General features: G+C 58.2%; 100 protein-coding genes and 2 pseudogenes (1 of these 102 running past the window's edge). 71 read left to right on the forward strand and 31 right to left on the reverse strand.

Going from position 1 to position 115,343, the window contains the following annotated elements; all coding sequences use genetic code 11:
- Positions 1-32: 32 nt before the first annotated feature.
- Both HOP44_RS16005 and HOP44_RS16010 read right to left on the reverse strand, forming a co-directional pair.
- A complete protein-coding gene (locus HOP44_RS16005) occupies positions 33-806 on the reverse strand; it encodes an SDR family NAD(P)-dependent oxidoreductase (RefSeq protein ID WP_172255073.1) in 774 nt (257 codons plus the stop codon).
- Positions 807-852: 46 nt separating this feature from the next.
- Positions 853-1,590 carry an SDR family NAD(P)-dependent oxidoreductase gene (locus HOP44_RS16010; RefSeq protein ID WP_172255075.1) on the reverse strand — a complete coding sequence of 246 codons (738 nt, stop codon included), beginning with the start codon at positions 1,588-1,590 and terminating at the stop codon, positions 853-855.
- A gap of 193 nt (positions 1,591-1,783) precedes the next feature.
- Here HOP44_RS16010 and HOP44_RS16015 point away from each other — a divergent pair, with 193 nt between their 5' ends.
- From HOP44_RS16015 to HOP44_RS16035, 5 genes are all read left to right on the forward strand, one after another.
- Positions 1,784-2,386, forward strand: a complete 603-nt coding sequence (locus HOP44_RS16015) for a TetR/AcrR family transcriptional regulator (protein ID WP_172255077.1) — start codon at positions 1,784-1,786, stop codon at positions 2,384-2,386.
- Positions 2,387-2,690: 304 nt separating this feature from the next.
- Positions 2,691-3,431, forward strand: a complete 741-nt coding sequence (locus tag HOP44_RS16020; RefSeq protein WP_172255079.1) for a polyphosphate polymerase domain-containing protein — start codon at positions 2,691-2,693, stop codon at positions 3,429-3,431.
- Positions 3,424-4,113 (forward strand): DUF4956 domain-containing protein, encoded by a 690-nt coding sequence (locus tag HOP44_RS16025; RefSeq protein WP_172255081.1) that lies wholly within the window; start codon positions 3,424-3,426, stop codon positions 4,111-4,113. Before HOP44_RS16020 ends, HOP44_RS16025 begins: the two co-directional genes overlap by 8 nt.
- A 14-nt stretch (positions 4,114-4,127) precedes the next feature.
- Positions 4,128-6,452 carry a carbohydrate-binding domain-containing protein gene (locus tag HOP44_RS23020; protein WP_172255083.1) on the forward strand — a complete coding sequence of 775 codons (2,325 nt, stop codon included), beginning with the start codon at positions 4,128-4,130 and terminating at the stop codon, positions 6,450-6,452.
- A 192-nt stretch (positions 6,453-6,644) separates the two neighbouring features.
- Positions 6,645-6,854, forward strand: a complete 210-nt coding sequence (locus tag HOP44_RS16035) for a hypothetical protein (RefSeq protein ID WP_172255085.1) — start codon at positions 6,645-6,647, stop codon at positions 6,852-6,854.
- Positions 6,855-7,204: 350 nt separating this feature from the next.
- Here the strand turns inward: HOP44_RS16035 and HOP44_RS16040 are convergent, their stop codons facing one another.
- From HOP44_RS16040 to HOP44_RS16050, 3 genes are read right to left on the reverse strand one after another with little or no spacing between them, the layout of a single operon-like run.
- Positions 7,205-8,107, reverse strand: coding sequence for a carbohydrate ABC transporter permease (locus tag HOP44_RS16040; protein WP_172255087.1), 903 nt, complete (start codon positions 8,105-8,107; stop codon positions 7,205-7,207).
- A gap of 30 nt (positions 8,108-8,137) precedes the next feature.
- The gene (locus HOP44_RS16045; protein ID WP_172255089.1) at positions 8,138-9,106 is read right to left on the reverse strand and encodes an ABC transporter permease; all 969 of its coding nucleotides are present in this window, start codon (positions 9,104-9,106) and stop codon (positions 8,138-8,140) included.
- A gap of 44 nt (positions 9,107-9,150) precedes the next feature.
- Positions 9,151-10,884 carry an extracellular solute-binding protein gene (locus tag HOP44_RS16050; protein WP_172255091.1) on the reverse strand — a complete coding sequence of 578 codons (1,734 nt, stop codon included), beginning with the start codon at positions 10,882-10,884 and terminating at the stop codon, positions 9,151-9,153.
- 266 nt (positions 10,885-11,150) lie between these two features.
- Here HOP44_RS16050 and HOP44_RS16055 point away from each other — a divergent pair, with 266 nt between their 5' ends.
- The 9 genes and pseudogenes from HOP44_RS16055 to HOP44_RS16095 all read left to right on the forward strand — a co-directional run bounded on the left by HOP44_RS16055 (position 11,151) and on the right by HOP44_RS16095 (position 26,021).
- On the forward strand, positions 11,151-13,442 hold the full coding sequence (locus HOP44_RS16055) for a carbohydrate-binding domain-containing protein (protein WP_172255093.1): 2,292 nt from the start codon (positions 11,151-11,153) through the stop codon (positions 13,440-13,442).
- 1,265 nt (positions 13,443-14,707) lie between these two features.
- On the forward strand, positions 14,708-15,487 hold the full coding sequence (locus HOP44_RS16060; protein WP_172255095.1) for a hypothetical protein: 780 nt from the start codon (positions 14,708-14,710) through the stop codon (positions 15,485-15,487).
- Between the two features lie 364 nt (positions 15,488-15,851).
- Positions 15,852-16,504 (forward strand): annotated as a pseudogene (locus HOP44_RS16065) (ABC transporter ATP-binding protein).
- A 539-nt stretch (positions 16,505-17,043) separates the two neighbouring features.
- Positions 17,044-18,483 carry an SWIM zinc finger family protein gene (locus tag HOP44_RS16070; RefSeq protein WP_172255097.1) on the forward strand — a complete coding sequence of 480 codons (1,440 nt, stop codon included), beginning with the start codon at positions 17,044-17,046 and terminating at the stop codon, positions 18,481-18,483.
- Positions 18,484-18,547: 64 nt separating this feature from the next.
- Positions 18,548-20,386, forward strand: a complete 1,839-nt coding sequence (locus HOP44_RS16075) for a HEAT repeat domain-containing protein (protein WP_172255101.1) — start codon at positions 18,548-18,550, stop codon at positions 20,384-20,386.
- Positions 20,387-20,520: 134 nt separating this feature from the next.
- Positions 20,521-21,591, forward strand: coding sequence for an ATP-binding protein (locus HOP44_RS16080; RefSeq protein WP_425501886.1), 1,071 nt, complete (start codon positions 20,521-20,523; stop codon positions 21,589-21,591).
- A 55-nt stretch (positions 21,592-21,646) separates the two neighbouring features.
- A complete protein-coding gene (locus HOP44_RS16085) occupies positions 21,647-24,088 on the forward strand; it encodes a DUF5682 family protein (protein ID WP_172255103.1) in 2,442 nt (813 codons plus the stop codon).
- Positions 24,089-24,158: 70 nt separating this feature from the next.
- Positions 24,159-25,400 (forward strand): VWA domain-containing protein, encoded by a 1,242-nt coding sequence (locus HOP44_RS16090; RefSeq protein WP_172255322.1) that lies wholly within the window; start codon positions 24,159-24,161, stop codon positions 25,398-25,400.
- 12 nt (positions 25,401-25,412) lie between these two features.
- Entirely contained in the window at positions 25,413-26,021 is a 609-nt protein-coding gene (locus HOP44_RS16095; RefSeq protein WP_172255105.1) for a GNAT family N-acetyltransferase, read from the forward strand.
- A gap of 98 nt (positions 26,022-26,119) precedes the next feature.
- Here HOP44_RS16095 and HOP44_RS16100 read toward each other — a convergent pair whose 3' ends face one another.
- A complete protein-coding gene (locus HOP44_RS16100; RefSeq protein WP_172255107.1) occupies positions 26,120-27,022 on the reverse strand; it encodes a YegS/Rv2252/BmrU family lipid kinase in 903 nt (300 codons plus the stop codon).
- Between the two features lie 138 nt (positions 27,023-27,160).
- On the opposite strand from HOP44_RS16100, the gene HOP44_RS16105 reads away from it, so the two are divergent.
- From HOP44_RS16105 to HOP44_RS16135, 7 genes are all read left to right on the forward strand, one after another.
- The gene (locus tag HOP44_RS16105; protein WP_172255109.1) at positions 27,161-28,411 is read left to right on the forward strand and encodes a Zn-dependent hydrolase; all 1,251 of its coding nucleotides are present in this window, start codon (positions 27,161-27,163) and stop codon (positions 28,409-28,411) included.
- A gap of 123 nt (positions 28,412-28,534) precedes the next feature.
- Positions 28,535-28,879, forward strand: coding sequence for a zinc ribbon domain-containing protein YjdM (locus HOP44_RS16110; RefSeq protein WP_172255111.1), 345 nt, complete (start codon positions 28,535-28,537; stop codon positions 28,877-28,879).
- A 232-nt stretch (positions 28,880-29,111) separates the two neighbouring features.
- On the forward strand, positions 29,112-29,354 hold the full coding sequence (locus tag HOP44_RS23025) for an S-layer homology domain-containing protein (protein WP_172255113.1): 243 nt from the start codon (positions 29,112-29,114) through the stop codon (positions 29,352-29,354).
- Complete coding sequence (locus tag HOP44_RS16120) at positions 29,351-29,980, forward strand: hypothetical protein (RefSeq protein ID WP_172255115.1); 630 nt, start codon at positions 29,351-29,353, stop codon at positions 29,978-29,980. Before HOP44_RS23025 ends, HOP44_RS16120 begins: the two co-directional genes overlap by 4 nt.
- 214 nt (positions 29,981-30,194) lie before the next feature.
- Positions 30,195-31,112, forward strand: a complete 918-nt coding sequence (locus tag HOP44_RS16125) for a pentapeptide repeat-containing protein (protein WP_216667625.1) — start codon at positions 30,195-30,197, stop codon at positions 31,110-31,112.
- Positions 31,113-31,169: 57 nt separating this feature from the next.
- A complete protein-coding gene (locus HOP44_RS16130) occupies positions 31,170-32,144 on the forward strand; it encodes an aldo/keto reductase (protein ID WP_172255119.1) in 975 nt (324 codons plus the stop codon).
- A gap of 50 nt (positions 32,145-32,194) precedes the next feature.
- Entirely contained in the window at positions 32,195-33,337 is a 1,143-nt protein-coding gene (locus tag HOP44_RS16135; RefSeq protein ID WP_172255121.1) for a glycerate kinase, read from the forward strand.
- A gap of 155 nt (positions 33,338-33,492) precedes the next feature.
- On the opposite strand, the gene HOP44_RS16140 is transcribed toward HOP44_RS16135, so the two are convergent.
- Complete coding sequence (locus HOP44_RS16140) at positions 33,493-38,013, reverse strand: S-layer homology domain-containing protein (RefSeq protein ID WP_172255123.1); 4,521 nt, start codon at positions 38,011-38,013, stop codon at positions 33,493-33,495.
- 324 nt (positions 38,014-38,337) lie between these two features.
- On the opposite strand from HOP44_RS16140, the gene HOP44_RS16145 reads away from it, so the two are divergent.
- From HOP44_RS16145 to HOP44_RS16155, 3 genes are all read left to right on the forward strand, one after another.
- A complete protein-coding gene (locus HOP44_RS16145) occupies positions 38,338-39,525 on the forward strand; it encodes a glycosyltransferase family 4 protein (RefSeq protein ID WP_172255125.1) in 1,188 nt (395 codons plus the stop codon).
- 77 nt (positions 39,526-39,602) lie between these two features.
- Positions 39,603-40,202: a TVP38/TMEM64 family protein gene (locus HOP44_RS16150; protein WP_216667612.1), complete on the forward strand. Its 600-nt coding sequence runs from the start codon at positions 39,603-39,605 to the stop codon at positions 40,200-40,202.
- A 25-nt stretch (positions 40,203-40,227) separates the two neighbouring features.
- Positions 40,228-41,271, forward strand: a complete 1,044-nt coding sequence (locus tag HOP44_RS16155; RefSeq protein ID WP_172255127.1) for an LTA glycolipid anchor biosynthesis glycosyltransferase, IagA/BgsA family — start codon at positions 40,228-40,230, stop codon at positions 41,269-41,271.
- A gap of 196 nt (positions 41,272-41,467) precedes the next feature.
- Here HOP44_RS16155 and HOP44_RS16160 read toward each other — a convergent pair whose 3' ends face one another.
- Both HOP44_RS16160 and HOP44_RS16165 read right to left on the reverse strand, forming a co-directional pair.
- Complete coding sequence (locus HOP44_RS16160; protein ID WP_172255129.1) at positions 41,468-42,385, reverse strand: aldo/keto reductase; 918 nt, start codon at positions 42,383-42,385, stop codon at positions 41,468-41,470.
- 136 nt (positions 42,386-42,521) lie between these two features.
- Positions 42,522-43,451: a prenyltransferase gene (locus HOP44_RS16165; protein WP_172255131.1), complete on the reverse strand. Its 930-nt coding sequence runs from the start codon at positions 43,449-43,451 to the stop codon at positions 42,522-42,524.
- A gap of 274 nt (positions 43,452-43,725) precedes the next feature.
- Here HOP44_RS16165 and HOP44_RS16170 point away from each other — a divergent pair, with 274 nt between their 5' ends.
- The 6 genes from HOP44_RS16170 (at position 43,726) to HOP44_RS16195 (ending at position 47,423) form a co-directional block, all read left to right on the forward strand.
- On the forward strand, positions 43,726-44,019 hold the full coding sequence (locus tag HOP44_RS16170) for a WGxxGxxG family protein (protein WP_172255133.1): 294 nt from the start codon (positions 43,726-43,728) through the stop codon (positions 44,017-44,019).
- Positions 44,020-44,275: 256 nt separating this feature from the next.
- Positions 44,276-44,515: a hypothetical protein gene (locus HOP44_RS16175; protein ID WP_172255135.1), complete on the forward strand. Its 240-nt coding sequence runs from the start codon at positions 44,276-44,278 to the stop codon at positions 44,513-44,515.
- Between the two features lie 145 nt (positions 44,516-44,660).
- Positions 44,661-45,725: an LLM class flavin-dependent oxidoreductase gene (locus HOP44_RS16180; protein WP_172255137.1), complete on the forward strand. Its 1,065-nt coding sequence runs from the start codon at positions 44,661-44,663 to the stop codon at positions 45,723-45,725.
- A gap of 243 nt (positions 45,726-45,968) precedes the next feature.
- Positions 45,969-46,289 carry an ArsR/SmtB family transcription factor gene (locus HOP44_RS16185; RefSeq protein ID WP_172255326.1) on the forward strand — a complete coding sequence of 107 codons (321 nt, stop codon included), beginning with the start codon at positions 45,969-45,971 and terminating at the stop codon, positions 46,287-46,289.
- A gap of 68 nt (positions 46,290-46,357) precedes the next feature.
- A complete protein-coding gene (locus HOP44_RS16190; RefSeq protein WP_172255139.1) occupies positions 46,358-46,864 on the forward strand; it encodes an SRPBCC domain-containing protein in 507 nt (168 codons plus the stop codon).
- On the forward strand, positions 46,854-47,423 hold the full coding sequence (locus tag HOP44_RS16195; protein ID WP_343059930.1) for an NADPH-dependent FMN reductase: 570 nt from the start codon (positions 46,854-46,856) through the stop codon (positions 47,421-47,423). The genes HOP44_RS16190 and HOP44_RS16195 overlap by 11 nt, the downstream gene beginning before the upstream one ends.
- A 101-nt stretch (positions 47,424-47,524) precedes the next feature.
- Here HOP44_RS16195 and HOP44_RS16200 read toward each other — a convergent pair whose 3' ends face one another.
- Entirely contained in the window at positions 47,525-47,953 is a 429-nt protein-coding gene (locus HOP44_RS16200; protein ID WP_172255141.1) for a MarR family winged helix-turn-helix transcriptional regulator, read from the reverse strand.
- 120 nt (positions 47,954-48,073) lie between these two features.
- Here HOP44_RS16200 and HOP44_RS16205 point away from each other — a divergent pair, with 120 nt between their 5' ends.
- Positions 48,074-48,661: an NAD(P)H-dependent oxidoreductase gene (locus HOP44_RS16205; protein ID WP_172255143.1), complete on the forward strand. Its 588-nt coding sequence runs from the start codon at positions 48,074-48,076 to the stop codon at positions 48,659-48,661.
- 95 nt (positions 48,662-48,756) lie between these two features.
- Here HOP44_RS16205 and HOP44_RS16210 read toward each other — a convergent pair whose 3' ends face one another.
- On the reverse strand, positions 48,757-49,935 hold the full coding sequence (locus HOP44_RS16210) for a hypothetical protein (protein ID WP_172255145.1): 1,179 nt from the start codon (positions 49,933-49,935) through the stop codon (positions 48,757-48,759).
- A gap of 173 nt (positions 49,936-50,108) precedes the next feature.
- Here HOP44_RS16210 and HOP44_RS16215 point away from each other — a divergent pair, with 173 nt between their 5' ends.
- From HOP44_RS16215 to HOP44_RS16225, 4 genes and pseudogenes are all read left to right on the forward strand, one after another.
- On the forward strand, positions 50,109-51,131 hold the full coding sequence (locus HOP44_RS16215; protein ID WP_172255147.1) for an SDR family oxidoreductase: 1,023 nt from the start codon (positions 50,109-50,111) through the stop codon (positions 51,129-51,131).
- A 220-nt stretch (positions 51,132-51,351) separates the two neighbouring features.
- The gene (locus HOP44_RS16220) at positions 51,352-52,929 is read left to right on the forward strand and encodes a histidine kinase N-terminal 7TM domain-containing diguanylate cyclase (RefSeq protein ID WP_172255155.1); all 1,578 of its coding nucleotides are present in this window, start codon (positions 51,352-51,354) and stop codon (positions 52,927-52,929) included.
- A 20-nt stretch (positions 52,930-52,949) separates the two neighbouring features.
- Positions 52,950-53,075: pseudogene (locus HOP44_RS22855) on the forward strand (radical SAM protein); the annotation flags it as partial.
- Positions 53,076-53,396: 321 nt separating this feature from the next.
- The gene (locus HOP44_RS16225; protein ID WP_172255157.1) at positions 53,397-53,579 is read left to right on the forward strand and encodes a DUF3934 family protein; all 183 of its coding nucleotides are present in this window, start codon (positions 53,397-53,399) and stop codon (positions 53,577-53,579) included.
- A 227-nt stretch (positions 53,580-53,806) separates the two neighbouring features.
- On the opposite strand, the gene HOP44_RS16230 is transcribed toward HOP44_RS16225, so the two are convergent.
- Complete coding sequence (locus HOP44_RS16230) at positions 53,807-54,691, reverse strand: YkgJ family cysteine cluster protein (RefSeq protein WP_246369862.1); 885 nt, start codon at positions 54,689-54,691, stop codon at positions 53,807-53,809.
- Between the two features lie 162 nt (positions 54,692-54,853).
- On the opposite strand from HOP44_RS16230, the gene HOP44_RS16235 reads away from it, so the two are divergent.
- The 3 genes from HOP44_RS16235 to HOP44_RS16245 all read left to right on the forward strand — a co-directional run bounded on the left by HOP44_RS16235 (position 54,854) and on the right by HOP44_RS16245 (position 56,921).
- Positions 54,854-55,837, forward strand: coding sequence for an NUDIX hydrolase (locus HOP44_RS16235; RefSeq protein ID WP_343059931.1), 984 nt, complete (start codon positions 54,854-54,856; stop codon positions 55,835-55,837).
- Positions 55,834-56,394, forward strand: coding sequence for a riboflavin biosynthesis intermediates N-glycosidase (ybiA, locus tag HOP44_RS16240; RefSeq protein ID WP_172255159.1), 561 nt, complete (start codon positions 55,834-55,836; stop codon positions 56,392-56,394). Before HOP44_RS16235 ends, ybiA begins: the two co-directional genes overlap by 4 nt.
- 161 nt (positions 56,395-56,555) lie before the next feature.
- On the forward strand, positions 56,556-56,921 hold the full coding sequence (locus HOP44_RS16245) for a macro domain-containing protein (protein WP_172255161.1): 366 nt from the start codon (positions 56,556-56,558) through the stop codon (positions 56,919-56,921).
- A 131-nt stretch (positions 56,922-57,052) separates the two neighbouring features.
- On the opposite strand, the gene HOP44_RS16250 is transcribed toward HOP44_RS16245, so the two are convergent.
- The 3 genes from HOP44_RS16250 to HOP44_RS16260 form a co-directional block, all read right to left on the reverse strand.
- Positions 57,053-58,045 (reverse strand): catalase family peroxidase, encoded by a 993-nt coding sequence (locus HOP44_RS16250; protein ID WP_172255163.1) that lies wholly within the window; start codon positions 58,043-58,045, stop codon positions 57,053-57,055.
- A 237-nt stretch (positions 58,046-58,282) separates the two neighbouring features.
- Positions 58,283-58,576, reverse strand: coding sequence for a putative quinol monooxygenase (locus tag HOP44_RS16255; protein ID WP_172255165.1), 294 nt, complete (start codon positions 58,574-58,576; stop codon positions 58,283-58,285).
- A gap of 197 nt (positions 58,577-58,773) precedes the next feature.
- Positions 58,774-59,397: a DedA family protein gene (locus tag HOP44_RS16260; protein WP_172255166.1), complete on the reverse strand. Its 624-nt coding sequence runs from the start codon at positions 59,395-59,397 to the stop codon at positions 58,774-58,776.
- Between the two features lie 391 nt (positions 59,398-59,788).
- Between HOP44_RS16260 and HOP44_RS16265 the strand changes: the two genes are divergently transcribed.
- On the forward strand, positions 59,789-60,838 hold the full coding sequence (locus tag HOP44_RS16265) for a helix-turn-helix transcriptional regulator (protein WP_172255168.1): 1,050 nt from the start codon (positions 59,789-59,791) through the stop codon (positions 60,836-60,838).
- 21 nt (positions 60,839-60,859) lie between these two features.
- On the forward strand, positions 60,860-61,405 hold the full coding sequence (locus HOP44_RS16270) for a GyrI-like domain-containing protein (protein WP_172255170.1): 546 nt from the start codon (positions 60,860-60,862) through the stop codon (positions 61,403-61,405).
- 120 nt (positions 61,406-61,525) lie between these two features.
- Here the strand turns inward: HOP44_RS16270 and HOP44_RS16275 are convergent, their stop codons facing one another.
- Positions 61,526-64,198 (reverse strand): DUF4084 domain-containing protein, encoded by a 2,673-nt coding sequence (locus HOP44_RS16275; protein ID WP_172255172.1) that lies wholly within the window; start codon positions 64,196-64,198, stop codon positions 61,526-61,528.
- A gap of 182 nt (positions 64,199-64,380) precedes the next feature.
- Between HOP44_RS16275 and HOP44_RS16280 the strand changes: the two genes are divergently transcribed.
- The 3 genes from HOP44_RS16280 (at position 64,381) to ypfJ (ending at position 68,131) form a co-directional block, all read left to right on the forward strand.
- Positions 64,381-65,964: a sigma-70 family RNA polymerase sigma factor gene (locus tag HOP44_RS16280; RefSeq protein WP_172255174.1), complete on the forward strand. Its 1,584-nt coding sequence runs from the start codon at positions 64,381-64,383 to the stop codon at positions 65,962-65,964.
- A gap of 166 nt (positions 65,965-66,130) precedes the next feature.
- Positions 66,131-67,036 carry an EcsC family protein gene (locus HOP44_RS16285; protein WP_172255176.1) on the forward strand — a complete coding sequence of 302 codons (906 nt, stop codon included), beginning with the start codon at positions 66,131-66,133 and terminating at the stop codon, positions 67,034-67,036.
- 228 nt (positions 67,037-67,264) lie between these two features.
- Positions 67,265-68,131, forward strand: coding sequence for a KPN_02809 family neutral zinc metallopeptidase (gene ypfJ / locus HOP44_RS16290; protein ID WP_172255178.1), 867 nt, complete (start codon positions 67,265-67,267; stop codon positions 68,129-68,131).
- A gap of 203 nt (positions 68,132-68,334) precedes the next feature.
- On the opposite strand, the gene HOP44_RS16295 is transcribed toward ypfJ, so the two are convergent.
- Positions 68,335-69,852, reverse strand: a complete 1,518-nt coding sequence (locus HOP44_RS16295; protein WP_172255180.1) for a DUF2252 domain-containing protein — start codon at positions 69,850-69,852, stop codon at positions 68,335-68,337.
- Between the two features lie 243 nt (positions 69,853-70,095).
- Here HOP44_RS16295 and HOP44_RS16300 point away from each other — a divergent pair, with 243 nt between their 5' ends.
- Entirely contained in the window at positions 70,096-70,452 is a 357-nt protein-coding gene (locus tag HOP44_RS16300; RefSeq protein ID WP_172194554.1) for a nucleotide excision repair endonuclease, read from the forward strand.
- A gap of 142 nt (positions 70,453-70,594) precedes the next feature.
- On the opposite strand, the gene udk is transcribed toward HOP44_RS16300, so the two are convergent.
- Positions 70,595-71,233, reverse strand: coding sequence for a uridine kinase (gene udk / locus HOP44_RS16305; RefSeq protein WP_172255182.1), 639 nt, complete (start codon positions 71,231-71,233; stop codon positions 70,595-70,597).
- A 247-nt stretch (positions 71,234-71,480) separates the two neighbouring features.
- Here udk and HOP44_RS16310 point away from each other — a divergent pair, with 247 nt between their 5' ends.
- From HOP44_RS16310 to HOP44_RS16320, 3 genes are all read left to right on the forward strand, one after another.
- Entirely contained in the window at positions 71,481-71,777 is a 297-nt protein-coding gene (locus tag HOP44_RS16310; RefSeq protein WP_172255184.1) for a hypothetical protein, read from the forward strand.
- The gene (locus HOP44_RS16315) at positions 71,774-72,070 is read left to right on the forward strand and encodes a hypothetical protein (protein ID WP_172255186.1); all 297 of its coding nucleotides are present in this window, start codon (positions 71,774-71,776) and stop codon (positions 72,068-72,070) included. Before HOP44_RS16310 ends, HOP44_RS16315 begins: the two co-directional genes overlap by 4 nt.
- Positions 72,071-72,464: 394 nt before the next feature.
- Positions 72,465-73,457, forward strand: coding sequence for an LLM class flavin-dependent oxidoreductase (locus tag HOP44_RS16320; RefSeq protein ID WP_172255188.1), 993 nt, complete (start codon positions 72,465-72,467; stop codon positions 73,455-73,457).
- Positions 73,458-73,577: 120 nt separating this feature from the next.
- On the opposite strand, the gene HOP44_RS16325 is transcribed toward HOP44_RS16320, so the two are convergent.
- Together HOP44_RS16325 and HOP44_RS16330 are read right to left on the reverse strand one after the other, a co-directional pair.
- A complete protein-coding gene (locus tag HOP44_RS16325; RefSeq protein ID WP_172255190.1) occupies positions 73,578-74,354 on the reverse strand; it encodes a sporulation protein in 777 nt (258 codons plus the stop codon).
- A gap of 93 nt (positions 74,355-74,447) precedes the next feature.
- Positions 74,448-75,803, reverse strand: coding sequence for a hydroxysqualene dehydroxylase (locus HOP44_RS16330; RefSeq protein ID WP_246369864.1), 1,356 nt, complete (start codon positions 75,801-75,803; stop codon positions 74,448-74,450).
- Positions 75,804-75,953: 150 nt separating this feature from the next.
- Here HOP44_RS16330 and HOP44_RS16335 point away from each other — a divergent pair, with 150 nt between their 5' ends.
- Together HOP44_RS16335 and HOP44_RS16340 are read left to right on the forward strand one after the other, a co-directional pair.
- Positions 75,954-76,838 (forward strand): CPBP family intramembrane glutamic endopeptidase, encoded by an 885-nt coding sequence (locus HOP44_RS16335; RefSeq protein ID WP_172255194.1) that lies wholly within the window; start codon positions 75,954-75,956, stop codon positions 76,836-76,838.
- Positions 76,839-76,866: 28 nt separating this feature from the next.
- Positions 76,867-77,631: a MerR family transcriptional regulator gene (locus HOP44_RS16340; protein WP_172255196.1), complete on the forward strand. Its 765-nt coding sequence runs from the start codon at positions 76,867-76,869 to the stop codon at positions 77,629-77,631.
- A gap of 151 nt (positions 77,632-77,782) precedes the next feature.
- Here the strand turns inward: HOP44_RS16340 and HOP44_RS16345 are convergent, their stop codons facing one another.
- Entirely contained in the window at positions 77,783-78,697 is a 915-nt protein-coding gene (locus HOP44_RS16345) for a TIGR01777 family oxidoreductase (protein ID WP_172255198.1), read from the reverse strand.
- A gap of 169 nt (positions 78,698-78,866) precedes the next feature.
- On the opposite strand from HOP44_RS16345, the gene HOP44_RS22860 reads away from it, so the two are divergent.
- The 4 genes from HOP44_RS22860 (at position 78,867) to rhaM (ending at position 82,709) form a co-directional block, all read left to right on the forward strand.
- Positions 78,867-80,378 carry an HD domain-containing phosphohydrolase gene (locus tag HOP44_RS22860; protein ID WP_172255200.1) on the forward strand — a complete coding sequence of 504 codons (1,512 nt, stop codon included), beginning with the start codon at positions 78,867-78,869 and terminating at the stop codon, positions 80,376-80,378.
- 81 nt (positions 80,379-80,459) lie between these two features.
- Positions 80,460-80,909, forward strand: coding sequence for a hypothetical protein (locus HOP44_RS16355; protein ID WP_181286078.1), 450 nt, complete (start codon positions 80,460-80,462; stop codon positions 80,907-80,909).
- Between the two features lie 253 nt (positions 80,910-81,162).
- The gene (gene rlmN / locus HOP44_RS16360; protein WP_172255202.1) at positions 81,163-82,260 is read left to right on the forward strand and encodes a dual-specificity RNA methyltransferase RlmN; all 1,098 of its coding nucleotides are present in this window, start codon (positions 81,163-81,165) and stop codon (positions 82,258-82,260) included.
- Between the two features lie 131 nt (positions 82,261-82,391).
- Positions 82,392-82,709, forward strand: coding sequence for an L-rhamnose mutarotase (gene rhaM / locus HOP44_RS16365; protein WP_172255204.1), 318 nt, complete (start codon positions 82,392-82,394; stop codon positions 82,707-82,709).
- A 62-nt stretch (positions 82,710-82,771) separates the two neighbouring features.
- On the opposite strand, the gene HOP44_RS16370 is transcribed toward rhaM, so the two are convergent.
- Positions 82,772-84,283 (reverse strand): peptide MFS transporter, encoded by a 1,512-nt coding sequence (locus HOP44_RS16370; protein ID WP_172255206.1) that lies wholly within the window; start codon positions 84,281-84,283, stop codon positions 82,772-82,774.
- Between the two features lie 271 nt (positions 84,284-84,554).
- Between HOP44_RS16370 and putP the strand changes: the two genes are divergently transcribed.
- The 6 genes from putP to HOP44_RS16400 all read left to right on the forward strand — a co-directional run bounded on the left by putP (position 84,555) and on the right by HOP44_RS16400 (position 89,590).
- On the forward strand, positions 84,555-85,997 hold the full coding sequence (gene putP / locus HOP44_RS16375; RefSeq protein WP_172255208.1) for a sodium/proline symporter PutP: 1,443 nt from the start codon (positions 84,555-84,557) through the stop codon (positions 85,995-85,997).
- Between the two features lie 269 nt (positions 85,998-86,266).
- Positions 86,267-86,479 (forward strand): hypothetical protein, encoded by a 213-nt coding sequence (locus tag HOP44_RS16380; RefSeq protein WP_172255210.1) that lies wholly within the window; start codon positions 86,267-86,269, stop codon positions 86,477-86,479.
- A 47-nt stretch (positions 86,480-86,526) separates the two neighbouring features.
- Positions 86,527-87,255, forward strand: a complete 729-nt coding sequence (locus HOP44_RS16385) for a hypothetical protein (RefSeq protein ID WP_246369866.1) — start codon at positions 86,527-86,529, stop codon at positions 87,253-87,255.
- The gene (locus tag HOP44_RS16390) at positions 87,252-88,463 is read left to right on the forward strand and encodes a glutathionylspermidine synthase family protein (protein ID WP_172255212.1); all 1,212 of its coding nucleotides are present in this window, start codon (positions 87,252-87,254) and stop codon (positions 88,461-88,463) included. Before HOP44_RS16385 ends, HOP44_RS16390 begins: the two co-directional genes overlap by 4 nt.
- Positions 88,464-89,177: a hypothetical protein gene (locus HOP44_RS16395; RefSeq protein ID WP_246369868.1), complete on the forward strand. Its 714-nt coding sequence runs from the start codon at positions 88,464-88,466 to the stop codon at positions 89,175-89,177.
- The gene (locus tag HOP44_RS16400; protein WP_172255336.1) at positions 89,177-89,590 is read left to right on the forward strand and encodes a DUF350 domain-containing protein; all 414 of its coding nucleotides are present in this window, start codon (positions 89,177-89,179) and stop codon (positions 89,588-89,590) included. The genes HOP44_RS16395 and HOP44_RS16400 overlap by 1 nt, the downstream gene beginning before the upstream one ends.
- Before the next feature lie 92 nt (positions 89,591-89,682).
- Here the strand turns inward: HOP44_RS16400 and HOP44_RS16405 are convergent, their stop codons facing one another.
- Positions 89,683-90,195 carry a DUF4178 domain-containing protein gene (locus HOP44_RS16405; RefSeq protein WP_172255214.1) on the reverse strand — a complete coding sequence of 171 codons (513 nt, stop codon included), beginning with the start codon at positions 90,193-90,195 and terminating at the stop codon, positions 89,683-89,685.
- A 162-nt stretch (positions 90,196-90,357) separates the two neighbouring features.
- On the opposite strand from HOP44_RS16405, the gene HOP44_RS16410 reads away from it, so the two are divergent.
- Both HOP44_RS16410 and HOP44_RS16415 read left to right on the forward strand, forming a co-directional pair.
- Positions 90,358-91,386 (forward strand): ion channel, encoded by a 1,029-nt coding sequence (locus tag HOP44_RS16410; RefSeq protein ID WP_172255216.1) that lies wholly within the window; start codon positions 90,358-90,360, stop codon positions 91,384-91,386.
- 37 nt (positions 91,387-91,423) lie between these two features.
- Positions 91,424-92,083 (forward strand): CatB-related O-acetyltransferase, encoded by a 660-nt coding sequence (locus HOP44_RS16415; RefSeq protein ID WP_172255218.1) that lies wholly within the window; start codon positions 91,424-91,426, stop codon positions 92,081-92,083.
- Positions 92,084-92,159: 76 nt separating this feature from the next.
- Here HOP44_RS16415 and HOP44_RS16420 read toward each other — a convergent pair whose 3' ends face one another.
- Both HOP44_RS16420 and HOP44_RS16425 read right to left on the reverse strand, forming a co-directional pair.
- Entirely contained in the window at positions 92,160-93,200 is a 1,041-nt protein-coding gene (locus tag HOP44_RS16420) for a zinc-binding alcohol dehydrogenase family protein (protein ID WP_246369870.1), read from the reverse strand.
- 127 nt (positions 93,201-93,327) lie between these two features.
- Positions 93,328-95,139, reverse strand: a complete 1,812-nt coding sequence (locus tag HOP44_RS16425; RefSeq protein ID WP_172255220.1) for an ABC transporter substrate-binding protein — start codon at positions 95,137-95,139, stop codon at positions 93,328-93,330.
- 135 nt (positions 95,140-95,274) lie between these two features.
- On the opposite strand from HOP44_RS16425, the gene HOP44_RS16430 reads away from it, so the two are divergent.
- The 3 genes from HOP44_RS16430 (at position 95,275) to HOP44_RS16440 (ending at position 101,040) form a co-directional block, all read left to right on the forward strand.
- A complete protein-coding gene (locus HOP44_RS16430; protein ID WP_172255222.1) occupies positions 95,275-96,768 on the forward strand; it encodes a DUF4153 domain-containing protein in 1,494 nt (497 codons plus the stop codon).
- 205 nt (positions 96,769-96,973) lie between these two features.
- Positions 96,974-99,628: an HAD-IC family P-type ATPase gene (locus HOP44_RS16435; protein ID WP_172255224.1), complete on the forward strand. Its 2,655-nt coding sequence runs from the start codon at positions 96,974-96,976 to the stop codon at positions 99,626-99,628.
- Between the two features lie 371 nt (positions 99,629-99,999).
- Positions 100,000-101,040: an ABC transporter substrate-binding protein gene (locus tag HOP44_RS16440; protein WP_172255226.1), complete on the forward strand. Its 1,041-nt coding sequence runs from the start codon at positions 100,000-100,002 to the stop codon at positions 101,038-101,040.
- Between the two features lie 168 nt (positions 101,041-101,208).
- On the opposite strand, the gene HOP44_RS16445 is transcribed toward HOP44_RS16440, so the two are convergent.
- A complete protein-coding gene (locus tag HOP44_RS16445) occupies positions 101,209-101,637 on the reverse strand; it encodes an Rrf2 family transcriptional regulator (protein WP_172255228.1) in 429 nt (142 codons plus the stop codon).
- Between the two features lie 202 nt (positions 101,638-101,839).
- Here HOP44_RS16445 and HOP44_RS16450 point away from each other — a divergent pair, with 202 nt between their 5' ends.
- From HOP44_RS16450 to HOP44_RS16460, 3 genes are all read left to right on the forward strand, one after another.
- A complete protein-coding gene (locus HOP44_RS16450; protein WP_172255230.1) occupies positions 101,840-102,211 on the forward strand; it encodes an IDEAL domain-containing protein in 372 nt (123 codons plus the stop codon).
- A 136-nt stretch (positions 102,212-102,347) separates the two neighbouring features.
- On the forward strand, positions 102,348-103,394 hold the full coding sequence (locus HOP44_RS16455) for a glycosyl hydrolase family 18 protein (protein WP_172255232.1): 1,047 nt from the start codon (positions 102,348-102,350) through the stop codon (positions 103,392-103,394).
- 126 nt (positions 103,395-103,520) lie between these two features.
- The gene (locus tag HOP44_RS16460) at positions 103,521-104,078 is read left to right on the forward strand and encodes a hypothetical protein (RefSeq protein ID WP_172255234.1); all 558 of its coding nucleotides are present in this window, start codon (positions 103,521-103,523) and stop codon (positions 104,076-104,078) included.
- Positions 104,079-104,177: 99 nt separating this feature from the next.
- Here the strand turns inward: HOP44_RS16460 and HOP44_RS16465 are convergent, their stop codons facing one another.
- The 3 genes from HOP44_RS16465 to HOP44_RS16475 all read right to left on the reverse strand — a co-directional run bounded on the left by HOP44_RS16465 (position 104,178) and on the right by HOP44_RS16475 (position 106,992).
- Complete coding sequence (locus tag HOP44_RS16465; RefSeq protein WP_172255236.1) at positions 104,178-104,717, reverse strand: DoxX family protein; 540 nt, start codon at positions 104,715-104,717, stop codon at positions 104,178-104,180.
- 312 nt (positions 104,718-105,029) lie between these two features.
- Positions 105,030-105,764 carry a TetR/AcrR family transcriptional regulator gene (locus tag HOP44_RS16470; protein WP_172255238.1) on the reverse strand — a complete coding sequence of 245 codons (735 nt, stop codon included), beginning with the start codon at positions 105,762-105,764 and terminating at the stop codon, positions 105,030-105,032.
- Positions 105,757-106,992: an MFS transporter gene (locus HOP44_RS16475; protein WP_172255240.1), complete on the reverse strand. Its 1,236-nt coding sequence runs from the start codon at positions 106,990-106,992 to the stop codon at positions 105,757-105,759. Before HOP44_RS16475 ends, HOP44_RS16470 begins: the two co-directional genes overlap by 8 nt.
- A gap of 194 nt (positions 106,993-107,186) precedes the next feature.
- Here HOP44_RS16475 and HOP44_RS16480 point away from each other — a divergent pair, with 194 nt between their 5' ends.
- Positions 107,187-108,638, forward strand: a complete 1,452-nt coding sequence (locus HOP44_RS16480) for a DUF3999 family protein (protein ID WP_172255242.1) — start codon at positions 107,187-107,189, stop codon at positions 108,636-108,638.
- Positions 108,639-108,763: 125 nt separating this feature from the next.
- Positions 108,764-109,462: an NAD(P)H-dependent oxidoreductase gene (locus HOP44_RS16485; protein WP_172255244.1), complete on the forward strand. Its 699-nt coding sequence runs from the start codon at positions 108,764-108,766 to the stop codon at positions 109,460-109,462.
- A gap of 212 nt (positions 109,463-109,674) precedes the next feature.
- Here the strand turns inward: HOP44_RS16485 and HOP44_RS16490 are convergent, their stop codons facing one another.
- Positions 109,675-110,979, reverse strand: a complete 1,305-nt coding sequence (locus tag HOP44_RS16490) for a WD40/YVTN/BNR-like repeat-containing protein (protein ID WP_172255246.1) — start codon at positions 110,977-110,979, stop codon at positions 109,675-109,677.
- 269 nt (positions 110,980-111,248) lie between these two features.
- Positions 111,249-112,664 carry a family 43 glycosylhydrolase gene (locus tag HOP44_RS16495; protein WP_172255248.1) on the reverse strand — a complete coding sequence of 472 codons (1,416 nt, stop codon included), beginning with the start codon at positions 112,662-112,664 and terminating at the stop codon, positions 111,249-111,251.
- Positions 112,665-112,945: 281 nt separating this feature from the next.
- Here HOP44_RS16495 and HOP44_RS16500 point away from each other — a divergent pair, with 281 nt between their 5' ends.
- Positions 112,946-114,271, forward strand: coding sequence for an extracellular solute-binding protein (locus tag HOP44_RS16500; protein ID WP_172255250.1), 1,326 nt, complete (start codon positions 112,946-112,948; stop codon positions 114,269-114,271).
- Between the two features lie 3 nt (positions 114,272-114,274).
- Positions 114,275-115,343 carry the 5' portion of a cache domain-containing sensor histidine kinase gene (locus HOP44_RS16505; RefSeq protein ID WP_172255252.1) on the forward strand. It continues 788 nt past the right edge of the window, so 1,069 of the gene's 1,857 nt are visible here — the first part of the coding sequence; the start codon lies at positions 114,275-114,277; the stop codon falls past the right edge of the window.

Below are 115,343 nucleotides of genomic sequence, written 5' to 3' on the forward strand. Positions count from 1 at the left end.
CGCCTTTTCGAAAAAGCGGAGCGTCCGATCGATTACTGGCCCAGTTGGCCGCCGTCTACCGTATAGATAGATTGGGAGACGTAAGAGGCCTCGTCGGACAGCAGGAAGACCGCCACGTTCGCTACTTCCGCCGCCTCGCCGTAACGTCCCATCGGCACGGCCGCGCCGAATGCTTTTTGAGCGCCTTCGACATCGCCCGGCACGGTGTTTTTTTCGATCTGACGCATCATCCGGGTATTGATTACGCCCGGTGCGACGGCATTGACCCGTACGCCGAACGGAGCGGTCTCCTGCGCGGCTACCCGGGTCATGCCGATCAGGGCATGCTTGGAACTGTTATAGCCGACGAATCCCGGCGTGCCCATCAGTCCGGCGCCGGAAGCCGTGTTGACGATGCTGCCGTAGCCCTGCTTTTTCATGACCGGGATCACGTATTTCAAGCCGAGGAACGTACCCTTTACGTTTACGCTCATGACCAGGTCGAAGGTCTCGGTCGGGTAATCTTCGATGTTGGCCGTCGTGCCTTCGATTCCCGCATTGTTGAAGAAGCCGTCGATCTTGCCGAACTTCGCTACGGCGGCATCGACGTAAGCCTTGACTTCTTCTTCGTTGGCAACGTTGGCCTGCAGCGCGACCGCGCATTCCGAATCCAGTCCCAGCTCGGAGACGACCTGCTGAACGGCTTCGAGATTCAAGTCTACCAATACCAATTTTGCTCCTTGCTCAGCCAGCTTTTGAGCCGTTACTTTGCCGATTCCTCCGGCTGCGCCCGTAATTACGATCACTTTTCCGTCAAATGTACTCATGTGAAAACAGCCTCCTTATTTTATGCTTTTATAAGCGCAAGTCTTGTTATTGCGCGGTGTATCCGCCATCCAGAATCAGGCTGCCGCCCGTCATGTACGAAGAATCGTCGCTTGCCAGGAACAATACGGCCGAAGCCATTTCCTCGGCCTGTCCGAGACGCTTCATCGGCGTAGCGGCGGCCAGCTCTTTTTTGCTCTCCTCCGGGATGATCGGCGTGTCGATAAAGCCCGGGCAGAGCGCATTCACGCGAATGTTTTGATCCGCGTATTCCAGTGCCAGGGAACGAGTCAGGTTTACGACACCGCCCTTGGCTGCGTTATAAGCTGCCGACCCCGGCGAACCGACCCAGCCGTACATGGAAGCCGTATTCACGATCGTACCGCCGCCCGCTTTGAGCATTTCGCGGATGGCTTCGCGCGCAACGAGGAACACGCCGTCCAGATCGACATTGACGGTATTGCGCCACTCGGCGTAGTCCAATTCATGAGAAGGTTGAACGCGCCCGATTCCGGCATTGTTGAATACGATATCGACTTTGCCGAATGCTTCAATAGCCTGCTTGAACAGGTTCGCCACTTCTTCTTCGTTCGTAATATTGGCTTTGATAAATACGGCTTCGGCATTAAGCGCTTTCAACTCCTGTTCAAACGCCTTGCCTTTCTCTTCGTTCAGGTCGGCCAGCACGACTTTGGCTCCTTCTTGCACGAATAAACGCGCAGTCGCCGCTCCGATTCCGGATGCGCCGCCTGTGATGAGCGCCACTTTATTTTGCAATTTTCCCATATCGAATTCCTCCCGTATAATAGATAGATCGAGCCGGACTCCATTTCAAAAGTTTCCGAGTTCGAAATTGTGCTATTTTGTTCACAACTTTATTTTACTCCAATGGTTGTCGATAACAATCATTAACGTGCCGGTAAATGTCGGGTTCATAGACACATCCGGCCGAAGTGTCTTGCCTATAAGGAGGAGCAGCATGACGGAAGCGCGAAATGCGGCGTCCCCGCGCCGTAATCGGACCAAAGAACATTTTAAAGCAGCCTTGATTGAGTTGATCAAATCCAAAGGGTATCATGCCGTAACGGTGAAGGATATCGTAGACACGGCCGCCTATAACCGAAGTACTTTCTACGTGCAGTATCAGGATAAGCCGGCCTTGGCCGAAGATCTGCTGATCGGCATGCTTCAAGGCTTGGAGGATTCGGTCGGCAAATCCTATGTACCCGGCAATAAAGTGTATTCCGCTTCTCTCGATGTGCCTTCGTTCAATATTCTGACTTACATATATAAGCATCGTGACTTTTTTGAATTGATCCAATATGAAGATACCCTGCCCGGTTTGCATACGGCGATTCCCCGGACTTTTTTGAAAATCTATATGGAGCAGTTTACGTTCGAGACGATTGATAATCGGCCGGTCGATATGGATTATTTCAAACGATATACGGCCTACGGTTTTTACGGGTTGATTATGAATTGGATTGCCGGAGGATTTCGGGAATCGCAGGAGGATTTCATCAAAAAGGTCATCGATTTGACGCGGACTCATATTTATTCGTTCCGATATACGGGGCAATGATCGTCTGTCAAACATACATCCGTCAAGAAAAAGAGAACCGGCAGGCCGGTTCTCTTTTTCTTTTGGCCGGATTGTCGTGCAGTCTCTATGCCGCCTCGTTCCGGCCTGTGCAAACCGATCGCGCAAAACGATAAAGCCAGATATTCGAAACTTCCTTTTGTAAAAAGGATGTAAAAAAATACGGCTTTCCGCCGCGGCATTTTACAAACTTCACGATCGTTTAAGATTCGCTAAAGGTTGCGGTCTTAAGATACGGATATGGCAAGGGAAGACCGACAATGACGAGCGAAAGGAACGATGAACCATGGCGATTGAAGTCTTCAACCGATACGAGAGCAAATACTTGATGGATCATGCCGCTTACCTCAAAATTTACGCGGCGCTGCTGGAATATATGGAGAAAGACGAATACAACAAAAACGAATTTTATTCGATCAGCAACCTGTATTTCGATACTCCGCACGATTCGCTGATCCGCCAAAGTCTCGCCAAACCGAAATACAAAGAAAAACTTCGCCTCCGTGCTTACGGCGTACCCAGCGCAGACGCGAAAGTTTATCTCGAAATCAAAAAGAAAGTGTTCGGCCTGGTCAATAAAAGACGGACGGCGTTGAAACTAAGCGAAGCTTACGAATTCGTCCGCACGGGACACCCGCCGGAGCTTCAGCCTTACATGAATCCGCAGGTGGTCGACGAGATCGAATACTTCCTCCGGCTGTACGACCTGGAACCGAAAGTATATCTCTCTTACGATCGCAAAGCGCTGTTCGACAAAACGAGCCGCGACCTGCGCATCACGTTCGATACCAATATCCGCTGCCGCCGTTACGACGTCAAGCTGGAACGCGGCGATTACGGCGAACAGCTGATGGAACCCGGCCAATGGCTGATGGAAGTCAAAGCCGAGAAGACGGTACCGGCCTGGCTGTCCAAAATGCTGTCCGAGCACGGACTGTACCGCACGAGCTTTTCGAAATACGGCAACGAATACAAAAAAATGCTGAGAAACGGCAAAGTAGAAAAGGAGACTGTGCTTTATGCTTGATTCTATCCTTAACAGCACGACGACAAGCACCACCGACCTGACCCTGACCAACACGCTGATGACGATTGCCCTCGCGGTAATTCTGGGCATGATCATCAGCTTAACCTACATGAAGACCAACAAAGCGACGTATACCCAGGGCTTTACGCTGACGCTGGTCATTCTCCCGATCGTCGTCGCCGTCATCATCCTGATGATCGGCAGCAACGTGGCCCGCGCGTTCAGCTTGGCCGGCGCCTTTTCGATCATCCGCTTCCGCAGCGCGGCGGGCGATCCCAAAGACATTACCTACGTCCTGTTCACGATGGCGGCGGGCCTGGCCTGCGGCGTCGGATCGCTCGGTTACGCGGTGCTGTTCACCCTGATCCTCTGCGTCGTCATGTTCGCGCTCAGCGTCTTCAAATTCGGTACCCGCAAGTCGCAGCAGAAAACGCTCAAAGTGACCATTCCCGAAAATCTCGGCTACGAAGAAGCCTTTGAAGAAGTGTTCCAAAAATACGGCGTGCAGCACGAACTGAAGAAGATCCGCACGACCGAGCTCGGCAGCCTGTACGAACTCGTGTATTCCGTCACCATGGATCAAAGCCTCGACCAGAAAGCGTTCCTCGATTCGATCCGGACCCGCAACGGCAATCTCGACCTGTCGCTGACGATGGCTCCTCCGGTAACGGCGGAATATTAATAGAAGAAGGGAAGATGACGGTTATGAAAAAGGCAACCAAGATCCGGAAAACAAAAAGATTCAAAGCGAAGCCGAAAATGGCGGCAGCCGGCCTGCTCGGCGCGGCGCTGCTGACCTCGGCAAGCGTTCTGCCGGCCGCGGCGGAAGGACTGACCTGGAATGCCGACAGCGGCTATCTGATCAACGCGACGAGTTCCAACACGTCCAATACGACGACGTCTTCATCGGGTACGGCGGCCTCTTCCGCTTCGGGAACGGCCGTGTCTGCGGCATCCGATCTGAAAGTGTCGAACCTTAAGGTCTCCGATCTCGTCACGTTGAAAACGAAAGATTATGCGACGTCGTGGAGCACCGGCGAGTATACGACGATCAAGCTGAGCGGCACGGGTGCGTCCGTCGGCGGTTCCGGCGCCAAAGCGTCGGGCGGCACGGTAACGATCTCCGAAGCCGGCACCTACGTGATCAGCGGCAAGCTGACGGACGGACAGATTCTCGTCGACGCTGCCGATACGGACGACGTGCATATCGTCTTGAGAGGCGTGACCGTCGCCAACGATTCGACTTCTCCCTTCTACGTCAAATCGGCGGATAAAGTGATCGTGACGCTGTCGGCGGGTACTGTCAATACTTTCGCCGACGCTGCCGACTACACGTTCGCCGAAGGCGAAGACGAGCCGGATGCGGCCGTTTTCAGCAAAGCGGACCTGACGATCAACGGCACGGGCGCGCTGAACGTGACCGGCAATTACAAAGACGGCATTCACGGCAAAGACAACCTGAATATCGTGAACGGCAAAATAACGGTCAAAGCGGCGGACGACGCCATCGTCGGCAAAGACCGGGTCGTGATCGAGAACGGCACGTTCAAGTTGACGGCCGGTGGCGACGGCATCAAGTCCAACGACGATACGGATCCGGCAAAAGGCTTTGTGGCGATTTCGGGCGGCACTTTCGATATTACGGCAGCGAAGGATGGCGTTCAGGCCGAAACGGCGCTCGTCATCGACGGCGGTACGTTCGATATCGCGACCGGCGGCGGTTATGAGAACGGTCCGCAGCGTACGGGCGAAGGCGGAGGAATGGGCGGCGGCTTCGGCGGACAAATGTCGGAAAGCTGGACGCCGGCCGACGAAGCCGACGAGGCGGCGGAAGAAGCGGAAACGACCGAGAGCATGAAGGCGTTCAAAGCCGGAACCGAACTGGTCATCCATAAAGGGACGTTTACGATCAATGCGGCCGACGATGCGGTGCACAGCAACGGGAACGTGAATATTGCGGGCGGCATGTTCGACGCGGCGACGGGCGACGACGCTTTCCACGCGGATGCGGTGCTTGAAATTTCCGGCGGTACGATCGACGTGACGAACAGTTACGAAGCGTTGGAAGGGTATATCATCAATATTGCCGGCGGCGATATCGACGTAACGGCTTCCGACGACGGCGTGAACGCGGCCGGCGACGATCCGACGCTTGCGGCGGCCGAAACGGAAACGACCGAGGCGGACGCGGAAACGACTGAAAACGAAGCGGCAGCGGCCGGGGCAGACAGCGAGTCGGCCGGCTCCGATGCGGAAACGTCGAGCGAAGAAACGGACGCTTCGACGGCGAATACGGATTCTTCCGCTTCGCAGATGCCCGGAAACGGCACGATGCCGGATCGAACGGGCGGCATGGGCGGCATGACGGGCGCCAGCAATGCCGAATTGAATATCTCCGGCGGTACGCTGACCGTGGACGCCGGCGGCGACGGCCTGGATTCCAACGGTGCGATCCATATGACCGGCGGCATCGCGATCGTCAACGGACCGACCGACAACGGCAACGGACCGCTCGACTACGACGGCACGTTCAATATCGGCGGGGGTACGCTGATCGCTTCCGGCAGCTCCGGCATGGCGCAGGCACCTTCGGCTTCGTCCGAACAGCTCTCGTTGGGCATCGCCTTCTCGCAAACGCAGGCGGCCGGAACGCTCGTACACGTCGAAGACGCCGACGGCAATGCCCTCCTGACGTTCGCGCCGGCCAAATCGTTCAGTTCGGTCGTAGTCAGTTCCGCGGATCTGACGGCGGGCGAGACGTACACGGTCTCGACCGGCGGCACGTCGACCGGCACGGAATTCGACGGTCTCTACGCGGGCGGTTCGTACAGCGGCGGCACGGAATACGTGACGTTCGAATTTTCGGCCGGCGGCTCGACGACCTGGGTTAACGCCTCGGGCGTTACCGCGGGATCGGGCGGCATGGGCGGCGGAACGGGCCAAGGCGGCACCGGCCGCGGCCCGCGCGGCACGGCGGCCGATACGGCAGGTACGACCGGCACCGGCAGCACGGCGGAATAATCCGCCGGCCAACGGCTTCAGCAATCCGTATCGTATAAGGCGCCTTTTCCCCCGATAGCGGAAGGAAAAGGCGCCTTTGCCCTTTCCCCTCACCGCTATATCTTTAGTCAACCGGAAGAGAAAAGGACAACGAAGCGCAGGTTGAAACGATCCCGCTCCGCCCCCTGTCGGCAACAGAAAGGAAGCCCGCCCATGACGGAAATACTGCGCGAGATCAGCATCGAGACGTTCAACGAGACGTTCGCGTCGCAAAACAAGCCGGAGAATATAAAGCCTTGCCAGGAGAACGCTTTTAACGCCGAACGGTTGGAGAAGGAACGGTCCACCGTAGACTCGACGTCCTTGTTTCTTTATTTCGACGAAAAACAGACCGACCGGATCATGACGCGGACGCTGGTATAAGTTCGGGGAGCAAGTTACACACAGGGGCTTCGGCTGGAATAAAAGGGTTCGGCAAAACTTTTTAGCTGTGGATAACCGATTTTTCGCGAATTTGGCGATTATCCACAGGTGGATAAGTCCGAAAAAAGAAACGTTCTTCCGGCAAAACCGTTCGATCCCGCCGTTCTTGTCGACCGATTGGCTGCTTCAACGTAACGATTTGTCGTCCCGAGTCGTTCGCCAAATGTAACGAAAGCGATCCCGGGAGGATCTTGGATGAACGGCGGATATTTCGAACAATAAAAAAGCGCCTTTGCCCGAATTGGCCGGGAAAGGCGTTTTTTTGTCCGTATTCGTTTGCGCTGCTGTCGTTATCCTTTGATCGATCCCACGTACACGCCCTTCACGAAATACTTCTGCAGGAACGGATACACCAGCAGGATCGGCAGCGTCGAGACGACGATCGTACAGTATTTGACCAGCTCTCGGTGGGCGGTGGCGCTGCCCGCGCTGTCGATCACCACGCCGCCGGAACTGCCCATGGTGGCCGCGCTCGTGTCGTTGGCGACGAGAATCTCCTTCAATAGAAGCTGGAGCGGGAATTTGTCCCGGTCCTGCAGCAGCACCATCGCGTTGAACCAGGAATTCCAGTTGCCGACGAGATAGTAGAGGAAGATGACGGCCAGCGTCGCTTTGGACAGCGGAACGATAATGCTCAGCAGAATACGCATCGAGCTTGCTCCGTCGATCGTCGCCGCTTCTTCCAGTTCCTGAGGCAGCGACTGGAAGCCGGTGCGCAGAATAATCATGTTCCACGTATTGATCGCGCCCGGCAGCACCATCGCCCAGATGTTGTTGTACAGGCCGATGTCTTTCATAAGCAGGAACCACGGAATCAGTCCGCCGCCGAAAAACATCGTGATCGTGATCAGGATCATGATGTACTTTTTGAAGAACAGATCCCGCCGGGACAGCACATAGGCGCCCATGATCGTCATGACCATGTTGATCGCCGTGCCGAGCCCGACATACAGCAGCGTATTGGCGTAGCCGACGAGCAGGGCGTTATCGCGGAAGATCAGCTTGTAGCCGTCCAGCGTGAAGCCGAGCGGCGCGAGCAGCAGTCCTTTGTGGGCGACGAGCCGCGCCGGATTGCTCATCGAGGCGAACAGGATATGCACGATCGGATACAGGCAGACCAGCGTCAGCGCGGCGAGCAGCAGATAGATCGAAGCGTCGATCAGCCGGTTGCCGAGCGATTTGTATTGGACCATTTGCGCGTGTCTCTCCTTTCGTTCAGAGCTTTACCACAGACTGACTTCGGACTTGCGTCTGGCGATGCTGTTGGTCATCCAGAGCAGTCCGAAATTGATGACGGCGCTGAACAATCCGACGGCCGTCGAATAGCTCAAGCTGGCTTCGCGCAGGCCGCGCCGGTAGACGTAGGACCCGATCACGTCCGCCGTGTCGTAAGTGAGCGGATTATAGAGCAGGATGATTTTTTCGTAACCGGAAGCCATCAGGCCGCCGACCGCGAAAATGAACAGGATGACGATCGTCGGCGTAATCTGAGGAAGGGTGACATGCCACATTTTGCGCAGCCGGCTCGCGCCGTCCATATCCGCCGCTTCGTACAGCGACGTATCGATCGAGCCCATCGCGGCAAGGTAGATAATGCTTTCCCAGCCGATGCTCTGCCAGATGCCCGAGAACACGTACAGCGGCCGAAACAGGTAGGAGTAGCCAAGCAGGGAAGAGTATTCCTTGCCCGTGATCCACTGAAGCGCCTGCGTAATGATGCCTTGGTCGGCCGTGAAAATATGGATCATGCCGGCCACGACGACGAGGGAAATAAAGTGCGGCATGTAGGTGATCGTCTGCACGGTGCGTTTGAACATTTTGTTTCGGACTTCGTTCAGCAGCAGCGCCAGGATGATCGGGGCGGTGAAGCCGAAGCCGATGCCCCACAGGTTCAGCAGCAGCGTGTTTTTGACGACCCGCCAGAAGTACGGACCCTGGAAAAAGTCGACAAAATGCTTCATGCCGACCCAGGGGCTTTCGGAAAATCCGAGCAGCGGCTTGTAGTCCTTGAAGGCGATCAGCAGACCCCACATCGGTCCGTAGCAGAACACGATAAACCAGATCAGCACGGGAACGGCAAGCAGATACGGGAACCAGTTTTTGCGCACATCTTTTTTGATCACCGCTGCCGTGCGGGGGCGTTCGGAAAGGGCCGAGCCGCCCGTTTTTTTGTTTTTTTGCAGCGTAAGCACCGGTCAGTCACCTCCCTGTGAATTCATGCGAGGCAGCCCCCGCTTTAACGTTGGTTGTAGCGGTCGAGCGCTGCCTGATGCAGGGCGACGAATTCTTCGAGACCCATCTTCTGTGCTTCCTGGAGGAACTTGTCGTAGGCGTCCACCGGAAGTTCGCCCATGATAATCTTGGCGAAATACTCGCTCCGAAGCGTAGCCAACTGATTCCCGAGCTCGGCTTCGCGGGACGCTTCTTCCTGGGTGAATGTGATCGGAGGCATGGTGACGCTCGCGTCCATTTCTTCGGTCCATGTCTTGCGGATATCGCCGGAGTAGCTGCCTTCGGCCACGATCAGCGGGTTGGAATTATGCTCGTCGCGGATATTCGGCCAGTCGTGCACCCGGTACTTGTGCAGCGTCGTCGCAACCGGCTGTCCGTCCGGGTCTTTGTAAATATAGCTATCGGCGGGGAAGTACGGTTTGCCGTCCGCGTCGATCAGATGCACCGTGCCGTATTCGCCGTAGTTGAACACTTCCCAGCCTTTTTTGCTGTAGCCGAAATCCAGGAAGGCCATCGCTGCTTCGACGTTCTCCGCCTGCGTGGTGATTGCGGCGCTCGAACCGGTCCGCATGAAGTTTTTGTAGCTGACCTGCGGCTGATCGCCTTCGTTTAACACCGGGTTCGGCGCGCCGACGAAGTCGATATCGTTCTGCTGCTTCCAGTAGCTCCACATCGTATCCGGGGAGTCCATCATGATCGCGGTCTTGTCGGAGATCGCGGTCGCCATTCGCTGATTGAAGTCCGCCGTCGCCCAGTCGCGGTTGAGCAGTCCTTCCTTGTTCCACTGCTGCATCGTCGCCAAATACTCTTTGGCTTTCGGCTGGGCCGGTCCCCATCCTACTTTGCCGTCCGCGTCCATGAACGTCCAGTCCCACACGCCGTAAGCGCCGTTGATGATCCCGGTAAAAATCTGTCCGTACGAAGATCCGTAGTTGAGCGGTTCCGTGTAGCCGACTTCTTTGGCTTTGGTCAGGAACGTATGCCATTCGTCGATGGTGGTCGGCACTTCGAGACCCGTTTTCTCCAGGGCTTCCTTCTTGATCAGCGGGCCGAACCACATCCACTCGGAATAAGGCGCGATCCCGTAAAAGCCGAGCAGTCTGCCGCTGTCGGTAACCGTCGTTTTGCGGCGCATTTCGTCGGAGGTGCGCCAGGCGTTGTAGTTCGGCGCATTCTTCTCGATCAGATCCGTCAGGTCGATAAAAGCGCCGTCGTTCAGGCCCGCTTCGAGCCCGCCCGGATAACGTCCCGGATCGATAATGATGTCCGGCAGCTCGCCCGACGAGATCATCAGCGTGAACGCATCCGCTTCCTGTCCGACCGGCGGCGTGATGAAATTGACTTTGATGCCGGTCAGCTTTTCCACTTGATCCTGTACCTGCTGCTTGTTCATGTCCGGGATTTCGGCGGGGGCTGCCATCCATACGTCCAAAGTCACGTCGCCCTCAACCGGATAAGCGGAGTAGTCGCTTGGGATAGGCTGATCGAAAATGTCGCCGAGATATGTATCGTTGAGCGTGCCGTTCACTTCGTCGATCTGCTGCTGCGTCGGTTTTTCGTTGCCCCGGATATCGCTGCCGATATCCTTGAAAGCGACCTGTTCCTGTTTGCCTGCGGCTTCGTCTTTTTCGGTCGGAGCCTTCTCGGCTTCGCTGCCGCCGCTGCAAGCCGTAGAGAAAGCGAGTGTGGAAACGGCGGCCAGCAGACCTGCGCGTTTCGCGAAGGTACGAATATTCATCTTAATCCCCCCTGATCGGTAGCTTTAAGTTCTCTTAGATGGTAGCGCTTACAAATAGTGGATTCAATAGACGGATTTTTGGTCTTAGCGACGGATTTTTTGGTCTTTTGCTGTGTCGGGCAGTCCAAAACATCTGCCGCAAAGATTATTCGGGTCCCATTCTTTAAGATTTGCTAAAGCTTCGGAGCTTAGGATAAGGACAGAAACAACGATGTCTGCATCCGCAGCATGCTCACCCAACTTCAATCCGAAGGGAACGATTATAGATGAAAAAAGCAACCAGGATCGAGAAAACGAAGAAATTTCAGGCGAAAAAACGGACAGGCCTCGTGATTTTTCTCGGCGCCATGCTGACCCTGTCGGCGTGCAGTTCGGCGGCCGACACGGCGCAGACGGCGGCAGCGACTACCGCGGCGGAAGCTTCGGGTACACAAACGGCCGTATCGTCCACGGCTGCGACCGCGGTTTCGGCCAAGCTGAGCGGATTGACGGCAGCCGGTCTCGTTACATTGGACAACGCAGACTATGTGACGGAAGCTTCCGCCGATGCCACGACGATTACGCTGGCCGGAACCGACGCTTCGATCGACGGAGCGGGCGCCGAAGCGGCAAACGGATCGGTCACGATCACCGCGGCCGGCACCTATGTTCTGAACGGCAAGCTGAGCGACGGTCAGATCATTGTCGATACGGCGGACGCCGAATCGGTGCACCTGATCCTGAGCGGAGTCGATCTGACGGATCAAGACAGCGCTCCGATCTATGTCAAATCCGCCGAGAAAGTCATCTTGACCATGGCCGAAGGTACGGCCAATACGGTCACGGACGGCGCGGCCTACACATTGAACGAAGACGAAGAACCGAGCGCGGCCATTTTCAGCAAAGCCGATCTGACGATTAACGGAACCGGCAGCCTGACCGTTACGGCGAATTACAAAGACGGCATCGCAAGCAAAGATTCCCTGGACATCGTAAGCGGCACGATCGATATCCGGGCGGCGGACGACGGCGTGGTCGGCAAAGACCGCGTATACGTCGAAGACGGCACGATCACAATCGACGCTGCCGGCGACGGAATCAAGGCGACCAACGACGAAGACGCGGAAAAAGGCTTCGTAGCGATCAAAGGCGGTACGTTCGAGATCAAGGCGGGCAACGACGGCATCCAGGGCGAAACCGATGTCGTGGTAGATGGCGGAAGCTTCGACATCGTGACCGGCGGCGGTCATGAGAACGGCGCGGAACATACGGAATCCATGGGCGGCGGCTTTGGCGGCGGCGGATTCGGCGGCGGCCAACGTCCGGAAGGCGGCATGCGCGGTCCGGGCGGCACCGGCGATCCCGGTACGGGGCAAGGACCGGCCGTGGACGGCAGCGGAGCGGCTTCGGGGACGGCCGGCACGGACGAAGCGACGGCGGCCGACAGAGGAACGTCTTCGGCCATGCCGGATAACGCGTCGGACGCCGCGACGGATTCCGCGGCATCCGGCACGTCCGCGGATGCGGCAGCGACGACCGAGACCGAATCCGACAGCATGAAAGGCATCAAAGCCGGCGTTACGCTGACCGTAAACGGCGGCACGTTCGTTATCGATTCGGCGGACGACGCCCTGCACAGCAACGGCAGCACCGAAATTACGGGCGGCGACCTGCAAATTTCGACGGGAGACGACGCGCTGCACGGCGAGACCGACCTGATCGTCGCGGCGGGCACGATCGATATCCGGAGCAGCTACGAAGGGCTTGAAGCCCAGAACATTACGATCGACGGAGGTGATATCAACGTGGTAGCGAGCGACGACGGCGTGAATGCTTCGGAAGCTTCGACGACGACCGGGACCGAAGTGTCTTCGGACACGGCGGCAGGCACTGCGGCGGAAAACGATTCGGCGACAACCGTCGCAGCCGCTTCGGCTTCCGCGGGTACGGCTTCGTCCGTCATGACGGCGAGCGCGGCATCGACGGATACGTCCGCCGACGCCTCGGCCGACGCGACGGCACGCGGCGGATTCGGCGGCGGAGGCGGAATGGGAGGCATGGGCGCGGGCAATGCCGTGCTGACGATCAACGGCGGCACGCTGACGGTCGACGCGGGAGGCGACGGCCTGGATTCCAACGGTTCGATCGTCATGACGGGCGGCACCGTGACCGTCAACGGTCCGACGAACAGCGGCAACGGATCGCTCGACTACGACGGCAGCTTCGAGATCAGCGGCGGTACGCTGAACGTGGCCGGCAGCTCGGGCATGGCTCAAGCACCGGGCGACGATTCGGCGCAGCTGTCGATCGCGATGACCTTCTCGTCGTCGCAGGCGGCGGACACGCAGGTCGACGTGAAAGACAGCGACGGAAATACCGTTGCGGCCCTCACGCCTACGAAAGAGTTCGGCATGGTGGTCTTCAGCTCGCCCGACTTCGAAGACGGCGGCACGTATACCCTGTCTTCCGGCGGCAGCGAGATCGTGACCTTCACGATCTCCGGCAGCGCGACGACCTGGGTGAACGAATCCGGCGTGACGACGGCGAACGCCGGCGGCATGGGCGGAGGCAGACGATAAGGCAGCCCAGGCGGCCATAGATGTAGACCAGATCGACACCTAGCAGGTGTTGATCTGGTTTTTGTTTTGAAATCATACTAAAAATAAAATTGATATTTGGAAAAGAGAAACTAATTAATCTTCAAAGTCGTTTATCAGATAAATGTATTTCAAATGGATTCTGGGGCTTGTACGCAAACTTCAAGAACGTTAACAAATCCGTTAAATTAAAGACATGAGACGAGACGATTTAAGCGACGAGGAATGGAATGCTATTGAATTTTTTCTGCCCCGCTTGAAAACCACAAGGGAAACGGCCTCCGAAAGATCGGAGACATCGACTAAACGCACTCGATTGTAATGCGCTGGCTAATCGCGAAATTTTAGCCGAACGGGCTTGCGATAAGACAGCAAGCATGTTCTGGGATTTTTTAGTTTTGATTTTGATTTATATTTTCTGTGGAAAGGAATTATATGTATAAATCGTTTTTTCTTCAAAGAATTTCAAAATGCTTTTCCTAAGCGTAAGTTGTTTCTTATTCTTATAATTATGCTATGTCCCATTATTTACACTTTATCTAGACAAGATCAGTATATATTGGGGGACCCATTGGACCTGTTCACTCTTATTCTTGAGGGGGTTTTTTCGCTGGTTTTGTGTTACCGGCGACCTTTGTTTATCTGCTTCATTTTTCAAGAGGGTTAAAAAACAAGTTTTTCTTCTACGAGCAGAATCGTATACCGGTTCGGAAGCTCATTAAGATTAAATTTCTGGTTATGTTCAGTTCGACTTTTTGTTTGTTTTTTATTTTTATGATGGGTTGTTTTGTTTTCTGCTTTTACATAACGCCTACTTTCGATCTTATTCCTTACCAGCCTGAAGAACCTTTTGTTCCAGGCACGATCCTAACGCAGGATGTGTACTCTAGGCATACGTTCACCCAACTGTTTCAATACGGTACTTTAACCTACGGGCTTTTGTATTCTGCCTGGGTATCGGTCCATGCGGCGTTGTTTGCTTCACTGGGTTTTCTGCTGCTTTTACTGATTCCTAATTCTTTTATTGCGCTGTCGGTGCCCTTTTTACTTTATGTGACTGGAGCTTTACTGCTGCCCAGCATAAATCTCAATTTGAGTATTTACTGGTTTTGGCAATCAATATTCCCTTATGGTACGGTTCAGCAGCCTATTTGGACAGCATTCGTTTCTTTTAGTGGACTGCCCCTTCTCTGCGCCCTGCTTTACCTGTACCTATACATACGTATCGATCGGTTGGATCATACATCATGATATATCTGAAAAATCTGGCGGATGAGTATCTTCAGGTCAAATGGATCGTATGGACGCTGTTTCTGTTCGGGTATGGCTGGATAAGCAGGCAAGATGTAATGACCTACACCCAAGTGGATCAAAAAGCGATCAATCAATGGGATATCCTGTTTTCTTTCTGGGGCGATCCGTTTTTCATTTTCTATTTCTTTCTTCCTGTCTGGATCTTTTTCTGTATCAAACTCATTTATGCCGAATCCCGATTATTAGTATTCATACGCTCAAAAACGGAGCTGGGCTGGATGAGACATGTATTTTTTCGGCTTCATTTCATGCTGGTCGTCAATACGGCGATCTGGCTGTTCGTCAGTCTACTGCTGACGCTGGGGGTTCCTTACGAATTAGGCTGGAGTCCCTGGGCGCTGGGTGAAAGTTACTTCAACGCCGGTATCGCTCCGGTCGTTCATCTGGGCATTCCACCGATCTTTCTATTTATGCTGCAGGTTGTTCTGCTGATAGTGTTCCTGAGCTGCCTGTATACGGCGCTGTGCGTTACCCATTTGTTAACCGCCAGACCCGCTATCATGATCGCTCTAGGTACCGTTTTATACATCGGAGCGATTATTTCCTTCAAAATGTTCCCCGCTGACTGGATTTGGATCAAAGCGAGCAGCTACTCGATTCTTTCCGCTTCCTACTACGACTTGCATTCGCTTTGGGTCGGATTGATCGTGCAGCTCATTCTGATTGCTTTGGGATGGGGCGTCATTGCGGCAAAGAAAAGATGGGAAGGCTAGTGAAGGTATTCGGTTCGGGTACGTTTTATTTTTTGAAGACGGTGTGTCGATTGTATTCGACGTCTGGGCGGCCGGTGCGAACGAATCCTTGGTAAGCCTGAGTGCAGGGACACATTGTACAGCACCTTTTTCGGCGTGACTCAATGAGGATTTTGACTGCTGATCTATCTGTTTTCAGCATCGCTTTTCTGGGATTCGTCTACTTGTTTCAGCCCTGTCTGCACTAAACAGTATGAGATATCTAGGGCAGGGATTGAGGTAATCGGGTATGCGCTCGTTCTGCTGGCGTTCCTGATTGTCGAGAGCGTCATTCTGGTCGGGGGTTCCAGCGGAGAAAAAACGTATTTTGAAAGGGGAGCGGACAATGGTCATTTCTTTAACAGGCGTAAGCAAATCTTTCAAAGGACAGGTGCTCCTGAGCCAAGTCGAGGCCCGGTTCGATAAAGGGGGCATCTACGGAATCACCGGTCCTAACGGATCGGGCAAATCGGTACTGTTCAAAATGATCTGCGGATTCGTACGGCCGGATTCGGGAGAGATCCGTATCGATCCCGCTTATCTGGAGAAGGGGACACGGTTTCCGCAAAAATTTGGCATCGTGATAGACCGTCCGGGCTATCTGGGGGGGAGAGACGGGTCTGGAGAATTTGAAAAGGTTGGCCGACATTCGGGGGCGAAATCGGAGAACGGGAAATGCGAGCGGCCATGGCAAGTGCCGGTCTGGACCCGAACGTCCGACAGAAAGTCAAAAATTATTCGCTGGGCATGAAGCAGAAACTGGCGCAGGCGCAGGCGATTATGGAAGATCAGGAAGTTCTGCTGTTGGACGAACCGTTCAATGCGCTGGATGTGGACAGTGTGGCGCAAATCCGTTCGCTGCTGCTGGCTTTCAAAAAACAAGGGAAGACCATTCTTCTGACTAGCCATAATCAAGAGGACATCGACTTGTTATGCGATCAAGTATATCGGATTGAACAAGCCAAACTCATTAAAGTGGAAAATAAAATGAATATCTGAACGACAAGGATAACAGCGGCAGAGCAATCGCAACGGTCACGCTGACCAAAGAATTCCGCGCCGCGGTCATCAGTTCCGCTATTGATCTTTAATAAACATAAATGTTAGGACCCTATGATCCTCGATGACTTTAATTGCGAATGTAGCAGAGGTATTATAGGGGAAATATATTGATCGGTATGCAGGTAGGGACGTATAGGTCTCTGTTTTCCTTAAAAGGCGTGAGCGAAGCGATCAAGGGCAGATCCTCATGGGCGAAGCACCGACTATATGAAAAAGCTGAATGAAGGCCGTGGCTCGGTCCCGTTCGGCTTTTTGCATGCTGAAAATTCTGGATCGGATTGGGAAAAGAGGATGATTTGAACTTTGCATAAAAGCATGCTATATTCAATAAAACAGAACGCATGTTCTTTTTTGCGAAAAATCCCGATGCTGCGCATATTCAGGGCCAAAAGTCCGGTGCCGCATGCCCGAGTGAGACTCGCGAGGAATTCACGTATAATTCTAACCAATTACAGATTAGCGAGGAGGCGCTTGATTTGCTGCAATTGACTGCATCCCATATCGATTCGCTCGCTCCGAACGCGGCCGCGGCCAAGAACGGCCGGGGACTGGTTCAGAAGAACAAGTTCGTCAAGCTTCACGTATCCGAGGAAGGAGACCTGCTGTTCGGCGAATGCTCCGGCAGCGGCAAGTCCAATTACGCGTGTTCCGTCGATTTCCTGACTCCGGACAATCCGGTATCCCGCTGCAGCTGCCCGAGCCGGCAGTTCCCGTGCAAGCATGCGCTGGGACTTATGTATGCGTATGCAGACGGTCTGAAGTTCGAACAGTCTACCGTGCCGGAAGAGATTTCGTCCAAGCGGGAGAAGGCGGAGAAACGCGAGGAGAACAAAGCCAAACGCGAGAGCGGCGAGCTTCCGCCGGCCAAGCCGAAGAAGGTCAACAAAGCGGCGCTCAAGAAGAAGATCGCCCAGCAGCTCGAAGCGCTGGACGAACTCGAGAAGCTCACCGTGTCGCTGGTGCGGGGAGGCCTGGGTACCGCGAGCGCGCGGACGGTCAAGGATCTGAATGATCACGCGAAGCGGCTGGGCAGCAGCTACCTGACCGGAGCGGAGAATGAACTTCGCCGGTTGGCCCTGCTGCTGGAACAGGAAGATCGCGAGAGCGGCTATACATATGCGGCCGAGCAGCTGACGCTGCTGAACGCTTTTATCAAGAAGGGTCGCACCTACCTGCAGGCCAAGCAGGAAGACCCCGAACTCTCGCCCGATACGGAATCGACAATCGAGGAATGGCTCGGCCATGCCTGGCAGCTGTCCGAACTGAAGGAAGCGGGGCGGGTCAGCGAGAACGTCGAGCTGCTGCAGCTGGCGTTCTACAGCTACCGGGACGAAGCCCGCAAAGAGTTCGTCGATACCGGATTCTGGCTGGAACTCGGCGAAGGCCGGATTCACCGCACGGTTCAGTATCGGCCGTTCAAAGCGGTCAAGTTCATGAAGGAAGAAGACAGCTTCTTCAGCGTGGCGCAGATTGCCGAGCTGTACCGGTATCCGGGCGGCCTGAATGCCCGGGTACGCTTCGAAGGCATGCTGCCGCGGCAGACGGCTTCCGGCGATTTCGAAGCGGTCCTGGGCGCGGCTTCGGCTTCGATCGCGGACGCGGTCAAAGCCGTCAAAAACCAGCTTAAAGACCCTTTGGCCGACCGCGCTCCGGTCGTGCTGCTCAAAGCGTCGCGGATCGCGCAGACGAAGAGCGGAACTTTCGCGCTGGTCGACGAAACGGGCGCTGCGCTGGAACTCCGCGATATTTACCGGCTTCCGCAGCCGACGACCCCATTGCTGTCGCTGGTCGATCCGACGCTGTTGGAAGAAGGACTCGTACTGGCGATGTTCGAACACCGGATGGACACGGGAAGACTGGCTGCACAGCCGTTGACGCTGATCAAGGGCGGCCGGATCACCCGGCTGCTGTACTGATCGCAGAAGCGATACGAGGCCCGGATTTCGGGACGATATTGAACAGAAACGGGAGGAGAAGCCAATGAGTACGACTTTGCTGCAGGAACTCCAGGGCGAACTGCGCCGCCTCTATATCGCGGGCAGCGACCTGGCGGCGGACGATTTCCGCCTGAAACGGATCGAACCCAAGTTTGCCCAGCTCGGAGAACGCGCGCCGGTGTTCAAGAAGCTGGCCGAAGGTCTCGCGGAACTGACGGGGCCGTCCGAAGCGGAAGCCAGAGCTTCCAAGCTTCAGGACGTCTCGCTGCTGCTGAATTCGGTGCTGTCGACGCAGGGAGCGACCGCGGCGGAAGGTCTGAAGGAAGAGAAGCTTCAGGAAAGCGGGCTGACCGATCTCACGACGGCCCATTCGTACCGGCAGCTGGCCGAAGTGCAGAATGCGCTGTCCACATCGGGCGGCGGACGATACGAGATTGTAACGACAGCGCATCGGGACGGATTGTTCCGCGACCTGCGGCTGTTCCCGTTCGCGATGAAGGCGCTGAACGATCCCTACGCGGAACTGGCCGATTACGCCGTCCGTTACATCCTGCCTTCCTACGGCCCGGTCATTGTGCCGTACCTGCTGGCAGGGCTGGACATTCAGGGCGGCCGCGAGCAGGAGCGCCGGCTGGAAGTGATCCGGAAGCTGGGCGTCGATGCCGAGGATGCCCGGACCTTGAACCTGCTGGTCAAAGCGGCCGAGGAAGGCTCGGACAAAGTACGGGCCGCGGCAATCGCCTGCCTGGGATCGCATCCGGATTTCGAAGACCGTCTGATCGAATGGTCGCTGGACAAGAAAAAGCCGGTGCGCGAAGGCGCCCTGGCGGCATTGGCCGTACGCAATTCCGAAGCCGCACGCGACCGGATCTACGAAGCGTTTACCGGCAAGGATGCGATGCCGGCCGCCGAAGCGGTCGGAGCCGCTCCGGCCGCAGAGATGCTGGAGCGGTTGATTCCGCTCTACGCGGAGAAACTGCGCCAGGAATATACAGGGGAAGAAGATCGCAAGAGCAAGGACAAGCTGTGGAGCGAACTGGAGCCGTTCACGGTCGCTTTCCGTTATGCGAAGCATACGGAGCTGGAGCGTCTGTATCTGGATCTCGGTGCGAACCAGTCCGATTATCCTGCACTGGGACGCCTGGATTATGCCGAGAGATTCCGTACGCTGAGCCAGGCCGCCGGTTACCTAAAAGAATCCGACACGGAAGAAGCGCTTGAAGTGCTGTATGCCCTGGAAGAGCAAAGTCCCGATTTCCTGCCCTACGCGTTCCATGCGACCAAGAGCCGCCGCTCGCCTGCCGAACTGTACGACCGTTATGCCGGTTCGGGCCGGGGTCTTCTGCGCACGGCCGTATCGAAGAAAGCCCAGGCGATCCAGAAGAAGCTGATCGAGACGCTGCACGGAGAAATCCATGTCTACGAAAATTACGTTCGCCGGCGTCTTCCGCAGGAGACCATCGAAACGCAGTGGGATCCCCGCTGGCTGGATTGGGTCATCGACCGGAACGATCTCGAACTGGTCTCCGGTCTGGCGGCTCCGGGACATCCGAAGCTGCTGCCTTACCTGGAGAAACAAATCGAGAATACGAGCAACAGTTATTACGAGCATTATATTTTCGTTGCGCTTGACGCGGGCGGCTATGACGAAGAGACCAAGTATGAACTGCTGATGCGCTGGATGGAAAACAGAGACTGGAAAAAAGTCTACAGCATTTACCACGGGGAAACGGAGCGTCTGATCCGGATTCCGGCCCGTTTTGCCGCGGAGGCCGCGGACCGTCTGGAACCGCTGATCGTACATATGCGGTTCGAGAATCTCAAGGAAACGATGCAGGAAGTCGTCCATTCGCTCCGGAAGAAAGCCGCTTCGGACGAATAAAGTCCGCAGTTTCCTCTTGTCAGACGAACGGCGCGTCCGCCCGGCGGTACCGAAGAATCGGCCGTGCGGGCGGACAAACCGGCTTCATTTTCGAGTTGTCGCACCCATCTTGCAATCGAGAGGAGAATGAACGAATGGCAGCAGCAAAAAAGCAAGAGCAGGAAGCTATGCGCCTGCCGGCGGAAGTTCTGTACCAGCAGGAGCTTGAGGCGTTGAAAAAAGAAGACAAAGGGGCGGTCCCGCCCGGCTGGCAGATGTCGCCGCGCGCCGTACTGACGTTTATTACCGGAGGCAAAGCCGGCAAACTGGATATTACGCCCAAATACATAGGCAATAAACGGCTGGTCGAGATGGCGATTGCCACGCTCGTAACCGACCGGGCGCTGATGCTGATCGGCGAGCCGGGCACCGCCAAATCCTGGCTGTCCGAGAATTTAACGGCCGCGGTCAGCGGCAATTCGGGTCTTGTCGTGCAGGGAACCGCCGGCACAAGCGAAGAACAGGTCCGGTATTCGTGGAACTATGCCATGCTGCTGGCAAACGGCCCGACGCCGGAAGCGCTGGTGCGCAGTCCGATCATGCGGGCAATGGAAGGCGGCAGCGTAGCCCGCTTCGAAGAAATCTCGCGCTGCGCGTCGGAAGTGCAGGATGCGCTGATCTCGATCCTGTCGGAGAAAACGGTGTCCGTACCGGAACTCGGCAGTGAAACGAGCGCCCGCAAAGGCTTCTCGATTATCGCGACGGCCAATACGCGCGACCGCGGCGTCAACGAAATGTCCGCGGCCCTCAAGCGGCGCTTCAATATCATCGTGCTGCCCGCGCCGTCCGATCTGGAGACGGAGCTGTCGATCGTCAAGAAGCGGGTAAGCGAGATCGCCGCTTCGTATCAGCTTCACGCATCGCCTCCCGCCGACGAAGCGCTGCTCAAAGTGGTGACCATCTTCCGCGAGCTGCGCAGCGGCATGACGCTCGACCGCAAAGAGAAGCTCAAGTCGCCGAATGGCGTGATATCGACAGCCGAAGCCATTTCGCTGCTGACCAACAGCATGGCGCTGGCCGCAAGTTTCGGCAGCGGGGAAATGACCGACGGGGATCTCGCCGCAGGCCTACAGGGAGCGATCGTCAAAGACGACGACAAGGAGCGATCGTCAAAGACGACGACAAGGACAAGCTGGTCTGGAAAGAATATCTGGACAACGTCATGAAGAAACGGGGATCGGAGTGGCGCGGACTGTATCAGGCGTGCAGGGAGATGAACGAGTGAATACCGCGTCCGACGTCCGGATTTCCGTGTTTGGCGTCCGGCACCTCTCCCCCGGCGGTGCCCGCCATCTGCTCCAGTATCTGGACCGCGTCCAACCTACGGCGGTCCTGATCGAAGGTCCGTCCGACGCTACGCCCCTCATTCGCGATCTGGTCCAGCCTTCGACGGTTCCTCCGGTTGCGGTACTGGCTTTCACGGATGAAATGCCGGTACGAACGGCGCTGTGGCCGTTCGCCATTTATTCGCCGGAGCTGCAGGCCATGCGCTGGGCTGCCAAGAACGGCGCGCTGTGCGAAATGATCGATCTGCCTTCCGGCGCGGCGCTGGCGCTTCAGGATCTGCGGCACCGAAGCGCCGTGGAACGCGCGGAGCGCCGTGCGAAGGATGAAGCGGAACGTTCCGAATCCCCGGAAACCGAAGATTACGGGCAGCCCGATCTTCCGGGCGGCCTGCCGTCTTCCGGTGCGCCTGCGGCCTTGGAAGCGGAAGGCGTGGAAGAACGGGAAGCCGGAGCTGCCGGCCGTTCGCTCTATGAACGTATCGCCGAAATGGCGGACGAGCACGACTATGAGACGTACTGGGAGCGTCATTACGAGCATAATGCCAATCCCGATACGTACCGCGACTCGATTCTGGCCTTTTCGGCCGAAATGCGTGCGCTCGGCGAAGACCGCGAGCGATCCGAGCTGCCGCAGGAACACGCCTACAACCATGTGCGCGAAGCCTATATGCGGCGGCAGATTCTCAAAGCGATCGAAGCCGGACACGATCCCGGGAAGATCGTGGTGGTCTGCGGCGCTTACCATGCGGCGGCACTGGAAGAACCGGCGGCCGGCGCGATGAGCGACGAGGAACTTGCGGCGATGCCTGTTCGCAGCGCCAAGCTCACGCTGATGCCTTATTCGTACTACCGGCTGTCCAGCCTGTCGGGTTACGGGGCCGGCAATAACGCTCCGCATTATTATCAGCTGATGTGGGAAGCGATGGAGGCCGGGCGGCCGGACGAACTGCCCCGGCTGTATCTGTCGACGGCGGCCCGGAATCTGCGCGCCGCCGGTACGCACCGTTCGACCGCCGAGGTCATCGAGGCGGTCCGGCTGGCCGAAGGGTTGGCTTCGCTGCACGGAGGCAGCGCGCCGACGCTGCAGGAGCTGCGCGACTCGGCGCAAACCCTGCTGGGACGCGGAGAATTGTCGGTCGTGGCCGAAGCGCTGGCCCGGGTCGATATCGGGACGCAGATCGGCAGTCTGGCCGAAGGCGTCAGCCAGACGCCTCTGCAAGGCGACTTGAACCGCGAATTGAAACGGCTCAAGCTGACCAAATACAAGACTGCGGTCGCGGCGGATCTCTCGCTCGATCTGCGCGAGAATCGGCGTGTTTCTTCGCAGGAAGCCGCGTTCCTCGACTTGAACCGATCTTTCCTGTTCCATCGTCTGGAACTGTTGGAGATTCCGTTTGTCCGTTCCAGGCCGGCCGCTTCGGACCGGGCCGTCTGGGCCGAAGACTGGATCATCCAGTGGACGCCGGAAGCCGAGATCCGGGTCGTCGAGTCGACCCTGCTCGGCGAGACGATCGAGATCGCCTGCGCCTACCGGCTGCGGGAACGGCTCGAAGCCTGCACCTCGATCTCCGAAGCTTCCAAGCTGATCGAAGTGTCCGTCCGCTGCGGCATGACCGCGCAGATGGAAGACGGCCGCCGCGTGCTTCAGAGCCTGGCCGCGGACAGCCGCGATGTGGCGCAGATCGCCGCCGCGGCTTCCCGCCTGTCGGGCATTATCGCCTACGGCGATGTCCGGCGCGCGGACACGGGGCCTCTTGTTCCGCTGATGGAGCAGCTGTTCTACCGCGGCTGCCTGTATCTGGTCGATGCCGCGAACTGCAGCGACGAAGCGGCTTACGGCATGGTGTCGGCCATAAGCGACCTGAACCGGATCGCCCAGGAGCATGACGATGCGGTCGACGTGCCGCTTTGGTCGGCCGAACTGAATAGCCTGTCCGAACGCGATGACCGCAATCCGAAGCTGTCCGGCTTTGCCTGCGCGCTGCTGCTGGAGCGCGGCGAGATGGACACGGAGCAGTGCGCCGCGGAAGTCTCGCGCCGGCTATCGCCCGGTATTCCGTCCGAACTCGGGGCGGGGTGGTTTGAAGGGTTGTCCATGCGCAACCGCTACGCCCTGCTGTCGCGGATGAGTCTGTGGCAGCAGCTGAACGGGTATATCCATTCGTTGGACGATGAAGAGTTCAAGCGGGCGCTCGTGTTCCTGCGGCGGGCATTCAGCTCGTTCTCGGCGCACGAGAAGACGATGATCGCCGAGATGCTGGGCGAACTGTGGGGTGTCAATACGGAACAGGCCGCAGAGATTCTGACCGGGGAACTGAAGGAGGAAGAGGACAAGATGCTGGATGAATTGAACGATTTCGACTTTGGGGACTTTTGACATGGCGAATAACACGACGAATTCGATGAACACCCCTGACGATCCGATCGAAGAACAGAACGCAGCGGGCATGGAAGAATCGGCATCGCCTTCGGGCAGCCCGGCCGGACACTCCGTTTCGCGCTGGCGTCTGATTCTCGGCGAAGCGGCCCAGAAACAGTTGGAAGGCATGAACGGAGCGGGAGGACTGCACCTCACCGAAGAAGAAGCGATCATGGACGCGGCGCTTGCGGCGATCTACGACGATACGACGGAAGACGCCCCCTCGACCGGCGGCGGTTCGGGCGGCGGCTCCGGCGGACGTGCGGCAGGCAGAGGGCGGGGTTCCGTCAATTTGTCCCGCTGGCTGGGCGACGTGCGCAGCCTGTTCTCGGAAGACGTCGTCTCGATCATCCAGAACGATGCGATCGAGCGGCGCGGCTGGAAGCAGCTGCTGTTCGAGCCGGAGCTGCTGGCTTCGGTGAAACCGGATATCCAGATGGTAGGTACGCTCATGGCGCTCAAAGGCAAGATTCCCGAGAAGACCAAAGACACGGCCCGGATGCTGGTCAAAGCGGTCGTGGACGAGCTGATGGCCCGAATGAAAGAAGACATGCGGCGTGCCGTCACCGGTGCGCTGAACAAGCGGCAGCATACGCCTCTGCCTTCGCTCAGCGGTCTGGACTGGAAGCGGACGATCCAGCGCAATCTCAAGCATTACAATGTCGAACGCAGGATTCTGATTCCCGAACGGTTCTATTATTTCGATCGGGCGCGCCGCAGCAAGGAGTGGACGGTCATTCTCGATATCGACCAGAGCGGTTCGATGGCCGATTCGGTCATCTGGGCTTCGGTGACGGGCGCGATCTTCGCCAGTATGCCGGCACTGGATACGCGCGTCGTCGTATTCGATACGGAAGTGGTCGACCTGACCGAGCAGTGCGCCGACGATCCCGTCGATATGCTGTTCGGCATCCAACTCGGCGGCGGAACCGACATCAACAAATCGGTCGCCTACTGCGAGAATTTTATCGAAGATCCGAAGAAGACGCTGTTCATCATGGTCACCGACCTGTACGAAGGAGGCAACCAGTCGGCGCTGGTACGCCGGATGCGCGAGATGCGCGAATCCGGCGTGCGCACGCTCTGTTTGCTGGCGCTCTCCGACAGCGGCCGCCCGTTCTACGACGAGCGCCTGGCGAAGCAGCTGTCCCGGGACGGCACGCCATGCTTCGCGTGCACGCCGGGCATGCTGCCGGAACTCGTGGCGGGTGCGCTGCAGGGGCAGGATATGAGTGCATTGGCGGACAAACTGACGGCCAAAAAAGGTTGAGGAGGGATGCAGATGACGGAGTCTCCCGGGATCGTCATCCGGCGGCCGATTCCCGATGATTCGGCTTCGGCCGGGCGGGTATTCGAGGCGGCAATCGCGGATGCTTTTGCGCGGGAAGGATTGGAGAACGAATCCGAAGAAATCGAGCACGAAATTTCGCTTAAAAAACGGCTGTTGGCGAAAGCGCTGGATCGGGAAACAGCGGGAAACGGTTCATCCCCTCCCTTGTTTCTGGTAGCCGAGCAGGACAGCGAGGTTATCGGTACGATTTCTTTCGGTCCGTGCAGCCGCGAAGTGCGCGAATGCGCAGAGGGGCGATTGAACGAAGTGGGCGAATTGGGCACTCTTTATGTGCGTCCGGATCTTCAGGACTGCGGGATCGGCTCGGCGCTTATCTCCGCGCTGATGCGGGAACTGCAGCGTCTGGGTATTCACGAGTTCTGCCTGGACAGCGGTTACCGCCGGGCACAAGCGCGCTGGAAGCGCAAATTCGGCGAACCGTACGCCGTCGTTCCCGATTATTGGGGTCCCGGCGTTCCGCACATGGTCTGGTACTGCCGGGTTCTGCAAAGCCGTCCGGGCACGGAAAGCGAACAGCGGGATTTTCTGTTTCAACCCTAAACAAAGGCGGCCTTGAAGGCCGCCTTTGTCGTGGGAAAATCCCGATTCCATGTGCTTGGGGTTCAAGTTCTTGGCGTTTCATGCCGCGTTTCGGGAGCTCAGGCGGTCTCCGCATCCTCCGGAACGACCACCTGGACGTGCGAAGGCAGAATATGCAGCTCGATCGGCAGCGCCGGTCCCGGCTCGCCGTCGACGTTGGTCTTGACCGGCTGGGTGGAAGAGACGCTTACCCGCTTGGTCGTGAAGTATTCGACGTCTTTATGGCCTTTGAGATTACCGAACAGCAGCGATACCCCTGCGGTCAGCGTGTTGAAAATATTCAGATCATGCAGGATAAAGCAGTGCAGCAGCCCATCGTCGACAGAAGCATCGGGCGCCAAGTTTTCAAAGCCGCCGACCGAGTTGGTAAGGGCGGCGATAAAGATCGGCGCATCGCCTTCCCAAGTTCCGCCGTCGTGGGTAATCGTCAGCGGCGAAGTCGAACTGCCGAGCAGTTCTTTGGCGCCTTCCTTGAAGTAAGCGAACGCCCCCAGCTTGGATTTCTCTTCCGAAGTGACGGAAGACAAAGCATCGGCAAGCGAACCGGCGGCGACCACATTGGCAAACAGCTGATCGTTGACGCGAGCCATATCGACACGGCGCAGACGCGTCGAACTCAGCGTATGGATCGCCTGATCGGGATCAAGCGGAATGTTCAGCGCCCGCGCAAAGTCGTTGACGGTTCCGAGCGGAATGACGCCGAGCTTCGGTCGGTGCGGCTGGTCAAGCAGCCCGTTGATCGTCTCGTGCAGCGTACCGTCTCCGCCGACGGACACGACAAGGTCGAATTTGTCCTGACAGGCGGACACGCAGAATTTGGTGGCATCGAGTTCCTGGGTCGTTTCTTTGACGACGACGTCGTATCCGGCTTCGTCACGCAGTGCGTCTTCGACTTTACGGACGTATTCCAGCGCCTTCTCTTTGCCCGAAGACGGATTCATTATAATCATGGCCTGCTTCACGAAGAGGCTCCCCCGTTCTGGTTGGAATATGCTTGCTACTTTTCTTTACCCAGAAAATGCAGGGATCGTCTCTTTTTTTGCAGAGAACCCTGTACAATAAATTTGACGGAAATCATAAAGAAGCGGAGGAAAGCCAAAATGGGCGAACAAACGGGACACACGGATGAGCTGCGGCAGCGAGTCGAACGGCATATCGAAGCGATCGGCGAATTCACGTCGACTCCCGGACAGGGGACGACCCGACTGACCTACAGCGAGCAGGATCTTCAGGCGCGTCAGTATATCAAACGCACGATGACCGAATACGGACTCCAAGTGAGGGAAGACGGCTTCGGCAATATATTCGGCAGGCTGGAAGGCACGATCGAAGGGGCGCCGGGCGTTCTGATCGGGTCGCATTTCGATTCGGTGCCAAACGGCGGCTCGTACGACGGTCCGGCGGGCGTGGTCGCGGGGCTTGAAGTCGCCAGGCTGTTTCGGGAGAACGGACTGACGCCCAAGTACCCGCTCGAAGCGGTGGCGATGACCGAAGAGGAAGGCGGCCGGTTTATCGGGGGGCTGCTCGGTTCGCGAGCCATGCTGGGCGTGATTTCCCGGGAGGAGTTTGCCCAGACGACAGACAAGGACGGTATCACGACGGTCGAAGCGATGCGCGCGATCGGACTTGATCCGTCGCTGCCGGGCAAACGGGAGAAAGAAAGCATCAAAGCCTTCCTGGAACTTCACATCGAGCAGGGACCGATCCTTGAGGAAGAAGGTATTCCGATCGGCATCGTCCAGGCGATTGTCGGTCTGACCCAGATTCAGGTTACCGTACGCGGCAGCGCCGGCCATGCCGGGACGACGCCGATGGAGCGGCGCGCCGATGCGTTGGTGGCCGCTTCGAAGATCGTGGCGCAGCTGCCGGAGCTGGCGAAGGAGCAGGGGAACGGGACGGTCGCGACGGTCGGCCGGCTGAACGTTTTGCCGAACGGGGCGAACGTGATCCCCGACCGCGTCGTCTTTACCGCCGATCTGCGTGCGGGACGCGAAGAAGACGTGCTGGGCATACTCGATAAGGCGGAGACGCTGGCGCGTTCTGCGGCGGGGGAGGGCATCGAGGTCGAAATCGAACGCCAGCTGTACATCAAGCCCAAGCGGATGAGCGGCCATGTGCGGGAGCTGCTGGAGAAAAGCAGCGGCGCGCTGGGGATCGAGTATCGTCCGCTGAACAGCGGAGCGGGGCACGATGCGATGATCTTTTCCGATTTTACCGAGGTCGGCATGCTGTTTATCCCGAGCCGCGGCGGACTCAGCCACTGCCCGGAAGAATGGTCGGATCCGGCGGATATTGCGCGTGCCGTAGACATTTTCTATGAAGCCGCCAAAAAGCTGACCGAAGCCGAGTAAGCAGAGCCAAGCGTCCGCCGACATCGAAATGTCGAAGGATTGTCGGCTGCACGACTTGTGAAGCGGCCTGCGAATATGGAACCATGAAGAGAACGAATGCGATGGAAACGAGGAATGAAACCCATGAATGAACTGCCCAACTGCCCGGCCTGCAATTCCGAATACACGTACGAGGACGGCAATCTGCTCGTCTGTCCGGAATGTGCGCACGAATGGACGCCGGGAGCGGAAACGCCGGACGGCGCGGCCGACACGAAGATCGTCCGCGACGCCAACGGCAACGCACTCAGAGACGGCGATTCCGTGACCGTAATCAAAGACCTCAAAGTCAAAGGAAGTTCGTCCGTGCTGAAGATCGGCACGAAGGTCAAGAATATTCGCCTGGTGGACGGCGACCACGATATCGACTGCAAGATCGACGGATTCGGCGCGATGAAACTGAAGTCGGAATTCGTACGCAAAGCCTGATTGGCTGCGCCGCAGCCCGCTTGAAGAGAAGCATTACCCTTGAAATGGATCAGGCTTACCGGTCGATACCGGAATCGAAAAAGCTTGCTGGGCGAATTGGCGTTCGGCAGGCTTTTTTTGTTAAAAAACTGATTACAGTGACACGTTAAATCTCTAAAATATTATATATATTTTTGATAATTTAAATTGTATGCTTCTCTTAACAATCATTCATTCAGAATCGGGGAGAATCATGACAATCAAAAAAATGGGACTGCGTATCGCAAGCACCGGACTGGCCGCCTTACTGCTGTCTTCGGGGGTTCTGACAAATGCCGGAACGGTCTCGGCCGCTTCGCCGGCTTCGGACACGAAGGGACACTGGGCGGAGAGCCGAATCGTTCAATGGCTGGAATTGGGCTGGATTCGCGGCTATTCCGACGGCACGTTCCGTCCGTCGATTACAGAAACGTCGCGGCCACTTCGGCCCAATTGACCAGCAAGGTATTGAATTCCTCCGACTTCTCGTCCAACCGGGTGACGTTCACCATCAGCGACGGCGTAAACAACGTTCCGGTCGATCTGTGGTGGAATATCCCCCAAAACGACGGATTCACGGTCGGACAGGTTGTCGGTTCGGCGGTCGACAGCGCGATTCAAGATTACTTCTACAAAGTCGGAGGCACTGACGGACTGATGAACCGGACCATGTGGGCAGCCGACTGGACGGCCGGCAATACCTTTGTGCTCGGCAGTTATAAAAGCGGATCGGCTTCGAACCTGACGCTCAGCGGCAACTGGCAGGCTCTGTTCGACACGAATACGTCTACAGGAATCGAAGCGATTGCCCGCAGTCGAAGCTTCACCGTAAGCAGCGGCGTCAAAACGGTAACGATCACGCTGAACCGGACTTTCGCCGATCCTGACGGAGCGGGTCCGCTTGACGAACTCGACGCTATTGTGACCTATATCAACCAGCGGTTCGCGTCTTCGGGATTGACCGATGCGAAGGCGATTCGTGCCGGGCAGGCTTTCGAGATCCAGCTTCCCAAATCGTATGCCGCCCTAACCGTAGACGGCGTCAACAAAGACGAATTCTTCACCGAGTTCGTAGGCAAGTAAGCGGCTGCCGGTCACGGATAAAGCGGAAACGGCCCTTGAAAAGAATTCAACAGAAAGTTTCCAAAAAGAGACCGGATGATCCGGTCTCTTTTTTGTTCCCGTTTCCGACAAAAGATTTGTGGTTCCGGCAGCGGTTGACTTAAGATAGAGGACGAAGGTTTCAAGATATCGAAAGTTGGGCAAACGAAGAGTTTGGAGGATTTTACGGATGAGGATGGATTCGACAGATCATGCGAATGGGCCGGACGACTACCGGCAGCGTTTCCGGGGAGACTGCGAGAACTGCTTTGGACTCTGCTGTGCGGCGCTGCCGTTCGCGGCTTCGGTCGACTTTGCGATCGACAAGGCGGCGGGAGAGCCGTGCCGCAACCTGCAGGAAGACTTCCGCTGCGGCATTCATACCAAGCTGCGAAGCAGCGGGTTCCGGGGCTGCACCGTCTACGACTGCTTCGGGGCGGGCCAGAAGGTCTCGCAGCAGACCTACGGCGGGGTCAGTTGGCGCGAGCGTCCGGAGACGGCGCGCGCCATGTTCGAAGTGCTGCCGATCGTCTGGCAGCTGCACGAGCTGATGCTGTACCTGACGGAGCTGCTGGGCCGCCCTGCGGCCTCGAAGCTCCACCCGCAGCTGGGTGAGAAGCTCGCGGAGATCGAGCTTCTTACCCGGCTTGAACCCGACGCTCTGCTTCGCTTGAGCGTCTCCGTGCAGCGCGCGGAAGTGAACGGGCTGCTGCTCGAGGGCAGCGAGCTCGTTCGGGCCGAAGCGCTGCAGCGCCGGGCTGCGCGCGGCGAAGAGCCGGCGCGCGGGCGTCAGCACCCGCGCGGGGGCAAAGGCGGTCGCAAAGGCCGCAAACCGGCCATCGGCCGCGGCGCGGACCTGGTGGGCGCCGATCTGCGCGGCGAGGATCTGCGCGGTGCGAACCTGCGCGGCGCTTACCTGATCGCCGCCAATCTGGGCGGCGCGGATCTGCGCGAAGCGGACCTGATCGGCGCCGATTTCCGGGACGCCGACCTGCGGGGCGCCAATCTGACCGGCGCCCTGTTCCTGACGCAGGTGCAGGTGAACGCGGCCCGCGGGAACGCGTCGACGCTTCTGCCGCCGGGCCTTGAGCGCCCGTCGCATTGGGCGGGCTGAGTACGGCCTGCTGTTGAATGAACGTTTTCACTATCCGATATCGGGAGGAAGATCAAGATGAAGCATAATCGACTTGGAAACAGCGGTCTGTACGTTTCGGAACTCGGTCTCGGCACCAATGCTTTCGGCAAGCGTGCCGACGAGGAGACGTCGATCCGCGTCATTCACGCGGCTATGGACGGTGGCATCGACTTTATCGATACGGCCAATATCTACGCGGGCACGGAATCGGAACGCATTATCGGCAGAGCGCTGGAAGGCCGGCGCGACCGGGCTATACTGACGACCAAAGCGGGCCTGCCGCGCGGCGAAGGCCCGAACGATCGGGGTTCGTCCCGCCGCCATCTGCAGCGGGAACTGGAGAGCAGTCTGAAGCGGTTGAAGACCGATTATGTCGATCTGTACCAGATCCATACGTTCGACCCGTATACGCCGCTGGAAGAAACGCTGCGCACGCTTGACGGCTTTGTCTCTTCGGGCAAAGTCCGTTATGTGGGCGCTTCGAATTATACGGCGTGGGAATTCATGAAGGCGATCGGGATCAGCGAACGGGAAGGTTTCGTTCGGTATATTTCGAGCCAGACCGGCTATTCGCTGGCGGACCGCACGCCGGAACGCGAATTGATCCCGATGTGCCTGGATCAGGGAATCGGTCTTATCCCGTATTTCCCGCTGGCCGGAGGCATCCTGAGCGGCAAATACGGCAGCGGAGGTTCGGCTCCCGAAGGTTCGCGCGCCGAGACCGATCCGAACTTCAACCGGTTTATGAACGACAGCTATCTGGAACTGGGCCGGCGGGTCGGAGAATTGGCGGCGGAAGCCGGTACGACCCCAAGCGCGCTGTCGCTGGCCTGGCTGATGCGCCGCCCTGCGGTCTCCACGGTTATCGCGGGAGCGACGAATCCGCAGCAGGTGGAAGCGAATCTGGCAAGTACAAGGTTCGAGGCGGATGCGGAATTGTTCGCGAAGCTGGACGGGATCAGCGAGCCGTTCCGTTCGGGCGAACCGTTTGCGGCGTACCGCCTGCCTTGAGCCGGCCGGATCCGTGCGGAGGACGGACCGAACACAGGAGGAGCGGATTCATGGGAAACCCTACTTTTCTGCTTGCACCGGATTCTTTTAAGGAAAGCATGACGGCCAAGGAAGTCTGTATGGCAATGGAAAAAGGGCTGCGCCGGGTCTATCCGGACGCCCGTTATATTCATGTTCCGATGGCCGACGGGGGCGAAGGCACGGTGCAGTCGCTGGTCGATGCCTCGGACGGTACCCTGCACACGAAGGAAGTGGCGGGGCCGCTCGGCAAGCCGGTGACCGCGGGCTTCGGCCTGCTCGGCGGCGCACAGACGGCGGTAATCGAGATGGCTTCGGCCAGCGGCCTCCATTTGGTCGACATCGCGGCACGGAATCCGCTGCTGACGACATCGTACGGGACGGGCGAACTGATCCGCGAATGTCTGGATCTTGGCGTCCGGCGCATTCTGATCGGCATAGGCGGCAGCGCGACCCAGGACGGAGGAGCGGGAATGGCCCAAGCGTTGGGTGCGCGGCTTCTGGATTCGTACGGGCGGGAAATTGCTCGCGGCGGAGGCGCTTTGGCCCAATTGAAGCGAATCGACGTATCGGGACTCGACGAGCGGCTTGGCCGGGTCGAGATTGTCGTCGCCTGCGATGTGACCAATCCGCTGTGCGGGCAGGAGGGAGCATCCGCCGTATTCGGTCCGCAAAAAGGAGCCACGCCGGAGATGGTGACGATACTCGATGCCAATCTGGCCTGTTATGCCGACCGGATCGAAGCCGATCTTGGGCGCTTCGTCCGCGATATACCGGGATCGGGTGCGGCCGGCGGCCTGGGCGCGGGACTGCTCGCTTTTACCCAATCCGAGCTGCGCCGGGGCGTGGATATGGTGCTGGAGCATACGGACTTCGAGCGCAAAGCGGCCGCAGCGGATCTGGTGTTCACCGGGGAAGGCGGGATCGACTTTCAGACCAAATTCGGGAAGACGCCTTGCGGCGTAGCCCGGGCTGCCAAACGGGTCGGCAAGAAAGTGATCGCCGTCGCGGGGTATGTCGGCAGCGGAATCGAAGAGCTCTATGAAGAAGGCATCGATGCGGTATTCGGGATTGTACCGGGTGCGGCGCAGCTTTCCGATCTGCTGGCAGCCGGTCCGGAGAATGTGGCTCGGACATGCGAGAATATCGCCCGGGTGCTGAAGTTCGCGGATTGAACCGGCCGGAGCATGAAGCTCCGGTCTTTTTTGATGCGCGGAAATCGGTTTGCGGAAGAAATCCGGGCAAAAGAAAAAACGGCCTTCGTCCGCGGTAGGCGGGAAGGCCGTTTCTTCGGGAGGCGCGATCGGAGAATTTCCGACAGCCGCACCGGTTATCTCATGTTGTCTTGGATCGTTTTTTGCCAGATTTCTCCGCCGTTCGGACTGCTGACCGATTCGTGCGAAAGCGTCGCTTCCTGCACATCGCCGAAGCTCCAGCGGCTCTCCGCCACATCCGGGAACTGGGGAGTCAGACCGGCCAGAGGACCGCGGTACAGAGCCCGGTTAATCAGCGTGACGGCTTCTTCGCGCGTGATCAAAGCGCCGGGTTTGAACGTACCGTCCGGATAGCCGGACAGCTGTCCGCTGCGGAACAGGGCTTCTACGGCACCGGCCGCCCAATTTCCGTTCAGGTCGGTGAAGTGTGCGTTCAGGGAGTCGGACGTATCCAGATCCAGGAAGCGTGCCAGTACGACGGCAAGTTCACCGCGTGCGACCGGCGCGTCGGGCTTGAAGGTACCGTCCGCATAACCGGCAAAGTATCCCTGCGCGGTTGCGATGCGGATGTAATTTGCGGCCCAGTGGCCGCTGCGGACATCCTTAAAGGAAACACTTCCCGCTGTCGAAGCGTTCTCCGAGAGACGGGCCACGATAGCGGCCAGCTCGGCGCGTGTCAGCGTATCGGTCGGATGGAACTTCTTGTCCGGATAACCGAGAATGTAGCGTTGATGGCTCAGGCTGCCGAATCGGTCCGAGAATACCTGGACGGCGACAGCGGCGTCGGAAGCTTTGACCGTACCCGAAGCAGGTACGAATTGTCCCGTAATCTGTCGGGCGGCTTGAGCGGCATCGATTTGTCCCCATTTCAGGGAAACTTTGAAGCTTCCCGTTCCGCCGGCCGGGAGGCTTGCGACGTTCCAGGTAATCGTTCTGCCGTTTACCGTTCCGCCGTTTGCGTCAACCACTTCGACGCCTTCCGGCAGCGTAACGGTTACGGTGGAGCCGTTCAGCGCAGTGTTGGTCTTGTTGGCGTAATCGACGGTGATCGTCGACGTTCCGCCTTCAGGCACGCGGCTGCTGTCCGTCGAAATGTTCAGCGACAGATTGCCTGCCGGAACCGCTGCCGGAGGAGGAAGCGGCGAACCTCCGCCCGTGGACGGAGTAGACGGTACGCTGAGCGGCTGCATGTTAAAGTCGAAGTTGACGATAGTCTGTCCGACATGAATGATGCCGTTCTGAATATAGCTGTCTTCCCCCGGAGCGGCCGGGCGGTTAGGCTTGGCGATACGCGTATCGTAGGTTTCGTATCCGCTTCGGGTGGCGACGATATAATAATCGCCTTCCGGGTAAACCATCCATGCGTATTCTCCGCTTGTACTCGTCGACTGCGGGTTGATGTTGTTGTTAGGCGCAAAGCCCGCAAGAGTCGGCAGAGGAACCGGAGTGTTCGCTGCTCGGCCTGCGGCAGCGTTGCCCGGAGTATCCGCCCAATAGAGCGTGACGTCCGCTCCGGCGATAACTTGTCCGGTCGAAGCGTCGCGAACCGTACCGTAAGGATCGATCAGCGAGTAGACGATGCCCAACTGTCCGTCTTCGTTCATCACGATATTGACGGTGGCAGGAGGACCGGCAAGATGCTCGCCGTTCGGAGCGGTCATCAGGTAAGCGATCCGGTAGCTTCCCTGCGGAACGCCCGTCAGCTTGAAGCTGCCGTCGGCGGCGATCGGAAGATTCTGCTGGAAGCTTCCGTCCGTGCTGGTCAGAACAGCGGTCTGCGCTCCTCCGAACAGGTCGCCGAATGCCGGAGACTCCGTGCTTCCGGCCTGTGGCACGATAAAGATCTGACCGGCGATGGCGTTGACCGGCTCGATCGTGTCGCCCGTTTGAAGGGTTCCGACAGTTACCGTTTCGGTTTGTTTCAGCGTGAAGGTGGTGCCTCCGCTTGTAACCGGCGTTTCGGTGTTCAGTGTGTACGCATAATTTCCGCGCGGTACCGCAATGGCATATTCGCCATTCGCATCGGTTGTGACATCAGCCGCAAAGTCGACGATGCCATCGCCGTCGAAGTCTTCGGCAACCCGAATCTTGGCGCCGGATACCGGCTTCTGGGTCACATGATCGATGACGACTCCGTTGATCATCGCCGGGTAGTAGTCGATCCCGGCGCTGTCTGCGACCGTAAGGCCGTTCGAATCTTTGGCGGACGCCGTAATTGTACGATGTACCGGTGTAGTATCCGTCAGTTTGGCCGGTGTATATTCGATCACGGCGGTTCCGTCTTCACCGGTTACTCCGGTTCCCACGGTGTCTCCGTTATCGAGAGTGAACGTGACCGGAATGCCCGCAGCGGGGCGTCCCTGGCTGTCTACGGCTTTGGCCGAAGCCGTGACCTTGGAAGTGCCGTCGGCCATTACGCGCTCCGGAGATACGGTAAGATCAATCGTATAAGCGGGAGCTGCGTTTTGTACGATCACGGTTTGCGTGACCGTCTTGCCGTCGTAGACGGCCGTAACGGTCGTGGTACCCGGCGACACGGCAGTGACTTTGCCGCTTGCGTCCACTGTCGCAATGCTCGGATCGGCGGAGGTATAGACCGCCTGGCCGGTTACGTCCTTGATGCTTTCGTCTTCCAGATAGACGGCCGTCACCTTCGGCGTCTGCGTATCTCCCGGAGTCATCGTCACCGTGGACGGATCGATCAGCAGATCGCGCAATTTCGATGGAGGCTGGACCGGCGTAGTGACGGAAACGGAGTTGGAAGCCACGGACTCGAGGCCGTTGCTTACCGCTTTAACGATATAATTCCGTGTCGTTTCGGGGGTCAGACCGGTCAGTCTGTACTCCGATCCGTTAATGCCGCTGGCTACAGGGCTGCCATTGGCGTCATAGACATTGTAACTTTGCGCGCCCGGAACTTCGTTCCAGGTCAGCAGGGCCGTTGTCGGTGTCTCCTGTCCGGCATCCAGCACCGGAGGGGCAATGATGACGGTCACGACCGACTGTACGCGTTTGTCTTCGTAGACGGCTTCAATAACCGTCGTGCCGGCACCCACGGCAATCAAATGCCCTTTCTCGTCGAAAGTCACCACTTTCGGGTCGGTTTTGCTGCCCGGAAGAGTCGGTTCTCCGATATTGGCATAGAACTGCGAGCCTGCGGTAACGTCACCCCACTGCGGCTGCTGCGGATCGCCGTAAACCGCACGGACGACCGTATCGCGCTCCGCCCCGATCGGCATCGTGTAATCCGGCTGTTCCAGCGTGAAGTCGAGGCTGAGGCCCAGTGCCGTCTCATTGGACGGGATAGACTCGTAGAGCGCCGTTCCGTCCTGGGCTACCGCCGTAACGGTGTAGAGGGACAGATCGCCCAGACTTCCGTTGTCCACCGTATGGGTCGTTCCGGTCAAGCCGGTCTCGATCTGTACGCCGTCTTTGTAGAGATTATAGGAAACGGCGCCCGGGACCGAAGTCCACCGAAGCTGGTCGACCGTTTCCGGTACGGCGCTGAGTACCGGAGCGGGCGGTACAAACGCCGTATCGTAGGCTCCGCCTACGCTGACGACGCGCACTTCGCCGCCCGACGGCAGCGAGGTGCCGAAGTCCACGATCGTGGTCGCCGTGCCGTTCTCGTTCGCGTTCTGCGAAGGCGTTTCGACTTTGCCCACGGAAGTGAACGTGACGGGAGCTCCCGGAACCGGATTGCCCAGTACGTCGATCGGCGTTGCGGTTGCCGTATACTTGCCCGGCTGTCCGGCAACCGGTACAAGCTCGAGCTGGACTTCGATCGGAGCCTGCTTGTAGGTATAAGCCGCCGGATCGATCGGATCCAATTCGTTGGCGAAGTACCACGAGTGGATATCGTGGGTCTCCATGGAGCCCCCCGTAGCGGAAGTAAAGCCCGCATAGACGCCGGAGTTTCCTTTGAAGATATCGTTCAGATTGATGCCGGTCGTTTTCAGGGACGGCTCGGCCGGACGCTGTTCCGTCTTGCTGATATAAACTTCGACCGTCTGCGTTTTGCCGTTGTAATCGATCCATGAATACAGATCTTCGCCGCCGGAGAGACTGAGGTCTTCGGGCAGAGTCTTGTACCAGGACGGGTTGTTGTTGGCCACGTCTCCGTTTACGGCCAATCCGATGTAGTTGTTTGAAGGGTCTTTCTTATCCCCGTTCTGGTAAGTATCGTATTTCACCGCGAAACTCGGCTTGATGCCGCCGTAGCCGATGCCCACGCCTACTGCGCCTGCGTTATTGGATTGGGCCTGCACGGTGAACGTGATTCCGTCCGCCGGGCTGCCGGATGCGAGCTTGTCGTTCAGTCTGAATTTGAAAAAAGTGCTGAACGAGTAATTGTTGCCGGCTGCGATCAGCGTTTTGTTGAAAGCTGTTCCGAATTGATTGCCGGTTCTTTCGGTCAGCCGCAGTACTTTTTGGCCGCCATCCACGGTAGCCACCTTCGTGGCCCCGTTAAGCGAGAACAGTTTGTCGACCATCACCGTGTCCGCGAAACTGTCGATTTTGTACGTGATCCACTTTTCTTCCGGCGCGGCGCTTGCCGGTGTCAGAGCCGGATGCAGCAGCGAAAAGATCAGCATGATCGCCAGCAGCAGCGGTATCGATCTTACCGCTTTCCTCATAAATGTTTCCCCCTGTCGTTCGATTTTATGGAAGGCCTGAGGCCCAAGACGCTTACCGGATCATTATAGCGGCAGCGCATATACAAAAACTCTACAGCCCGGCGAAGCTTCGGCGGCACGCCCGATTCCGTTCTTTTTTGTTTGTCTCGCAGGGGGAAAGAGGTCGGCGTACGTTAATTAAGAAAAGGAAATGATAATCTCCGAATATGTTAACAATTGTTTAGGATTGTTTAATCAGGAATTCGAATGTATTTTAAATAGAGAAGATATAATCATAAATGGCATTCCCAACGGTCAAAATTCTATCGAAATCGAGGGACGGGTATGAAAATTTTGATTACGACCGAATGCTACCGACCGATCATCAATGGAGTTGTCACCTCAGTGGTCAATTTGCAAAGCGAGTTGGAGAAGAACGGGCACGAAGTTCGCATTCTGACCCTTTCGCCGGACGCGCATTCGTTTGTGCAGGAAGACATTACTTATATCGGCTCCGTCAAGGCGCTGTATCCCGGGGTTCGTACCGCGCTGCGCGTGCATCGCCGGGAACTTAAAGATCTGTTGGATTGGAAACCGGACGTCATTCATTCGCAGTGCGAATTCAGTACGTTCCGCATGGCCAGATACATAGCGGGAAAGCTGAAAATCCCGATCGTTCATACGTACCATACGGTTTACGAAGATTACACGCATTACTTCTCGCCGAGCCGCACCTGGGGACGGGCCGCCGTTGCCCTGTTTACCCGCAGCACGCTCAGGCATGTGCAGAGTGTGGTGGCGCCTACGCAAAAAGTCCGCAGCCTGCTCAAAGGGTACGGCGTACCGGGCGACATTCATGTGGTGCCGACCGGCGTCGATCTGAGTCAATTCCAGGCGGAACTGCCTGCGGAACGTCGCTTGGTTCTTAGGAAAAGTTTCGGGTTGTCCGAAAAAGATCGTGTACTGGTTTCGGTCGGAAGGCTGGCGAAGGAGAAAAACCTCGAAGAGATTTTGCGGTTCGTCTCGCAGTGCCGTCATCCCCGCCTGAAACTGCTGGTGGTCGGAGACGGACCGAACCGGCAGGCGCTGGAACGGTATGCCAAAGAACTTGACCTTCAGGACCGGGTGGTCTTCGCGGGAATGGTTCAGCCGGAGCAGGTGGCGGATTATTACAAGCTGGGCGATCTGTTCGTCAGCGCGTCGAACAGCGAGACGCAGGGGTTGACCTATATCGAAGCGATGGCTTCGGGCGTGCCCGTGCTGTGCCGCCGCGACGACTGCCTGAGCGGCGTGGTCGACAGCGGCGTCAACGGCTGGCAGTACGATACGTTCGAGCAGTTCGAAGAATCGCTTACGAAGGCTCTTCGTCAAGAAGGCCTGCTGGAGGAACTGGGCGCAAATGCCCGAAAGCTTGCCCTGGAACGGTATTCGTCCTCGGCATTCGGTACGAGTGCGGAACAAATTTACGTTCGGGCCGCCGCCGTATATCGGCCCGAAACCAGCCGGCCGTTTATCATGGCTGCGATCAAGTAGCCGGTTTCCGCTTGGCGGCATGACGGATAAGCTGCATGTGCAACGCATTCCTTATTTACAGATCGGAGGGATTGGCCTTGAAGTCTTTCTCGGTGCGCTATATGATGAACGCCACGACCGCTGCCGGATTGGCTGCTTGTGCAGCCTGCATCGTTTACGGTTTCTATACGGGGATCTTCACTTCCCAAGCTTCGCTGGAAGGGTTTCTCGCGGGGTTTGGCGTGTGGGCGCCGCTGATCTTCGTTGTATTCCAAGCCGTACAGGTGGTCATTCCGATTCTGCCCGGCGGGATCGGCTGCGTGGGCGGCATCCTGATCTTCGGACCGCTGGCCGGATTTTTCTATAACTATATCGGAATCTGCCTGGGTTCGCTGGCCGCGTTCCTGCTTGCGCGAAGGTACGGCCGCCCTATTCTGGACAGCATGTTCAGTCCGAAGCTGCAGGCCAAATACAAACACTGGACGGAAGGCCGCCGCTTCAACAATCTGTTTGCCGTAGGCATCTTCATGCCGGTCGCACCGGACGATTTCCTGTGCTACCTGGCGGGAACGACGAAGATGACGCTGCGCCGCTTTACGACGATTATCCTGCTCGGCAAACCGCTTGCGATCGCGGCTTACAGCTTTGGTCTGAGCGCGGCGATTACCTGGGCGGCAAAGCTGTTCGGCATCGCTTGAATGTGAAGAAGGGAAGGAAACAAACATGAAAATCCTGCTGTATGCCGGATCGCTGGACACGGTAAGCCGAAGCGGAGTCGGCGAGGCTGTGCGCCACCAGCGCGAAGCGCTGGAGAGGCTCGGCATCGATTACACGATGAACGAGCGTGAGGATTACGATCTTGTGCATCTGAACACCATTTTCCCCGATTCCCTGCGGATGGCGAAAAGAGCGAAACGAAAAGGCAAAAAAGTCGTCTACCATGCCCATTCGACCATGGAAGACTTCCGCAATTCTTTCCGGGGGTCGAACCTGGCGGCACCGCTGTTCAAACGTTGGATCATGCGCTGTTACCGCAGCGCCGATCTGCTCATCACGCCGACGGAATACGCCAAAGGACTGATCCAAAACTACGGGGTGACCAATCCGATCGTCAGTTTGTCGAACGGGGTGGACAGCGCGTTTTTTGCGCCGGACCCGGAAGCCGGACGCCGCTTCCGCCTCAGGCACGGTCTGGACGAAGAGGCGAAAGTCGTTCTGTCGGTCGGACATTATATCGAGCGCAAAGGCGTGCTGGATTTCGTGGAACTGGCCCGGCGGATGCCGGATCATCAATTCTACTGGTTCGGCTATACGCCGCTGTACATGGTGCCGCCGAAGATTCGCGAAGCGGTGGAAACGAAGCTGCCGAACCTGCGTTTTCCCGGCTACGTGAACCGGGAAGAGCTGCGCGACGCTTACTGCGGAAGCAATCTGTTTCTGTTCGCGACCCACGAAGAGACGGAAGGCATCGTGCTGCTGGAAGCTCTGGCCGCTGAAATCCCCGTGCTGGTGCGCGATCTGCCGATCTACGCCGATTGGCTCGAAGACGGAGGAACCGTCTACAAGGCACGCGATCTGGATGCGTTCGAGCGCGGCATCCGGGGGATTGCGGGGCGTACGCTGCCGGATCTCACCGCCAACGGCCGGAAATTGGCTTTGGGGCTCGATCTGGATGCGGTAGGCCGGCGCCTTGTCGAATTATATGAGATCGCCTTACATAGCAATCCGGTCAAGCCGCAGGCAAAGATTCTGCACCCGGAAGTCTAGACCTTATCGGGACCTCGTTTACGGTTCGAAACCTGCAAACGCCAAAAAACCTGCCGCCGGCCGGCTGTGCATCTTCGGATACGCAGCCGGGATGGACGGGCAGGTTTTTTGATATTCGGATACAGCCGCGCAGTCGTGACCCGGGCAGGTCTTAAGCCTTGACCCGGTTGAGGTCGGATCAGAAAGCGGGAATGTCTTAAGGCAGTTTGTTGCCGGCCGCACGATAGATACTGTACCATTCTTCGCGGGACAGCTTCACTTCACCGGCTTTGATGCAGTCTTTGATCCGCTGCACGTTCATCGTTCCTGTTACCGGCTGCATATTCGCCGGGTGGCGCAGCAGCCACGCGATCGCGATCGTCGTATTGCTCACGCCGTGAGCTTCCGCAACCTTGTTGATCTCCGCGTTCAGCTCCGGGAATTTGTCGTTGTCGAGGAAGACGCCTTCGAAGAATCCGTACTGGAACGGCGACCACGGCTGAATCGTGATATCGTTCAGGCGGCAGTAATCCAGAATGCTGCCGTCGCGGTCGACCGACTCGTCGATCAGCATGTTTACGTTGACGCCGTTGGAGATCATGTTGGCATTCGTGATGCTGAGCTGAAGCTGATTGGCGACCAGCGGCTGCTTCACATATTTTTTGAGCAGATCGATCTGCATCGGTTTTTGGTTGGACACGCCGAAGTGGCGGACTTTACCCGAAGATTCCAGCTTATCGAACGCTTCGGCCACTTCTTCAGGCTCGACCAGAGCGTCGGGACGGTGCAGCAGCAGGATATCGAGGTAGTCGGTATTGAGTCTTTGCAGAATACCGTCGACGGACGACAGGATATGCTCCTTGGAGAAATCGAACTGTCCCTGACGGATGCCGCATTTGGACTGCAGAATCAGGTTCTCGCGTACCGACGGGCTCATATGTACCGCTTCGGCAAAGATTTCTTCGCACTTGCCGCCGCCGTAAATGTCCGCATGGTCGAAGAAGTTTGCGCCTTCGTCGAGTGCCGTTTGCACGAATGTTTCGGCTTCTTTTTTGTCCAGGGAATCGATTCTCATACAGCCGACAGCGACTACCGGTACGTCCAGATTGCTGCTTCCGAGCTTGATGGTTCTCATAGCTGCTTTCCTCCTCGTATCTGGTTACTTAAAATCATAACAATTGTGACATAAAAATAAAACGTTTTCAAGGCATAAAAGGCATCCTGCCATTTTTGCTGCCAAGCCTGGGCCTTCTATACCCGTTCGACCGGATTTAGTGGAAAATGCCGAGCCCGATCGCCAGAATCATCGCGGTGAGCAGCATTTTTTTCTCGCACACCGTTACGGCCGCAGCGTCGCGCACATCCACCCGGGCCAGCCAATAGATCGACAAGGCTGCCGCCGCCAGAATGATCGCCGCCGCGGTCATTCGGCCGGATCCCATAAACCAGAGCGCGGACAGGCCGATCATGGCGAAATAGACAATGGCCGGAAGACGGGCAAAGGCGAGGCCGAACCGGTCGGCGGCCCAGACGACGCTCGTCCGTTTGACGGGGGAAGCGCCGCGGTCGGCATCCAGGTCGGGGATATGGTGCACCATCACCCAGGCGATGCAGTACATGGCGTTGATCCAGGCGTTCTGCACGGCCCACTGGGGCAGGTCGTCCAGCAGCAGCCAGGCTCCCCCGAGCCCCAGCGCGAAGGTGGAAGGAAACGTGCTGATCCATTCACCGGCGAAAGGGACATAGGCCAGCCGAAAAGGAGCCGCGGAATAGGAGAAAGCGCCCCAAAGGCCGACGGCCAGCAAAACGGCAAGCCTGACCTGTCCCGACACGGCGAGCAGCACCGCTGCGATGAGCAGGGCGGCGGCCAGCCCGAAGCCGAATCGGCCGAGCGCTTCGGGCGAGATCCGTCCGCTCTGGATAATTCGGCTTCCGCCGGACAGCAGGGCAGGGCTATTCGCGTCCGTACCCGACCGGTAATCGGTATAATCGTTGAGCGCATGCGTCAGCAGACCGTGAATGAGCAGGCCGCCGAGCAGCAGCAGAAGCGCCGCGGTCAGTGCCCGGTCGGTCGGCAACACCGGATCCAGAAACAGCGGATAGACGCCCGAGAAGATAATGACGACGCTCGAAGCGATCACGGCGGCGGGCCGCATGAGCAGCAGTCCGTTTTTGAGTATGGCCGAAGCGGAATGAGGCAAGATGGCGGCTCCTTTCCGGGTGCGAAGTCTTTCATACTTTAACAACCTATAACACCTGGCAGGAGCGAAGAACCACGCCGCAAGAAAATTCCGGACTTGTTTCTGAAATATATTTCACATTTTAAAAAAGCTATAAAATCGGTGCGGAGCAAGGGTGTAGGCGTCCGCGGAACGGGGCGTGAAAGCATCTCCCGAAAAAATCTTAGATTCAAGGATACCCCTGTGGTTTTATAGTAAATGAATGTCAAACAAACTCACCAAGGAGGCTACACACATGTTGACTAAAATCAGAAACCTGTTCCTCGTTCTGTCGCTCGTATCCGCTTTCGGCGCAGCTTCTGCTTTTGCAGGGGAAGCACAGACTGCATCCGTTGGTACGACGTCCATTTCGGCTGCGGCTGACGTAGAGGGAACAACCAGCGATGCCGTTGACGAAGCAACCGACGACGACGGCGACAAGGGGCTTTGGGGCCTGCTCGGTCTGCTGGGTCTGCTCGGTCTGCTCGGTCTGCGCCGCCGCAATGACCACCATGACACGTCCGTAACCCGCACGACGAACAACCGTTAAGAGAGATTCACCAAAAAGCGTCTATGCTGCGGAACTCCGCGGGCATGGCGCTTTTTTTGCTGCTTAAATCGGTACTGCCTCCATAAAAGCATCTGCGGGACAAAGATTTGGAACATTCGTTTATTTATTTATTTATTTAATAGAAGGAAGGATAAATGAATATCGGCGGGCCTCCGCAAAAGCTTCTTCTTTCGGGAGAGGCACTTCGCTATGTTTCGGGTTACATAATAGGTATCAAGTGGAAAAGGGGTGGCGTATGCCGATCGAATCGCTTTGGCTTTTGCTTCCGGGAATCGCTTTGATTCTGCTGGGCGCTTTTTATTTAAGAAAAGGATTCATGCCGACTGTGGAACCTTACCGCAAAAACGAAAAACGGGAAGGAAACAGTGCCGCCGCCCGCGAGAAAACGGCCAGTCTGGCCGCCGGTGCGGCTTTTCTGATCGCAGGCCTCATTCTGATCCTGTTTTTCACGACCGTTCCTTCGATGATTCCTTAAGTTTCGAACCGACTTTCAAAACAATGCTTGAAATCTCCGTCGAAAAAGCCGATAATGAGCATATAAAATAATTATAGTAACTTACTTTAATAAATTTAATTGACCGTTACTCAAAGAGTCGGCTTATCGAAAAGGAGATTCAATCATGGAAATCGGCATCAGTACATTTGTGGAAACCACTCCGGCGGACGGCACCGGACCGACGATCAGTCACGCGGAGCGCATCCGTCAGGTTGTGGAAGAGATCGTCCTCGCGGACAAAGTCGGCCTTGACGTGTTCGGGGTAGGCGAACATCACCGGATCGATTACGCAGCTTCCGCCCCTGCGGTCATTCTGGCTGCGGCCGCGGCCCGTACCGAGAAGATCCGCCTGACAAGCGCGGTAACGGTGCTGTCTTCGGCCGATCCGGTACGCGTGTTCCAGGACTTCTCGACCGTGGACGCCATCTCGAACGGCCGCGCGGAGATCATGGCGGGCCGGGGGTCGTTTATCGAATCGTTCCCGCTGTTCGGTTACGATCTGAACGACTACGACGATCTGTTCGACGAGAAGCTGGAGCTGCTGCTCCAAATTCAGCAATCGGAAATCGTCGACTGGAAAGGCGGGCACCGTCCGGCGATCAAGAACCGGGGCGTTTATCCGCGTCCCGTGCAGGAGAAACTGCCGATCTGGATCGGCAGCGGCGGCAATCAGGAGTCCGTCGTCCGCGCCGGCCTGCTGAACCTGCCGCTGGTGCTCGCGATTATCGGTGGGCGTCCGGCTCAGTTCGCGCCGCTTGTCGATCTGTACAAGCGTGCGGCCCGGCACGGCGGACACGATGCGTCCCTGCTGCCGGTCGCTTCGCATTCGCACGGTTTCGTCGGCGGGACCGACGACGAAGCGGCGGACAAATTCTATCCGTCGATGCGCTATGCGATGACCGTGCTCGGCAAAGAGCGCGGCTGGGCTCCGTATACCCGGCAGGGTTACGATGCTTTGCGCGGACCGGAAGGGGCGCTGTACGTCGGCAGCCCGGAGACGGTGGCGAAGAAGATCATCGATCTGCGCAAAAAAGTCGGGATTACCCGCTTCATGCTGCATACGCCGGTAGGTACGATGGGCAACCACGACGACGTGCTGCGTTCGGTCGAACTGCTTGGTACGAAAGTAGCTCCGATCGTCCGCGAAGAAATCGCGGCTTGGGAAGCGGCGGGACAACCCGCAGAATAAAGAAGAAGGCCGCCGTTTCTTCGCAGGCGGCTGATTCCTTCCAAGCCCGCACCTTTCGGTGCGGGCTTTTTTCTGCGGCTTTTCGATCAAATCGGCGATATATTTATTTTCGAATATCCCTTTACGGGAATATTCGGTTGGGTTATATTGGGAGCTGTACAAGACGCACGATTGAAAGAGGTGATCTTGCGCGGAACGGGAGAAGGCGGAAGAAAGGCCGATTCCGGTCTGCGCAGAGACGATATGGACGAAAGACATACAGAGCTGTTCGGTGCATTGGCGGAACCGAGCCGCATGCGGATCGTGTCGCTGCTGCGCGAAGGACCGCTCAGCGTAGGCGAGATTGCGGATCGTTTGGAACTGCGCCAGCCGCAGGCTTCCAAACATCTTAAGGTGCTGCAGCAGGCAGGCGTGGTGGAGGTTCAGGCTGCGGCGAACCGGAGGCATTACCGGCTGCGGCCGGAGCCTTTTCGGGAGATGGAAGATTGGCTGGCGGGCTACCGCGAGCTGTGGAGCGAACGCTTCGACCGGCTGGACGAGTACCTGCGGAATATGCCGGATTGACCGGGGCGCGTCGGATACCGAATACTCGAAGATGCATCCAAATCAGGTATTTCAGGGAGGAAATCGACATGACAGACCGTATGATCGTAAGAATCGAAGGCCGGGAATTTGTGATGGAACGGGTCTTCCAAGCGCCGCGGGAAAAAGTATTTGCGGCGTTCACCCAATGTGAACACCTGAAGCATTGGTGGGGACCCCGGGGTTGGGTACTCACCGCCTGTACGCTCGATTTCCGGCCGGAAGGCGTCTGGCATTACTGCATGACGTGCCAAGACAAGAATCAAGGCGACTTTTTCGGGATGGAGTCCTGGGGCAAAGGCGTTTACCGCAGGATCGATGCGCCGAACTCATTCGTCTATACCGATTATTTCTCCGATGCCGAAGGCGGCATCAACGAAGACCTGCCTCCATCCGATACCACATTGGTCTTCGAAGAGTTCGAAGGCGGAACGAAGCTGGTCTCCCGCACCCTGTACGATTCGGAAGAGTCGCTGAAGACGGTTGTCGAGATGGGCATGGAGCAGGGCATCCGCGAGACGTGGGACCGACTGGAGGAGTACCTTAGTGAACAGTAAAGGGCAAGTCGACCGGAAACCCATAAAGATACTCGGCATTTCGGGGAGCCTTCGCGCACAGTCGGCCAATTCGAGACTGCTGTCGGCTTTCGAACGTTTGCTGCCGCCGCATGCGAAGTATGAGACGTACGACAAGCTGGCGAACCTGCCGCATTTCAATCCCGACCTGGAGGACAGCGGCCTTCCGGTACACGAAGAGGTAAAGCAGTGGAGAGCGCATCTCGCTTGGGCGGACGCCATCGTCATCTGTACGCCGGAATATGCACGCGGGGTTCCCGGGTCACTGAAAAATGCGCTCGACTGGGTCGTTTCTTCAGGCGAATTCGTCGATAAGCCGACTGCGGCGATCGGAGCTTCTCCCCATCCGCAGGGCGGCTCGGCGGCACTCGATTCGCTGATCGGGACGCTCGGGATGATGAGCGCCGTCATTCCGGAAGGAGCCGGGCTGTGTATTCCGTTCATCACGAAAAAGTTTGCGGCGGACGGGACTTTGAACGATGCCGAGACCGAAGATAGGCTGCGGAAGCTGGCAGCAGCGCTGGCCGAAGCCGCAGGCTGAAGTCGAAAAGCGTCCGATCACGGATAGCCGGGTACAAATTGAAAAGGCGTGACCATACGAAGCGGGATAAGCTTCGCACGGTCGCGCCTTTTTTTGCATGTTTACTCGAAAACTCTTTTGCGCAGCAGCTCCAGTGCCTGTTCGATCCCTGTCAGCTCCGCTGCCGATAGGCCTGCAATCCGCTGTTCGAATCCCCGCTGCGCCTGTGCGAAGACCCGAGCCATAAGAGCCTGGCCTTCTTCGGACAAACGGAACATCTGACGCCGGCGGTCGGCTTCGTCTACTCCTTTTTCGCATAAGCCTTTCTCAAGCAGCTTGCGCAGTTCCCGGCTCGTATTGGGCAGCGACAGATTTACGCAGTCCGCGATTTCGCTTGGGGTCACGGGCTGTGAGAACATCATATACTCCAGAATTTTGTATTGGACGTGCGTGATATCTTCGTCTTTGACGCCGCGCGTCATCTCGTGCGTCACTTCGTGCACGGCGGATGCGAACGAGACGACTTTTTGAAACAAAGCGCTGTGATCCATACTCTCACCTCTTTTGTCCAACATAACAAAAAAGTTGTATTTAAACAATTATCATTTGACAACTATATAAGCGGTATGATACCTTTTGGTTATCAAATGATAATGAAAAGAGGGGATTCGATGAACATGCTTCTGGTCTATGCCCATCCCAACCACAAGAGTCTGAGTTATTCGTTTATGCAAGAGGTGCTTCGCGGCGCAGAAGAGAATCAAGAGGTGCAGGAAGTGCGCGTGCTTGACCTCTACGAAGAAGGATTCAACCCGGTGCTGGTTTTTAACGAAGATAAAAGAAGACGCGATATGCATCTGGATCCCGAGCTTGCGCGGCATCGTGAACTGCTGATCTGGGCGGACAAGATCGTGCTGATCTACCCGATCTGGTGGGGCCGTCCTCCGGCGATGATGATGGGCTTTATCGACCGGATGTTCGCTTCGAAGTTTGCTTATCTCGACAAAGGCGGCCTGATGCCGGAAGGACTGCTGAAAGGCAAAACGGCCGTCTGCATCTCCGTCATGAAAGGCCCGACAGGCTATTTGCGGCTGTTGATGGGCAATGCCCACCAGGTTCTGATGCGCAGAGCGCTGTTCGGCTACGTCGGCATCAAAAAAGTAAAGTTCTTCGAATTCGGCGGCATGGAAAAACCCCAGGGCAAACAGAAGCAGAAGCTGGAGAAAGTGTACCGGTATTTCCGGGACGTCGCTCAGTAAGTTAGTGTTCACTATAGGGAACGACATGAAAAAGGACCGGCTTCTAGAGCCGGTCCTTTTATCTTTTTCCCCTAGCCTTTTCTCTCTCATTCCGTTCAGAATTTCCCCGGCATCTTCTTCACGACCGCTTCCGACAGATCGTTGCCGGTCATCCACATATGGTTATAACCGATGCGCAGTGCCTGATAGGTCTTGGCATAGTTGGCGTTATGATAGGAGTCGATTGCCGTGATGACATGCGCGCCGTGCATGGCGTTGGCCTGGTACGTCATCGTCTTATCCAGCGGCAGACGGTTCACCTGGAACGCGGTGATCTTGGCGACGAAATCGCCGAGGTCGGCTTTGGCGGCTTTGCGGCCCGCTTCATTGCCGGCAAGCGTAGCTGCCAGATAGAGCTGGTAATCCTTGATATGGCGGTTCCACTGCTGGTTGAACGTTTTGGCGGCTCCGGCTCCGAACAGGCTGCGGTGCGTCGCGGTCAGCGCGGCCGTGTTTTTGTCCAGCGCGGCTTTGGCGTTGGCGTAATCCGGCGCTTTGTCGTGAGCTTTCTGAAGCACCAGGATCGACAGGATCGCGTGCTCGCCGAGTCCTTGTCCCATCTGCTGGCGCAGGTAAGCGGCGTCCGTCTGGGTCGTCGTTTCGTCGAATTTCGCCGGGAACTGCTTCACGACGGCGGTCGCCATCATGGCGCCGATCATCGAAGTACGGGCATACGCGTTATGCGCGGCCGTGTAGGCGGTTCCATACTTGCCCGCGGCATATCCGTCGAACGACTGGAGCAGATACTGTTCATGGACCAGAAGATTTTGTTCCAGCATTTTGCGATCGAGATGCGGATTAAGATTGTTCAGGAGGGTTGCCATGGAAGCGGCATTCTTCTTCAATCCCATTGTCGCCTGCTTGCGCGCGTCGTTGTTTTTGGACTTCGTGGCGTCCACGTAATTCATCAGCAGCGCGATGTGGTTATCCCAGCCCGTGCGGAACGTTTGGGCGGCGCTTTTGCCGTAGAGCTCCGAGACCATCATGGCCATCGTGTTGGAGTTGGCGTTCAGCACGTTCGCCGCTTCGGCAGCGTCCGGTGCCTGATCGAATCTTTTTTGCATAGCGATAATCGTGTAGTAGGCGTGTTCCCCGTGGACTTTGGCCATTGTGGTTCGCATGTCGGCAGCCGGAGTCTTGGTAGTCGGGGCCGGAGCGCCGAAAGCGGCTGCGGGAAGGGCGAGCAGAAGCAGACAGAGCAGGGAGAGAAGAAGAGGGCGGATCGGTTTTTTCATGGATGTGTCTCCTTTTCCGTATATTGGACGTTCGCTTACCTTATAAAGAAAAAGGCGTCGCTTGAAACATGGGCGGAGTGAATTTGTATTCTCCTTTCGGGCATGCTATCCTAGAGGCCGTAAAGCGCGGAAAGACGGGCAGGTCCATCTTGATTGCAAACGGAGGCGAACTTATGAAAGCGCTGTTTATCGGAGGAACGGGTACGATCAGTACGGAGATTACGAAGCTGCTGCTTGCGCAGGGGCATGAACTTTATTTGCTCAACCGGGGCAACCGCAACGCGGAGCTGCCGGAAGGGGCGCATCTGCTGCAGGGCGACATCAACGATGAAGCGAAAGTGGCGGAGCTGATTGCCGATCTGGAATTCGACGCGGTCGCGCAGTTTATCGCTTTCGTGCCGGAGCAGGTCGAGCGCGATTGCCGGCTGTTCAAAGGCAAGACGAAGCAGTATCTCTTTATCGGTTCGGCTTCGGCTTACCAGTCCCCGCCGGCGGATTACCGGATTACGGAGAGTACGCCGCTCGCCAATCCGTATTGGGAATATTCGCGCAACAAGATTGCCTGCGAAGAGTATCTGATGAAGCAGTACCGCGAAGAGGGCTTCCCGGTGACGATCGTGCGTCCGAGCCATACGTACAGCGAACGCTCCGTACCGGTAGGCGTACATGGTGCCCAGGGACCGTGGCAGGTGCTGCGGCGGATGCAGGAAGGCAAGCCGGTCCTCGTGCACGGAGACGGAACGTCGCTCTGGACGGTCACCCACAGTCGGGACTTCGCCAAAGGGTTCGTCGGGCTGATGGGCAATATCCATGCGATCGGCGACGCGGTGCATATCACCTCGGACGAATCGGTTACCTGGAATCAGATTCACGAGATTGTCGCTTCCGCGCTTGGAGTGAAGCCGAAGCTGCTGCATGTCCCCTCGGAGTTCCTGGACGCCTGCAGCGGGGAGGATTATCGCGGCAGCCTGCTCGGCGACAAAGCCAATACGGTCGTCTTCGACAACTCGAAGCTCAAGCGCCTCGTGCCGGAATTTGCCGCGACGACACGGGCGGATCAGGGACTGCGCGAAGCGGTGGAATATATGCTGGCGCATGCCGATACGCAGCAGGAAGACCCGGAATTCGATGCCTGGAGCGATAAAGTGGCGGCGGCGCTGGAACGGGCGATTCAAGAGGTAAAAGGGGACCGATAGTCCCGGAAAAGCGCTCCGCGTCTGCCGCGGGCGCTTTTTTGATGTGGGGTTTCCCGGACGCCGAGCACCCCGAGTGATTCCCGATACCCAATTATTGTTTGGGATTCGGAAGCTAAACTGCTATATACTAGAGAAAATGTGGGTAAGAGATAAAGCAAGCACTTGTGTGCGCATAAGTGCCTTTTCGTGTTTGATATTATTCTAAATGGAGCGGGTGAAAATGGCGCAGCAGTTGCTCGTATACGTGTCGGTCATTCTGATGGGAGGAACGCTGAGCCTTTTTCTGGCGGTTTATGCGCTGCTTCGTTTCCGCAATGCGCCGGGAGGCCGGTATTATGTTCTGGCGGCGCTGATGGCGTCTCTTCTGGCCTATGGATATGCTTTCGAATTAACGAGTGCCGATCTTGGACAGATCAAGTTCTGGATCGGGATCGAATATTTCTCTCTGCCGTTTCTGCCGGTCTTTACCCTGCTGATGTGTCTGGAGTATGCGGGTATTGTACCGGGTCCCTGGAAAAGGCGGGCTTTGTTCGCGATCCCTGCGATCACCTTCGTGCTTCAGCATACGAACGACTGGCATCATTTGTATTACGCTTCGATCGGGCTTCAGCCGAACCTGGATTTTCCGATCGTCAAACTGACGGCCGGTCCTTGGTATATCGTACATACGCTGTTTCTCTACGGCTGTCTGGCCCTTTCGATCGCCGCCCTGCTGCTGCAGATCCGCAAAGCCCGTCACCGGTTCCGGATGCAGATGCTGGCTATGGCGGCCGGGGTGCTGGTGCCCGTCGCCGGCAACCTCTATTACCTGGCCGGGCTGAGTCCGTACGGGATCGATCTGGGTCCTGTGTTTATCAGCGTTTCGTTCATTTTTCACAGTATGGCCGTGTTCCGTTTCCGCATGTTCAACGTGGCCCCGATCGCGCGGGATATCGTGTTTGAGAGTATGGGAGACGGCGTGCTTGTGCTCAATGAGCAGCAGCTGGTCGTCGATTACAACCGGGCGATGCTGACGTTCGTGCCCGAACTGGCCCCACGCAGTATCGGACGTTTCGCGCCTGACGTGCTGGATGGCCGTCCGGAGATCGCCGCATGTATCCAAGCCGGCCAGGAAAGCGATCTGCTGCTGGAATCCGGAGCCGAGGCGCCGGTCTATGTGCATGTCCGGTTTTCTCCGATTCGGGGACGGGCAGGCTGCCGATCGGGCAGTATCGTGACCTTTGTCGATATTACGGAAAGGATCGCCATGGAACAGGAACTCAAGCGCCTGGCGAGCACGGACGGTCTGACGGGCTTGTTCAACAAGAGCACGCTGATCGAACGTTCCGAACGCGTAATCGGCAGGGCGCCTGCGAACGGTGCGGGTGTCTCGGTCGTGATGTTCGACGTCGATCATTTCAAGAAAGTGAATGATACCCTCGGGCACGAAGCGGGAGACCGCGTGCTTGGCGAAGTGGCGAACGTCATCCGCGCGGTTCTGGGCGAACAGGGAATTGCCGGACGCTACGGCGGCGACGAATTCGTGCTTTGTCTGCCGGACACGGGCCCGGACAAAGCCGTACTCTGCGCGGAGAGGATCCGAGCCGGGATCGAAATGCTGGAGATCCCTATGGAAGGTCGTCTGATTCGCGTGACGTCGAGCTTCGGCGCCTCGCATATGCGGCCTTCATCCGGGTCGGATATGCAGATCTTGATGCGACGCGCGGATCAGGCTCTCTACCGGGCCAAGAAGCTCGGTCGCAATAGGGTCGCTCTGGATGCGGCGGACGGAACGGCCGAATCCCGCGAAGCCACCTGACGAAGAAGAGGAAAGCGGCGATGGCGGAAAATAAATACAAGGCACTCGAGCTGGAAACGCCGGATATCTACGAACCGGAAGGATTGGAAGTCGGCGTGACGTCGAACTGCAATTTCAAATGCGATGACTGCTGCGCTTACCGACGCGGAATCGTTCGGCGCTTATTACGGGATGGACCCGCGCGTCTACGACAAAGTGATCGAAAATATTGGCGGATTTCCTGGAGCAGCTTCCGTGTCCGGCTTATGAAGCGCTGTTTCCGGCCGCTCCGTAGGCGAAATGCGTTCGCTTGGCGCACAGGCCTCCCCTTGCGGCGGCCGCCGCTTGTTTGCTGCAAATTTCGATTCCCGCTTGTGCGGGAGCCTCTTCATAACGTACGATAGAACGACAGACGTCCATGCGCATCGGAAAGACCGCTCAAACGGTCCGGCGGGAGGCGAGGGGCGCGAAAGCGAGGCGAACAAATCATGGCAAGCAAGAAGGGCGGCACGGGCCGCGGAACCGGCAAGAAAGGCTGGAACCGCTGGCAGAAAGCGGAGAACCGCAAGAAGAATGCACCCAAACCTTACAAGACCAAAGGCAAGGATACCGAAGCAAAATCCGAAACGAAATCCGAAATCGGCGAAAAGGGCAGACTGGACGGCGAATAAATCGCCGGACCGGCCGCAGCCGATGGAAATAGAGTCGGCGCAGCAGCGCAGAACGCGAACACAATCCATATCCCCGCAGGAGTTTTCGGTGCAAGCAAGCCCGGAACTTTTCGCGCGGCAGAATCCAAAAGACCGCTTTCCGCAGCCATCGTACAGATGGCGCGGAAAGCGGTCTTTTGGGGTTTGGGCACCGGCCGGGGCTGGGCCCGGCCATCAGGTCCGATCATTCAATTCGTCTGCGCTCCGTGCGCCGCCATCCGGGCATTGTGTTCGTCCAGCGGCAGATCGAAGTTGTCTGGGCTGCCCAGCTTAGCCGTCTGTCCGTTTCCGTGCCGGCCGTACAGGACCAGCCAGTAAAAGATCGGATATTGGCGCAGCAGACGCCGCTGCGGTCCGATGCGTACATCGGCGAGCTCTTCGTAACGGGGCCACAGGTCCGCGACGTTCGGCGTGATCTTGCGGTGGCTCCGTCCGCCGTCGATATGTTCGCAGACCCGTTCGGACTGAAGCCGTTCGCGCCAGGAGCCGTAGAAGGTGTGCGAGCTGCCGTGCGTCCGGCAGAGGAACGGCCGTGCGGGATACACGCGGCACCGTCCGCTGTCGGCGTCGAGCAGCGGACAGGGGAAACTGTTGCGGCCCGCATGACGGCGGACGGCTTCAAGTTCGCCTTTGCGATCGACCGTATGGGTCAAAGAAGCGTGCATAGCCGGGTTTTCGCGTTCGAGAGCCGCCAGGTTTTCTTCCGCCCGCCCGAAGGCTTCGCGAATTTCTTCCCGACTCCAATGGCGTTCCATATAGACAAGCAGCAGTTCGAATTCGACCTGGGATACAGGGAAATAATCGGAGCAGCACGAGCTGCAGCCTTCGTGGCAGGGAGGCTGCTTGGGGCTGCCGGCCCGGTAGTCTTCGATCGTCCGTTCGACGTCCTGATACAGGCGATTGATCTGCGCCGCCCGGCTGTCGGCCGAAGCGGTCTTGTGGCAGAGCCGCATCGGGCGTCCGCTGCCGCAGAAGCAGGGTTCGTTGGAATCCGCAGTCGGCTGTGTCCGCGGCGCTTCCGGGGTATTCGGCATGAATAGCTTCACTTCCTTGAATTTGGATTCTGTTTCCATTATACCCCCTTGATCGCACCAAACGGAAATCAGGGCTGCGAAAGGTTTGACGAGGAAGGGAGCTTCGATTAATATTGTTAGTAACAATTAGATAATATCATAAATTGAATAACAACAACTCCGCCCGGGAAATCGGCTGCGGAGCCCGAAGGAGGAGCTGCAGTGGATACCGGCAGCAGAAACAAACACGGCGGCGAAGCGCTGCGCGACGCGAACGGTTTGACGGAAGAAGAATTTCTGGGGAGCTATGATGCCGGCGATTACGAACGTCCTTCGGTCGCCGCGGACATGGTGATCTTTACCGTGGCGGGCGAGAAGGAAGAGAACTACCGCAAGCTGCCGAAACGTACGCTGCGCGTTCTGCTTATCCGGCGCGGAGGGCACCCGTACCTCGGCTGCTGGGCGCTTCCCGGAGGATTTGTACGGCCGACGGAAACGGCCGATCAGGCGGCCGCCCGGGAACTGCGCGAAGAAACGGGCGTGGACCGCGTCTATCTGGAGCAGCTGCATACGTTCAGCGACGTAGGGCGCGATCCGCGGACTTGGGTGATGAGCTGCGCCTATATGGCGCTTGTCGACAGCCGGGGGCTGCATGTGGAAGCCGGCGACGATGCCGATCGGGCGGCCTGGTTCGAGCTGACCTACCGCCTGCAGAGCGACAGCCGGGAGCGCTTGGAATCGGGCGGCATCCTGCATGTCCGCCGCTTCGAATTGAAGCTTGCCTTGGACAAGGCGGAAGCGGATCTGACCGGAGAATCTGCGGGCGAAACGGAGCGGATCGAACTGACCGCGGTCGTCGAATGCCGCCGCACCCGTACCCGCGGAGCATCGGCGGACGAGTACCGGATCCGGAGCAACGAAGGGCTGGCTTTCGACCATGCGAAGATTATCGCCATGGCGATCGAGCGCTTGAGAGAACGGGTGGAGCGAAGCGACCTGGCGCTGCATTTGATGCCGGAGCGATTTACGCTTACGGAACTGCAGCAGGTCTATGAATCGGTTCTGGACCGGGAGCTGTTAAAAGCGGCTTTCCGCCGCAAAGCGGAACCGCTTGTGGAGAAAACGGACGAATATACGGAAAAGGCGGGCCATCGACCTTCGAGATTGTACCGGCGCGGCCGCGAGGAATGGGGCGATTACGAATGAAAATTTATGAATGGGAAACGCTGCGCCAGGCACAGGGAGCCGGCGAGCGGTTGAAATATTTGTTTTTCTGGGGACATACCCCCAAAGTGCCGGGGATCGCGGATTCCAGCTGTCTGAGCCAATGGTGGCCGAGTGTGTTCGCGGTGGACGGAACGGAGTACGGATGCGCCGAGCAGTACATGATGGCGGAAAAAGCGAGGTTGTTCCAGGACGGGGAAGCGCGCGAGCGCATTTTGCAGGCCGTACACCCGAAGCAGATGAAAGAATTCGGCCGACAGGTGCAAAACTTCGATGATGCCGTCTGGAAGAAAGAAGCGTACGGAATCGTCAAACGCGCGAGCCTGGAGAAGTTCCGTCAAAATGCCGAGCTGTGGGCGTTTCTCCGAAAAACGCAGAATCGGATTCTGGTCGAAGCCAGTCCGAGAGACCGGATCTGGGGAATCGGTATGGGCAAAGACCATCCGGATGCGGAGAACCCGGCGAGATGGCGGGGAACGAACCTGCTGGGATTTGCGCTGAGCGAAGCGCGGGACCAACTGATCGAGGAGGGAATGTAACGTGAACGAGCAGGTGAACACGCAGGGGATTCGCGGGAAGGCGCGAGACCGGATGCGGCGTACAGCCGCGGAAACGGTCGAAATCGCCGCAGGCGGATCTTACGTCTATCAAGGCGAAGAGATCGATATCCGGCATGCGCAGGTGCTCAGCGAGGGCCCGGATGGGCAAAGGGATCGCCGCGGAATTTGTCAGGCGGTTCAATCTTCGGGGGCTGCGGGAAGAAGCGGCCCTGCAGCCGCTGGAAGTCGGAAGCTGCGTCCGGCAGGGACGTGCCATGAATCTGGTGACCAAAGCGAAGTATTTCAACAAGCCCACCTATGCGTCGCTGACGGAGGCGCTGCGTTCGCTGCGCGAAGTCCGCGAGGCGGACGGCGTAACGAGACTTGCGATGCCCCGGATCGGAAGCGGACTTGACCGGCTCCGCTGGGAGAAAGTGCGGGAGATCGTGCTTGACGTGTTTGCGGATAGTCCGACGGAGGTTGTCGTCTGTACACCTTCTGCCGGATCTCGCGACAAGCGGGCATAGCTAGCAAAGACTGCCGCTCCAGGGCGGCGGTTTTTGCAAGCATCACAAAAGACATGCGGACAGGCGCCGACGGGGCGCTTGAACCGCATGTCTTTTGTAGTGGGCCGGAATGGTTCTTGGGCAAAAGAAAATCAATGGCCGCCGCTGCGCCGCTTCAACGACTCGGCGTACGTGTCGCGGCGGAAGTTGAGAATCGGGTCGTCGGACAGGGCGATGCCTTCGGTGATCGCCGTCGGGTCCATAACCAGGCCCTGCGGCTCGGCAATCGGCTCCAACAGGACCAGACGCCCGGCGTCGATCCGCTTGCGGTCGCTTGGCCACCGTTTGGTCGGATCATGGGTCGGATCGCCTTCTTCGCCGAATACGATACTCAGTTTGAACGAAGGCGGCTGCGCAAGCATACGCAGTTCAAGCTCGCGTTCCAGATAATCGTCGGGCATGGCCGCCGCGTCGTGGATCGACAGCGTCTGTACGCCCGAATCGGGAATCCATTCGAACTTGACCGGCCGTCTGCGGCCGTCTGCGTCGACCAGCATATAGACATGGATACAGTAATACAGATTCGTGGCGTAGCTGGCCGGCGGCTTTAGACGTTTAAGCGCCAGCAGACTCTGACGGCTCTCGCTGAAGTGCCGGGCGAAGCGCCGCAGCGCTTCGGATTTGGGCATCTGTCCGGTTTTGGTCCGGTTGAGGGTCGTCAGCATTTCCATGAACGACTCCGGGGTCCGGGCGAAAAATACCGGAACCGTTACGCCGACCATATTGCTGTGGCCGCCATCCGGCAGCAGGAACTGAACGGCCATGCCTTTGGCCGGCGACAGCAGATCGGCCAGAGCCGGGTCGGTCGAGCTGCCCGAGAAGCGTACGATGGCTTTGACCTCGCGGTCCTGCAGATGCGGAGCAGTCGTGAACGGGGCGGCTTTGCCGCTCGGAAGAAACGAAGCCCGGCAGCAGAAGCCGCGCGCATGGGCGCGTCGGTAGCCCGGATGCACGCCGGAGACGCGTTCAAGTTCGTCGACGGCTTCTTCGGCCGCCGTCATATATAAAGGGGTATGGGTGTCGGAAGAATCGGTCGTACCGCCGGATAGGCCATGGGCTTGATGATTTTCAGATTCGCTGAACATAGCGGTTGTTCACTCTCGCTTCCTGTAGCTGTAGGATAGTGGGCGGCTTTGCGGGCCGCACGATAGGGACTACCTTTTCTATACCCGCGAATCCAACAAATAGAACCGCTCTTCCGCCGGATTCGGCAAAGAACGGTTCCTTGGAAAAGGCGGTCTTCCCCCGGCCTGAAGCTTCGGCGCGCCAAAACGCTTTGCGCCGGGCGATTCGCGGGCCGGACGCTTGCTGCGCGGCACGTCTCAGCCCGTGACCGGCTGCAGCCGGTAAATCTCCCGGCTTTCGACCAGCTCTTCCGTAGCCTGGCGGTATTCCCGGTAATGTTCGCTGTCCAGATGGGTTTGAACGGAAGCCTGATCTTCCCAGCGCTCATAGAAGATAAATACGCGGGGATCTTCCATCGATTCGTTCAGTACGTATTCCAGGCAGCCGTGTTCGGTTCTTGTCGGACCGACGACTTTGATCAGTTCCCCGCGGAGCTCATGCTCCCGGCCGGGTTTGGCTTTGATTACGGCCGTAATGGTGATCTCTTCCATTTCGTAACCTCCCCGTCCCGAAAATTGCGAATCCTTACAGGCGCGTAATTTGCAGGAACCGCGCCGAGCGAGCCTTAATCCCCCGCCGCGTTCCTTCTTTTTTTACCCTGGGCACCTGTCCCGGTTTCAAGCTCTCTTCTATATACCCTTGGTTCCTGCCTGGCGACCCATTTTTGCGCCGGGCTCCGATTGCGCGTTTACGAACCGCTTTTCACGTCCCGGCTTCTTTTGCGGAAAAAGAGAATGGCGCCCGTCACGACGAGCAGTCCGATAATCACATACACCACATTGGAGAAGACGTCCATTTGACCGGCTGCGCTCTCCCACGATTCGCCCACCGCGCTGCCGATAAACGTCAGTACCGTGTTCCACAGCAGGGAGCCCAGGGTCGTCAGCAGAAGAAACGAAGCCGGATTCATGCGCACGCTGCCGGCCGGGATCGAGATCAGGCTGCGGACAAGCGGGACGAGGCGGCACAGAAATACGGCCCATTTGCCGAAACGGTCGAACCAGCCGTAGGCTTTGCCCACGTCTTCTTTTTTGAGGCGCAGCCATTTGCCGCGCTTCTCGATCAGCCGCTCCATGCGATCCTGCTTCATGATAGCCCCGACCGCATACAGCGCGAGCGCGCCTACGACGGAGCCGAGCGTGGAAGCGATGACCACTCCCACGATATGCATATCGGTCTGCGTCGTCATAAAGCCACCGAAAGTCAGAATGACTTCCGACGGAATCGGCGGGAAAATATTTTCCAGGGCAATCAGCAGGAAGATGCCGAAGTAACCCCATTCGTTCATAAAATTCGTAATCCAATTCTCCATGTTGCTCACCTCGTTTCTGATTTGGACGGGAGTCCGGCTCCCGGTCTTGCAGGCGTTGGCGTCCATGTTCGTCTTCTCGATTCAATATGTAAATATCGATATATTTTCAGAAAAGAATAGATATTTTCAATTTTGCGTACGAGAGTCCGCTTGAGGGCAGGGGGCCCGGTACCCGCCGCGATGTCCTCCACCTGATCTTAAAGGATGAAGGAAGGCGGTTGCAAGTTTGGCGAAAAGGCTGTCTTTTTCCTGTTCTTACCCGCTTCGCTTCCGTTCCACGCGGCTGTAAAAAGAATCTCCGTATTATCGTTTGTACGCGACCTTGAATTTGCCGTAAAATGGGAAGAAAGAAGCGGCAAACGGCTGTTTAACCGAAAAGGAGGCGATCACGATGAAGATCGACCGGCTGCTGGCGATCACGATTCTGCTGCTGAACCGCAGACGAATCAGCGCGGGAGAATTGGCGGAGAGATTCGAAGTGTCCACAAAGACCGTATACCGGGATATCGAGACGCTGTGCCGTGCCGGCATTCCGATCGTTTCGCATCAAGGAACAAGCGGCGGCTTCGAAATGATGGAGCGGTATACGATTGGACGGCAGATGCTAAGTGCAGGCGAGATCGAAGCGCTGCGGACGGCAGTCAAAGGAGCCGCAACCGTATTGGACGATCGGATGTTCTCGGATCTGACGGAGAAGGTGCAGGCACTGTTGGGCAACGCAAACGGAAGCGATCCGGCTCAGGGCGGGACGGGCGTCGTCTTCGACTTCAATCCTTGGTGCTCCACCGACTTCGTTCGCGGGCGGGTCGATCTGCTGCGGACGGCGGCCCGGGAAGCGATGCGGGTAGAGATCCGTTATTTGAACATGAACGGGGGAGAAAGCGTGCGTCTGCTGGAACCGGCCGTGCTGCTGATGAAAGGAAACGTCTGGTATTTGCAGGCTTACTGTCTGCTGCGCGAAGAATTCCGGATCTTTCGTCTATCGCGGATGCTGGAAGTACGGCGTACGGGAGAATCCTTCATCCCCCGATCCGCGCCGCCGATCGACGGCTACGGATGGAACGACGACTGGGACCGGACTCCCCGCGTGGACGTATCGCTGCGGTTTCGTTCCGAAGTGCGGCTGCGCGTCAGCGACGAATTCGACGCGGCCCGGATCGAGGCGCTAGCTGACGGCAGTGTACGGGTGGTTGGAACATTCGCGCCGAACGAACGGTTCTACGGGATGCTGCTCAGCTACGGCGACCGGATGACGGTCGAATCGCCGCCGGCGGTGAGGAGCGAGCTGGTACGGCGCGCTCTGCGCATCGCTGCGGCTTATGCGGGCGATTGTGAACAAGCGGGCAGTTCAAACCGTACGGACGGCAAAATCTCGGAAAGCCCCGACATGAATATGGACAGGGAGATGTCCGTATTGGGCGCTTATACTGACGGAAACTGATTCATGAGAGGAAGATCGTCCATGGAACCCGTTCAACGTTCGTTACAGACCGAAGGATCGACGCCCGACCTTTATATCCCTAGGGAATCTTTTGTACTGAAAGGTTTTGCCGTTCGTACGACCAATGCAGCCGAGCTAGGCGGCGGCGGCCGCATACCGGCATTATGGCAGGCTTACATGAACAGCTCCCTTGCGGGGGAAAAAGGCGTGCGCGATCCGCATCTGATCTACGCGCTGTATACCGATTACGAGAGCGACGCTTCCGGTGCGTACACGGTAGTCGTCGGCCATGAGTCGGCCGCCGACGGCTCCGGCGTTTCGGAGATTTATACCGGGCAGGGAGAATCCGAACTTCTTGAGGTGCGGGTGCCCGGCAGCCGGTATCGGATCTTTAGGACCCGCAGAGGGCCGATGGGCGAAGTGGCAGCGGAAGCCTGGGGCGAAATCTGGGCCTATTATGCCCAGTCGTCCGAGCAGCGGGCGTATACCGGCGATTTCGAGGTTTACGATACGCGGAATTTCGACCCGGAAGCGGTAGAAATCCTGATCTATATTGCGGTTCGCTGAACAAACCGGATACAAAGAAGCCTCTGCCGATTGCGGCAGAGGCTTCTTTGTATCCGCAAAATCGGTCTTGGGCGGCTCGCTTGCAGGCGCAGCCGGCCTTCAGCGGGCAGCGGCCCGAAATTACAGATCCGTGGCCGCTTTCAGCATCGGCCAGATTTCTTCGGCCGGAACCGGCCGTCCGAACAGGAAGCCCTGCATCTCGACGCATTCGATCGAGCGCAGAATCTCGGCCTGGTTCTCGCTTTCGACCCCTTCGGCAATCACGCTCATCTCAAGTGTCCGGGCCAGGTCGATGATATGGGAAACGATCTTTCGGTTGACCTGGCGCTTTTCCAACTTGCTGGTGAACTGCCGCGCGATCTTGAGCTTGTCGATCGGGAAATTCTCCAGATAGGACAAAGAGGAATAACCGGTGCCGAAATCGTCGATCGAAATCGTCAGGCCCAGCTGTTTGAGGGCATTCAGCCTGCCCAGAACCAGCTTGGGATGCTCAAGCGCGGAAGATTCCGTAATTTCCAGGTCGAGCAGTTCCGGATTAAGACCGGTTTCTTCAAGGACGCCCCGTACCTGATCGACAAGGTCCGGGCTGTGCAGCTGCCTCGGCGAGAGATTGACTCCGACCTTGATCGGCGATCCGGCATCGCTCCAGCGCTTGGCCTGCAGGCAGGCTTCTCTCAATACCCAATGTCCGATCGACAGAATCTGTCCGCTTTCTTCCGCAATCGGAATGAATTCGATCGGCGGTACCAGACCGAGTTCCGGGTGATTCCAGCGGATAAGCGCCTCGACCCCGTTCAACTGCTTGGAGGCGGAATCGATCTGCGGCTGGTAATGCAGGAAGAGTTGGTCTTCCTCCAGCGCCCGCCCGAGGTCTTTCTCGAGCAGGAACTTTCGCGAAGCGCTCGGATCGGTCTCGCAGTACATCCGGTGATGCCCCCGGCCGCCGTATTTGACCTGATACAGCGCAATATCCGCTTTCTTCATCAAGCCAACCGCCGTATCGTCGTCGATCGGATAAACGGACAATCCGATGCTGGGGAGAGCGACGATCTCCTGCCCGACCAGCGGATGGGGAGGACTCAGCGCTTCCAGAAGCCGCTGGGCCGCCGCGCGCGCGCCTTCCCGGCCGTCGACATTGCGCAGGATCAGCGTGAATTCGTCGCCGCCCTGCCGCGCGACCATATCGGCTTCGCCGATACACAGCCTCAGCCGCTGCGCGACGGAGATCAGCAAACTGTCTCCGACATCGTGCCCCAGCGTATCGTTGACATTCTTGAAGCGGTCAAGATCGATAAAGACGACGGCGAAGGTCTCGCCCGATTCGCCGGCCTGCCGGATCGTGTCTTTCAGTTGGGCGTCGAACGAGGCGCGGTTGGCGAGGCCCGTCAGCGCATCATGGTAAGCGAGGTAGCGGATCCGGGCTTCATTGCGTTTGTTTTCTGTGATGTCCCGGCCGATTCCGAAGATGCCTACGACCCGATTGCGGACGCGAATCGGAATATGCGTGACGCTGATCGTACTGATCCGTCCGGTGAGGCTGCGGATTTCCCCTTCGTAGCGCTGCGACCGTCCCGAGCGGACAGGCTCCATATAGTTTTCCAACTGATGCGAACCGTCGTTGTATATGAAATCGATATGGGATCTGCCCAGCAGTTCCCCGCGTTCGCAGTCCAGCAGATCCGCGCAGGCCGCGTTCGCGCTGTCGAAGTTTCCATGGGGATCCAGGGAGTAGACCGCATCGGGATGATATTCGAACAGCGATTTGTAGCGTTCTTCGCTGAGCTCCAGTTCTTCCGTTTTGCGGTATACGCTGAGCAGCAGTTTGTGGTTCTCCAGAATGGTTAGCAGCTGCCGCACGATCACCAGCAGAATCGAAATGCCGGTTCCGATCGTGAAGGCATCGATTCCGGCGGAACCCGAAATCATAAAGAAGAACAGAATCAACACGTTGAGATAAGGCAGAATGACCCGCACAAGGTCAAGGCGTTCTACGCCGGGTTCCTCTTCTTCTTCAACCGCTGCGCCGACGGTTTCGGAGCGCTGTACAAAGCCTGCGTAGCCGACCAGCAGCAGGCTGAGAATGAAGAACGGATCGACGACGCTCCCGGAATCGTAAGCTCCCACGGACAACATGTACAAGAAGAACGAGTCGGTAACCGCCTGCGTCATCAGACCCAGAAAGATAAATAGGATCAGCTTTCTCGAAAAAATCTGGCGGGCGCCCCAGTAGAGACTGATCGCTCCGAACAGCAGCGCCAGGTCGGTAATGGGATACGCCAGATTGACGATCACCGTCAGCCGGGAGACCTCGCCTTCGTGGAGAACCGGGCCGATCAGATAATGCCAGCTGAACGTCGCGGCAACGGTCATGACAATCAGGATATCGAAGACCAGCTTGAACGCGCCGTAGCTTTTCTTCAGCCGGACGAAAGGATAAACGAAAGCCGTCAGATAGCAGATGACCTGAAGAATGTAGAACAGATCGGTCCAGCCCGGGGAAGGCGGGTCGATCCCCAGAACCTTTTCGTCGTAGAGCCAGATCAACTCGGCGGTAAAATAATTGAAGCATCCGGCGGACAGAAAGGCCCAGAAGACCTTTTTTTCCCCGAGGGTACGTTTGGCCGCACCGGCCAGCCAGAAAGCGGCAATCAGGCTTCCGGCGATCGACAGGAGATTTCCTCCCCAGGTCGCGATATTGTCGTCATGGCTCCATACGCTGATCCATGTGTAGTAACAAAGCGTAAAAAACAGAACAAAAAGAAGCGCGAAGGCAGATTTGGCAGGAGTACGCATAGGGGTTCCCTCTTTTTTATATATAGTTCTTTAGGTCTATAATCATAATAGTCTATCTCTATCTTCATCGGAATGAAAAAAAGAAATATTAGAAAAATATTCTTATAAGGAGCAATAACCGGTAACCGAACCAGCAGCAGACGGCACTGTAAGGCAGGAACAGGCGGAAGGAGGACAAAACGATGCAAGAGTGGATCGAAAAAGCGAGAAAAGGAGATGCCGAAAGCTGCGAATGGCTGTTCCGCCGATTCGAAAGGATGGCGTATGCCGCCGCTTACGAACAGCTCGGGGACGCGCAGCTTGCGGAGGACGCGGTTCAGGAAGCCTTTATCGAAGCGTTTGCCGGATTGGATCGTCTCGAGCAGGCGGCCGCTTTTCCCGGCTGGCTGCGCACGATTGTCAGACGCAGGGCGATTCGGCTGGTTCGGCGCAAAAGATTCCCCGTACTGCCGGCCGCGGAGATAGGAGAAGAACCGGCCGACGTCAGCGCCGGCACGGAAGAACTTGCACACCGCCGGGAGCTCAAGCGGCGCCTGTACGAATCGATCGCCGAACTGCCGGAACACCAGCGCCTTGCCGTGAGGCTGTTCTATTTCGAAGGCTGCCGGGTCCGGGAAGTGTCGGATTTTCTGGGCGTGTCGGAATCGGCGCTCAAAAAAAGACTGTTCGACGCCCGCTCGCGCCTAAGATCCGCGCTGCACGTGTCGGACTTCTCCGCGGCGTTCCGGGATCTGCACGAAGGAGGCAAACGAATGCTGCATATTGTCAATGGAGACCACACGGCCAATCGGCTGCACGAAGCGGGAATCGAAGGGGAGGTACAGGTCTGGAGAGAGCTGTATCCGTTTGGGCCGGTCTTTCCGGACATGGAAGAAGCATCGGCCCGTTTTGAACGGGCGGAGTATCTGGAGAGGGAGCTGGGCATTCCCCGGCAGACGCTGCTTGGAGGCTGCGCGGAGCAGGAGCGGAAGCTGCGGGAACTCGCGAATTACGAGGAAGTCGTGCTCTGGTTCGAGCACGACCTGTTCGACCAGACGATGCTGGCCCTGCTGCTCGAGCGGATCGGCCGGATGCAAACCGGCACCGCGCGCGTGAGCCTGCTCTGTATCGGCGAATTCCCGGGAATCGAAATCTTCCGCGGACTGGGACAGCTGCGGGCGGAGCAGCTCAAGACGCTCTCCGGAACCTGGCAGCCGGTCGGCCCGGAGCAGTTCGAACTCGCTGCGCGGCTGTGGGCGGCCTACAGCTCGCCCGATCCGCAGGAGCATGTCCGTTTTCTGGAGTCGGACACGTCGGCGCTGCCGTTTGCCCATGCCGCTTTTGAAGCGCATCTGTCGCGTCTGCCCTCGGCCGAAGACGGCCTGGGCCGTATCGAGCGCACGGTGCTCGAAGAGGCCGCCGCGGGCGCGGCGTCTCCCGCCGAGCTGCTGCGGCGCTCGGCGGACAAGCTGGTCGCCCTGGGCATGGGCGACCTGGAATTCTGGCGGCATCTGGAGCGGATGGCCGCCGGGCCTTATCCGCTGCTTGCGGTCAGCGGATCCGGATCGTTCCCGAAGTTCGGCCGTCCGCAGCCGGACTTCGGGAACCGGACCTTCGCGCCGTCGGAGCTTGGACGGCGCATCCTTGCGGGAGAGGCCGCGCCCGCGGGCGCGCCGGCCTTTCCCGAATGGGCCGGAGGCCTGCGGCTCTCCGGCGGCAGTCCGCCGCGCTGGGACGCATCCGCGCGGCGGGTCCTGCCGGGCACGGACCGGCCCCGGCCGCTTTGACCCAAGCGCCTTTTCGGCTGCGCCCGAAGAAGCCGCGGGCGGTATAATCCCGCTTCTGTTCGCCCTGCCGGTTCTGCGCCGGCAGGGATTTTTCGCATCCTTCTTTTCTGGACCGCGTATAAAGGGTAGTTTAAAGAAAGATAGACGAGACCAGGGAGGAAACCGCATGACACACGAACCGGAGGAGATCCGTACAGACAGCGGCGCGGAAGGCGCGCAAGAAGCCAGGCAGGAAGGAACGCGTCCGGGAACGGTGCCCGATACCCAAGAGGAACTGCGCGCCGCGCTGGCCGAAGCGGAGAAGTGGATGAAGAGCCAGCGCAAGCTGCCGATCTGGGACCGCATTACCCAACTGCCGTTCAAGCTGCTCGACAAAGTCACGCCCAAATTTATTCATCGGAAGATCGGCAGTCTGCTCGACGAGATGGGAAACTATGTCCAGAACGGCGGCAAATATCTGATCGCCAGAAAGCGCGTAACGGGGATGCTGGAGACAATCGCGCTCAAGCGGGGACTGCCCGGCAGCGGGCCGCATCCGCTGTCCGTGATGGATACGGCTTCGGCCAGACTGAGCGCGGAGAGCCGGAACCTGGCGACGGCGCAGGGAGCGACTACCGGTTTGGGAGGCGTGTTCACGCTGGCTGCCGATATTCCCGCGGTGCTTGGGTTGTCGCTCAAAGTTATTCAGGAAATCGGTCTCTGCTACGGATACGATGCCAACGAGAAGATCGAACGGGTCTTCGCCGTGAAGGTTCTGCAGTTCGCTTCCTCCGACATCGTGGGCAAGCAGGCGGTACTGAACGAACTGAATCTCAAAGCGGGCGAAGACGGCAAACTGCCTTCTTCCGTAACCGCCATGTCCAAAATCCAGGGCTGGCGGGAAGTGGTCACGACTTATCGGGACAGCTGGGGATGGAAAAAACTGCTGCAGGCCGTGCCTGTGGCGGGGATCGTCTTCGGTGCTTTCGCCAATCGCCAGACGCTGGGCGACGTGTCCGAAGCGGCCGTTATGCTGTACCGCAAACGCCGGGCCTTGGAACGTCTGGACGCTTTGAAACATTCGGAGGAGTGACGGGATATCAGGCGCCCGCCAGGTTTTGTTCCCGCAGGTTTTTGAATGCCGATTTTCTCCGCGGATCGCTTGGCCTGCCGCTCTGGGGGTTAATGGTGAGAAAGAGAGCGGGGACGGGAACGGCGCAATCCCTATAGGGATTGCACGCGCGGACGGCTCCGCGGATTATTCGGAGCGGCCGGAATGAAGGCACATCCCGCGCCGCACCGTCATCAAGGAGGAACAGCCATGGAGTGGAAAGGCAGAAAAGCGAGCCGCAACGTCGAAGACCGGCGCGGGCAGAGCGGCGGCGGAGGCGCGATGAAAGTGGGCGGAGGCCTCGGAATCGGCGGAATCGTGATCGTCATTATCATCATGCTGATGGGAGGCGATCCGGGCAGCCTGTTGAACGGAGGCTCCACGACGGAGACGTCGCAGACGCAAACGGAGAACAACAGCTACCGGGGAACGGCCGAAGAAGAAGAACGGGCGGATTTCGTGTCGGTGGTGCTGGCCGATACGGAACAGGTCTGGGGCGAGGTCTTTCGCAAGAACGGGATGACCTACCGCAATCCGAAGCTTGTTCTGTTCACGGACAGCGTGCAGTCGGCATGCGGAACGGCCAATTCGGCAGTGGGACCTTTCTATTGTCCGGGCGACGAGAAGCTGTATATCGATCTTGATTTCTACGACGAATTGAACCGGCAGTTCAACGCTCCGGGCGATTTCGCCATGGCCTACGTAGTGGCGCACGAAGTCGGACACCACGTACAGAATCTGCTCGGAACCAGCGGCAAAGTCGACAATCTGCGCCGGAAACTCAGCGAGAAAGAGTACAACAAATATTCCGTGAAGCTTGAGCTGCAGGCCGATTATTACGCGGGAGTCTGGGCGCATTACGAGCAGGGACAGAATCTGCTGGAACAAGGGGATCTGGACGAAGCGCTGACGGCCGCGAGTGCGGTCGGCGACGACAGTATCCAACTGCAGTCCCGCGGCTATGTGGTGCCCGACAGCTTTACGCACGGAACGTCGGAGCAGCGCAAGAGCTGGTTCTATAAAGGATTCCAGAACGGGACGATCGAAGGCGGAGACACGTTCGGCGGCAGCCTGTAGACGAATGAACCTGTTTTTGACTGGCAGTTTGGACAAAGAACGCCAAGTCTTCTTCGCAAAAAGAACCCCGAAGCCGTACATCTGCGGCTTCGGGGTTCTTTTATATTCATACGGATAGTCTGCAACCAAACTGTCCGCCTTCAAACTGTCCGAACTCCGACTTTATGTTGCGACAGAAGGGCTTCGGGCCGCCGTCCGGCCTGTTAAGGGGTGTCCGTCCCCTTGTTTCCGGAGGCGGAAGCATCGGAAGTTCCGGCGTTGCAGGCTCCGTCATCGCTTGTCGTGCGGTCCGCAGAAGGTTCCACGGTCACTCCGTCTTCCACGGCCGGCTCTTCCGGAGGAAGGCCCGAAGCGGCATTTGTCGGCAGATCCGCAAACCGCTGCGCGGTCCATTCCGTAAACAGGGCGTAGTCGCGCTCCACCACATCGGCGTAAGCGTAAGCGAATTGGGAGATGTGCTTGGCGAACGATTCCGGGTCGTCTCCCATCGCTTGGGCAATTTCTTTTTCGCTGTGGTAAGGCAGAATGCCGAGACTGACATCCAGATCGGCGCGGGCGTGCATTTTGGCGGTCAGTCGTCCCATGAGCGTCAGAACGCGGTCCATATCTTCGGTTGTTTTCAAATCTTCGAGTTTCAGGCGTTTCTTGTAAGGCGAACGTTCGCGCACATAGAAATGGCGTCCGTCGATCGTCATGAAGCCCAGATACGGATCGGCTTCGTGGTGCATCGCCTGCTGGGTCGCGGTAACCCGTTTGCCCTGGTGTACGAACGTTTCCCAGAACGACTCGGAATAAGGCATGAAATAAGCGGGGACCGGCACACGCACTTCTTTTACTTCAAGCACGGTGTCATCGGAATCGCGGTCGCCTGTCGCTTCCGCGGAACCGCCTTCGATCAGCACATAGAAGCGGTCCAAACCGATCGAAGCAGTTCCGGAACCGTGCTTCACGGCAATGTCTTTGATCTGGTAATGCTCATCGCCGGAACGGCGGCACAGCAGGGTATCCATATAAAAAGACCAGGCTTTCTCCAGCTGCTCGCGGTCTTCCGCGGCCGGCTCGACCAGCTCCGCGTTTTCGAGGAAGGCCCGTCCGCTCTGCATCCGCGCCGTCACTTTCTCAAGAAAATGCCCCTGCTGGCGCTTCTCGAGTTTGCGCAGCAGTTTGCGGACCGCTCCTTTGGCGCAGTCGGAATCGACAACGAAATCGGCCGGATCGTCTTTGCGGGAAGCGAACTTGTCTATTTGTTTGTAATAGGAACGGATGTAGTGGGCCGCCGCGTTTACCTGCTCTTCCGGGGAGTAGCCGAGCTGGCGTCCGACAAGCACGATGCTCACCGACATGCGCAGCACATCGTACAGATAAGAACCTACATACCCTTCGTCAAAGTCGTTTACGTCGTAGACGATCCGGCCGCTCTCGCTCTGGAATGCGCCGAAGTTCTCGAAATGAAGATCGCCCTGGACCCAGGTAGGCCGCTCTTTGGGCGTATGGTACGGGAAGTATTGGCGCGTAACGTCGAAGTAGAACAAATAGGCGCTCCCCCGGTAAAAAGAAAACGGGCTTAACGCCATTTTGCGGTATTTTTCCGCTCGTTTGCCGTCATCGAGTCCCATCCGTTCTCCGTCAAATTCTTCGAAAATCGAAATCAGCGTATCCTGGCGAAGTTTTTTGCGCGTACGCAAAACGCCTTCGGTAATGCTTGCATTGATCGTGGACATGGATCTTCACTCCTTCGGTAAGTAAATGCGGCGGCGTGTTCCGCTCAAGCGGTATCCATTCTTCCCCGGTGCTGCCGATTCCTGTATGCAGAAGCATACGAGGCGAAGAACACGATGGTTGCGCCCCTTTTGTTTATTTTTCGTGGCGCGCGGGTGAAATCTGTGGTAGGATGGGCAGCGCCGGACGCCGCTTGGCGCAGCCGGCAGACTCCCGTACCATTCGAATAAGAGGACGTGAACAGCATGATTCAAATTACCGTACCGAAGCCGGACGTCGTGATCGAGAAACAGACGGATCCGCAGCTCAGCCATATTTACGGCTTTACCGATTTCCATCTGATTACGCGCGAAGAAGCGGGCATCTTTATGTTCTACGGCGCAAACGACGAGCTTCTGTTCGTCGGCAAAGCCCGCAAGCTCAGACCCCGGATCAAGAAACATTTCGAAGACAAAGTGTCGCCGATGAAGGATCACCGGGAAGAAGTGCGCCGTATCGAAGTCTGCCTGGTGGCGGACCCGACGGAACGCGAAATCTACGAAACGTATCTGATCAATACCGGCCGCGCGAAATACAACGTGGACAAGGTATTCTACAAGTAAGAGAAGCCGCCGGCTTCGCCGAACGGTTTGGTGGACAGGCCGTGCAGACGATTCCGGCCAAAGCAAAAAGCTTATCCTCCCGGGAGGATAAGCTTTTTGCTTTGGGGCGATCGGCAAAGAATACGCCCGCAGGAAATCCGGTTTACGAATGGTGATTCCATTTGTGGTCGCCCGACAAATATTTCTCGGTCAGCACCGACAGCAGCTGGATTCCGACTTCGTTATGTCCGCCTTCGGGAATGATCAGATCGGCATACTTTTTCGACGGTTCGATAAACGCTTCGTGCATCGGTTTGACCGTGGTTAGGTACTGGTCGTGCACCGAGCGGATATTGCGTCCCCGATCCTCGATGTCGCGCAGTACGCGGCGCAGGATGCGTACGTCCGGATCGGTATCGACAAATACCTTGATATCGAGCAGTGCCCGCAGATGTTCGTCCGACAGGACATGCAGTCCTTCGATGATCACAATGTTGTTCGGCGTAAGTTCCACCGTCTTGTCCGCGGAGCGCGCATGCAGGGTGAAGTCGTATACCGGGGCATAGGCTGCCCGGCCTTCTTTGAGATCGTTCAGGTGCTGAACCATCAGATCGTTATCGAACGCGAAAGGATGATCGTAGTTGATCGCTCCGCGTTCTTCGAAGCTGAGCTCCGGATGGTCTTTATAATAATTGTCCTGTGACAGGAACGTGACTTTGCCCGCGCCGAGGCGGTCGATGACGGAGCGTGCTACCGTTGTTTTACCGGAACCGGTGCCGCCGGCGATACCAATTATAAGCATGGCGATCGATAAACCTCCCTAGGATGATGGCCGATTGCAGTGTTTTGCAATTCCAGTATTGTAGCACAGCGCCGTCTTTTTTTCATCCGATTTTGTTTGATTCTCCTGCTCTTTCAGCCGCTTTTTTAAAATTTTTCGATTTCATGCCGTTCTGCCGCCGTAAAATGGATTGTGCACGGTCTAAACCGCCGCTCCAATAGGAAAATGCAAGAACCTATTCACAGTCTACCAAGCGGGAGGAAGTCCCTTGACCCACATAACCGGCGGCCAAAGTTTGAGCCGACGGATTCGCCGCCCGATGAATGCGTCCACGCCGTTTACCATCCTCGTTTTTGACGTTATCGTCGCCATTCTGCTCTCGATTGTCATTCGTCCGCTGGCCCAGCTCGGTGCGCAGCTTGTCGCCTGCTCCACGCTTAGGGAAATGACCTCGCCCGCTTTTCCGAAAGACCACGGGATTCCCGACCTCGAAAACCTTTCTTCCGAATCTTCCGGGTTCAAGCGCTGGTGGAAGACGGTGGAGCGTCAAGGAAGCCGTCAATGACCGGACTCCCTGGATCGACGGCAGCGAACCTCTGGCTTACGGCGAAGGACGCGAGATGCCGCGCGCTGCATACGATCGATATCTTTGTTGAATTAGGCGTCCGGGAACTGTATCGAAGCGCCTATCTGCCGCCTTCCGTTCCCTTCACGGAAGCGCTGGAGGAACGAAACCTGCTGTACGAGTATTTCAACAAGCCGTATCCGGTCCCGATTGTAACCGATAACGGCCGGGAGATCGGCCGGATCACCGCACGGACTATCCGCCGCTGCTGGGCCTGTTCTGTTTTTACGTGAATTATTGGTTCGGCAGATGGTTGGTCGGCCCTATGCAGCGATCGCTCGGGCAGCTGCGCGGGGTCTTCCCCCGGCTTGCCGATGGCGATGTGGACGAGCTGACGGGTCTGGCGCGGAAGCGGGAATCCAGAGAAGCCATCAGCTGCTCAAGAGTATCGAACATATCGCCCTGGAAGAGTTCGAAGACATTTCCGCCGCTTCGGAGCAGTTGGACGCACGGGCGAAAGATTTCAACGGCATTATTTAAGGACAGACCGGAGGCGGAAGTATCCGCCCGATCCGTTTGAACCTGTCGAATCAAGCTGGGGTTTTGGGCTCCGGCTTTTTTGCTGCGCTCTGCGCATAGTCTATAATGGAGTCTATACAAACTCAAAAGGATAAAAGGAGGCGGAAGATGCAGCTGTCGATTTTGGACTATTCGGAAATTCGGGAAGGCGGTTCCCCGGAACGGGCGCTGACGGAATCGCTTGAACTGGCCCGGCGCGCGGAGGAATGGGGATACCGGCGGTATTGGGTATCGGAACATCACGGCAACCGGATACTTGCGGGTTCTTCGCCGGAGATTCTTGTTTCCGCACTCGCCGCTTCGCTGCAAGGCTCGATGCGGATCGGCTCGGGCGGCGTCATGCTGCCGATGCACAGTCCGTTCAAGGTCGCGGAAAACTTCTCCGTACTCGCTTCTTTGTATCCGGGGCGGATCGATCTGGGAGTCGGACGCTCGACGGGAGGTCGGGCCGAGACCTCCGCCGCGCTGCTGGACGGCCGCAGCGGTTCGTTTCGGCGCTATCCCGATCAGGTCGCGCGGCTTGCGGCGCATATCCGGGGTACCGGCGGAGCCCGGGTTACGCCGCATCCGGCCGCGCCGCCGGAGCTGTGGCTGCTCGGTTCCGGCGAAGGCGGCGCGGAGATCGCCGCGGCCAACGGCATGGGCCTGGCTTTCGGCCATTTCATTCGCGGGCGGGCCGGCCGAGAAACGGTGCGGGCCTATCGCGAACGCTTCGTTCCTTCGCCCGGCAGCGAGCACCCGCGGGTACTGGTGTCCCTGTTTGCGGTATGCGGCCGCGACGAAGCGGAAGCGGAGCGGCTTGCCGGCGTCTTCGACGATTATCTGCTCGATATCGGCGAAGGCGGTCGGCTGGACCGTGTGCCTACGGTTGAAGAAGCCGCTTCGCGCGCTTACACGCCGGAGCAGCGCGAGAAGATTCGCGCCGGCCGCAGCCGGATGGCCGTCGGCGATCCGCTTGGCATCCGCCGCCAGCTGATCGCGCTGGCCGATCTGTACGAAGCGGATGAATTGATGCTGACGACCGTGTCGCCGGAATTCGAGTCGAAGCTGCGCATGTACGAAATGCTCGCCGAAGTGTTCCGGCTTGAGCTAAGGTCTTAACGGGTGGTAATCGAGCCGGCCGCGCCGTTTCGCAGGCGCGCGGCGCATAAGAAAAGGACCGCCCGAAGGCGGTCCTTTTTGCGTTACTGCCGATTGTCCGTGTCCGGCGCGGTCCGGCTTTTAGTGTGCGAAACGGGAGATCGTATTTTCCAGGAGGTCGGCGACGGCATGCGGTCCGCGGCTCAGGTCGCTCCGGGACAGGTTCAGGCGAACCAGGCTTTCGTCCGTGCCCATGGCTTCGGAGAAGAATCCGCCCAGACCGCGTGCGCGGCGGTCGACTTCAAGCAGCAGTTCGAGGTCGCCGTTGTTTTGACGGAAAAGCACTTCAAGCTCGTCGAGCTGGCCGCGGAACTTGGTCGTGGGCACGTATTCGAATTCCTGCACGAACGGCAGAGGTCCGCCCAGACGCGGCGAGTAATCGTTCGTCACTTCGCGCAGACGGAAGCCCAGCAGTTCGATCGCGTCCAGCGCGATTTGAATCTCGTCGCTTGGCGTCACGTTCAGCGCATCGCGGTCGGTGGCATCGGCGGCGCTCGGAATATCGAGGCCCGTCTCTACCCACACGGCGGAGCTGTGCAGCGTAATCGGCACGTATTCCGGCAGGGTGAAGCGGAACGGGATCTGTTTGCGTTCGCCCGCGCGAAGCGTAAAGCGCTCCGTCAGCAGAAACTTGGTTACGGTAGCCGTCTCGCGAACCTTGCGATCATCGCGTTCGCGAAGATACTCCGACTTGATGAACAGATAGATGCGATCGACCTGCTGCTCGACCTGGCCGCCTTCGATATGCACGATCCCCGAGATATCGCCGCCGACGGGTACCTGGGAGTTGTCGAGTACCGTATCTACCTTCGCATTACCGATTCCGACGCTGGCCAACATTTTTTTGAAAAAAGACATATTTTTTCACCCTCCGTTTGATTGATGCCAGATATACGCGGCGCTGTGGAGAGCGGTTTCGTTTTGACGAAGAAATTTTTGGGACGGCCGAACTCAGGTTTTCAGAATGCCTCTGGCCGCGCGCTGTCCGGAGATGACCGCACCTTCCATCGTGGCGAGAAAAGGCTGCTTGGTATAGTCGCCGGCCAGGAACAGACCCGGGATCGGGGTGACCTGCTTGGGCCGCTTTTTCTCGCTGCCGGCGGACAGGCGGTAGAAATTCTCGTCTCCCCGGATGATCCGGTAGTCCGTGACGCTGTCGACGCCATCCAGACCGATTTCTCTAAGGCTGTCGACCGTCCGCTGCCAGACTTCTTCTTCCGGCAGGTCGACCAGAGCGTCGGGATCGACCAGAATGATCGACGTTCGTCCCGGTTTGTCGCGAAACGTGGTGCGCGACTGCTCGCCGAACGATCCGAGCTGGGTACCGGGCCCGAACGTAGTCCGGTCCTGCGGCAGCAGCGGCGCAGGCAGTTCGAACTGCGCCGTCACATGCGGCATGGCCTCCAGGTCGAAGAACGGCCGGAACGCCGACACCGCGGAGAAGTGCTCGGCGACGAGCTTCTGCGAACGGCGAATATTGGCGGCCACGACGACATTCGCAGACAGCAGCCGTTCTCCGCTCTCCAGCTCGACGCCGCGGACGGTTTCTTGTTCCACAATGAGGCTTTTGACCGGCGCAGAGGTTCGCACCGTGCCGCCCAGACGCTCGATCGCATCGGCCAGCGGACGGCACATCACATCGGTCATGCCGCCGCTGAAAGCGCCGATCCGCATCTTGTGCAGACGGGGAATGCCCGGAGCGAACAGGCCGAAGAAAGCGTAGGACGAATACTGCTCCGGCGGCAGGAAGAAGATTCCCGAAGACAGCGGCTCCAAGATCCGTTCCAGCGCCTGCTCGGTCACGTGATGGCGCTCCGCGTATTCCTTGAGCGGAATTTCGTCGAGCTCTTCCGGACGGGCGACGTAGTCTTTGAAACCCGCGGCAAAAAACGGAATCAGGGACGCTTTGTCGGCGGGGGTCAGATAGCTGTTGTTGCCGAGTGCGCCGAGTACGGTCTTGAGCGGAGCCCGGATCACATCCAGCCCGAATACGCCGGGTTCCGGGGATTCCGGATGCCGGGTCTCCATCGATTTTTCCCAGAACAGCATCTCGTTCAGATCGATGCCGGCACGCTCGAGCAGTTCGGGAAGCAGCGTGTAGTAGCCGATAAATTTGTGGAAACCGGATTCCACTTCCATTCCGTTCTCGTTCCAGTTGGCGGTGCGTCCCCCTACGTAAGGGGCGGCTTCGAGCACAAGTACGGATCGGCCGGCTTCGGCCAGCTCGAACGCACAGCTGAGACCGGCCAGACCGGCACCGACGACGATCGTCAATTCTTCGGATGGAACATTCGGATTCTGCGGCAAATGGTTTTCCTCGCTTTCCTTGTGGGAGTTTCTGTGCTTCATTACCCGATTTGCGCAGGCTTGCGCTTGACTCTCAGGTAAACCTGAGGGTTTATGGTGACGTCAGAGCGAAACGGAATATCCGTTTCAAGCCGAAGGAGGAAAATGGATATGGAGAAGAAACTGAAGCCGGGCGTACAGGCCGCGATCGGTTGGACAAGCTTCGTACTGGCTTTGTATGCGGCTTCGGCCGCGTATCACCGGATGGAGTATTCGGGAATCGTTCAACCGGTCCAGCGTGTGGTTCAGGCCCTCATTGTGGTCGGCATCGTGGTGCCGACCGTGCGGGTTCTGTGCCGGCGGGGCGCGGGAGAATTTCCGCTGCGTTTTCGCGGCGGGGCATGGAAGCGCGAAATCGGCGCCGGACTTTTCGCGGCCGGCATCGCGTGTGCGCTTGCGGCCGCCGGCTTCGGAGCCGCCCATAGTCTGGGCTGGATCGTTGTGGAAGAAGTCCGGTTTACCGGGCCGCTGCTGAGCGCGATGGCGTTCAATCTCCTGATTGCGCTGCTGTACGAGGCCCTGCCGGAAGAACTGGTCTTCCGCGGCCTGATTCCCGATGCGCTCGGCCGCCGGATGCGGTCCGCAGCCGTTTTCCTGCTGGCGCCGATTCTGTTCGTGCTGGCACCGCTCGCGGCGCGAGGGCTGCAGGCGGCGACCGGCATGGATACCCAGGCCGTTACGGCCGATTATATGGTGCTTCTGCTCTTTTTTGCCGTGGCGCTGCAGTTCGTCCGTTCCGCCCTGGGTAGTCTTGGAGGCAGCATCGGGTTTCATCTGGCTTATCTCATGCTGGCGCGTTTCGCCGTGTTGGCCGAACCGGGAGAAGGCTTGGTGCGCTACGTCGAAGTCGAACGGGAGACGGGAAGCCTGTTCGTGCTGTTCCTGACGGTCGTGGTCGGCGGAGCTTCGGTGTTTGCCGCTCTGGCCGGGCTGCGCCGCCGGTCTGCCCGGAAGCGGAAAAGCCGGGCCTTGCCCCGGACGGATCGTTCGGGATAAGCTCGCACAGAAGGAAAGGAGGCGTCTTATGCACGAAAAAAAGTACAAAGTCGGCGAACTGGCCCGGCGTTCGGGCATCAGCATAGCCGCGCTCCATTATTATGAAGAACTTGGTCTGCTGCAGCCCGAGCGTCACCCCGACTCCGGGTACCGACTGTACGGACCGCAGGATCTGGTGCGGCTGCAGGAGATCGCCGTATTGAAAGCGATGGGATTCAAACTGTCGGAGATCGGCGGGATGCCCACCGAGACCGGACAGCCGCGCGGAGAGGCTTGGAAAAGCGCGCTGCTCCGGCAATCGGAATGGATCGATACTCGGATGCGGGAACTTGCGGCCATGCACAAGCTGATCGAATCCGGTTTGTTCTCGATCGAAGTGAACCGGAAGGTCGTTTTGGAAGACATGGCCGATTTCGTGCGCCAGCTGGGCGATTTCGACTCTTCCCGAAGAGGCGAAGCGCGCACGGCATTCTTCACGGGGGACGAGCTGCTCAGGCTTCCGCAGCCGGTCGAAACGGGACCGGCGGCCGAGGCCTGGGCGGCGCTGCTGCGCCGGCTTCGCGAGAGTCTGCATCGCCCGCCCGATGCGCCGGAGTCGCTCGAGCTCGCGCGCGATCTGCTGGATTACGCGGCAGAAGCTTTCGGGGGCGACGGGCAGCTGCTGGAACGCTACTGGACGTTCGTCCGCCCGGGCGCAGGCGAATCCGCCCGGGTCTACGGTCTGGATGCGGAAATATCCGCCTATATCGAAGCGGTTACGGACGAGTATCTGCGCCGGAAATCGGACGAATAAGCCGGGCTTCCGCGCTGCGGTAGAGCGCTGCCTGTGCGCGTTGAATACCTGCGCCGGTCCGGCTGCACAGCAAGGAGCGGCTTCGCATGAAGCCGCTCCTTGCTTGCCCGGTTTGCAGCCTCGGACTATTCTACTGCGCCATCAAGCGGCGCTATCTCGCTATATCCGCCATTGCTTCGCGCAGCGTCGGATACCGGAATACGAATCCTTCGCGCAGGAGCCGCTCCGGAGCTACCCAACGGCTCTTGAGAACAAGCTCCGTCTCGGTACGGATCATGGCGGAACCAAGCTCCAGCATCCAGACGGGCGCGGGCAGGCCGGATCTGCGGCCGTACGCTTCCCGGATGATGCGCATCTGCTCGGTATTGGTCACCTGCTCCGGCGCCGAAGCGTTGAAGATCCCGGAGAGATCCGGGCGTTCTTCGATAAATTCGATCATCCGGCAGAGGTCCTCGAGATGAATCCAGCTGAAACGCTGGTCTCCGGGTCCCTGACGGCCTCCAAGACCGAATCGGACCAGATTGACGTAAGGCGTCGTTACGCCGCCTCCTTGCCCCAGTACAATCGCGATCCGCAGCACCGCTTTGCGCGTACGCGGCGTATCGGCCGCCCAAAAAGTTTCTTCCCAGGCTTTGGCGACATCGACCGAAAATCCGCTGCCGATTTCCCCGTTCTCCTCGGTCATGGGCCGGTCGCGGGCATCCCGGTAGATCGTAGCCGTGCCCGAGTTGATCCACAGCTTCGGCGGTTGGGAACAGGCGGCCGCCGCTTCGCCGAGAATTCGCGTCGTTTCGGTGCGCGACTGCAGAATATCGCGTTTGTTGCGTTCATTGTACCGGCAGTTAACCGATCGGCCGGCCAGATTGATCAGCAGATCCGCGCTTTCAAGCGCTGCGCGCAGGCCTTCGGAATCGTCCCAGGCCGTATGCTCCGGCTTTCTGGAAATCATCCGTACGTCGTATCCTTTTTTCGTGTATCGTTCCCGCAGCGCTCCGCCGATAAATCCGGTGGCTCCGGCAAGTACGATTTTGCGTTTCTTTTCCTTTAAACGGTCCGGGCCGGTCATCTTATTCCTCCTGACGTCGATTTGCAGTCGTTTCGGTATGAATCTTAACAATTTATACCCTTAATCTCTTCACATCGACCTCCGATTTGACGATAAAGCGAAAAGGATGCAATCTAACTGTATGAACGGATCAAGAGCCGGAAGGGCTGCGTGCTGGAGGAGAAATGCAATGGACAGATACCCGCTAATCGGAGAGGATAACCTTCCGACGGAGAGCGAATGGAATATCCTGCTGATCGGAGGCGGGAGCGAAGAATTCAGGGGATTGACACGTCTGCTGGACGGCTTTCAATTCGAGAGCCGCTCCACGCGGCTGCTTCATGCTGTGACCCCGGAAGAGATCCGTCTGATGTTTGCGACAGAAACGGACATCGCGGTGGTGATGCTGGAACTGTGCGCTTCGGCCGATCGGCAGGCGCTCGAATGGGTCGGATATATCCGAGAATCCCTGTCGAACGCGGCCGCGCGGATCGTCGTGGTCGCCGACCCGGTCTGGGAGGAAGAGGAAGAAGAAATCATGCTGGGATACGACATCAATACGTTCCGGCTCAAAGGGGAATTCGACGGGAGCACAGGCAAGTTCAAGTCGGCGCTGATCGGTTCGCTGAGAGGCTACCGGGATTTCAAGAAAACCGAAGACGAGAAAAAAAGTCTGGATTACGTGGCGCTGTCTTCCTCGCTTGTCCTCAACGCGGGTTCGCTTGAGGAACTGGCCCGGGATGTTCTGCGCCATCTTGCGTCGATCCTCAAAACCTATCCGTCTTCGGGGGGCCTGGTGCTGCAGAAGAACGGGCAGCAGTGGCGCATGCTTGCGGCCTCCGGCGAATACGTCAAGCTGAATGCGGCTTCGCTGCCCGAAGAGGTGGAAGACGTTCTCGCTTTGCTGCGGGAATTTAATGCGAAATCTCCGATCCCGGACGGTTTCAGTTTCCATTCCCCGAGTGTGATCGGCCCGGAGCGTCTGATCTTTGTGGAAGCCTGCCGGATGCCCAGCGACTGGGAATACTATCTGGCCGAATCGTACTGTGCCAACACGGATGCCGTATTCGAGAATCTGGAACTGCGTCACGAGATCGAAAGCACGCAGAAAGAAATCATCTATACGCTCGGCGAAATCGCGGAAACCCGCTCGCAGGAAACGGGCTTCCATGTCAAGCGCGTAGCCGAATACACGAAGCTGCTCGCCGTAAAATACGGGCTGCCGGAAGAAGAAGCCAATCTGCTTGCATTGGCCAGTCCGATGCACGATATCGGCAAGGTGGGCATCAGCGATTCTATCCTCAACAAGCCGGGAAAGCTGACCGAAGAGGAGTATGCGACGATGCAGAATCACGCGCGTTCCGGCTACGAGATGCTGAAGCATTCGAGCCGCCCCATCCTCAAGACGGCGGCGATCATCGCGCTTCAGCATCATGAAAAATACGGAGGGGGCGGATATCCGCAGGGACTGAGCGGCGAAGAGATTCATCTCTATGGACGGATCACCGCGATCGCCGACGTATTCGATGCTCTGGCAAGCGACCGGGTGTACAAGAAAGCCTGGCCGATCGGCGAGATCGTCGAGCTGTTCCGAAAAGAGCGAGGCAAGCATTTCGACCCGAAGCTCACGGATCTGTTTCTGAGACATTTGGATGAGTTTTTGGAAATTCGTGCCCGATATACGGATGAGAAAGTGTTCTGAATTTCTTTTTACTGGGTAAATTGCCTATTAGGTATTGCTTGACCATAAGAACTTCCAAGTAAAAACTGGAGGCTGTTCCGGGTGCCGCTAAAAGGAAAAATGAAATCCGCCTACGTACTGATCGCTTTGTTTGTTACGGCAACGGCTGTTTTTTGCGGCGGATGGGAACTTCTTCGACAGCGTTACGTTTCCCCGACCCCAAATTTCGTCGCTTCCCCCATGATGAACCCCAACCAAACGTTTGCCACTTATCTCAAACCTTCCGTTTCCCAGCATCCCGATATTGCCGCCGGCAAAGAAGCCCTGCTTGAGAATGTTCCCCGTGACTCCGTTTTCTATCCCCGATGCTACAACGTTCAGACCGACCGCTACGAATCCGGCAAGGAAGTCAATCTGGCGCTGTCTTCCGATGTCGGACAGAACACCATGAGCAACTTCGTGCTGTCCTGTTTCACTTATTCGCAGCTCTTTATCGTTCTGTCGCTCAAAGCGGTCTGGAATCTGACGGTCAGCAAAGTGACGGGAAAGTGACGGGCAAAAAGACTAAGTGTTACAAAACCCAGCGCTGCGGCTGAGCTTCGGGCCAAGCGTTTCGAGGAACCTTCCGCCTGCGGCGCGAGGTTCTTTCGTCTTTTCGATCCGGAGCGGTCCTTAAGCCGCTTGTACTCGGGCCCGAAATTTGGGAGAATAAGAATGAATTTTACCGTCCAGTCCAACAGCCACTCCAATATACCGGGTCCCGAGCGGACTTCCGGTTTTTTAAAATGAAAAGAGGTTAACCATCATGAACAGCAAACCGTCCATTTACGGACTGACTTTGGAGGCTATGTCCGACTGGCTGACGCAAAACGGGGAAAAGAAATCCCGCGCCGCGCATATCTGGGAGGCTTTGTATACGGCAAGAGTAAGCGACTTTTCGCAGATGGCCGCAGTGAATGCCGCTTGCCTGGACCTGCTGAAAGATCGCTTCTCGCTGAATACGATGACCGAATTCGTCAAGCAGGAAGCTTCCGACGGTACCGTCAAGTTCCTGCTCCAACTGCATGACGGCAGCCTGATCGAGACCGTGCTCATGCGCAAAAAGTACGGCTTGTCCGTCTGCGTCACGACGCAGGTCGGCTGCAATATCGGCTGCAGCTTCTGCGCAAGCGGTCTGATCAAGAAAAGCCGCGATCTGACTGCCGGAGAGATCGTCGAGCAGATCATGACCGTGCAGCATTATCTGGATGCGGCCGGGAACGGCGAGAAGGTCACCAATATCGTCGTCATGGGCATCGGCGAACCGTTCGACAACTTCGAACATCTGATCCAGTTTCTCGAAGTGGTCAAAGACCGCAAGGGACTGGCGATCGCCGCGAAGCGCATCACCGTCTCGACCAGCGGCATTCCGTCCAAGATCCGCGCCTTCGCGGACCTCGGTACCCAGACGCATCTGGCGATCTCGCTTCATGCGCCGAATAACGATCTGCGCACACAGATTATGCAGATCAACCGCGCTTTCCCGCTCGAAAAACTGATGGACGCCGTCCGCTACTACCTCGAGACGACGAACCGCCGGATCATGTTCGAATATATCCTGCTGAGCGAAGTCAACGACGGCCTCGAAACGGCCGCGCAGCTGGCCGATCTGCTGGACGAATTCAAGGATCAGGCCAGCATCAATCTGATTCCTTACAATCCGGTCGACGAACACAGCCAGTATCGGCGCAGTACGCCGGAAGCGATCAACGGCTTCTACGACGTGCTCAAGAAGCGCGGCATCAACGCGACCGTCCGGATGGAGCACGGCACCGATATCGATGCCGCCTGCGGACAGCTGCGGAGCAAGCAGATCCGCAAAGACGAACAATCCGTCCGTACAGGCACGGTTGCGGCGGGTTGATCGCATTCGGCATCAACCGTTTCCGATAAGTTAAGCGCGCCCTTTGCGGGGCGCGCTTTTTGATTTGCTTGTCTTTTTTGGAAGCGCTATAATCTTCACGAATTCCGAATTGCCCAAAGGGGGAAGACGACATGATCCGCAAAGTCTCGGTCATGAAAGTATTCAGCGAGCATCACGAAGAATACCGGCGCCGGCACGACGAATTGTGGCCGGAGATGGAAGCCATGCTGAACGAACACGGGATGCTGAGCTACTCGATTTATCTGGACGAAGAAACGGACAGCCTGTTCGCCTATCTCGAAATCGAAGACGAAGCGCGGTGGGCACAATCCGCCGATACCGAAATCTGCCGCAGATGGTGGGCCTACATGAAAGACATCATGGAGACGAACCCGGACAACAGTCCCGTATCCCGCGAGCTGAAGCCGGTCTTTCACCTCGGCCGCTGACCGCCGATCGCCCGGGCGGAGAATTTCTTCTTCTCCGCCCGGGCACAAAAAAAGCCTGTCCGTCAATGAATGCCCCGCATCGCTTTGCGGATGATCGGAGCCAGCAGCAGCAGTACAGCGGCCAGCGCCAGCGCCGCGCCTCCGATAATGCCGAAATACAGTGTCTCGTTCTGCTCCGAATACAGCTGGCTGATCAGGGCGTTGAGCGCCTGCGCCGCCGCGGGTGCGAGGAACCACAGGCTCATCGCCTGCGCCGAGAAAGCGGCCGGCGCAAGCTTGGTCGTCGTCGACAAGCCGACCGGCGACAGACACAGTTCGCCGAGCACGACCACGAAATAGCTGAGCACCAGCCACAGCGGGCTGACGGGTCCGCCGCCGCCGAACTGGCCGGGGATCAGGATCACAAGGAACGAGAGACCCGCGAACAGCAGGCCAAGCGAGAATTTGACAGGAACGCTTGGCTGCCGGTCGCCGAGTTTGGTCCAGATCCAGGCGAATACGGGAGCCATAACGATGATGAACAGAGGATTCGCGGACTGGAACCAGGACGGTTCGATCTGAAGGCCCATAAAGTCCAACTGCGTCCGTTTATCGGCATAGACGCCGAGGATGGTCGAACCCTGTTCCTGAATCGACCAGAACATGACCGCCGCGATAAAGAGCGGGATATAGGCCAGCAGCCGGGAGCGCTCGATATCGGTCGTTTTGCCGCTCCGGTACATGACGGTGAAGTAGGCGATCGGGATCAGGACGCCGAGGATGCCGATCGTGAACGTAAACGAACGGATCGTCAACCAACCCTGCCAGGCCGCAATCGCGACAATGCCCGCAGCGACCAGCGTACCCAGTCCGAGAGTGGTCAGTACGCGGCCCCGTTCTGCGCGGGTCAGAGGATTGGGTACGACCGTTCCGGCCAGTCCCAGCGATTTTTTGCGCGTGAACAGAAAGACCAGCAGACCGGCCAGCATGCCGATCGCCGCCAGGGAGAATCCGAGGTGATAGTCGACTTTCTGGCCGATCGTTCCGACGATCAGAGGAGCGATGAACGCGCCGAGATTGATACCCATATAGAAAATGCTGAAGCCCGCGTCGCGCCGATTGTCGCTGTCCGCATACATCTCGCCGACCACGCTCGAGACATTGGGCTTGAGCATGCCGGTGCCGATGATGATCAGGCCCATCGAGATGAACATGGTGTTGGCGCCGTAAGGCAGGGCGAGCACCACGTGACCGATCATGATGAGAACACCGCCGCAGAACAGCGAACGCGATTTGCCCAGGATCCGGTCCGCGAGCCAGCCTCCGATAATGGTGGACATATAGACCAGCGAGCCGTAGATCGACATGATGGCGACGGCCGTCGACTGCGTGAAGCCCAATCCGCCGTTGACGGTCGTGTCGTAGATGTAATACAGAAGAATCGCCCGCATGCCGTAGTAGGAGAACCGTTCCCAGAACTCCGTAAAGAACAGGGTCAGCAGCCCTCTCGGATGACCGAAGAATCCCGTCTGCGGCACGCTGTCCACGATATTTTGGCGGGTAAGCTCCGCTTGCCCTTTTTGTTTGCCTTTCATAATACCCCTCCGTCGATGTTTGACCCTTAGATGTGCAGATTGCAGCGTGCTTTTTAAAATAAAGGATTGTGAAAGATTGAACAAGTATTTTTCGATAATCGAACCCGCTGGTACCGCCCAAATGTGCTGAAGACGTTTTCAAGGCCTTATTTCTTTTCTATACCAACAAATCCGTTGCACTGACGCGGTAAATCAATTACGATCTTAAAATGATTGACTGGCGGGTAACGCCGGTCATCCGCTTTATCCAGAGAGAAACCGGGGGAGAAACATGGCCAATACTCAGATTTTGATTTCGCTTGCCATTTATTTGGCGGGCATGCTGTTAATCGGCTGGATTGCGTATAAGCGCACATCCGGCTTGTCCGATTATGTCCTGGGAGGCCGCAGCCTGGGACCTGCCGTTACCGCTTTGAGCGCGGGCGCGGCCGATATGAGCGGCTGGCTGCTGATGGGTCTGCCGGGCGCGATGTTTACCCAGGGACTCAGTGCGGGCTGGATCGCCGTCGGTCTGACGGTCGGCGCCTATGCCAACTGGCTGTACGTGGCTCCGCGCCTGCGGACGTACACGGAGGAGGCGGGCGATGCCATGACGATTCCTTCGTATCTGGAGAACCGCTTCGGCGACGGTACACGGATCATCCGATTGGTGTCGGCGCTGGTCATTATCATATTCTTCACCTTTTATATTTCGTCGGGCATGGTGTCGGGCGGGGTGTTGTTCGAATCCAGCTTTGGCCTCGATTACCGGACAGGCTTATGGTTGGTGGCGGGAGTTACGATTGCTTACACGCTGTTCGGCGGTTTCCTGGCCGTCAGCTGGACGGACTTCGTGCAGGGGCTCATTATGTTCCTGGCGCTGGTGATGGTCCCGATCGTGACGCTGCTCCACAGCGGCGGCGTCTCGGGTTCGCTCGGCGAGATTCGCGCGATCGATCCATCCCTGCTCGATCCGCTCAAGGATGCCAGCGTGCTCGGTATTGTCTCGCTGCTGGCCTGGGGCTTGGGTTATTTCGGCCAGCCGCATATCATTGTGCGTTTCATGGCGATTTCTTCGGTCAAAGAGATCAAAAAAGCCCGCCGGATCGGGATGGGTTGGATGATCTTCTCCGTTGCGGGAGCGATGCTGACCGGTCTGCTCGGCGCGGCCTATTTCTCGCGCAGCGGCTTGAACCTGGCCGATCCGGAGACGGTATTTATCGAACTGTCCCGCATCTTGTTCCATCCGCTGATTACGGGCTTCCTGCTCGCAGCCCTGCTTGCCGCCGTCATGAGCACCATCTCTTCCCAACTGCTGGTCACTTCCAGCTCGCTGACGGAAGATTTGTACCGGATCTTTCTGCGCCGCGGCGCTTCCGAGAAAGAACTGACGCGGGTCAGCCGTCTGGCGGTGCTGGTCGTCTCGATTGCCGCACTGGCGCTGTCGTACACCAAAAACGATACGATTCTGACGCTGGTTGCGTATGCCTGGGCCGGCTTCGGCGCTTCGTTCGGCCCGGTGATTCTGCTGAGTCTGTATTGGAAACGGATGAACCGCTGGGGCGCGCTGGCCGGCATGGTTGCCGGCGCTCTGACGGTTATCGTCTGGGCCAACATACCGGTACTCAAAGAAACGCTGTACGAGATCGTACCGGGCTTTGCCGTCAACTTGATCGCTATCGTGGCGGTCAGCCTGCTGACCGGCGCACGCGGAGGGCAGCGGACGAACAAGTAAAGGCCGCAGCTGCGGACGGATCCGAAAACGCGCCTTTTCCAGGGGCGCGTTTTTGCTGTGCCGATTCGCCCGAACGTCTTCCTTTTCATCAAAAAGTGTCCGAAAATATTGCCTTCATTAAAGAGAAATCGTATGCTGAATGGGAATATCGGGAAGTTCCGCAGAATGCCGGGAATTTACGCAACGAATCTTCGCGCAGTGCGTATACAGTTGGCGTAAACCGATGCATGGCCGTAAATGGGATAGGGAAACAGAAAGGGGACTGCCGAATGGATAAAGACATTGCCGTCATTTTGTTCGAAAAAATGGTCGGAGGCGAATTGAGACAGATCGAAGAGCGCCCGTGGAGCATGAATATGGTAGCGGCGCTTGAACATGCCAACTATCTGGTCGTTCAGGGTAAAGAATATGAAGCGGTCGAAGGCCGGCTGAATGTCGATACGGGCAAGCTGGAGCTGCTGCTCGTGCCGATGCACGGCTGACACCCGGCGGCGGAACACGCAAGCTTTTCGAAGGAGGGACAAGAACGTTGGATCATACGGACAAAGAGCGTTATACATTGAAAGCGGAATCTTCGGACACGGGTTCCGGTACGCCGGAAAAAGGCAAAGCCAAAGAAAGCGGTCCGGAGCGGGAAGCAGGCTTCAGCCGGCCGGTCAAGGTCCTGTCGACGTCGCTGGGTCTTGCCCTGCTCGCCAATACGGCCTTGATTCCGGGAGGAGCCTTGGCTTCGAACGCATCGGGAGGTTCTTCCGAGCCCAAGCTGGTCGAGTTTTCGACGGAAGAGGTCAAGCAGTACTACGATCCGACGGTCGATTGGAGCCTGCCGATCACGGAAGAAGATCTGAAGGAGCAGGAGCAGACGACCGCGCCGTCCGACGGTTCGGAAGGCACGACGGTCGTCAATAATTATTACGGCGGGTACGGTTCCGGCTTCGGCTGGGGCGATCTGATGCTGTACCATTTCCTGTTCAACAATGCCGGCGTCTACTCGTCGCGCGGCTGGTATAACAACCGCCGCGGCTACTACGCGGGATCGACCCGGCCGTATACGCCGCGCACCTACAGCAGCGGCAGCTTCCAGAACCGTTCGGTAAACGGTTCGACGGTGCGACCGAAGACCTCGAATTCCACAGGCAAAATCACACGCCGCTCCACCTCTTCGGGTTCCGGCGGCGTAGGCGGCAGATCCAGCGGACTCAGCTCGTCGGGTTCCAAGTCGTCCGGTTCGAAGTCCGGCGGCTTCTTCGGCGGATGAGCGGGATATTTCGAATCGCGGGCACGCCGTCGGAAGACCGCGCGGCCCGCGTAGAGGAACTGCGCGAACTGGGCTTTGCCTGGGCGGATTATGAAGACGAACGGTACTGGATCGATCAGGCTGCCGTTATGGACGAATCGGTTCATGCCGAGCTGGACGAAGCCTCGCGCCGTCTGTGGGGCGTGTTCGACAAAGCGGTCCGCTATGTGCACCGCCGCCGCAATTTGTACGAGCTGATCGGAATTCCGCCCGTGCTGTGGAACATGCTCGATCAGGCCCCGGTCGCGGAAGAAGCGAAGATCAGCCGCTATGCGCGTTTCGACTTTGCCGTGACGGAAGATCCCGACGCGCCGAATCAGGCCCGGATCAAACTGCTGGAGCTGAACGCGGATACGCCGACCGGCTACGTGGAGTCTTCGATCGCGACGCCCTGGATGTGCGAACGGGTCGGGGTTCGCAGTATGAACGGGGCGATGCCGGAGCGGGTGAAGTCCGCCTGGGCCTCCGAACGGCCCGACACGGCGGCGTGTATCGCTTACGGCGAGCATGAAGAAGACTCGGGCACGATCAAAGCTCTGGTTAAGCACAGCGGGCGCGATATGCGTCTGGTCGATTGTCTGGAGCTGACGATCGACGACGGTCTGGTCAAGGATGGCCAAGGGCGGACGATTGAGCGCATGTTCGCTTTGTACCCCAAAGAATGGATGTCGGTCGACGATGGCGGCGAAGCGCTCGCTTATGCGGTCGAGAGCGGACAGCTCAAACTGTTCAATCATCCCCACGCTATTCTGCTGCAGTCCAAAGGCATGATGGCCGTCATCTGGGGGCTGCACGAACTGGGTATGCTGTACGACGAGCAGGAAAGGGAAGCGATTTCCCGGTACATGCTGCCTACATACACCAAGCCTTTGTTCTCCGGCGACTACGTATCCAAGTCCATGTTCGGCCGCGAAGGCGGTTCGGTGCGGATGTACGGACAATCCGGGGAATTGGAACTGCAGGACGAGGAAGGCTACGATACGAGCGGACTGTTTCCGGTCGTGTATCAAAAAAGAGCGGATCTGCCGCGCGTAACGACCGCCGAAGGCGAGTTTCACCTGCTTGCGGGCATGTTCGTGATCGACGGCGTTCCGTGCGGCATGCTGGGCCGCGCCGGAGGACTCATTACCGGCAATGCCAGTCATTTTATCGCGTTGGGAGTGGAATAGATGCTGCGAAATATCGAAAGGTCCGCGGACCCGGCAGGCCGTCAGGCGGCTTCCGAATCCGTTTCCGGACAAGCCCGGGAGCCCGGAACCGAACGAACCCGCCGTCTGCGGACATGGGTCTGGCTGCCTGCGCTGCTGATCCTGGTGCTTGTACTCGGCGCCTGCTCGAAGAGTTCCGTAACGAGCACGAATGCCGACGACGGACCGGGTGAAAACACCGTGCCGTGGGATTACCGGATCCAGGAAGGTTCGGTCGGCGATTTGATCGGAAGCGATATGACCGTGCTGCCGGACAACGAGCTGCTGCCGAACGACAACAATTACGCGACCGGCCAGCAGGTGTGGACGCTGCAGTCGATGAGCGCCACGCTGACGACCGACGAACAGGGACGCAACGACGTCCAGCTGTCCGGTTGGACGACGCTCAAGTCGTACCCCGACGAAGCGGCGGCGAAGACCGATCTGGAAAACCTCAAGGTTTCGGTCACGACGGATGTGGACGTGGTCGGCGTGTACAAAACGGAATACAACGGCGAGACGCGCAACTTTGCCGTGCTGGAGCTGCCGTCGGGCAACCGGATGAAGCAGCCCGTCGACACGTCGCGTTACGACAAGCTCAAAGACGTCAAGACCGTTTCGGTCGTGCTGGAAGAAGTACATGACTTTGCCGATTACGATCTGGCATATGCGAAATTTCGGGGGTGGGCCAAGTGATGGAAGATTTGGGATTTGACTGGGTAACACTGTACAACCTTGCGGTCAGCTTGATCGCGATTATCGTGCTGCAGATTTTGGGCATGCTTATTTTCTTCATCAAGACGCCGTTCAACGATATGGAAGAACTGCGCAAAGGCAACGTAGCCGTAGGCCTCGCGCTCGGCGGCAAGTTTATCGCGACCGGTATCATCCTGGGCATTTCCGCCTACACCAATACGTCGATCTGGTACATGGCGATCTGGTTCGTGGTCGGACAAATCTGTCTGGTGATCGTCTATTACGTGTTCGAACTGCTGACGCCGAAGTTCAAAATCTCGGATCAGTTGGAAAAAGGCAATGTGGCTGTCGGTCTGCTGCTGGGCGCGGTATTTATCGGCACGGCACTCTCGATCAGCAGTCTGATTATCTGATTGGCGCAGGAAAAAGGCCGCGTCCGCTATCGCAGCGGGCGCGGCCTTATCACACTGTGCGTGCCGACTAAAGTTCAGGTGCGACCAGTCCCTCAGGCTCCGCCGCCGCGAATGACGCGCACGTCGGCCGGAGGGATATCTTCGCCTTCGTACAGCATGAAGCGGCCGTCCATCCATTCGATGCGGAGCAGCTTCATGTCGTCGGACTGGTACTGCCAGACCGACTGGTCGCCGCCCTGCATGAACGGGGTACGTCCCGTCGTCACGACATGGCCGTTGTACTGTTCTTCGAGATGGTAAACGGTACCGTCGAGGTCCATCGTGGTCGGCACTTCCTGAATGGAATCGAGACGTCCGTCGATCGGACGGTACAGCGCGTACGTGTTTTCTTCGCGTTCTTCGATGACCAGGTAAGACAGGTTCGCCCCGTCGCGCAGCGTCAATACGACGGCTTTGCGGCGGGCATTCTGGGTGCGGCCGGTGACTTCGTACGTCACCAGGGACACTTCGCAGATATCGCCCGGCCCGATATCGAGAATACCGCGTTCTTTGATCGGCGCTTCGGGTTTGGCGAAGATGTTGCGGATACGCTTGAACATGGACATGATTTTGGCCTCCAACCTGGAATGAATGGGGTGCAGCCGGCTTGTCCGGCAGATTTCGCATTAAGAAGCTTTACGTGATCTCGAGCGGCCGCGTTTCGCAAAAGTCTTCTTTGTTCTATCGTAGACGATCCGCGGCCCGAATCCAAGCAAGGGGGAGCGAACGTGCATTTTTTTATCCGGCTGTCGACCAAGTTGATGCATCTGCGCAAAACGACGATCGGAATCATCATCTTGACGTTCGTGCTGCTCAGCGCAACGATCGCTTATGCGCTTGAACCTTCAACCTTTACCAGTTGGTTCAACGCCTTCTATTGGGTGATGACCACAATGGCCACGGTGGGTTACGGCGATTATTTCGCCACGACGCCCGCAGGCAAAGTTTTTACCATTTTCCTGTATATCTTCGGAATCGGGCTGCTCAGTCTTGTGATCGGCAAGGTGATCGATTCAATTGCGGAAGTGCAGCGGCAGAGAGGAGCGGGCCTGTTGAAATTTGAAGGACGTCGGCATATCGTCATCATCAATTGGGGCAAAAAAGCGCGATCGGCAATCGAAGAGATTCTGGAAAGCGAACCGAAAACGCAGATCGTGCTGATCGACGAATCGAACCGGCATCCGCTGGAGCATCTGGAACAGGTTCATTTTGTCAGCGGCGATCCGTCGGCGGATCATATTCTGGCCAAAGCGAGCATCGCGACCTGCCGGGCCGCGATCATCTTCGCGGACGAGCGGATCGAAGAAGGGGCATTGGTCGACGGCAAGTCGCTGCTGATCGTGTCCAGCATCGAGCGGATCGCGCCGCAGGTGCATACGACGGTCGAGATCACGATCGAGAATCACGTTCAGAACTTCCGCCACGCGCAGGTGAACGAGTTCATCCTGTCGCATGACGCCATCTCGCGCCTCGCGGTGCGGGCGGCGCTGCACGAAGGCAGTTCGGACGTAATCACGCAGCTGCTCAACCGGACCAACGGCAGCGACGTGTACGAAGTAGCGGTCGACCGGTCGTGGCGGACGTACGGCGACGCGTTTCAGGCGCTGCTGGCGCAGGGAGCGACGCTGATCGCCGACCGCGAAGACCTCGGCATCAACCGCAAGCTCGATACGCCGATTCCGGACAAGGCGAAGCTGTATGTGGTAGCGGACTCCGAGACGCACCGGCGGATTTCGGGACGAGCCGAGCGTCCGTAAGAAGCGGTGTGGAAGATTAAATAAGGAGAGAAAGGTCATGAACACAGACAACCCGAATGTATTTGCGCATTGGTCCAAAGGATATGTGGTGAAAGAACATGTCACCAATCCCAATATTGAAGTGGGGGAGTACACCTATTATTCCGGCTATTATCACGAGAAGCATTTTGAAGAAATCTGCGTGCGGTACCTGTCACCCGAAGAATGGGTAACGGATAAGCTGATCATCGGGCGATTCTGTTCGATCGGGTCCGGAGCTTCGTTTATCCTGTGCGGGAATCAGGGGCATCGAAGCGATTGGGCGTCGACATACCCGTTCTACTATACGCCGGATCTAAACGAAGGAGCTGCGGACGGTTTTCTTCCAAAAGGGGATACTTGGGTTGGCAGCGACGTATGGATCGGCACAGAAGCGATGATTATGCCGGGAGTAAAGATCGGTCACGGAGCGGTCATTGCTTCACGCGCAGTCGTCACAAAAGACGTGGAACCGTATACAATAGTCGGAGGCAATCCGGCAGTACCGATTCGCCGACGATTCGACGAGTCGGATATCAAAAAACTGCTCGAAACCCGCTGGTGGGAGTTGGATATCGAGGCGGTCAAGCCGCTGATTCCGCTGTTAACAAGCAGTAAGATCGGAGAACTGTGCGAAAAGGTGGGCCGCTTGAAAGAACAGGATCCCAAGCCGAACTAGAAGAAAGACAAAAACCCTGCCGTTCGCCTATTGCGAACGGCAGGGTTTTTCGCTGTGCGGCAGAACCGGCGGCGTCTTACTCGCCGAACCCTTCCACGACCAGCTTCCCGATCATGCTGCCGCTTTCCAAGCGGCGGTGCGCTTCGCGCATATTGGCCGCGTGGAACGGAGCCAGCCGCTCGGTTAGCGTCGTGACGAGCGTGCCTTCGTCCACAAGCTTCGCCGCCTCGTTCAACAATTCGTGCTGCGCGATCATGTCTGGCGTTTCGAACATGGCGCGGGTGAACATCAGCTCCCAGACGAACGTGCCGCTCTTGTCTTTGAGTTTGTTCAGGTCGAAGGCTTCTTGGGTCTCCACAATGGAGCAGATTGCGCCTTGGGGCGCCAGAGCCTTCGCCATATTGTCCCAGTGCTTGTCGGTGCTGTTCAGGCACAGGATATAGGCCGGAGCATCCAATCCGAGCCGCTTGATCTGATCCGCAAAATCTTCATGATGCGTGATGATCTGGTGCGCGCCGTGCTGTCGCGCCCAAGCGGCGGATTCTTCGCGCGAAGCGGTGCCGATTACGGTCAGCCCCGCCAGGTTTGCGAGTTGGGTCGCGATCGAGCCTACGCCTCCGGCGGCTCCGATGACGAGAATACTTTTTCCGGCATTGTCTTGCGGGTTCTTCGATATGCGAAGACGGTCATGCAGCGCTTCCCAGGCCGTGATCGTAGTCAGCGGCAGAGCGGCTGCTTCGGCCCAGTCGAGCGTCTTGGGTTTGCGGCCGACGATTCGTTCGTCCACAAGCTGGAATTCGGCATTGCTGCCGGAACGCGTAATGCTGCCCGCGTAATACACTTCGTCTCCGGGCTGGAACAGGGTTACGTCTTCGCCGACGGCTTCGACGATCCCCGCGGCATCCCAACCCAGAACACGGGGCTGTTCTTCCCGGCGGGCTTTGGGGGAGCGGACTTTGGTATCGACAGGATTGACGGAGACCGCTTTTACGCGGACAAGCAGATCGTGTCCCCGGGGCGTCGGTCGGTCCAGTTCCACGTCGATCAGGCTGTCTTCGCGATCGATCGGCAGGTATTCTTTCAGGGCTACGGCTTTCATGGGGGCTGCAGGGTTCATCTTGTATTCCTCCCGTTTGAAGTGATACTCAGGCACACTCGTATATGTATAACGCCAAAAGAACCCGATATAAACGGCCCGCACGCAGACGTCCGCTGCCGGGTTAGGGGCGGCGGACGCCGGGCCGTCAGGAATGCCGGCCCGGCGCAGTCTGCTCGCCCGGCGGAAACCATACGGTGCGCAGGTCGATCCAACCCTGCGCACCGAAGCTGACGCCGCGGATGCTGGGCAGATAAGAAGTCTGCAGCGGCGTTTCGTATAGAATCTGCAGCTGGTGTTCGGCGACCAGGCGGGCTTCGATCGGATCAAGTTCCCGTCCGCGCCCTCGGGGCGTCGCTTCCGCGGCAGCTAGGCGCAGCGCGTTTCGAATGAAGGCGCGGGTTGCCGAATCGGTATGCTCCGACAGCGTCAGGTACAAATCGAACAGCCGCAGCTGCTCGTCGCGGTCGCGGATCAGCGAGAACAAGATGAGGTCCGCAGCCAGCCGGGTCCGGCCTTTGAAATCGTCTACCGTCACGATGATGGTCCGGCACGAATAGCCGCAGCGTTCCAGCCGCTCTCTGAGGAGAGCGGCGTCTTTGCGGTACTGCGGAATGGTCAGCAGGCGCAGAGGCTTCCGCTCCGGGCCGGATTCGCCCGAAGCCGCGGCGCCCGGGCCTGCACCGGAGAGAACCGCCATCACCGCCGCCCGCTCGATCGGGTCGCGCAGCGGGCCGCTCTTCGTATTGCAGGTCACGAATTTGCGCGAGAACACTTCCGCATGCGCCCGGCTCCAGGCTTCTTCGAATTCCGCACCGCCGTCCGGGGTTGGGCGTCCTTTTTGCCGCCGAAGGGTTTCCGAGCTTGTTTTTGCCGCCGCGTCGTGGGTTTCTTCTCTCTCGTTCGGTCCGTCTCCCTGCCACACATGGAACGGCGAATCCGATTCCCCGACATCTTCTCCGCCTTCTATCCGCCAGGGAATGTTGACGATCTCGACCCGGTCCAGATGCGCCCGGCCCGCATAATGCGGAACATGCGCTTCCAGCACGCACAGGTCGGGGAGGAACGTCGCGATCCGGAAAGGACCGGTACCGATCGGATTCAGCCGAAATTCTTCCTCGCCCTGACGCAGCGCTTCCTTGGGTACAATCGATGTCCGGCTGGTGCAGAGGAAAGGCAGAAACAGCGTATGCGCCCGCTTCAGGCGAATCCGCACGACAAGCGGGCCGAGCGCCGTCACTTCGGCGATATTGCGGAACATAAAGCCGTACAGCACACGCTCCGGCAGCTGCCGCATACGTTCGAACGAATAAACGACGTCTTCCGAAGTCAGGATCCGCCCGTCATGGAACGGAACGTCTTTGCGCAGATAGAAGGTCCAGCAGGTGTCCTCTTCGCCCGATTCCCAGTGATGGGCCAGCGCCGGCAGAATCTCGTCCGAGCCGTCCTGGCGGCGCAGCAGGCCGTCGAAGACGTGGCCGACGACGAAGGATTCCGCGAGCAGATTGGTGCGCAGCGGATCCAGCGAATGCAGCTGCTGACGGATCGGCAGCCGCAGCGTGTCGATCTGCCGCCCGGTCCGGGTCTCCGAATGATGCCCGAAATAAGCGCGCAGCGATTCTCTCAGCCTGGCCTGCATCGCCGGCGGCGGAGCGGCGTCGCCCAGCTCGCCCGCGATACCGCGAATATCGCCGCGTCCGATCGCGTCGGCTACCGACTGCGCGGCGATATCTTCCGGCGTCCAGCGAAAAGCAAGTCCCGAGCGCCGGCCGCGGCCGCGCTTGGACGACCAGCCGATCCAGCCGGCCGCCGCCATTTTGCCGATCACCGTCAGTGCGCTTCGGTGCGTGCAGTCGAGTGTCTCCGCCACTTCCGCAAGCGTCACCCGTGCCCCTTCCCGTCCGTCGTCTTCCGCTCCGTAACGTTCGTGCAGCAGCAGGAATTGTCTGTGCAGCTTCATTCATAGTCCCCCTTAACAAAATAAGAAAAAAGGTCCCCCAACCTTTCTATTTATCTTCTTATTTTAACATCTATAATGGAAAAAGAATACAGTCCAAACGGCGCAGACCGCTTGGACAAACGGAGGGGAATCCATATGAACGAATCGAAGATTGAGGGAGAGAGGCGCCTGCTGCCGGCGTTGGCAGCGGCACTTGCGCTTGGCGGACTGCATCAACTGCTGTTCTACGGCCTGCTGCCCGGACTATCCGTACCGCTGTTCATCCTGCTGCTGTATGCCTATTTCCGGATGTTCGGCCGGGAAACGATGCGGCCGCCGGATCGGGCCGGCCTGCTGCTGTCGGCTGCGGTTCTGCTGCTCGCGCTGACGTATGCGCTGTTCGACAACCCGATCTTTTTCGTGCTTAATCTGTTGGCGCTCCCGGCCCTGATCGCCTGGCATCTGACTTACATCATGGGCGATCGCAGACGAAGCTGGCATGATCCGCGGTTGATTCCCGATGCGTTCGGCCACGTGCTGAAGCAGACGGTGCTGCATGTGCCTGACGCATTCGCCTGGGCACGGCCTCGCGCCAATCGAGCCGGCGACAGCGAAGACGATTCTTCGCTCAGGCAGGTCATGTACGGGCTGGCGTTCGCGGTGCCGCTGCTTGGGATCGTGCTGGTGCTGCTGCTGTCGGCAGACGGCGTGCTGCGCACCATGGCGGGCCGTATTCCCGTATGGTTCGGGAATCTGCCGCTCGGCGACGGAGGAGGAAGGCTGCTGTGGACATGTGCCGCCGGGCTGTTCCTGTTCACGTATCTGGCCGGTTTCCGTTCGCCCAAGCGCAGACTGCCCGTACAGGGGCCTTGGATGTCCGAACCCGTCGAACCGGCCGCCAGGTTCCGGCCGCTGCCCGTAGTCACGCTGCTGATCTCGCTCAATCTCGTCTATGTGCTGTTCGTGGCGTTTCAGTTCTCTTATCTGTTCGGCGCCTGGCAGGGCGTACTCCCCGAATCTTCTTCGTATGCCGAGTACGCGCGCAGCGGGTTCGGCGAACTGATCGGCGTCACGCTGATCAATTTCGGAGTGCTGCTGATCGGCATGTACGCGACCCTGCGCGGAGAAGGACGGCAGCGCCGGCTGTTGGATGCCCTGCATCTGCTGCTCGTCTTCTGCTCGGTGGCGATGCTGGGGTCGGCTTTTTCCCGGCTGCTGCTGTACGAAGAAGCTTACGGTTACACGCGGCTCCGTTTTCTCGTGCATGCGTTCATGATCTTCCTGTTCGCGGTCCTGCTGCTGTTCGCCCTGTGCATTCGGCTGCGCCGCATTGCGCTTGGACGTCTGCTCGTCGTACTCGGCGTCTGCGCTTATCTGGCCGTCAACTATGCCTGCATGGACAGGGTCATTGCGCGTCTTAATCTGGATCGCCAGCATACGGCCGAAGCGGCAGCCGATCTGGGTTATCTGATGGGCTTGTCCTCCGACGCTATGCCCGTGCTGATCGAACGAGGGAAACAAGAAGGCGGCGAACTGGATCGGCTGCTGCGGGAAAAAGCGAAAAACGAAGCCAACCTCAAGGTGCCGTGGCCGTCGCGGAACGTTTCGGAATGGAGATCGCGTGAGCGGCTGAGTCAATATGTCAACTAGAACGTATGGCGCAGCGGCGGGCTTTGGCATGATTTTGAACGTTTTCCGAACGGGACGGTTCCAAGCTGGAATTTGCTGAAAAAACATCCGGAAAATCCGAACCCCTCCGCCTCTTCTGGGTAAAAGGGAAAGAGAGCGGCAGGCCCGAACTTCCCGATTCGTTGAACCGGATGCCGGGCCGCGCCGAACGATTAGGAGGGATTCCGTGGAGTTTTACCGTAAAAGCGGCGAAGAAACGCTGGAGGAACTGAAGTCCAGTCCGGGAGGACTCGATTCGGGGGAAGCGGGCAGACGGCTGGAAGAGCACGGCTACAACGAGCTGAACGAAAAAGGCAAAGACCCGATCTGGAAGCTCATTCTGGAATCGTTCAAAGATCCGATGGTGATTGTGCTGCTGGCGGCGGCTATCGTCCAGCTGGCTCTGGGCGAAGTCATCGAGTCTGTCATTATCTTCGCGGTATTGATCATGAACTCGGTGATCGGCGTCGTGCAGACGCGCAAAGCCGAGAATTCGCTGGATGCCCTGAAGCAGATGTCCGCACCCGCGGCCAAAGTCAAACGGAGCGGGCAGGTCCATACGGTCGAGGCCAGGGAAGTGGTTCCCGGCGATATCGTGCTGCTCGAAGCGGGCGATTATGTGCCGGCCGACGGACGGCTGCTCGAGAGCAGCTCGCTGAAGACGGACGAAGGCATGCTGACCGGCGAATCGGAACCGGCGGAGAAGCATACGGACACCATCGGGGAAGAGTCCGGGATCGGCGACCGCCGCAACATGGTGTTCAGCGGCGCGTTGGTCGTCTACGGCCGCGGAACCCTTGTGGTGACCGGCACCGGAGCCCAATCGGAGATCGGCAAGATCGCCGGACTGCTCGAAAGCGCAGAAGCTAAGCAGACGCCGCTGCAGCGCAAGCTCGAGAGTTTCAGCAAGAAGCTGGGACTGTTCATTCTGATTCTCTGCATCGTGATCTTTGCGGTGGAAGCAGGCCGCGAATGGCTCTCGGGCGATACGAGCGATATGACGGGCGCGATCCTGAATTCGTTCATGTTCGCCGTGGCCGTCGCGGTCGCGGCGATTCCCGAAGCGCTGTCGTCGATCGTGACGATCGTGCTTGCGGTCGGCACGAACAAGATGGCCAAGCGGCATGCCATTATCCGGCGCCTGCCGGCGGTCGAGACGCTCGGTTCGACAAGCGTCATCTGTACCGACAAGACCGGTACGCTGACACAGAACAAGATGACGGTCGTCGACGATTTCGTGCCGGAAGGCCGCGAAGAACAGATCCCGGACGACCCGGCCGAATGGACGGACTCCGAACAGTGGCTGATGCGGATCGCCGTACTGTGCAACGATTCGAGAATCAACGAGGACGGGCAGGAGATCGGCGATCCGACCGAAACGGCGCTGCTGGCCTACAGTTCCAAGAAGAACCGCAGCCATGAAGAAGTGCGAGGCACGTACGAACGCGAAGACGAGATTCCGTTCGACTCCGACCGCAAGCTGATGTCGACCGTACATACGGTGGACGGCCGCCGGCTGCTGCTCGTCAAAGGCGGGCCGGACGTGCTGCTCGACCGCTGCACCGGCATCCGGATCGACGGACGCGAAGAAAAGTTCACGGACGAACGGCTGCGCGGCATCCAGAAGCGGAACGAAGACTTTTCCGATCGGGCGCTGCGTGTACTGGCCTTCGGCTACAAAGAAATCGCCGCCGGCGTATCCGTCGACGAAGATGACGAGAACGAATTGGTGTTCGTCGGTCTGACGGCGATGATCGATCCGCCGCGCGACGCGGTCTACGGCGCGATCAAGGAAGCGAGAAGCGCCGGTATTCGCCCGGTCATGATTACGGGCGACCACAAGACGACGGCGCAGGCGATCGGCCGCGATATCGGACTGATGGAAGAAGGCGACGAAGCGCTGACCGGACGGGAGCTGGACGCGCTGTCCGACAGCGAACTGGACAACCGCCTGGAACATATCGCGGTGTACGCGCGCGTCTCGCCGGAGAACAAAATCCGGATCGTGCGCGCCTGGCAGAAAAAAGGCCGGATCACGGCCATGACCGGCGACGGCGTCAACGACGCTCCGGCGCTCAAGCAGGCCGATATCGGCGTGGCGATGGGCAGCGGCACGGATGTGGCCAAGAACTCCGCGGCGATGGTCCTGACGGACGATAATTTCGTCTCGATCGTCAGCGCCGTCGAAGTCGGACGTACCGTATTCGACAACATCAAGAAGTCGATCGCGTATCTGTTCTCGGGCAATCTGGGCGCGATCATCGCGATTCTGTTCGCGCTGGTCTTCGACTGGATCAATCCGTTTACGGCGCTGCAGCTGCTGTTCATCAATCTGCTGAACGATTCGCTGCCGGCCATCGCGCTCGGCATGGAGAAAGCCGAACCGGAAGTCATGCGGCGCAAACCGCGCGATATCAACGAAGGCATCTTCGCGGGCGGCACGCTTCAGACCGTCATCGCGCGCGGCGTGCTGATCGGCGCCGCGGTCATCGTCTCGCAGTATATCGGGCTACGGGAATCGCCCGAGCTGAGCGTAGCCATGGCGTTCACGACGCTGATTCTGGCGCGTACGCTGCAGACGTTCGCGGCGCGTTCGCAGACGCAGACGGCATTCGGAGCCGGATTCTTCGATAACAAATACGTGCTCGGGGCCGTATTGTTCTGCTTCGTACTGTATGCGGTCACGCTGCTTCCCGGCGTACGCGAGATCTTCTCGATCCCGGCCGGTTTCGGCGTGGACGATTGGCTGATTGCGGCCGGTCTTGCACTCGGAGCGGTTGTACTGATGGAGATCGTCAAAGTCATCCGGGTGCGGATGGCACGCGGCAAAGGCCAGGTGTAGAAGCTTCGGCGAAGCTTTGAAAGTTGGGCCGGGAGCGAATATAACCGGAAGTGGAGCAGCGCCGCAGGGCGCTGCTCTTTTTCGCGTTCCCTTCGTGCTCTTTGTTGAGCTGATGGAGCTGATGATTGAACGGATTCGGAGACTTTTCGTGCGTTGGAGGCCCGGGCCAAGCGGGAACTTCGCTGCCGTGCGGTCGGATGATGCGGCCGCCGCCGGTCCCGTTCGCCCTGCGGCGGTGTTTCGGTTGAGCGAGTCGGCGATCCGTGCGCCGGATAGACGCCGCTTCCGGGGCTTGCGCGGCGGAGGAAATGCCGTTATATTGGTGGGTATGAGAATCGTTATCAATTAAAATTAAACGGGGGTTATGATCCATGAAGACAAAACCATTTAAAAGTCTCGCCATTCTGCTGGCCGGAAGTCTGGCGCTTGCGGTAAGCGCCTGCTCGAACGGGGCGGAGACGGACAAGGGTACGGCCGTGGAAACCGGACAGCCGGCAGGCGAGACATCCGAATCCGGGACGCCTGCCGCCGATACGGGTGCCGAAGAAACGGCCGCATCCGGCGAAGCCCGCGTGCTGAAAGACTCGATGGACCATGAAGTGACGGTCCCCGCCGAACCGAAAGCGGTCATCGCTTCGTATCTGGAAGACCATCTGGTAGCGCTCGGCGTGAAACCGGTCGCGCAGTGGATGATCGGCGAAGACAAGATGCAGAGCTATTTGCAGGAGTCGCTGTCCGGCGTGCCGGGTATTCCGTCGGAACTTCCGCTCGAAGTGACAGCCAGCTACTCGCCGGATCTGATTCTGATGGACAGCGCGGAATTGGTGGCGGGCGACAAGTACAAGCAGTATTCGGCGATCGCCCCCACCTATGTGGTCGGCAACGCGCAGAATAACGACTGGAGACAGGAACTGCTGACGGTCGGCGAAGTGCTGGGCAAAAAGGACGAAGCGCAGAAAGTACTGGACGATTATGAAGCCAAAGCGGCCGATGCGAAGGCGAAGCTCGAGGAAGCGGCAGGAGGAGCGAAGAAAGCGGCGGCTCTCTGGGCGACGGAAAAAGACGTCTACGTCGTGAACATGAACCTGTCCAGCGGAGATGTGATCTACAACGACCTCGGAATGACCGTGCCCGATATCGTCAAGCAGGCTTCGGAAGCGAGCGAAGCGAATTGGAGCAGCTTGTCTCTGGAGCTGTTGGCCGATCTGGATGCCGATTATCTGTTCCTCGTCAACGGCAGCGGCAAAGACAAAGCGCAGGTGCTGGCCGATCCGGTCTGGCGCAACATTCCGGCCGTCAAAGCGGACCGGGTGTACGAATTCGACCGCGACAGCAGCTGGCTGTACACGGGAGCCATCGCCAACGGCCAGATGATCGACGACGTGCTAGCAAGCGTCACGGGCTCCAAATAACAAGCGCCTTGAACGAATCCCTCGACAGACGCGAAGCGCCAGGAAGCTCAAGAGGCCAAGCGGGAAGAGTCTTCCGGCGCCTATCATCCTCCGTCAAAAAGCCGTGTCCCCAAGGACACGGCTTTTTGACTTCATGGTGCAGGCGAGGGGTTCCGCTGCAAGAAGGGTTCAAGGAAGCGGACGGGGGTCTACGATCCGGTGCAGGACATCCTGCACCGTCACACCGTCCAGATAATCGAGGTAGCGGCTCTCCGCTTCGCCGAAGTAATGATCCATCGCGCCCGAGATGCCGGACGAGACGGGGCAGGTGCTGCCCGGGCTGCCGGTCGGCTTTTTGGGACGAAGCCCGCCGCAGCAGGAAGCCCGGTAGATATCCGCCAAACGGATTGCCGCAGGCTCGGCCCGGAGAAAATAGCCGCCGCCGATGCCTTCGCGCGTGCCGACCCAACCTTGTTCACGCAGACAGCGCATCATCTTGCGGACACGGGCCGGGTGCGTGCCGACATTTTCGGCCAGTTCTTCGCTGTTGGCAGAGCCGGAAGTCGAGTGGGCCAGATAGACGAGCAGGTGGACGGCGGCAGGAAATTCGCTATTCATTGTTTATACCTCCTGAACTTGACTTAATATAAGGATAAGCTCCGAAGGTCTGGTGCGGAGAAAGACAATGAATCGATTCTTACCTTCCTTGACCTTTTGAACTGTATAATTTATAATTACAGTTAGATCCCAAGTATAATTCTTTTAGTCGAATCCGGCAAATAATAAACTTCTTAAACGGGGAAGAGAGAGGTGTATCGAGATGAGTAAATGGACGACGGGAGATTGGATTCAAGCCTACACCGACGACGGCGCTCTGGTACACGGCTATCTGATTGCGTCGAGTGCGCCTATTCAGACGGCTCTGCTGCAGGTCACCCACAGCGACAACAAGGAGTTGATGGGTAAGGAGATTGCCGTGTCCGATCGGGGCATGAAGAAACTGTCCGAGAATCCGCGCAAAAGCGAGCAGGAGATTCACAGCCTGATCGATCTGGCGCTGCAGGTTCGCGACGAAGCCTGGTTTATGGAACTGACCAATGAACTGCGCAGCGGCCCGAAACGGTCGAAACGCAAAGAAAACGGATTGGGACACCGCCCGGTTAACCGGTTGGGCTCTTCGGATATTCGTTAAGGTGTCGGAATGCTGACGATTCGGCTGGAACCCTATAGATTAAATAACTGCACGGCGCATGAAGCGGGATCGTCCGGAAGGCGATAGCCGCTTTTTTGCGTTATACGGATGAACAATGAAAAAGGGGGTGCCGTCGATGACCGCTCGCAAGATCGCAGCCGCCGTACTGGCGGCAGGGCTGTTTATGGCCGCGGGACATACGAACAAAACGGCGAATTCGGTACAGGCCGATACGAAGCCGGTCGTACTCGCTTATTACACGGACGAGTCGGACCGTTCACTTGAACGTTACCACAAGCGCTTCAATCTGCTGTCCACGGATACGCTGAATACCGACGGAAACGGCAATCTGGTCGGGCACGTGCCGGAGAAAGCGCTGGCGGCGGCCGACCGTTACGGCATGGAGGCTTATGCCTTGGTATCGAATTACGGGGAGAACGGCTGGGACGGAGCCATTGCCCGCCGTGTGCTGAACGAACCGGAAGCCAAGATCCGGCTGATTCGCAGTATGCTGCGTACGGTCCGGACGCACGATTACGCCGGGATCAATATCGATCTGGAAGAAGTGCGTCCCGAAGACCGTGCGGCGTTCAGCCGTTTTGTACGGGACACGGCCGGGGAGATGCGCAAAATCGGCAGAAAGACGATGGTGTCGGTGCCCGCCAAAACGGAAGACGATCCGGAAAACGGCTGGTCGGGCGCTTTCGATTACAAAGCGATCGGACGCGAAGCGGACTGGATTCAGGTCATGACGTACGACGAGCACGGAATCTGGGGCGAACCCGGATCTGCGGCGGGGTTTGCTTGGGTGGACGCCTCGCTGAAATTCGCCGTATCGCAGACCGAACCGTCCAAGCTGCTCGCCGGCCTTCCCGCTTACGGCAACGATTGGAATCTCTCCGATCCGGAAGATCAAGGCGGCGGTCTGCTAAAATGGACGGAAGCGCAGCGGATCGTGCGGACGTTGAAAAACGCGGGAACGCGCGATCCGAAATCGCTGTCCATGAGTCTTCGTTACAACGCGCCGGGCGGAGATCGGCATGTTCTCTGGTACGAAGACGCGTACAGCATCAAGGCCAAAGCGCGGCTGGTCGAGAAATACGGTCTGGGCGGCATTTCCGTCTATGCGTTGGGGATGGAAGACGACAGCTTTTGGAGAGCGCTGCAATCGGGACTGAACTGACTCGGAATGAAGGGTAAGATAAAATACGAAAATACCTGCGCGTTATCTTCTCTTTATCTTCTTATTTTAATCTCTAAAATAAAAGATAAGAAGGCCGGCCGAACCGGTCAAAGAGGAGGAGAACACGTGCAAAACGGAAAAAGCGAAGAGATGATCCGGATCCGGGTGCTGCCCGAGGAAGCGACGGAAGTCGCGGAATGGGCCGGACTGATGTTGAGCGAACTGGTGGGGAGCGAGGTGCCGGGAGACGGAACGCCGGTCCGGCTGCGCGATCCCGAGCGGGCGGCCGAGCTGCTGGAGCTGCTGATGCTTTGCGCGGAAGAAGGCGCCGATGCTTCTGCCGCGCTTGCCCCGGCGATGAAGCTGTGCGAAGCGGAGCCGGCTGCCGAAGGTCCGAAGGCCGGTTTGTACCCGGAGGCGGCGTTGGCGAACGGAGCTGCGGACTCTGCCGCGCAGGTGCGGCAGACGGCCGACTGGCATCCGTACTATGGAAGCGGCGCCCCGGACTTTGCGGACCCGGAGCCGGCTGCGGCTTATCGCAGTAGGGAAGAGCGCGAATCCGTACTGATGGCTGTCCGGTTCGGCGCTTCCGCCCTGATCGATCTTGCGCGGAGCCACGGTCTGGATGTGCCGGAGCGTCAAGCCGGAGGCCGGGGTCATGCTGCCGGTTCCTTCCGGTCTTGAGTTTCCGCCGGATCTTCATATTCGACAAAAACAGGTCTCCTTCGGCCCATGGGCCAATGAAGGAGACCTGTTCGTATTCGCGCAAGTTCGGGAAGAAGGTTAAGCCGCGTCTGCTGTTTTTTTGCCGTTCATGGCGTTGTTTGCTTCGCCCGATTTGTTTTTGCGGCCCCAGACATGAGCTCTGAGGTAAGGAATCACCCAGCGGTCCAGACCGATTTTGCCGGCGTTAAGAGCAGCGACGACGATGAAGATTTCCGCCAGGATCAGGTAAGGGTTGGTGCTGACCGTACCCGAGAAGAGGAAGGCGAAGTTCATGACCATGCCCATCAGTGCGGCGAAGGTGGTGAACGTTCCGAGGATCAGGCCCAGGCCGACCGCGAATTCACCGATCGGAACCAGGACGTTGAACAGGCCGACATTCGGGATGGCGAAGTGTTCCAGGAAGTTTGCCCACAGAGGCTGTACGGCCGGATGGTCGCCGCCCGCTTGGGCCAGAGCGCCCTGGAGGAAGCCCGAGGCGTCGAACCCGCCTCCGGTCAGCTTGCCCCATCCGCCGGTGATCCATTTGAAACCGATGTACACACGCAGGACGGTCAGCATCCACATTGCTACTTTGTTGGTTCTCAGCCAGTTGTTCATTTTTTCCACTCTCCTATGGGTTTTATGGGCCGCTGAAGCGGCTCTGTTTGTTTTTGGTTGATGATCATCTCTTCCATGTCCTTATCTTAAATTAAATCTAAAATTTAAAATGTGATAAATATCACAAACATAGATTAAATTTAAAATAAATGTTCGTTGTGCCCGAATCGCCCGGTGCAGCTGCGGTTCGGAGCCGCTGTCCGCCGGCCAGAACCGCGCCAACAGCCCCGTTTCCGATAGAAACGGGGCTGTTGGCTGTTGGCGCACGCAAGCGGCGGACTGCAAGATGAGCGAACCGGAGCCCGACTTCGGCTAACCGGATCGATCCGTGCGGCGCAGCGAATCGAGAATCATGGCGATGAAGCGGCGGGAGATCGCCTGGCGCCGGCTGTCCGCAAGAGCGGCCTCTTCCGCGGCTTCGGCATCGCCTTCTTTGCCTTCGGCGGCATAGGACAGACACAGTTTCTGCAGCAGGCCCATCATGGCGGTGAAGACGAATTCGCCGGTCTCGTTCAGATCCAGGTCGGAGCGCAGCGAACCGTCCCGGATTCCTGCCCCAAGCGCATCGTTCAGAAAATGCTGCCGTTTTTTCTCCAGAATAAAAGCCCGGTAGCGGCTGCCGAGTGCTTTTTCCGGCGGGTAAGCGTCATAATGGAGATCGAACAGCAGAATGAATTTCATATAATTCCGATTGCGCGCGGCATATACGCTCCACGCTTCCAGCATCCGATGCAGCATGGCCGCACCGTCCGTTGGATAGGGAGCTTCCCCGCCGCTCGCGGGATCGGGTTCCGAAGGTTCGGCGGATTGGGAGACCGCCTGCACGGATGCCGTCATATGCTCCAATGCTTCCATCTGCACTTCGAAGGCCAGCTCGTCGATCGATTCGAAATGCTTGTAATAAGTCACGCGGCTGACTCCGGCAAGTTCGCAGACGTCTTTGACCGACACGCCGGGAAAAGCACGCTGCAAAAAAAGCGTCCGACCGGCGGCGATCAGGTCTTCCCGGTTCTGCTGCTTGCGGTGTTGGTGCCAGGTTTCAGTCATGAACCCTCTTCCGTTTCGTGGCCGGCTTATTCGCGCGATTCCCGGTCAGGAACAGCGCCGCCAGCAGAATCAAAGCCCCCAAAATATAAGGCAAATTCAGCTGAACGTCAAACAGCCAACCGGCGAGCAGCGGGCCGACGATACTGCCAAGACTCGAATAAGTCGTGTTGAGACCGGCCGCATAACCCTGACGGTCTTCCGCCGCATTGGCGATCAAGGTCCCGACGGTAGGCCGAAGAAAAGAGTTGAAAGCGAAAAAAACGGCCGAAACGATCAGCAGGTACGCCAGATTGAACTTGACCAGCATAAGCAGCAGCGCGGCCGAGGCCAACACAAGCGAGAAGCGGATCAGCCGGATCTCGCCGTATCGGCGAACCGCCCGGTCCAGCAGCCAGATCTGGCAGACGATGCCGATCACCGCTCCGAGCGTAATGACGATCGAAATGCTGCGCGCATCGAATCCGTATTTCTGCTCCACAAAAAGCGCGTAGACGGTCTCGTAATTGATCAAGCCGAGCGTCATGACAAAGACGAGCAGCAGGTAGCGGAAATACGGCGTGCGGAACGAATCGGAGATCTGCCGCAGGATCGGTTCGCGCCTGCGCGTTCCCGCTGCGGCCCGTTTCTCCGGCGTAAGCGTCTCGCGCAGCAGAAGCGACAAGCCCGCCGCCAGCAGACTCAGAGCGGCTGCGCAGTAATAAGGGACGCGAATACCGAATTCGGCGATCAGTCCGCCCAGTCCGGGACCCAGCACCATGCCGAGGTTCATGGCCGCTCCGAGATAACCCATGCCTTTGGCCCGCGTGGCGGGCGTCGTGCTGTCGGCGACGTACGCCATGACGGAAGGGACCATCAGGCCGAGCCCGATTCCGCCGATGAATCGCGCGGCATACAGAAGGGGCAGCGTATGGCCGATCGCAAACAGATAATCGGAGACGACGGTGAAGAGGAGCCCTGCGACGATCAACTTTTTGCGTCCAAGTCTGTCGGACAGCTGTCCGCCGATCGGAGAGAAGAGGAACTGCGCCGCGCCGAACGCGGCGACCAGATAACCGGCCGCCGTTCCGGCCGCATCGAACTGCTTGAGATAGTCGGGGAGGATCGGAATGACCATGCCCTGTCCAAGCAGAGCGATAAACAAGTTAAGCATAAGGACAAACATGGGCAGGCCGATTTTGGCCGGGGTACCCGGATCGGCACCGAGCGGGGAAAGCCGGGAAGAAAACATGGACAAGCTCCTTTTTATACGGTTTACATGGTGTAATCTTTTGGCCTGCCCAGCATACCTTTTTTTGCAGACAAAGTAAATGCGGCTTTTTGCCTTCGGCTTGAAAGAAATCGGAGGGAAAAGGGTAACAGGACATAAGAGATCCGCCTACCGGAACAGGTGTACAAGCCGGAAGATCAAGGAGGAAAATCGGAATGGGGAAGTATGGATCCGGATTTGCAAAAAAGAAGCTTGGTGCCGCACTCTGCGGGGCGGCCCTGCTCGGCGTCTTGGCGGGACTGCCGGAAAGTAGGGCGCAGCAGGCGCCCGGCTCCGCGGGAGTCGAAGTGAGTCCGGCCTCGGCGGAGGAATCGGTTGGAAACCGGCTTGAGGCGGCCGCCTTCAGCGCCCGTCCGCTGGAAAAAGAAGAAGCCGAATCCGGCTCCTGGGCGTTTGCCAAAGAGATCCGGCCTGCCGAGGTCTCCCGCTATCAAGCGCTGTATCTGGACGCCGACGTCTACGGACGGGCACAGGAGAATCTGGATGATGTCCGTATCGTTGACGCTTCGGGCAGGTTTGTGCCGTACTATACGGATTCTGGCGAAGAAGGCAAGCGGGGGCTCGACCGTTATTATCCGCTGGAATTGATCAAGAGTACCCCCGGCAAGGAGGCAACGCGGTTCGATTTTCGTGTAATTCCGGCTTCCGATCAAGAAAACTTTCGCGGCAGCCGGCTGACTTTTCCGCTGTCGAAAGGTCCTTTTCTCAAAAAGATCGGGGTGGAAGGCAGCAAAGACGGGAAAAGTTGGGAGCCGGTGACCGAGGGCGAACTGTACGCGGACGGGGAAACCAAATTTCGCAATGTCATCGAGCTGGACGAGCCGGCCGGCTACGGGTATTACCGCTTGAACGTGCCGAACGCCGGAGGGAAAATTGAACTGACGGACGGAATGCTGAGCGATGTCGGTGCGGCTGTCAGCGGGCAGGCGTTTCGCCGGGCGAAAGAACTGCCTTTTAATGTGGAGACTCTTGCCCGCATGTCGGAGGTCGTGATCTATAATGCCGATCGGCTGCGGATCGATCAGATCCGGTTGAACGCTTCCGCGTCGGACGGTTCGGAGGAGTTCAGCCGGATCTTCTATGTGAACCGGGCCAAAGGCACCGGCGCCAATACCCGGATTCTGTCGCCGACCCGTCTGAACCGCCTGAAACTGAACGGCCTGAGTGTCGAGGATACGCAGATCCGGCTGGCGGAGCCGATCCTGAACGAAAAGCCGATGGTCGTGATCGACAACGCCGGGAATCCGCCGCTGAATATCGAGTCGGTCGAAGTGGGCTACCGGGTCGACCGGCTGATATTCGAAGACACCGGCGCAGGTCCTTACCGTCTGCTGTACGGATCGGAAGGACAAGAGAAGCCGCAGTACGATACCGCCGCTCTGCATACCGGAATCGAAAATCCGGCTCCGGCTCAAGCGCAGCTCGGGCCGGAAGAAGCGCAGGCGTTCGTCCCGCCGGACCGGGAACCGCTCTCCGGAACCGAAGGAGAAGAGTCCGGGCCGGTCGTCGGCGCGGGCGACTCGCTCCGGATTCTGCTCTATATCGGACTGGGCGGCGCGGGACTGCTGCTGATCGTACTGTTGAGCCGAAAACCGAAAAAGAAGTGAGGCGGGCCAAATGAGATTTTTTACGGAAGAGTTCGATCGGGAAGTGCAGTTGAGCGAATAAATCGCACTCCCGTACGAATGTAGGTTAAAATAAGCGGGAGAACAAGAACGAAGGAGGCATTTCGATGACCGACCCATTCAAGTCCGGACCGGACGCTTACGCGGCAGCCAAAAGCCAACTGCTTGACGCTTACCGTTTCCGCCATGCGGTCAAAGACTTTGATCCGACGCGCCAAGTGACGGCGGCAGATTTCGACTTTATTCTGGAGGCCGGCCGCCTGTCGCCAAGTTCGTACGGCTTCGAGCCGTGGAAGTTTGTGGTCGTGCAGAGCCCGCAGCTGCGCGGCAAGATCGCGGTACATGCCGGCGGAGCGCGCCGCCAGCTCGCTTCGGCCAGTCACGTTCTTCTCGTCCTGGCCCGCCTGCCGCACGATATGACGGCGGACTCCGACTACATCTCGTACATGCTAAGCGACGTGCAGCGTCTGCCGCAGGAGATCTCCGACATGAAGCGCCGCACGTACGATACGTTCCTGCGCACCGGCTTCGCGCTTCAAGGCAATGAGCGGGCCATGTTCGAATGGGCCTGCCGCCAGACGTATCTGGCGCTCGGCAACATGATGACGGCCGCTGCGATGATCGGTATCGATTCCTGTCCGATGGAAGGCTTTGTCAAACATGAAGTCGAACGGGTACTGGCGGAAGAAAATCTGCTGGATCCGGACCATTTCGGTCTGGCGTGTATGGCCGCTTTCGGTTACCGGGCGGGCGAACCGACCGGGAAGACCCGCCGTTCGGTGGAAGAAGTGGTCGAGTGGCGGTAAAGGTTTTTGCAAGGCGGTAGATCCGGGCCTGAAGCGGAATCCTCGTCCGGCTTAGGACAATAAGGGCTTGGAAAAAGCGAGAACAAGAAGAAAAACCCTCTGCGCCGAATAAAGGCGCAGAGGGTTTTTCTTCTAATCCTTTTATCCGGATTCGGAGACTCCCGTTTTCCTTTCGCCCGATCTTCCGGCTGTATTGGACGAGCGTCTGCTGCCTATTCGGCCGACCTGCCCGGCACCGAATACGGCCGGTACACGGGCGTCCACGTCTCCCCTCCGTCGCGCGTGCGCGTCAGGTAATCCTCCCCTTCGAACGTCCGGCCTGCCGCATAGCCGCTGCCGCTTTTGAAATACTGGGCAAAGCTCAAGTCGTAGCCCGCATCCGGTTCGTGAGCGAACGTCTTCCCGCCGTCGCGCGTAATCATCAGTCCGCCTTCGACCGGTCCGGCTCCGGGAGAAGCGTAGAGCCAGCCTGCTTGCCCGTCTGCAAAGTCCATGCCCGTAATCAGGGGGCGATGGCTGCGGAGTCCGCCGTTCACCATACGCCAGCTTGCGCCTCCGTTTGTCGTCCGGTAGAGAACGCCCGTCATCGTGCTGGGATCGTCCGTCAGAAGAAATCCGGTCTTGGCGTCGACAAAATCGAGCGCTGCACTGCGGAGCTGGCTGCTGTCGCTGTTCTCGTTGGTCGGGCCGACCGTCAGCTGCTTGGACCAGATACGTCCGCCGTCGGACGTATGCAGGACCGAGACGACCCGGGCATCCGAGTCGTCTTCGTGCGGCGGCATCGTTCCGGCGGCCCAGCCGTTTCGGGCATTGGCGAAGGACACCTGCGTCGGAACGAAGTCCTGCCGGCCGAAAGCGGCTTTCGACCAGGACCGGCCGTCCCGGGTCACCAGAAGGTCCGGGCCGATGATGGCGTAGGCGGACCGGGGGCCGACGACAGTTACGGCATTCTCGCGCTGGGAGGAAGCCGGATAGCTGCCGGTTTTGCTCCACTGCGTTTTCCAGGTCTTTCCTCCATCCCGCGTATGCAGCAGACGGGCACGGGAATAACCGCTAACCGTGCCGGAGGTTTTTCGCGGAGCTTCATAGACGAGCACCCAGCCGGTCTGCGCATCCGACAGACCGATTCCTGCCGCATAGTCGCCGGGAAGTTTGTGTTCCGTCAAGCTTCGCATTCCATCTTGGGTAACCACCAGCCGCAGGGTCTGTTTACCGCTTGGCGCAGAGTCCGAGCGGATCATCCAGCCGGTGGTCGCCGTTAGAAATCGAACCTGCTGCAGCTGCACAAATGCGGCTTCTTGCTTGTCCGTTCGAATTCCGGCTTTTGCTTCGGCCGCCCGACTATCCGGAACTACCGGCTGCGTGGCGGCAGCCGCCGGAGAATAGGCGGCCGATACAGCCGGACTGCCGGTGTAGGCCGCTTCTTCTCCCGGCAATCCGGCTGCGGTCAAAATGCCCGCCGCGAGGATCCCCGCTCCCAGAAGAGGCAGGGTTCGCTTGGAGGATGCTTTCTTCAATTTCGATCAGCTCCTTGTTTATCCAGGTTTGCGATCACGTTCTTTTACATGTTCCTTCTTTTTCCATCGTCGTTCAAGTCCCGCCTTGTTACCGGCGATGTCGGTTCTGTAACCGGAGCCGGGGCGCCGAATCGAACGGGCTGCGACAAAAAAGAACGGAAACCGATTGACCGGTTTCCGTTCCCAAGGCTGTCGAGAACATTCTATTCGTGATGGAAGAGTAGAGGCGGCAAAACTGCGCGGCCGCGGCGAAGAACTTCGCCGGATGCTTATTTGCCGATCCGGAACAGATCGAAACCGTCGATCTCCGCGTAGCCGTTTCCTTTGGCGAAACGGATCGTATGCTTGCCTTTGTCCAGCGTCATTTTTTGCGTCGAGGTGCCCCAGTTGTCCCAGCCCTGGTTCGTCACGAAGAAGTCGCTGGCCGGTCCGCCGTCCACGGACAGCTTCAGCGTCGACCAGTTGCCGCCCGCCGTTCCGTTGCCGGTGCGCGCATAGAGGATGTACGTACCGCTTTTGTCCACATCGACGTCGACTTCCACATAGCTTTCTTCGGTATCGATGTAACCGACTTTCGCGCCGCCCGAACTGTCCGCGTGCTGCGACACTTTGGCCGTACCGGCGAGCCGTCCGTCTTCCGCTTCGTAGCGGTCGCGCTCCGGTTCGCCGGAAGGCAGCGGAATCGGTTGGTTCGGATCAAGCGGACTGCCGAAGTTCGGCGTCTTGTCCGCGTTCCAGGTGAACGGCTGCGTGCGAATCTCGCGGTCCCAGCCGGAACCCTGCCTTTTTGCCGCGTGATACACGATCCAGTCTTCCTGGCCGTCCGGCGATGTCGTGAAGCTGGCATGTCCCGGTCCGTAGATGCCGCCGCCCGTCTTGAACACCTGATCCGGCCGTTTGGTCCACGAAGCCGGGTCCAGCAGGTCGCTGTTGTTTTTGGCTGTCAGCAGCCCCAGCGAGTAATCGTCCGTCCAGCTTCCGCTGGCGGAGTAGACGATGTTGATCTGATTGCCTTTAACGAGAATCTGCGGGCCTTCGTTCACGTTCGGGGAATGGTTTGTCTCCCATTGATACTCGGGCCGCGCAATCTCGACTCTCGGCGAATCGATCGTCCACGGATTGCCCATGCGCGCGATATACAGCACCTGCCGCACGTTCTCGGTGCCTTCCCAGCCCGACCAGACGAAATACGAGATACCGCGCGCCTTGAACACCGTGCCGTCGATCGCCCAGCGGTTGGTGGAGTCGGTAATCGGGCCTTTGTCGACCCAGGTGCCTTTGAGCGGATTAAGCGACTTGTTCTGCATGACATACATCCGGTGATTGGCGTTCTCTCCGTCGTCTTTGGCGTAATAGATGTACCAGGCGCCGTCGATCCGGTGAATTTCCGGCGCCCACACGTTCTGGCCGCCCGTCTCCACAACCGTCGTCTCCGCCGCGTCGATGCCGGTCAGCGTTTTGGAACGCCAGAGCGTCACGTTGCCGCCGGTCGTTTTCGTGAAATAGTAGTAGCCGTCCGCGTGCCGGTACATGAAGGGATCCGCGCCGTCCTGCATGATGACGTTATAGAAATCGTTCTTTTCCTGAGCCGGAGCCGCCTGCGCCGCATCGAAACTTCCACCGCTCAGCGTCGTGCCGAGCAGCATCAGCGCAAGTCCTCCCTTGAGCCATGTTTTTTTGTCCATTTTCTGGTCTCCCTTCGGATTGTGGGGTATTACGAACAACTTAACGCAAGGGCCGGGCCGAGAACAGGACGGATCTTTGGAGGCAGCAGTCTTATTTTTTGGGAAAAAGCTTGCGGTCTTGAGGGGATGGACATATTTTTAGGTATAGACGGTATTTTGGGAAAACGGCGGAAAAGCGGCGTTTGCGCTCCGATCGGATTTAGAATGGATGCAGGGCGTGTATAAGGACAATAAACGGACAACGCGGCGACCGGATGCCGGGAACGAGGAGGAGAAGCGGAATGGGCCGCTCTAATTTTTGGTACGGAAAAAGAACCCCGCTGTGGCTCGTTCCCGTGCTTGCAAGCGGGGTTCTGGCGCTGGGACTGTGGCTGACGGACAATCATGAAAGCGGATACGAAACGCCGGCTGCGGCGGAAAAGGCGGTGTCGATCGAATTCTGGACCCCTTTCAGCGGAGGAGACAGTTCGTTCATGAACGCGCTGGTCGCCCAGTACAACGAAGAGAACGAAGACGGGGTCTTCGTGCGGATGAACAATAACAAGCTGGACGATTATTATACGAAACTGTCGACCGCGATCGTAACGGGGGAAGCCCCGGACGCGGCGATCGTGCACGCTTCGAAATATGCGCAGTATGTTCCGGCCGCGTTCGTGACGGAGATCGGGGAAGAAGAAGCGACGGAGAACGGGCTGGACTGGAACGGCTACAATCCGAATATTCTGCGCAGAACGGTGCTGGGCGGCGCCCATTACGGAATTCCTCTGGATGCCCATTTCGGGGTGCTGTATTACAACAAGAAATGGCTGGAGCAGGCGGGGCTGTATACGAACGGGCAAGTGAAGCTCGCCGGGGGAGAACAGGGCTTCACGGATTTTCTGAAAAAGATTCGCGCGAACGTCCCGGAAAACGTGGCGCCTCTCGCCGTGCCGAATATCCGGATCGATTCGCTGTGGTTGTGGTGGTCGCTGTACAGCCAGATCGACGGGGGAGGACGGCTCTACACGGCGGACGGACGGCATGCCGAATTGAATATGGAAGCCGCCGAACGTTCGCTGGATTACGTCGATTCGCTGTACCGGGAAGGCCTGATTCCGCCGGATATCAACGATGCGACGAGCCAGTTCGCGCGGGGGGAAGCCGCGACGCTGTTTCTCGGCGTCTGGTCGATCGGTTTGTTCGAGCAGGCGGAAGATCTGGACTTCGGCGTCATGCCGCTGCCGCAGATCTATGACCGTCCCGCTTCGTGGGGCGACGCCCATACGCTGGCGCTGCCCGCGCAGGCGGAAGGCGGCGATCCGGCGAAGCGCGCTGCGGCGCTGAAATTCGCCGCTTGGCTGACCCGCCGCGGCGATGTCTGGGCGCAGGCGGGGCATATTCCGGCGTATGAAGCGGCTGCGCACTCGCCGGCATTCCTGGCGCTGCCGAATCGAAGCGATTACGCCGAAGCGGCCGACGATGTGGCTTATTTTCCGGATCATCCCAAGCAGGGGCGGGTCAGCGACGAGCTGGTCGTCGAGCTGGAGAAGCTGTGGTCGGGCAGTCAGACCGTGGACGGCATGCTGAGAGGAATCGGGCCGAAAATCGACCGGATTCTGGAGGAATAAGCGATGGCCAACCTTACGGAATTCTTCAAGAAAAGCGGTCGGCCGGACTACTGGAAAAGGCTTTACCGAAAAGAAGCGGGACTTGCGAACCGCAGCCTGGCCTTCAAGCTGATCGGCATCAATCTGATTCTGATCGCCGTTCCGCTGCTGCTCTCGTCGCTGCTGAGCGGAATCGGTTACTCCCGCGCGGTGGAACGCAATGTGGGCGTCTACCAGGCGGACGCCGTGCACGAGTTCAGCGCCAATCTCGACATCTATATGAACGAACTGGCGCTGCTCTCGGTGCTGCCTTATCAGACGCCCGATCTGCTGGATTATCTGGAGCGGCGGGAAGCCGCCGAGGCAAGCGTCTACGAGGAGCGAATGCTGCTGGAGGAGTTTATGCGGCGTATCCGGGTCAACGGAAGGGTCGATACGATCGGCATTACCCTGCAGGCGGAAAAAGTCCGTTCGTACGTCGAGCCGCCGGACAGCCCGGGACGTTTTACCGAAGAAGACGACCCCGATCTGGGAGCATTCGCCGACGCGGCGGCTTCCGGCAAAGCGGTATTTATCGGTCCGCATTCGCTGAAATCCGACAACGGCTCCACCTATAACGTATTCTCGGCCGTACGGGTCATCCGCAGCCTGGAGAGCGGAGAGCGGCTCGCCGTCCTGAAGATCGACGTGCCAACCAGCGACCTGCGCGAGCGAATCTCGAATCTGTCGGGAAGCGGCGAACGTTCGGTGGCGGTACTCGACGGCAGCGGCGCGCCGATCTATGCGAACGGCAGATTCCCCGACTCGAGCGGCAGCCTTGCCGCTTACCGGGGAGAAGGGACGGTCACGCTCGGCAGCGGGCGTTCTTCGATCCTGATGACTTACGTGACGTCGCCGGTGACCGGCTGGACGGTGCTTCAGGCGGTGCCCATGAGTATTCTGCTCAAGGATGCGGAGACGGTCAACCGGCAGATGCTGCTTGTCGGATTGGCCTGCCTCGCCGCTTCGATCCTGGTCTCCATCTTGTATGCGCTGCGGATCACCCGGCCGCTGAGCCGGCTGCGCCAGTCGATGAAGCTGGTCGAGAAAGGGC

The organism is Saccharibacillus deserti (assembly GCF_013618475.1).
Lineage (GTDB): Bacteria > Bacillota > Bacilli > Paenibacillales > Paenibacillaceae > Saccharibacillus > Saccharibacillus deserti.

What these genes read in the sequence shown, in the direction of transcription:
- HOP44_RS16445 (WP_172255228.1), bottom strand. Translation starts at nt 101,637, where the DNA reads ATGAATAGCGAATTTCCTGCCGCCGTCCACCTGCTCGTCTATCTGGCC.
- HOP44_RS22860 (WP_172255200.1), top strand. Translation starts at nt 78,867, where the DNA reads ATGGACAGATACCCGCTAATCGGAGAGGATAACCTTCCGACGGAGAGC.
- HOP44_RS16405 (WP_172255214.1), bottom strand. Translation starts at nt 90,195, where the DNA reads ATGTCCATGTTCAAGCGTATCCGCAACATCTTCGCCAAACCCGAAGCG.
- HOP44_RS16060 (WP_172255095.1), top strand. Translation starts at nt 14,708, where the DNA reads ATGATATATCTGAAAAATCTGGCGGATGAGTATCTTCAGGTCAAATGG.
- HOP44_RS16420 (WP_246369870.1), bottom strand. Translation starts at nt 93,200, where the DNA reads ATGAACCCTGCAGCCCCCATGAAAGCCGTAGCCCTGAAAGAATACCTG.
- HOP44_RS16430 (WP_172255222.1), top strand. Translation starts at nt 95,275, where the DNA reads ATGAACGAATCGAAGATTGAGGGAGAGAGGCGCCTGCTGCCGGCGTTG.
- HOP44_RS16155 (WP_172255127.1), top strand. Translation starts at nt 40,228, where the DNA reads ATGAAAATCCTGCTGTATGCCGGATCGCTGGACACGGTAAGCCGAAGC.
- HOP44_RS16260 (WP_172255166.1), bottom strand. Translation starts at nt 59,397, where the DNA reads ATGGAGAATTGGATTACGAATTTTATGAACGAATGGGGTTACTTCGGC.
- HOP44_RS16020 (WP_172255079.1), top strand. Translation starts at nt 2,691, where the DNA reads ATGGCGATTGAAGTCTTCAACCGATACGAGAGCAAATACTTGATGGAT.
- HOP44_RS16050 (WP_172255091.1), bottom strand. Translation starts at nt 10,884, where the DNA reads ATGAATATTCGTACCTTCGCGAAACGCGCAGGTCTGCTGGCCGCCGTT.
- HOP44_RS16160 (WP_172255129.1), bottom strand. Translation starts at nt 42,385, where the DNA reads ATGAGAACCATCAAGCTCGGAAGCAGCAATCTGGACGTACCGGTAGTC.
- HOP44_RS16010 (WP_172255075.1), bottom strand. Translation starts at nt 1,590, where the DNA reads ATGGGAAAATTGCAAAATAAAGTGGCGCTCATCACAGGCGGCGCATCC.
- HOP44_RS16280 (WP_172255174.1), top strand. Translation starts at nt 64,381, where the DNA reads ATGCAAGAGTGGATCGAAAAAGCGAGAAAAGGAGATGCCGAAAGCTGC.
- HOP44_RS16135 (WP_172255121.1), top strand. Translation starts at nt 32,195, where the DNA reads ATGGGAAACCCTACTTTTCTGCTTGCACCGGATTCTTTTAAGGAAAGC.
- HOP44_RS16130 (WP_172255119.1), top strand. Translation starts at nt 31,170, where the DNA reads ATGAAGCATAATCGACTTGGAAACAGCGGTCTGTACGTTTCGGAACTC.
- HOP44_RS16495 (WP_172255248.1), bottom strand. Translation starts at nt 112,664, where the DNA reads ATGGACAAAAAAACATGGCTCAAGGGAGGACTTGCGCTGATGCTGCTC.
- HOP44_RS16465 (WP_172255236.1), bottom strand. Translation starts at nt 104,717, where the DNA reads ATGAACAACTGGCTGAGAACCAACAAAGTAGCAATGTGGATGCTGACC.
- HOP44_RS16370 (WP_172255206.1), bottom strand. Translation starts at nt 84,283, where the DNA reads ATGAAAGGCAAACAAAAAGGGCAAGCGGAGCTTACCCGCCAAAATATC.
- HOP44_RS16270 (WP_172255170.1), top strand. Translation starts at nt 60,860, where the DNA reads ATGGAACCCGTTCAACGTTCGTTACAGACCGAAGGATCGACGCCCGAC.
- HOP44_RS16485 (WP_172255244.1), top strand. Translation starts at nt 108,764, where the DNA reads ATGACCGACCCATTCAAGTCCGGACCGGACGCTTACGCGGCAGCCAAA.
- HOP44_RS16105 (WP_172255109.1), top strand. Translation starts at nt 27,161, where the DNA reads ATGGGCGAACAAACGGGACACACGGATGAGCTGCGGCAGCGAGTCGAA.
- ypfJ (WP_172255178.1), top strand. Translation starts at nt 67,265, where the DNA reads ATGGAGTGGAAAGGCAGAAAAGCGAGCCGCAACGTCGAAGACCGGCGC.
- HOP44_RS16145 (WP_172255125.1), top strand. Translation starts at nt 38,338, where the DNA reads ATGAAAATTTTGATTACGACCGAATGCTACCGACCGATCATCAATGGA.
- HOP44_RS16215 (WP_172255147.1), top strand. Translation starts at nt 50,109, where the DNA reads ATGAAAGCGCTGTTTATCGGAGGAACGGGTACGATCAGTACGGAGATT.
- HOP44_RS16075 (WP_172255101.1), top strand. Translation starts at nt 18,548, where the DNA reads ATGAGTACGACTTTGCTGCAGGAACTCCAGGGCGAACTGCGCCGCCTC.
- HOP44_RS16125 (WP_216667625.1), top strand. Translation starts at nt 30,195, where the DNA reads ATGGATTCGACAGATCATGCGAATGGGCCGGACGACTACCGGCAGCGT.
- HOP44_RS16255 (WP_172255165.1), bottom strand. Translation starts at nt 58,576, where the DNA reads ATGGAAGAGATCACCATTACGGCCGTAATCAAAGCCAAACCCGGCCGG.
- HOP44_RS16285 (WP_172255176.1), top strand. Translation starts at nt 66,131, where the DNA reads ATGACACACGAACCGGAGGAGATCCGTACAGACAGCGGCGCGGAAGGC.
- HOP44_RS16110 (WP_172255111.1), top strand. Translation starts at nt 28,535, where the DNA reads ATGAATGAACTGCCCAACTGCCCGGCCTGCAATTCCGAATACACGTAC.
- HOP44_RS16175 (WP_172255135.1), top strand. Translation starts at nt 44,276, where the DNA reads ATGCCGATCGAATCGCTTTGGCTTTTGCTTCCGGGAATCGCTTTGATT.
- HOP44_RS16500 (WP_172255250.1), top strand. Translation starts at nt 112,946, where the DNA reads ATGGGCCGCTCTAATTTTTGGTACGGAAAAAGAACCCCGCTGTGGCTC.
- HOP44_RS16140 (WP_172255123.1), bottom strand. Translation starts at nt 38,013, where the DNA reads ATGAGGAAAGCGGTAAGATCGATACCGCTGCTGCTGGCGATCATGCTG.
- HOP44_RS16265 (WP_172255168.1), top strand. Translation starts at nt 59,789, where the DNA reads ATGAAGATCGACCGGCTGCTGGCGATCACGATTCTGCTGCTGAACCGC.
- HOP44_RS16035 (WP_172255085.1), top strand. Translation starts at nt 6,645, where the DNA reads ATGACGGAAATACTGCGCGAGATCAGCATCGAGACGTTCAACGAGACG.
- HOP44_RS16180 (WP_172255137.1), top strand. Translation starts at nt 44,661, where the DNA reads ATGGAAATCGGCATCAGTACATTTGTGGAAACCACTCCGGCGGACGGC.
- HOP44_RS16080 (WP_425501886.1), top strand. Translation starts at nt 20,521, where the DNA reads ATGGCAGCAGCAAAAAAGCAAGAGCAGGAAGCTATGCGCCTGCCGGCG.
- HOP44_RS16425 (WP_172255220.1), bottom strand. Translation starts at nt 95,139, where the DNA reads ATGAAGCTGCACAGACAATTCCTGCTGCTGCACGAACGTTACGGAGCG.
- udk (WP_172255182.1), bottom strand. Translation starts at nt 71,233, where the DNA reads ATGCTTATAATTGGTATCGCCGGCGGCACCGGTTCCGGTAAAACAACG.
- HOP44_RS16335 (WP_172255194.1), top strand. Translation starts at nt 75,954, where the DNA reads ATGGAGAAGAAACTGAAGCCGGGCGTACAGGCCGCGATCGGTTGGACA.
- HOP44_RS16205 (WP_172255143.1), top strand. Translation starts at nt 48,074, where the DNA reads ATGAACATGCTTCTGGTCTATGCCCATCCCAACCACAAGAGTCTGAGT.
- HOP44_RS16450 (WP_172255230.1), top strand. Translation starts at nt 101,840, where the DNA reads ATGAGTAAATGGACGACGGGAGATTGGATTCAAGCCTACACCGACGAC.
- HOP44_RS16095 (WP_172255105.1), top strand. Translation starts at nt 25,413, where the DNA reads ATGACGGAGTCTCCCGGGATCGTCATCCGGCGGCCGATTCCCGATGAT.
- HOP44_RS16250 (WP_172255163.1), bottom strand. Translation starts at nt 58,045, where the DNA reads ATGTTCAGCGAATCTGAAAATCATCAAGCCCATGGCCTATCCGGCGGT.
- HOP44_RS16320 (WP_172255188.1), top strand. Translation starts at nt 72,465, where the DNA reads ATGCAGCTGTCGATTTTGGACTATTCGGAAATTCGGGAAGGCGGTTCC.
- HOP44_RS16245 (WP_172255161.1), top strand. Translation starts at nt 56,556, where the DNA reads ATGGGCAAAGGGATCGCCGCGGAATTTGTCAGGCGGTTCAATCTTCGG.
- HOP44_RS16295 (WP_172255180.1), bottom strand. Translation starts at nt 69,852, where the DNA reads ATGTCCACGATCAATGCAAGCATTACCGAAGGCGTTTTGCGTACGCGC.
- HOP44_RS16390 (WP_172255212.1), top strand. Translation starts at nt 87,252, where the DNA reads ATGAGCGGGATATTTCGAATCGCGGGCACGCCGTCGGAAGACCGCGCG.
- HOP44_RS16225 (WP_172255157.1), top strand. Translation starts at nt 53,397, where the DNA reads ATGGCAAGCAAGAAGGGCGGCACGGGCCGCGGAACCGGCAAGAAAGGC.
- HOP44_RS16300 (WP_172194554.1), top strand. Translation starts at nt 70,096, where the DNA reads ATGATTCAAATTACCGTACCGAAGCCGGACGTCGTGATCGAGAAACAG.
- HOP44_RS23025 (WP_172255113.1), top strand. Translation starts at nt 29,112, where the DNA reads ATGACAATCAAAAAAATGGGACTGCGTATCGCAAGCACCGGACTGGCC.
- HOP44_RS16395 (WP_246369868.1), top strand. Translation starts at nt 88,464, where the DNA reads ATGCTGCGAAATATCGAAAGGTCCGCGGACCCGGCAGGCCGTCAGGCG.
- HOP44_RS16190 (WP_172255139.1), top strand. Translation starts at nt 46,358, where the DNA reads ATGACAGACCGTATGATCGTAAGAATCGAAGGCCGGGAATTTGTGATG.
- HOP44_RS16440 (WP_172255226.1), top strand. Translation starts at nt 100,000, where the DNA reads ATGAAGACAAAACCATTTAAAAGTCTCGCCATTCTGCTGGCCGGAAGT.
- HOP44_RS16090 (WP_172255322.1), top strand. Translation starts at nt 24,159, where the DNA reads ATGGAAGAATCGGCATCGCCTTCGGGCAGCCCGGCCGGACACTCCGTT.
- HOP44_RS16220 (WP_172255155.1), top strand. Translation starts at nt 51,352, where the DNA reads ATGGCGCAGCAGTTGCTCGTATACGTGTCGGTCATTCTGATGGGAGGA.
- HOP44_RS16325 (WP_172255190.1), bottom strand. Translation starts at nt 74,354, where the DNA reads ATGTCTTTTTTCAAAAAAATGTTGGCCAGCGTCGGAATCGGTAATGCG.
- HOP44_RS16380 (WP_172255210.1), top strand. Translation starts at nt 86,267, where the DNA reads ATGGATAAAGACATTGCCGTCATTTTGTTCGAAAAAATGGTCGGAGGC.
- HOP44_RS16025 (WP_172255081.1), top strand. Translation starts at nt 3,424, where the DNA reads ATGCTTGATTCTATCCTTAACAGCACGACGACAAGCACCACCGACCTG.
- putP (WP_172255208.1), top strand. Translation starts at nt 84,555, where the DNA reads ATGGCCAATACTCAGATTTTGATTTCGCTTGCCATTTATTTGGCGGGC.
- HOP44_RS16400 (WP_172255336.1), top strand. Translation starts at nt 89,177, where the DNA reads ATGGAAGATTTGGGATTTGACTGGGTAACACTGTACAACCTTGCGGTC.
- HOP44_RS23020 (WP_172255083.1), top strand. Translation starts at nt 4,128, where the DNA reads ATGACGGTTATGAAAAAGGCAACCAAGATCCGGAAAACAAAAAGATTC.
- HOP44_RS16040 (WP_172255087.1), bottom strand. Translation starts at nt 8,107, where the DNA reads ATGGTCCAATACAAATCGCTCGGCAACCGGCTGATCGACGCTTCGATC.
- ybiA (WP_172255159.1), top strand. Translation starts at nt 55,834, where the DNA reads ATGAAAATTTATGAATGGGAAACGCTGCGCCAGGCACAGGGAGCCGGC.
- HOP44_RS16055 (WP_172255093.1), top strand. Translation starts at nt 11,151, where the DNA reads ATGAAAAAAGCAACCAGGATCGAGAAAACGAAGAAATTTCAGGCGAAA.
- HOP44_RS16455 (WP_172255232.1), top strand. Translation starts at nt 102,348, where the DNA reads ATGACCGCTCGCAAGATCGCAGCCGCCGTACTGGCGGCAGGGCTGTTT.
- HOP44_RS16475 (WP_172255240.1), bottom strand. Translation starts at nt 106,992, where the DNA reads ATGTTTTCTTCCCGGCTTTCCCCGCTCGGTGCCGATCCGGGTACCCCG.
- HOP44_RS16345 (WP_172255198.1), bottom strand. Translation starts at nt 78,697, where the DNA reads ATGACCGGCCCGGACCGTTTAAAGGAAAAGAAACGCAAAATCGTACTT.
- HOP44_RS16315 (WP_172255186.1), top strand. Translation starts at nt 71,774, where the DNA reads ATGACCGGACTCCCTGGATCGACGGCAGCGAACCTCTGGCTTACGGCG.
- HOP44_RS16015 (WP_172255077.1), top strand. Translation starts at nt 1,784, where the DNA reads ATGACGGAAGCGCGAAATGCGGCGTCCCCGCGCCGTAATCGGACCAAA.
- HOP44_RS16005 (WP_172255073.1), bottom strand. Translation starts at nt 806, where the DNA reads ATGAGTACATTTGACGGAAAAGTGATCGTAATTACGGGCGCAGCCGGA.
- HOP44_RS16185 (WP_172255326.1), top strand. Translation starts at nt 45,969, where the DNA reads ATGGACGAAAGACATACAGAGCTGTTCGGTGCATTGGCGGAACCGAGC.
- HOP44_RS16170 (WP_172255133.1), top strand. Translation starts at nt 43,726, where the DNA reads ATGTTGACTAAAATCAGAAACCTGTTCCTCGTTCTGTCGCTCGTATCC.
- HOP44_RS16210 (WP_172255145.1), bottom strand. Translation starts at nt 49,935, where the DNA reads ATGAAAAAACCGATCCGCCCTCTTCTTCTCTCCCTGCTCTGTCTGCTT.
- HOP44_RS16200 (WP_172255141.1), bottom strand. Translation starts at nt 47,953, where the DNA reads ATGGATCACAGCGCTTTGTTTCAAAAAGTCGTCTCGTTCGCATCCGCC.
- HOP44_RS16275 (WP_172255172.1), bottom strand. Translation starts at nt 64,198, where the DNA reads ATGCGTACTCCTGCCAAATCTGCCTTCGCGCTTCTTTTTGTTCTGTTT.
- HOP44_RS16340 (WP_172255196.1), top strand. Translation starts at nt 76,867, where the DNA reads ATGCACGAAAAAAAGTACAAAGTCGGCGAACTGGCCCGGCGTTCGGGC.
- HOP44_RS16415 (WP_172255218.1), top strand. Translation starts at nt 91,424, where the DNA reads ATGAACACAGACAACCCGAATGTATTTGCGCATTGGTCCAAAGGATAT.
- HOP44_RS16480 (WP_172255242.1), top strand. Translation starts at nt 107,187, where the DNA reads ATGGGGAAGTATGGATCCGGATTTGCAAAAAAGAAGCTTGGTGCCGCA.
- HOP44_RS16230 (WP_246369862.1), bottom strand. Translation starts at nt 54,691, where the DNA reads ATGGAAACAGAATCCAAATTCAAGGAAGTGAAGCTATTCATGCCGAAT.
- HOP44_RS16470 (WP_172255238.1), bottom strand. Translation starts at nt 105,764, where the DNA reads ATGACTGAAACCTGGCACCAACACCGCAAGCAGCAGAACCGGGAAGAC.
- rlmN (WP_172255202.1), top strand. Translation starts at nt 81,163, where the DNA reads ATGAACAGCAAACCGTCCATTTACGGACTGACTTTGGAGGCTATGTCC.
- rhaM (WP_172255204.1), top strand. Translation starts at nt 82,392, where the DNA reads ATGATCCGCAAAGTCTCGGTCATGAAAGTATTCAGCGAGCATCACGAA.